At 71.3% G+C, this 109,063-nt stretch carries 121 protein-coding genes, 1 tRNA gene and 1 pseudogene (1 of these 123 cut by a window edge); 73 read left to right on the top strand and 50 right to left on the bottom strand.

Annotated elements, in window-relative coordinates; translation table 11 throughout:
* From ABFJ78_RS35860 to aroA, 8 genes are all read left to right on the top strand, one after another.
* A protein-coding gene (locus ABFJ78_RS35860; protein WP_436391684.1) for a F0F1 ATP synthase subunit delta crosses the window boundary here: on the top strand, positions 1-594 show its 3' portion. Its footprint begins 231 nt before the window's first position; 594 of the gene's 825 nt are visible here — the last part of the coding sequence; its start codon lies off the left edge, out of view; it ends in the stop codon at positions 592-594.
* Positions 595-651: 57 nt separating this feature from the next.
* Positions 652-2,292 (top strand): F0F1 ATP synthase subunit alpha, encoded by a 1,641-nt coding sequence (gene atpA, locus ABFJ78_RS35855; protein WP_436391682.1) that lies wholly within the window; start codon positions 652-654, stop codon positions 2,290-2,292.
* A gap of 11 nt (positions 2,293-2,303) precedes the next feature.
* Positions 2,304-3,254 (top strand): F0F1 ATP synthase subunit gamma, encoded by a 951-nt coding sequence (locus tag ABFJ78_RS35850; RefSeq protein ID WP_436391680.1) that lies wholly within the window; start codon positions 2,304-2,306, stop codon positions 3,252-3,254.
* A complete protein-coding gene (gene atpD, locus ABFJ78_RS35845) occupies positions 3,254-4,681 on the top strand; it encodes a F0F1 ATP synthase subunit beta (RefSeq protein WP_364452811.1) in 1,428 nt (475 codons plus the stop codon). The genes ABFJ78_RS35850 and atpD overlap by 1 nt, the downstream gene beginning before the upstream one ends.
* A gap of 114 nt (positions 4,682-4,795) precedes the next feature.
* Positions 4,796-5,161, top strand: coding sequence for a F0F1 ATP synthase subunit epsilon (locus ABFJ78_RS35840; protein WP_436391677.1), 366 nt, complete (start codon positions 4,796-4,798; stop codon positions 5,159-5,161).
* A gap of 25 nt (positions 5,162-5,186) precedes the next feature.
* Positions 5,187-5,621 (top strand): DUF2550 domain-containing protein, encoded by a 435-nt coding sequence (locus ABFJ78_RS35835; RefSeq protein ID WP_086672635.1) that lies wholly within the window; start codon positions 5,187-5,189, stop codon positions 5,619-5,621.
* 54 nt (positions 5,622-5,675) lie between these two features.
* Complete coding sequence (locus tag ABFJ78_RS35830) at positions 5,676-5,996, top strand: putative quinol monooxygenase (RefSeq protein WP_436391675.1); 321 nt, start codon at positions 5,676-5,678, stop codon at positions 5,994-5,996.
* Positions 5,997-6,006: 10 nt separating this feature from the next.
* Entirely contained in the window at positions 6,007-7,245 is a 1,239-nt protein-coding gene (gene aroA / locus ABFJ78_RS35825; protein ID WP_436391674.1) for a 3-phosphoshikimate 1-carboxyvinyltransferase, read from the top strand.
* Here the strand turns inward: aroA and ABFJ78_RS35820 are convergent.
* Positions 7,242-7,817, bottom strand: coding sequence for a cob(I)yrinic acid a,c-diamide adenosyltransferase (locus tag ABFJ78_RS35820; RefSeq protein ID WP_436391672.1), 576 nt, complete (start codon positions 7,815-7,817; stop codon positions 7,242-7,244). The genes aroA and ABFJ78_RS35820 overlap by 4 nt on opposite strands.
* Before the next feature lie 61 nt (positions 7,818-7,878).
* Here ABFJ78_RS35820 and murA point away from each other — a divergent pair, with 61 nt between their 5' ends.
* Positions 7,879-9,153, top strand: coding sequence for a UDP-N-acetylglucosamine 1-carboxyvinyltransferase (gene murA, locus ABFJ78_RS35815; protein WP_436391670.1), 1,275 nt, complete (start codon positions 7,879-7,881; stop codon positions 9,151-9,153).
* Position 9,154: 1 nt separating this feature from the next.
* Here murA and ABFJ78_RS35810 read toward each other — a convergent pair whose 3' ends face one another.
* Complete coding sequence (locus ABFJ78_RS35810; protein WP_436391668.1) at positions 9,155-9,748, bottom strand: TetR/AcrR family transcriptional regulator; 594 nt, start codon at positions 9,746-9,748, stop codon at positions 9,155-9,157.
* Positions 9,749-9,842: 94 nt separating this feature from the next.
* On the opposite strand from ABFJ78_RS35810, the gene ABFJ78_RS35805 reads away from it, so the two are divergent.
* Genes ABFJ78_RS35805 through ABFJ78_RS35795 form a run of 3 tightly spaced genes read left to right on the top strand, consistent with a single transcriptional unit; the run spans position 9,843 to position 12,266 of the window.
* Complete coding sequence (locus tag ABFJ78_RS35805; protein WP_436391666.1) at positions 9,843-10,268, top strand: nuclear transport factor 2 family protein; 426 nt, start codon at positions 9,843-9,845, stop codon at positions 10,266-10,268.
* Complete coding sequence (locus ABFJ78_RS35800) at positions 10,261-11,079, top strand: NmrA family NAD(P)-binding protein (RefSeq protein WP_436391664.1); 819 nt, start codon at positions 10,261-10,263, stop codon at positions 11,077-11,079. Before ABFJ78_RS35805 ends, ABFJ78_RS35800 begins: the two co-directional genes overlap by 8 nt.
* On the top strand, positions 11,076-12,266 hold the full coding sequence (locus tag ABFJ78_RS35795; RefSeq protein WP_436391662.1) for an alpha/beta hydrolase family protein: 1,191 nt from the start codon (positions 11,076-11,078) through the stop codon (positions 12,264-12,266). The genes ABFJ78_RS35800 and ABFJ78_RS35795 overlap by 4 nt, the downstream gene beginning before the upstream one ends.
* Here ABFJ78_RS35795 and ABFJ78_RS35790 read toward each other — a convergent pair.
* Positions 12,263-12,886, bottom strand: a complete 624-nt coding sequence (locus ABFJ78_RS35790; RefSeq protein WP_436391660.1) for a LysE family translocator — start codon at positions 12,884-12,886, stop codon at positions 12,263-12,265. The genes ABFJ78_RS35795 and ABFJ78_RS35790 overlap by 4 nt on opposite strands.
* Complete coding sequence (locus tag ABFJ78_RS35785) at positions 12,886-13,509, bottom strand: LysE family translocator (protein ID WP_436391658.1); 624 nt, start codon at positions 13,507-13,509, stop codon at positions 12,886-12,888. The genes ABFJ78_RS35790 and ABFJ78_RS35785 overlap by 1 nt, the downstream gene beginning before the upstream one ends.
* Positions 13,510-13,663: 154 nt before the next feature.
* Here ABFJ78_RS35785 and ABFJ78_RS35780 point away from each other — a divergent pair, with 154 nt between their 5' ends.
* The 3 genes from ABFJ78_RS35780 to ABFJ78_RS35770 all read left to right on the top strand — a co-directional run bounded on the left by ABFJ78_RS35780 (position 13,664) and on the right by ABFJ78_RS35770 (position 16,833).
* Complete coding sequence (locus tag ABFJ78_RS35780) at positions 13,664-14,182, top strand: PH domain-containing protein (protein WP_436391656.1); 519 nt, start codon at positions 13,664-13,666, stop codon at positions 14,180-14,182.
* Positions 14,183-14,241: 59 nt separating this feature from the next.
* Positions 14,242-14,733 (top strand): hypothetical protein, encoded by a 492-nt coding sequence (locus tag ABFJ78_RS35775; protein ID WP_436391654.1) that lies wholly within the window; start codon positions 14,242-14,244, stop codon positions 14,731-14,733.
* Between the two features lie 84 nt (positions 14,734-14,817).
* Complete coding sequence (locus ABFJ78_RS35770) at positions 14,818-16,833, top strand: protein meaA (protein ID WP_436391652.1); 2,016 nt, start codon at positions 14,818-14,820, stop codon at positions 16,831-16,833.
* Here ABFJ78_RS35770 and ABFJ78_RS35765 read toward each other — a convergent pair.
* On the bottom strand, positions 16,826-17,368 hold the full coding sequence (locus ABFJ78_RS35765; RefSeq protein WP_436391650.1) for a cysteine hydrolase family protein: 543 nt from the start codon (positions 17,366-17,368) through the stop codon (positions 16,826-16,828). The genes ABFJ78_RS35770 and ABFJ78_RS35765 overlap by 8 nt on opposite strands.
* A 71-nt stretch (positions 17,369-17,439) precedes the next feature.
* Between ABFJ78_RS35765 and ABFJ78_RS35760 the strand changes: the two genes are divergently transcribed.
* The 4 genes from ABFJ78_RS35760 to ABFJ78_RS35745 all read left to right on the top strand — a co-directional run bounded on the left by ABFJ78_RS35760 (position 17,440) and on the right by ABFJ78_RS35745 (position 20,197).
* Positions 17,440-18,399 carry a GlxA family transcriptional regulator gene (locus ABFJ78_RS35760; protein WP_436391648.1) on the top strand — a complete coding sequence of 320 codons (960 nt, stop codon included), beginning with the start codon at positions 17,440-17,442 and terminating at the stop codon, positions 18,397-18,399.
* On the top strand, positions 18,396-19,169 hold the full coding sequence (locus ABFJ78_RS35755) for an enoyl-CoA hydratase-related protein (RefSeq protein WP_436391646.1): 774 nt from the start codon (positions 18,396-18,398) through the stop codon (positions 19,167-19,169). The genes ABFJ78_RS35760 and ABFJ78_RS35755 overlap by 4 nt, the downstream gene beginning before the upstream one ends.
* Before the next feature lie 66 nt (positions 19,170-19,235).
* Entirely contained in the window at positions 19,236-19,736 is a 501-nt protein-coding gene (locus ABFJ78_RS35750; RefSeq protein ID WP_436391644.1) for a TetR/AcrR family transcriptional regulator, read from the top strand.
* Positions 19,733-20,197 carry a DUF2867 domain-containing protein gene (locus ABFJ78_RS35745; protein WP_436391642.1) on the top strand — a complete coding sequence of 155 codons (465 nt, stop codon included), beginning with the start codon at positions 19,733-19,735 and terminating at the stop codon, positions 20,195-20,197. The genes ABFJ78_RS35750 and ABFJ78_RS35745 overlap by 4 nt, the downstream gene beginning before the upstream one ends.
* On the opposite strand, the gene ABFJ78_RS35740 is transcribed toward ABFJ78_RS35745, so the two are convergent.
* Positions 20,169-20,714, bottom strand: coding sequence for an NUDIX domain-containing protein (locus tag ABFJ78_RS35740; protein ID WP_436391640.1), 546 nt, complete (start codon positions 20,712-20,714; stop codon positions 20,169-20,171). The genes ABFJ78_RS35745 and ABFJ78_RS35740 overlap by 29 nt on opposite strands.
* A 37-nt stretch (positions 20,715-20,751) precedes the next feature.
* On the opposite strand from ABFJ78_RS35740, the gene nucS reads away from it, so the two are divergent.
* From nucS to ABFJ78_RS35685, 11 genes are all read left to right on the top strand, one after another.
* Positions 20,752-21,411, top strand: a complete 660-nt coding sequence (gene nucS / locus ABFJ78_RS35735; protein ID WP_014467679.1) for an endonuclease NucS — start codon at positions 20,752-20,754, stop codon at positions 21,409-21,411.
* Position 21,412: 1 nt separating this feature from the next.
* A complete protein-coding gene (locus tag ABFJ78_RS35730) occupies positions 21,413-21,619 on the top strand; it encodes a DUF1653 domain-containing protein (RefSeq protein ID WP_436391638.1) in 207 nt (68 codons plus the stop codon).
* Between the two features lie 211 nt (positions 21,620-21,830).
* The gene (locus ABFJ78_RS35725) at positions 21,831-23,003 is read left to right on the top strand and encodes a hypothetical protein (RefSeq protein ID WP_436391636.1); all 1,173 of its coding nucleotides are present in this window, start codon (positions 21,831-21,833) and stop codon (positions 23,001-23,003) included.
* Positions 23,004-23,369: 366 nt separating this feature from the next.
* Positions 23,370-24,146, top strand: coding sequence for a hypothetical protein (locus ABFJ78_RS35720; protein WP_436391635.1), 777 nt, complete (start codon positions 23,370-23,372; stop codon positions 24,144-24,146).
* Between the two features lie 186 nt (positions 24,147-24,332).
* Complete coding sequence (locus ABFJ78_RS35715; protein WP_436391633.1) at positions 24,333-26,030, top strand: sodium:solute symporter family protein; 1,698 nt, start codon at positions 24,333-24,335, stop codon at positions 26,028-26,030.
* 10 nt (positions 26,031-26,040) lie between these two features.
* Entirely contained in the window at positions 26,041-26,325 is a 285-nt protein-coding gene (locus ABFJ78_RS35710) for a hypothetical protein (protein WP_436391631.1), read from the top strand.
* 47 nt (positions 26,326-26,372) lie between these two features.
* The gene (locus ABFJ78_RS35705; RefSeq protein ID WP_436391630.1) at positions 26,373-27,377 is read left to right on the top strand and encodes a DUF3558 domain-containing protein; all 1,005 of its coding nucleotides are present in this window, start codon (positions 26,373-26,375) and stop codon (positions 27,375-27,377) included.
* Between the two features lie 67 nt (positions 27,378-27,444).
* The gene (dhaK, locus tag ABFJ78_RS35700) at positions 27,445-28,446 is read left to right on the top strand and encodes a dihydroxyacetone kinase subunit DhaK (protein ID WP_436391628.1); all 1,002 of its coding nucleotides are present in this window, start codon (positions 27,445-27,447) and stop codon (positions 28,444-28,446) included.
* Entirely contained in the window at positions 28,446-29,075 is a 630-nt protein-coding gene (gene dhaL, locus ABFJ78_RS35695) for a dihydroxyacetone kinase subunit DhaL (protein WP_436391626.1), read from the top strand. Before dhaK ends, dhaL begins: the two co-directional genes overlap by 1 nt.
* Positions 29,072-29,746: a dihydroxyacetone kinase phosphoryl donor subunit DhaM gene (gene dhaM / locus ABFJ78_RS35690; RefSeq protein ID WP_436391624.1), complete on the top strand. Its 675-nt coding sequence runs from the start codon at positions 29,072-29,074 to the stop codon at positions 29,744-29,746. The genes dhaL and dhaM overlap by 4 nt, the downstream gene beginning before the upstream one ends.
* Positions 29,747-29,865: 119 nt before the next feature.
* The gene (locus tag ABFJ78_RS35685; RefSeq protein ID WP_436391622.1) at positions 29,866-31,632 is read left to right on the top strand and encodes a 3-hydroxyacyl-CoA dehydrogenase family protein; all 1,767 of its coding nucleotides are present in this window, start codon (positions 29,866-29,868) and stop codon (positions 31,630-31,632) included.
* Here the strand turns inward: ABFJ78_RS35685 and ABFJ78_RS35680 are convergent, their stop codons facing one another.
* The 4 genes from ABFJ78_RS35680 to ABFJ78_RS35665 form a co-directional block, all read right to left on the bottom strand.
* A complete protein-coding gene (locus ABFJ78_RS35680; RefSeq protein WP_436391620.1) occupies positions 31,633-31,767 on the bottom strand; it encodes a hypothetical protein in 135 nt (44 codons plus the stop codon). It lies immediately after the preceding gene.
* 470 nt (positions 31,768-32,237) lie between these two features.
* Entirely contained in the window at positions 32,238-32,648 is a 411-nt protein-coding gene (gene tsaA, locus ABFJ78_RS35675; RefSeq protein ID WP_436391618.1) for a tRNA (N6-threonylcarbamoyladenosine(37)-N6)-methyltransferase TrmO, read from the bottom strand.
* A complete protein-coding gene (locus ABFJ78_RS35670) occupies positions 32,645-33,070 on the bottom strand; it encodes a nucleoside deaminase (RefSeq protein WP_436391616.1) in 426 nt (141 codons plus the stop codon). Before ABFJ78_RS35670 ends, tsaA begins: the two co-directional genes overlap by 4 nt.
* Positions 33,067-33,906: an LLM class flavin-dependent oxidoreductase gene (locus ABFJ78_RS35665; RefSeq protein ID WP_436391614.1), complete on the bottom strand. Its 840-nt coding sequence runs from the start codon at positions 33,904-33,906 to the stop codon at positions 33,067-33,069. The genes ABFJ78_RS35670 and ABFJ78_RS35665 overlap by 4 nt, the downstream gene beginning before the upstream one ends.
* Before the next feature lie 93 nt (positions 33,907-33,999).
* Between ABFJ78_RS35665 and ABFJ78_RS35660 the strand changes: the two genes are divergently transcribed.
* Positions 34,000-34,464: an Lrp/AsnC family transcriptional regulator gene (locus ABFJ78_RS35660; RefSeq protein ID WP_436391612.1), complete on the top strand. Its 465-nt coding sequence runs from the start codon at positions 34,000-34,002 to the stop codon at positions 34,462-34,464.
* Positions 34,448-34,972, top strand: a complete 525-nt coding sequence (locus ABFJ78_RS35655; RefSeq protein WP_436391610.1) for an adenylate kinase — start codon at positions 34,448-34,450, stop codon at positions 34,970-34,972. Before ABFJ78_RS35660 ends, ABFJ78_RS35655 begins: the two co-directional genes overlap by 17 nt.
* 2 nt (positions 34,973-34,974) lie before the next feature.
* Here the strand turns inward: ABFJ78_RS35655 and ABFJ78_RS35650 are convergent, their stop codons facing one another.
* A complete protein-coding gene (locus ABFJ78_RS35650; protein WP_086672559.1) occupies positions 34,975-35,448 on the bottom strand; it encodes an Lrp/AsnC family transcriptional regulator in 474 nt (157 codons plus the stop codon).
* A gap of 58 nt (positions 35,449-35,506) precedes the next feature.
* Between ABFJ78_RS35650 and ABFJ78_RS35645 the strand changes: the two genes are divergently transcribed.
* Positions 35,507-36,625, top strand: a complete 1,119-nt coding sequence (locus ABFJ78_RS35645) for a trans-sulfuration enzyme family protein (RefSeq protein WP_436391608.1) — start codon at positions 35,507-35,509, stop codon at positions 36,623-36,625.
* Here the strand turns inward: ABFJ78_RS35645 and ABFJ78_RS35640 are convergent.
* Positions 36,622-36,828 (bottom strand): FmdB family zinc ribbon protein, encoded by a 207-nt coding sequence (locus ABFJ78_RS35640; RefSeq protein WP_436391606.1) that lies wholly within the window; start codon positions 36,826-36,828, stop codon positions 36,622-36,624. The genes ABFJ78_RS35645 and ABFJ78_RS35640 overlap by 4 nt on opposite strands.
* A gap of 600 nt (positions 36,829-37,428) precedes the next feature.
* Here ABFJ78_RS35640 and ABFJ78_RS35635 point away from each other — a divergent pair.
* From ABFJ78_RS35635 to ABFJ78_RS35625, 3 genes are all read left to right on the top strand, one after another.
* Complete coding sequence (locus ABFJ78_RS35635; protein ID WP_436391604.1) at positions 37,429-38,553, top strand: alkaline phosphatase family protein; 1,125 nt, start codon at positions 37,429-37,431, stop codon at positions 38,551-38,553.
* A 94-nt stretch (positions 38,554-38,647) separates the two neighbouring features.
* Positions 38,648-39,748 carry an NAD/NADP octopine/nopaline dehydrogenase family protein gene (locus ABFJ78_RS35630; RefSeq protein ID WP_436391602.1) on the top strand — a complete coding sequence of 367 codons (1,101 nt, stop codon included), beginning with the start codon at positions 38,648-38,650 and terminating at the stop codon, positions 39,746-39,748.
* 293 nt (positions 39,749-40,041) lie between these two features.
* Positions 40,042-40,347, top strand: coding sequence for a hypothetical protein (locus ABFJ78_RS35625; RefSeq protein WP_372664162.1), 306 nt, complete (start codon positions 40,042-40,044; stop codon positions 40,345-40,347).
* A 30-nt stretch (positions 40,348-40,377) separates the two neighbouring features.
* Here the strand turns inward: ABFJ78_RS35625 and ABFJ78_RS35620 are convergent, their stop codons facing one another.
* The gene (locus ABFJ78_RS35620; RefSeq protein WP_436391600.1) at positions 40,378-40,917 is read right to left on the bottom strand and encodes a GNAT family N-acetyltransferase; all 540 of its coding nucleotides are present in this window, start codon (positions 40,915-40,917) and stop codon (positions 40,378-40,380) included.
* Between ABFJ78_RS35620 and ABFJ78_RS35615 the strand changes: the two genes are divergently transcribed.
* The gene (locus tag ABFJ78_RS35615) at positions 40,916-41,677 is read left to right on the top strand and encodes an alpha/beta fold hydrolase (protein WP_436391598.1); all 762 of its coding nucleotides are present in this window, start codon (positions 40,916-40,918) and stop codon (positions 41,675-41,677) included. The two genes, ABFJ78_RS35620 and ABFJ78_RS35615, sit on opposite strands and share 2 nt — an antisense overlap.
* On the opposite strand, the gene ABFJ78_RS35610 is transcribed toward ABFJ78_RS35615, so the two are convergent.
* On the bottom strand, positions 41,665-42,477 hold the full coding sequence (locus ABFJ78_RS35610; RefSeq protein WP_436391597.1) for a phosphotransferase family protein: 813 nt from the start codon (positions 42,475-42,477) through the stop codon (positions 41,665-41,667). The genes ABFJ78_RS35615 and ABFJ78_RS35610 overlap by 13 nt on opposite strands.
* A gap of 136 nt (positions 42,478-42,613) precedes the next feature.
* On the opposite strand from ABFJ78_RS35610, the gene ctaD reads away from it, so the two are divergent.
* The 4 genes from ctaD to ABFJ78_RS35590 all read left to right on the top strand — a co-directional run bounded on the left by ctaD (position 42,614) and on the right by ABFJ78_RS35590 (position 46,946).
* Complete coding sequence (gene ctaD, locus ABFJ78_RS35605; RefSeq protein WP_436391596.1) at positions 42,614-44,401, top strand: aa3-type cytochrome oxidase subunit I; 1,788 nt, start codon at positions 42,614-42,616, stop codon at positions 44,399-44,401.
* A 118-nt stretch (positions 44,402-44,519) separates the two neighbouring features.
* Complete coding sequence (gene serB / locus ABFJ78_RS35600) at positions 44,520-45,749, top strand: phosphoserine phosphatase SerB (protein ID WP_436391594.1); 1,230 nt, start codon at positions 44,520-44,522, stop codon at positions 45,747-45,749.
* Positions 45,746-46,525, top strand: coding sequence for a peptidyl-tRNA hydrolase (locus ABFJ78_RS35595; RefSeq protein WP_436391592.1), 780 nt, complete (start codon positions 45,746-45,748; stop codon positions 46,523-46,525). Before serB ends, ABFJ78_RS35595 begins: the two co-directional genes overlap by 4 nt.
* A 16-nt stretch (positions 46,526-46,541) precedes the next feature.
* On the top strand, positions 46,542-46,946 hold the full coding sequence (locus ABFJ78_RS35590; RefSeq protein ID WP_436391591.1) for an OsmC family protein: 405 nt from the start codon (positions 46,542-46,544) through the stop codon (positions 46,944-46,946).
* Here ABFJ78_RS35590 and ABFJ78_RS35585 read toward each other — a convergent pair.
* From ABFJ78_RS35585 to ABFJ78_RS35575, 3 genes are all read right to left on the bottom strand, one after another.
* Complete coding sequence (locus ABFJ78_RS35585) at positions 46,943-47,284, bottom strand: hypothetical protein (RefSeq protein WP_086672538.1); 342 nt, start codon at positions 47,282-47,284, stop codon at positions 46,943-46,945. The genes ABFJ78_RS35590 and ABFJ78_RS35585 overlap by 4 nt on opposite strands.
* A 58-nt stretch (positions 47,285-47,342) precedes the next feature.
* Positions 47,343-49,391, bottom strand: coding sequence for an ATP-dependent DNA helicase (locus tag ABFJ78_RS35580; RefSeq protein ID WP_436391590.1), 2,049 nt, complete (start codon positions 49,389-49,391; stop codon positions 47,343-47,345).
* Positions 49,392-49,515: 124 nt separating this feature from the next.
* Complete coding sequence (locus ABFJ78_RS35575) at positions 49,516-50,103, bottom strand: biotin transporter BioY (protein WP_436391589.1); 588 nt, start codon at positions 50,101-50,103, stop codon at positions 49,516-49,518.
* Positions 50,104-50,316: 213 nt separating this feature from the next.
* Between ABFJ78_RS35575 and ABFJ78_RS35570 the strand changes: the two genes are divergently transcribed.
* Positions 50,317-50,934 carry a hypothetical protein gene (locus ABFJ78_RS35570; RefSeq protein ID WP_436392015.1) on the top strand — a complete coding sequence of 206 codons (618 nt, stop codon included), beginning with the start codon at positions 50,317-50,319 and terminating at the stop codon, positions 50,932-50,934.
* 48 nt (positions 50,935-50,982) lie between these two features.
* Here the strand turns inward: ABFJ78_RS35570 and ABFJ78_RS35565 are convergent, their stop codons facing one another.
* The 3 genes from ABFJ78_RS35565 to ABFJ78_RS35555 are packed head-to-tail and all read right to left on the bottom strand — an operon-like array spanning position 50,983 to position 53,507.
* Entirely contained in the window at positions 50,983-51,627 is a 645-nt protein-coding gene (locus ABFJ78_RS35565; RefSeq protein WP_436391587.1) for a bifunctional 4-hydroxy-2-oxoglutarate aldolase/2-dehydro-3-deoxy-phosphogluconate aldolase, read from the bottom strand.
* A complete protein-coding gene (locus ABFJ78_RS35560) occupies positions 51,624-52,193 on the bottom strand; it encodes an isochorismatase family protein (RefSeq protein WP_436391585.1) in 570 nt (189 codons plus the stop codon). The genes ABFJ78_RS35565 and ABFJ78_RS35560 overlap by 4 nt, the downstream gene beginning before the upstream one ends.
* A 12-nt stretch (positions 52,194-52,205) precedes the next feature.
* A complete protein-coding gene (locus ABFJ78_RS35555) occupies positions 52,206-53,507 on the bottom strand; it encodes a nicotinate phosphoribosyltransferase (protein ID WP_436391583.1) in 1,302 nt (433 codons plus the stop codon).
* 74 nt (positions 53,508-53,581) lie between these two features.
* Between ABFJ78_RS35555 and clpS the strand changes: the two genes are divergently transcribed.
* From clpS to ABFJ78_RS35525, 6 genes are all read left to right on the top strand, one after another.
* Entirely contained in the window at positions 53,582-53,881 is a 300-nt protein-coding gene (gene clpS / locus ABFJ78_RS35550) for an ATP-dependent Clp protease adapter ClpS (RefSeq protein WP_013229464.1), read from the top strand.
* Positions 53,878-54,435: a DUF2017 domain-containing protein gene (locus ABFJ78_RS35545; protein WP_364452680.1), complete on the top strand. Its 558-nt coding sequence runs from the start codon at positions 53,878-53,880 to the stop codon at positions 54,433-54,435. Before clpS ends, ABFJ78_RS35545 begins: the two co-directional genes overlap by 4 nt.
* The gene (locus ABFJ78_RS35540) at positions 54,432-55,412 is read left to right on the top strand and encodes a P1 family peptidase (RefSeq protein ID WP_436391580.1); all 981 of its coding nucleotides are present in this window, start codon (positions 54,432-54,434) and stop codon (positions 55,410-55,412) included. The genes ABFJ78_RS35545 and ABFJ78_RS35540 overlap by 4 nt, the downstream gene beginning before the upstream one ends.
* Before the next feature lie 98 nt (positions 55,413-55,510).
* Complete coding sequence (locus ABFJ78_RS35535; protein WP_093948156.1) at positions 55,511-55,918, top strand: Mov34/MPN/PAD-1 family protein; 408 nt, start codon at positions 55,511-55,513, stop codon at positions 55,916-55,918.
* A 65-nt stretch (positions 55,919-55,983) separates the two neighbouring features.
* On the top strand, positions 55,984-56,256 hold the full coding sequence (locus ABFJ78_RS35530) for a MoaD/ThiS family protein (RefSeq protein ID WP_086679767.1): 273 nt from the start codon (positions 55,984-55,986) through the stop codon (positions 56,254-56,256).
* 3 nt (positions 56,257-56,259) lie between these two features.
* Positions 56,260-57,210 (top strand): PLP-dependent cysteine synthase family protein, encoded by a 951-nt coding sequence (locus ABFJ78_RS35525; RefSeq protein WP_436391578.1) that lies wholly within the window; start codon positions 56,260-56,262, stop codon positions 57,208-57,210.
* Position 57,211: 1 nt separating this feature from the next.
* Here the strand turns inward: ABFJ78_RS35525 and ABFJ78_RS35520 are convergent, their stop codons facing one another.
* Positions 57,212-58,039, bottom strand: coding sequence for an MBL fold metallo-hydrolase (locus tag ABFJ78_RS35520; protein ID WP_436391576.1), 828 nt, complete (start codon positions 58,037-58,039; stop codon positions 57,212-57,214).
* 10 nt (positions 58,040-58,049) lie between these two features.
* On the opposite strand from ABFJ78_RS35520, the gene ABFJ78_RS35515 reads away from it, so the two are divergent.
* The gene (locus ABFJ78_RS35515) at positions 58,050-58,772 is read left to right on the top strand and encodes an aspartate/glutamate racemase family protein (RefSeq protein ID WP_436392014.1); all 723 of its coding nucleotides are present in this window, start codon (positions 58,050-58,052) and stop codon (positions 58,770-58,772) included.
* Here the strand turns inward: ABFJ78_RS35515 and ABFJ78_RS35510 are convergent.
* Positions 58,762-59,610, bottom strand: a complete 849-nt coding sequence (locus ABFJ78_RS35510; RefSeq protein WP_436391574.1) for an arylamine N-acetyltransferase family protein — start codon at positions 59,608-59,610, stop codon at positions 58,762-58,764. The genes ABFJ78_RS35515 and ABFJ78_RS35510 overlap by 11 nt on opposite strands.
* Before the next feature lie 93 nt (positions 59,611-59,703).
* Between ABFJ78_RS35510 and ABFJ78_RS35505 the strand changes: the two genes are divergently transcribed.
* From ABFJ78_RS35505 to rdgB, 5 genes are read left to right on the top strand one after another with little or no spacing between them, the layout of a single operon-like run.
* The gene (locus ABFJ78_RS35505) at positions 59,704-60,342 is read left to right on the top strand and encodes a rhomboid family intramembrane serine protease (RefSeq protein ID WP_436391572.1); all 639 of its coding nucleotides are present in this window, start codon (positions 59,704-59,706) and stop codon (positions 60,340-60,342) included.
* Entirely contained in the window at positions 60,339-61,145 is an 807-nt protein-coding gene (murI, locus tag ABFJ78_RS35500) for a glutamate racemase (protein WP_364452653.1), read from the top strand. Before ABFJ78_RS35505 ends, murI begins: the two co-directional genes overlap by 4 nt.
* A gap of 29 nt (positions 61,146-61,174) precedes the next feature.
* Positions 61,175-61,942 (top strand): MBL fold metallo-hydrolase, encoded by a 768-nt coding sequence (locus tag ABFJ78_RS35495; RefSeq protein WP_436391570.1) that lies wholly within the window; start codon positions 61,175-61,177, stop codon positions 61,940-61,942.
* Between the two features lie 24 nt (positions 61,943-61,966).
* Positions 61,967-62,743, top strand: coding sequence for a ribonuclease PH (gene rph / locus ABFJ78_RS35490; protein WP_093948149.1), 777 nt, complete (start codon positions 61,967-61,969; stop codon positions 62,741-62,743).
* The gene (rdgB, locus tag ABFJ78_RS35485; RefSeq protein ID WP_436391568.1) at positions 62,740-63,348 is read left to right on the top strand and encodes an RdgB/HAM1 family non-canonical purine NTP pyrophosphatase; all 609 of its coding nucleotides are present in this window, start codon (positions 62,740-62,742) and stop codon (positions 63,346-63,348) included. Before rph ends, rdgB begins: the two co-directional genes overlap by 4 nt.
* Here rdgB and ABFJ78_RS35480 read toward each other — a convergent pair.
* From ABFJ78_RS35480 to ABFJ78_RS35455, 6 genes are all read right to left on the bottom strand, one after another.
* Positions 63,345-66,482: an NACHT domain-containing protein gene (locus ABFJ78_RS35480; RefSeq protein WP_436391566.1), complete on the bottom strand. Its 3,138-nt coding sequence runs from the start codon at positions 66,480-66,482 to the stop codon at positions 63,345-63,347. The two genes, rdgB and ABFJ78_RS35480, sit on opposite strands and share 4 nt — an antisense overlap.
* A 75-nt stretch (positions 66,483-66,557) precedes the next feature.
* On the bottom strand, positions 66,558-67,031 hold the full coding sequence (bcp, locus tag ABFJ78_RS35475; RefSeq protein ID WP_436391565.1) for a thioredoxin-dependent thiol peroxidase: 474 nt from the start codon (positions 67,029-67,031) through the stop codon (positions 66,558-66,560).
* A gap of 16 nt (positions 67,032-67,047) precedes the next feature.
* Positions 67,048-67,590: a hypothetical protein gene (locus ABFJ78_RS35470; RefSeq protein WP_436391563.1), complete on the bottom strand. Its 543-nt coding sequence runs from the start codon at positions 67,588-67,590 to the stop codon at positions 67,048-67,050.
* Between the two features lie 192 nt (positions 67,591-67,782).
* Positions 67,783-67,965 (bottom strand): hypothetical protein, encoded by a 183-nt coding sequence (locus ABFJ78_RS35465; protein WP_436391561.1) that lies wholly within the window; start codon positions 67,963-67,965, stop codon positions 67,783-67,785.
* A 134-nt stretch (positions 67,966-68,099) separates the two neighbouring features.
* Positions 68,100-68,987, bottom strand: coding sequence for a hypothetical protein (locus ABFJ78_RS35460; protein ID WP_436391560.1), 888 nt, complete (start codon positions 68,985-68,987; stop codon positions 68,100-68,102).
* Between the two features lie 49 nt (positions 68,988-69,036).
* The gene (locus tag ABFJ78_RS35455; protein ID WP_436391558.1) at positions 69,037-69,927 is read right to left on the bottom strand and encodes an AraC family transcriptional regulator; all 891 of its coding nucleotides are present in this window, start codon (positions 69,925-69,927) and stop codon (positions 69,037-69,039) included.
* Between the two features lie 140 nt (positions 69,928-70,067).
* On the opposite strand from ABFJ78_RS35455, the gene ABFJ78_RS35450 reads away from it, so the two are divergent.
* A complete protein-coding gene (locus tag ABFJ78_RS35450) occupies positions 70,068-71,150 on the top strand; it encodes an aldo/keto reductase (RefSeq protein ID WP_436391556.1) in 1,083 nt (360 codons plus the stop codon).
* On the opposite strand, the gene ABFJ78_RS35445 is transcribed toward ABFJ78_RS35450, so the two are convergent.
* Entirely contained in the window at positions 71,144-72,064 is a 921-nt protein-coding gene (locus ABFJ78_RS35445) for a helix-turn-helix domain-containing protein (RefSeq protein ID WP_436391554.1), read from the bottom strand. The two genes, ABFJ78_RS35450 and ABFJ78_RS35445, sit on opposite strands and share 7 nt — an antisense overlap.
* A gap of 70 nt (positions 72,065-72,134) precedes the next feature.
* Here ABFJ78_RS35445 and ABFJ78_RS35440 point away from each other — a divergent pair, with 70 nt between their 5' ends.
* Positions 72,135-73,082 carry an NAD(P)H-binding protein gene (locus tag ABFJ78_RS35440; protein ID WP_436391552.1) on the top strand — a complete coding sequence of 316 codons (948 nt, stop codon included), beginning with the start codon at positions 72,135-72,137 and terminating at the stop codon, positions 73,080-73,082.
* Here ABFJ78_RS35440 and ABFJ78_RS35435 read toward each other — a convergent pair.
* On the bottom strand, positions 73,075-74,001 hold the full coding sequence (locus ABFJ78_RS35435; RefSeq protein ID WP_436391550.1) for an AraC family transcriptional regulator: 927 nt from the start codon (positions 73,999-74,001) through the stop codon (positions 73,075-73,077). The two genes, ABFJ78_RS35440 and ABFJ78_RS35435, sit on opposite strands and share 8 nt — an antisense overlap.
* Before the next feature lie 84 nt (positions 74,002-74,085).
* Here ABFJ78_RS35435 and ABFJ78_RS35430 point away from each other — a divergent pair, with 84 nt between their 5' ends.
* Positions 74,086-74,937: an NAD(P)H-binding protein gene (locus ABFJ78_RS35430; protein WP_436391548.1), complete on the top strand. Its 852-nt coding sequence runs from the start codon at positions 74,086-74,088 to the stop codon at positions 74,935-74,937.
* 334 nt (positions 74,938-75,271) lie between these two features.
* Here the strand turns inward: ABFJ78_RS35430 and ABFJ78_RS35425 are convergent.
* Positions 75,272-75,345, bottom strand: a tRNA-Leu gene (locus ABFJ78_RS35425).
* A gap of 98 nt (positions 75,346-75,443) precedes the next feature.
* Between ABFJ78_RS35425 and ABFJ78_RS35420 the strand changes: the two genes are divergently transcribed.
* A complete protein-coding gene (locus ABFJ78_RS35420; protein WP_364452623.1) occupies positions 75,444-75,665 on the top strand; it encodes a DUF3618 domain-containing protein in 222 nt (73 codons plus the stop codon).
* A gap of 6 nt (positions 75,666-75,671) precedes the next feature.
* Here ABFJ78_RS35420 and ABFJ78_RS35415 read toward each other — a convergent pair whose 3' ends face one another.
* Together ABFJ78_RS35415 and ABFJ78_RS35410 are read right to left on the bottom strand one after the other, a co-directional pair.
* Entirely contained in the window at positions 75,672-76,085 is a 414-nt protein-coding gene (locus tag ABFJ78_RS35415; RefSeq protein WP_436392012.1) for a hypothetical protein, read from the bottom strand.
* Positions 76,086-76,290: 205 nt separating this feature from the next.
* Complete coding sequence (locus ABFJ78_RS35410) at positions 76,291-76,848, bottom strand: TetR/AcrR family transcriptional regulator (protein ID WP_436392010.1); 558 nt, start codon at positions 76,846-76,848, stop codon at positions 76,291-76,293.
* 128 nt (positions 76,849-76,976) lie between these two features.
* On the opposite strand from ABFJ78_RS35410, the gene ABFJ78_RS35405 reads away from it, so the two are divergent.
* On the top strand, positions 76,977-78,434 hold the full coding sequence (locus ABFJ78_RS35405) for a flavin-containing monooxygenase (RefSeq protein ID WP_436391546.1): 1,458 nt from the start codon (positions 76,977-76,979) through the stop codon (positions 78,432-78,434).
* A 51-nt stretch (positions 78,435-78,485) separates the two neighbouring features.
* Here ABFJ78_RS35405 and ABFJ78_RS35400 read toward each other — a convergent pair whose 3' ends face one another.
* The 3 genes from ABFJ78_RS35400 to ABFJ78_RS35390 all read right to left on the bottom strand — a co-directional run bounded on the left by ABFJ78_RS35400 (position 78,486) and on the right by ABFJ78_RS35390 (position 83,155).
* Positions 78,486-78,956: a helix-turn-helix domain-containing protein gene (locus ABFJ78_RS35400; protein WP_436391544.1), complete on the bottom strand. Its 471-nt coding sequence runs from the start codon at positions 78,954-78,956 to the stop codon at positions 78,486-78,488.
* A 240-nt stretch (positions 78,957-79,196) separates the two neighbouring features.
* Positions 79,197-80,858 carry an LCP family protein gene (locus tag ABFJ78_RS35395; RefSeq protein WP_436391543.1) on the bottom strand — a complete coding sequence of 554 codons (1,662 nt, stop codon included), beginning with the start codon at positions 80,856-80,858 and terminating at the stop codon, positions 79,197-79,199.
* Between the two features lie 143 nt (positions 80,859-81,001).
* Entirely contained in the window at positions 81,002-83,155 is a 2,154-nt protein-coding gene (locus ABFJ78_RS35390; protein WP_436391541.1) for a phospholipase A2, read from the bottom strand.
* A 162-nt stretch (positions 83,156-83,317) separates the two neighbouring features.
* On the opposite strand from ABFJ78_RS35390, the gene ABFJ78_RS35385 reads away from it, so the two are divergent.
* Positions 83,318-84,184, top strand: coding sequence for a hypothetical protein (locus tag ABFJ78_RS35385; protein WP_436391539.1), 867 nt, complete (start codon positions 83,318-83,320; stop codon positions 84,182-84,184).
* A 104-nt stretch (positions 84,185-84,288) separates the two neighbouring features.
* Here the strand turns inward: ABFJ78_RS35385 and ABFJ78_RS35380 are convergent, their stop codons facing one another.
* Positions 84,289-85,716, bottom strand: a complete 1,428-nt coding sequence (locus tag ABFJ78_RS35380; protein ID WP_436391537.1) for a GGDEF domain-containing protein — start codon at positions 85,714-85,716, stop codon at positions 84,289-84,291.
* 297 nt (positions 85,717-86,013) lie between these two features.
* Entirely contained in the window at positions 86,014-87,228 is a 1,215-nt protein-coding gene (locus ABFJ78_RS35375) for an MFS transporter (protein WP_436391535.1), read from the bottom strand.
* A gap of 384 nt (positions 87,229-87,612) precedes the next feature.
* Here ABFJ78_RS35375 and ABFJ78_RS35370 point away from each other — a divergent pair, with 384 nt between their 5' ends.
* Entirely contained in the window at positions 87,613-88,509 is an 897-nt protein-coding gene (locus ABFJ78_RS35370; protein ID WP_436391533.1) for an SDR family NAD(P)-dependent oxidoreductase, read from the top strand.
* 92 nt (positions 88,510-88,601) lie between these two features.
* Here ABFJ78_RS35370 and ABFJ78_RS35365 read toward each other — a convergent pair whose 3' ends face one another.
* On the bottom strand, positions 88,602-90,458 hold the full coding sequence (locus ABFJ78_RS35365; protein WP_436391531.1) for an AMP-dependent synthetase/ligase: 1,857 nt from the start codon (positions 90,456-90,458) through the stop codon (positions 88,602-88,604).
* Positions 90,459-90,651: 193 nt separating this feature from the next.
* On the opposite strand from ABFJ78_RS35365, the gene ABFJ78_RS35360 reads away from it, so the two are divergent.
* From ABFJ78_RS35360 to ABFJ78_RS35340, 5 genes are all read left to right on the top strand, one after another.
* Entirely contained in the window at positions 90,652-91,308 is a 657-nt protein-coding gene (locus ABFJ78_RS35360) for a transcriptional regulator (protein WP_436391529.1), read from the top strand.
* 598 nt (positions 91,309-91,906) lie between these two features.
* The gene (locus ABFJ78_RS35355; protein WP_436391527.1) at positions 91,907-94,408 is read left to right on the top strand and encodes a nitrate- and nitrite sensing domain-containing protein; all 2,502 of its coding nucleotides are present in this window, start codon (positions 91,907-91,909) and stop codon (positions 94,406-94,408) included.
* Positions 94,408-94,821 carry a roadblock/LC7 domain-containing protein gene (locus ABFJ78_RS35350; RefSeq protein WP_372664208.1) on the top strand — a complete coding sequence of 138 codons (414 nt, stop codon included), beginning with the start codon at positions 94,408-94,410 and terminating at the stop codon, positions 94,819-94,821. Before ABFJ78_RS35355 ends, ABFJ78_RS35350 begins: the two co-directional genes overlap by 1 nt.
* Complete coding sequence (locus ABFJ78_RS35345; protein ID WP_072476759.1) at positions 94,818-95,189, top strand: DUF742 domain-containing protein; 372 nt, start codon at positions 94,818-94,820, stop codon at positions 95,187-95,189. Before ABFJ78_RS35350 ends, ABFJ78_RS35345 begins: the two co-directional genes overlap by 4 nt.
* The gene (locus ABFJ78_RS35340; RefSeq protein ID WP_086674902.1) at positions 95,170-95,772 is read left to right on the top strand and encodes a GTP-binding protein; all 603 of its coding nucleotides are present in this window, start codon (positions 95,170-95,172) and stop codon (positions 95,770-95,772) included. The genes ABFJ78_RS35345 and ABFJ78_RS35340 overlap by 20 nt, the downstream gene beginning before the upstream one ends.
* Positions 95,773-95,795: 23 nt before the next feature.
* Here ABFJ78_RS35340 and ABFJ78_RS35335 read toward each other — a convergent pair whose 3' ends face one another.
* Positions 95,796-96,233: a DoxX family protein gene (locus ABFJ78_RS35335; protein ID WP_436391525.1), complete on the bottom strand. Its 438-nt coding sequence runs from the start codon at positions 96,231-96,233 to the stop codon at positions 95,796-95,798.
* 126 nt (positions 96,234-96,359) lie between these two features.
* Between ABFJ78_RS35335 and ABFJ78_RS35330 the strand changes: the two genes are divergently transcribed.
* On the top strand, positions 96,360-97,112 hold the full coding sequence (locus tag ABFJ78_RS35330; protein WP_436391523.1) for a maleate cis-trans isomerase family protein: 753 nt from the start codon (positions 96,360-96,362) through the stop codon (positions 97,110-97,112).
* 8 nt (positions 97,113-97,120) lie between these two features.
* Complete coding sequence (locus ABFJ78_RS35325; protein ID WP_436391521.1) at positions 97,121-97,588, top strand: NUDIX domain-containing protein; 468 nt, start codon at positions 97,121-97,123, stop codon at positions 97,586-97,588.
* On the opposite strand, the gene ABFJ78_RS35320 is transcribed toward ABFJ78_RS35325, so the two are convergent.
* The 4 genes from ABFJ78_RS35320 to ABFJ78_RS35305 all read right to left on the bottom strand — a co-directional run bounded on the left by ABFJ78_RS35320 (position 97,574) and on the right by ABFJ78_RS35305 (position 100,927).
* Positions 97,574-98,221, bottom strand: a complete 648-nt coding sequence (locus tag ABFJ78_RS35320; RefSeq protein ID WP_436391519.1) for an HAD family hydrolase — start codon at positions 98,219-98,221, stop codon at positions 97,574-97,576. The two genes, ABFJ78_RS35325 and ABFJ78_RS35320, sit on opposite strands and share 15 nt — an antisense overlap.
* Positions 98,222-98,277: 56 nt before the next feature.
* On the bottom strand, positions 98,278-99,069 hold the full coding sequence (locus ABFJ78_RS35315) for an alpha/beta fold hydrolase (RefSeq protein ID WP_436391517.1): 792 nt from the start codon (positions 99,067-99,069) through the stop codon (positions 98,278-98,280).
* Positions 99,066-99,710, bottom strand: coding sequence for a DUF998 domain-containing protein (locus ABFJ78_RS35310; protein ID WP_436391515.1), 645 nt, complete (start codon positions 99,708-99,710; stop codon positions 99,066-99,068). Before ABFJ78_RS35310 ends, ABFJ78_RS35315 begins: the two co-directional genes overlap by 4 nt.
* A 98-nt stretch (positions 99,711-99,808) precedes the next feature.
* Complete coding sequence (locus ABFJ78_RS35305) at positions 99,809-100,927, bottom strand: metallophosphoesterase (RefSeq protein ID WP_436391513.1); 1,119 nt, start codon at positions 100,925-100,927, stop codon at positions 99,809-99,811.
* 95 nt (positions 100,928-101,022) lie between these two features.
* Between ABFJ78_RS35305 and ABFJ78_RS35300 the strand changes: the two genes are divergently transcribed.
* Together ABFJ78_RS35300 and ABFJ78_RS35295 are read left to right on the top strand one after the other, a co-directional pair.
* Positions 101,023-101,295 (top strand): DUF6412 domain-containing protein, encoded by a 273-nt coding sequence (locus ABFJ78_RS35300; protein WP_372664216.1) that lies wholly within the window; start codon positions 101,023-101,025, stop codon positions 101,293-101,295.
* A gap of 63 nt (positions 101,296-101,358) precedes the next feature.
* Positions 101,359-102,006, top strand: coding sequence for a YidC/Oxa1 family membrane protein insertase (locus ABFJ78_RS35295; protein ID WP_436391511.1), 648 nt, complete (start codon positions 101,359-101,361; stop codon positions 102,004-102,006).
* Here the strand turns inward: ABFJ78_RS35295 and ABFJ78_RS35290 are convergent.
* The gene (locus ABFJ78_RS35290) at positions 101,989-102,402 is read right to left on the bottom strand and encodes a DUF1992 domain-containing protein (RefSeq protein ID WP_436391509.1); all 414 of its coding nucleotides are present in this window, start codon (positions 102,400-102,402) and stop codon (positions 101,989-101,991) included. The two genes, ABFJ78_RS35295 and ABFJ78_RS35290, sit on opposite strands and share 18 nt — an antisense overlap.
* A gap of 66 nt (positions 102,403-102,468) precedes the next feature.
* Between ABFJ78_RS35290 and ABFJ78_RS35285 the strand changes: the two genes are divergently transcribed.
* Positions 102,469-103,239: a TetR/AcrR family transcriptional regulator gene (locus tag ABFJ78_RS35285; protein ID WP_436391507.1), complete on the top strand. Its 771-nt coding sequence runs from the start codon at positions 102,469-102,471 to the stop codon at positions 103,237-103,239.
* Here ABFJ78_RS35285 and ABFJ78_RS35280 read toward each other — a convergent pair.
* The 3 genes from ABFJ78_RS35280 to ABFJ78_RS35270 all read right to left on the bottom strand — a co-directional run bounded on the left by ABFJ78_RS35280 (position 103,236) and on the right by ABFJ78_RS35270 (position 105,751).
* Positions 103,236-103,487 (bottom strand): hypothetical protein, encoded by a 252-nt coding sequence (locus ABFJ78_RS35280; protein ID WP_436391505.1) that lies wholly within the window; start codon positions 103,485-103,487, stop codon positions 103,236-103,238. The two genes, ABFJ78_RS35285 and ABFJ78_RS35280, sit on opposite strands and share 4 nt — an antisense overlap.
* Positions 103,488-103,492: 5 nt before the next feature.
* The gene (locus ABFJ78_RS35275) at positions 103,493-104,641 is read right to left on the bottom strand and encodes a lytic transglycosylase domain-containing protein (RefSeq protein ID WP_436391503.1); all 1,149 of its coding nucleotides are present in this window, start codon (positions 104,639-104,641) and stop codon (positions 103,493-103,495) included.
* 195 nt (positions 104,642-104,836) lie between these two features.
* Complete coding sequence (locus ABFJ78_RS35270; RefSeq protein WP_436391501.1) at positions 104,837-105,751, bottom strand: LysR family transcriptional regulator; 915 nt, start codon at positions 105,749-105,751, stop codon at positions 104,837-104,839.
* 103 nt (positions 105,752-105,854) lie between these two features.
* Here ABFJ78_RS35270 and ABFJ78_RS35265 point away from each other — a divergent pair, with 103 nt between their 5' ends.
* Together ABFJ78_RS35265 and ABFJ78_RS35260 are read left to right on the top strand one after the other, a co-directional pair.
* Positions 105,855-106,550 carry an SDR family oxidoreductase gene (locus tag ABFJ78_RS35265; protein ID WP_436391499.1) on the top strand — a complete coding sequence of 232 codons (696 nt, stop codon included), beginning with the start codon at positions 105,855-105,857 and terminating at the stop codon, positions 106,548-106,550.
* 101 nt (positions 106,551-106,651) lie between these two features.
* Positions 106,652-107,269, top strand: a complete 618-nt coding sequence (locus ABFJ78_RS35260) for a hypothetical protein (RefSeq protein ID WP_436391497.1) — start codon at positions 106,652-106,654, stop codon at positions 107,267-107,269.
* Positions 107,270-107,271: 2 nt separating this feature from the next.
* Here ABFJ78_RS35260 and ABFJ78_RS35255 read toward each other — a convergent pair whose 3' ends face one another.
* Both ABFJ78_RS35255 and ABFJ78_RS35250 read right to left on the bottom strand, forming a co-directional pair.
* Positions 107,272-107,706, bottom strand: coding sequence for a GNAT family N-acetyltransferase (locus ABFJ78_RS35255; protein WP_436391495.1), 435 nt, complete (start codon positions 107,704-107,706; stop codon positions 107,272-107,274).
* Positions 107,707-108,926: 1,220 nt separating this feature from the next.
* Positions 108,927-109,063, bottom strand: a pseudogene (locus ABFJ78_RS35250) (HNH endonuclease); the annotation flags it as partial.

Below are 109,063 nucleotides of genomic sequence, written 5' to 3'. Positions count from 1 at the left end.
CCCGCCCTGAAGGTGCTCGACACCGTGGCGGGCAGCCGCTGGTCCAGCCCCCGTGAGCTGACCGACGGGCTCGAGGAGCTCGGCCGCTCGGCGCTGCTCACCGCGGCCGAGAAGACCGGGAACGTCGACGCCGTCGAGTCCCAGCTGTTCCAGGTCGCGCGGATCGTGGCCGGCGCCCCGGAACTGGAGGCCGCGCTCTCCGACCTGGCCGGTCCCGCCGACGCCAAGCGCACCCTGGTGCGCGGGCTGTTCGCCGACAAGGTGGACGTGGTCACCGAGACCCTCGTCGAGCAGGTGGTGCGCCGGGCCAAGGGCCGCGGCGTCGGCATCGGGCTCGACAAGCTGGTCAAGCTGGCCGCGGAACGCCGTCAGCGCTCGGTCGCCTACGTGACCAGCGCCAACGCCCTGTCCGACGAGCAGACCGCCCAGCTGGGCGCGAAGCTCGACGCCCTCTACGGGCGGCCGATCGCGCTGCACGTCGAGGTCGACCCCCGGCTCGGCGGCGGGCTCGTCGTCCGCGTCGGCGACGAGGTCATCGACGGGAGCGCGGCGGGTCAGCTGGCGGCGCTGCGCAGGCGGCTGGCCCGGGCATAGCGCCGGGTCACACAAGACTTTGCATACTGGCAAGAACGAAGCGAGAGCGGGAAAGACATGGCCGAGCTGACGATCTCCTCGGATGAGATCCGTAGCGCGATCGAGAACTACGTCTCGAGTTACGCCCCGGACGTGAGCCGGGAAGAAGTTGGCATCGTGGTGGACGCCGGTGACGGCATCGCCCACGTCGAGGGCCTGCCCTCGGCCATGGCCAACGAGCTGCTCGAGTTCCCCGGCGGCGTCCTCGGCGTCGCGCTGAACCTGGACGCGCGCTCCATCGGTGCCGCGATCCTCGGTGACTTCGAAAGCATCGAAGAGGGCCAGCAGGTCAAGCGCACCGGCCAGGTCCTGTCGGTGCCGGTCGGCGACGGCTACCTCGGCCGCGTCGTCAACCCGCTGGGCCAGGCGATCGACGGTCTCGGCGACATCGAGACGACCGACCGCCGCGCCCTGGAGCTCAAGGCCGCCTCGGTGGTCGAGCGCCAGCCGGTGTCGGAGCCGCTGCAGACCGGCATCACCGCCATCGACGCGATGACCCCGATCGGCCGCGGCCAGCGCCAGCTGATCATCGGTGACCGCAAGACGGGCAAGACCGCCGTCGCCGTGGACACGATCATCAACCAGAAGGCCAACTGGGAGACCGGCGACCCGCAGAAGCAGGTCCGCTGCATCTACGTCGCGGTCGGCCAGAAGGGCTCCACGATCGCCGCCGTGAAGAAGTCCCTCGAGGACGCCGGCGCGCTGGAGTACACCACCATCGTCGCGGCCCCCGCGTCCGACTCGGCCGGCTTCAAGTGGATCGCGCCGTACACCGGCTCGGCCATCGGCCAGCACTGGATGTACGAGGGCAAGCACGTCCTCATCGTGTTCGACGACCTGACCAAGCAGGCCGACGCCTACCGCGCGATCTCGCTGCTGCTGCGCCGCCCGCCGGGCCGCGAGGCGTTCCCCGGCGACGTCTTCTACTTGCACTCCCGCCTGCTGGAGCGCTGCGCGAAGCTGTCGGACGAGTTGGGTGCCGGCTCGCTGACCGGCCTGCCGATCATCGAGACGAAGGCCAACGACGTGTCGGCCTACATCCCGACGAACGTCATCTCGATCACCGACGGCCAGTGCTTCTTCCAGTCGGACCTGTTCAACGCCGGCCAGCGCCCGGCCATCGACGTGGGTATCTCGGTCTCCCGCGTGGGTGGTGCCGCGCAGGTCAAGGCGATGAAGGACGTCGCGGGCTCGCTCCGGATCGACCTGTCGCAGTACCGCGAGCTGGAGGCCTTCGCGGCCTTCGCCTCCGACCTCGACGACGCCTCCAAGGCGCAGCTCGAGCGCGGTGCGCGGCTGTACGAGGTGCTCAAGCAGCCCCAGTACTCGCCGATCCCGGTCGAGGAGCAGGTCCTCACGGTGTACCTGGGCACGAACGGGCACTACGACTCGGTCCCGACCGAGGACGTCCGCCGGTTCAACCACGAGTTCATCGACTCGGCCCGCCGCAAGCACGCCGACCTCATCAAGGGCATCCGCGAGTCGGGCAAGTTCCCGCAGGAGACCCGCGAGGCCGTCGTCGAAGCGGTGAACGAGTTCAAGAAGGAGTTCACCACCTCCGAGGGCAAGCCCCTGGTCGAGGCGGACGCCGACGCGATGGACGCCGACAAGGTCGGGCACGAGACCGTCAAGGTCAACAAGCCCGCCCCGAAGAAGTGAGCTGATAGCTCATGGCCGCACAACTCCGGGAACTCCGGTCGCGCATCAAGGCGACCAAGTCGATCGGCAAGATCACCAAGGCGATGGAGCTCATCGCCACCGCGCGCATCACCAAGGCGCGGGCGAAGGTCGCCGCTTCCCGGCCGTACGCGGACGAGATCACCAAGGTGCTCTCGGCGCTGGCCGGTGCGGCGGCCAACCTCGACCACCCCATGCTGGTCGAGCGCCCGAACCCGACGCGGGCCGCCGTCCTGGTCGTGACCAGTGACAAGGGCCAGTGCGGTGGCTACAACTCCAACGTGCTGCGCGCGACCGAAGAGCTGCTCGCCCTCCTGCGTTCGGAGGGCAAGGAGCCCGAGGTCTACGTCACCGGCAACAAGGGCCTGAACTACTACCGGTTCCGCGACCGCCCGGTCGTCGACAGCTGGACGGGCTTCTCCGACCAGCCCGCCTACGCCAACGCGGTCGCCGCCGGCGAGGCCCTGGTCGAGTCGTTCATGCTCGGTGCCGACGACGCGCACGGCAACGCCGACGGCATCACGGGTGTCGACGAGATCCACATCGTCTACACCGAGTTCGTGTCGATGCTGACCCAGCGGCCGGTCGCCAAGCGCGTCGCGCCGCTCGAGGTCGAGTACACCGACGGCGAGGAAGAGCAGCGGCAGAAGCCCGCGGGCGAGCTGCTGCCCAGCTACGAGTTCGAGCCGAGTGCCGACACGCTGCTGGACGCCCTGCTGCCGAAGTACATCAACACGCGGCTCTACGCGGCGCTGCTCGAGTCGGCGGCGTCCGAGCTGGCCGCCCGCCGGACGGCGATGAAGGCCGCGTCGGACAACGCGAACGAGCTGGTGGGCAACCTGACGCGGGAGATGAACCAGGCCCGCCAGGCGCAGATCACCCAGGAGATCTCCGAAATCGTCGGTGGCGCGAACGCGCTCACCGCAGCAGGAAGTGATGATTGATGACCAGTACTGAAGCCCCGCGCGCCAAGGGGCGCATCGTCTCGGTGACCGGGCCGGTCGTCGACGTCGAGTTCCCGCGCGGTTCCGTGCCCGACCAGTTCAACGCGCTCAAGGTCGAGATCGAGTTCGAGCAGCTGCGCAAGACCGTCACCCTCGAGGTCGCCTCCCACCTGGGTGACAACCTCGTCCGCACCATCTCGCTCCAGCCGCAGGACGGCCTGGTCCGGGGCGCCGAGGTCACCGACACCGGCAAGCCGATCACCGTGCCGGTGGGCGACAAGGTCAAGGGCCACGTCTACAACGCGCTCGGCGAGTGCCTCGACGAGCCCGGCTACGGCGACGACCTCGAGCGCTGGGGCATCCACCGCAACCCGCCGTCCTTCGACCAGCTCGAGGGCAAGACGGAGATGCTGGAGACCGGCCTGAAGGTCGTCGACCTGCTCACCCCGTACGTCCAGGGTGGCAAGATCGGCCTGTTCGGCGGGGCCGGCGTGGGCAAGACGGTGCTCATCAAGGAGATGATCACCCGTGTCGCCCGGAACTTCGGTGGTACGTCGGTGTTCGCCGGGGTCGGCGAGCGCACCCGTGAGGGCAACGACCTCTTCCTGGAGATGTCCGAGGACGGCGTCATCAACGACACCGCCCTGGTCTTCGGCCAGATGGACGAGCCGCCGGGCACGCGCATGCGCGTCGCGCTGTCGGCGCTGACCATGGCGGAGTACTTCCGCGACGTCCAGAACCAGGACGTGCTGCTGTTCATCGACAACATCTTCCGGTTCACCCAGGCCGGCTCCGAGGTGTCGACCCTGCTGGGCCGCATGCCGTCGGCCGTGGGTTACCAGCCGACGCTGGCCGACGAGATGGGTCAGCTGCAGGAGCGGATCACCTCGACCCGGGGTCGCTCGATCACCTCGATGCAGGCGATCTACGTCCCCGCGGACGACTACACCGACCCGGCCCCGGCCGCGACGTTCGCCCACCTGGACGCCACCACCGAGCTCTCCCGGTCGGTGTTCCAGAAGGGCATCTTCCCGGCGGTGGACCCGCTGGCGTCGACGTCGACGATCCTCGACCCGGCCATCGTCGGTGAGGACCACTACCGGGTGGCTTCCGAGGTCATCCGGATCCTGCAGAAGTACAAGGAGCTGCAGGACATCATCGCGATCCTCGGTATGGACGAGCTGTCGGAAGAGGACAAGCTGACCGTTCAGCGCGCGCGCCGCATCGAGCGGTTCCTGTCGCAGAACATGCTGGTCGCCGAGGCGTTCACGCAGATCCCGGGCTCGACGGTGCCGCTGTCGGAGACGATCGAGTCGTTCGACCGCATCACCAAGGGTGACTTCGACCACTACCCGGAGCAGGCGTTCCTGGGCATCGGTGGCCTCGAGGACCTCGAGAAGAAGTACAAGGAAATCACCAAGAAGTGAGTTCGTGAGCTCGGCGGGGGCGGTGTCCATTGTGGACTCAGGCCCCCGCCGTTCTCATAGCAAGGGACAGACCTATTACACTCGGTGGCAACACCCCGAGTTAAGGAGTGCTACGTGGCCGAGATGTCCGTGGAGCTGGTGGCCGTCGAGCGCCGTCTCTGGTCGGGTACCGCCACTTTCGTGGTGGCGCAGACCACCGAGGGCGAGATCGGCATCATGGCCGGCCACGAACCCGTGCTCGGGCAGCTGGTCGAGGGTGGCGTGGTCAAGGTGACGACCACCGACGGCGAGACGATCTGCGCGGCCGTGCACGGCGGCTTCCTCTCCGTGACCGGCACCGGCGTGAGCATCCTCGCCGAGAGCGCCGAGCTGTCCGACGAGATCGACGTCGACGCGGCGAAGGCGGCATTGAGCGCCGACGACGAAACCGAGCGGGCGAGGGCCTCGGCCCAGCTCCGCGCGGCAGGCAAGTCGGTCTGAGCGCGAGACGGGCAGGAGCCGGGCCGTGAAGATCACCGTGGTGGTAGTCGGGCTCCTGATCGTGCTCGCCGTGCTGGCTGCCTGGTACGGCCAGCGGTGGATCCGGATGCGCCGCGGCGGGGGCGTGAGCGTCGCGCTGCGGTGGCGTCCGGACGCCGCGCGGTCCAGCTGGCACCTGGGGCTGGGCCGCTACGAGGGCGACGAGTTCGTCTGGTACCGGGTGTGGAGCCTGCGCACCGGCCCTGACCGCGTCTTCCAGCGCGAAAGCATGCAGATCGCCGACCGGCGCGACCCGTCCGGGACCGAGGCCTACGCCGTCCCCGAAGGCTCGACCGTGCTGCGCTGCGAGTCCGAGACCCAGGAGGCGATCGAGATCGCCATGGGGCCGGGCGCGCTGACCGGGTTCCTCTCCTGGCTCGAGTCCGCCCCGCCCGGGCGGCGCCTCCCGCGAGCCTCCTGACCCTGTCTCAAACTGGGACAGCCACGGCCGCTTTTTTGCCTTACGGTTGAGCGCATGATCTTCATCGTGGTCAAGTTCCCGGTCAAGCCCGAGCACGCCGAAGAATGGCCGGAAATCGTCGCCGACTACACCCGGAACACCCGCGCCGAGGACGGCAACCGGTTCTTCGAGTGGTCGCGCAGCCTCGAGGACAAGAACACCTACGTGCTGGTCGAAGGCTTCGACGGCCAGGACGCGGCCGTCGCGCACGTCGGGTCCGACCACTTCAAGTGGGCCGTCGAGAACCTGGGTGCCTACATCAGCGACAACCCGCAGATCATCAACGTCCAGGACGCCTCCGACTGGGGCCCGATGGCGGAGATCCAGCCCCACTAAACTGGGGTTCGTGACCCTCGTCGAGATCCCCGGTTCCAAGTCCGTCACCGCCCGCGGCCTGTTCCTGGCCGCCGCCGCGCACGGCACCACGACCCTCGGCCGCCCGCTGCACTCGGACGACACCGAGGGCTTCGCCGAGGGCCTGGTCAAGCTCGGCTACCGCGTCGACCGGCAGCCGGGCGCGTGGACCATCGAGGGCCGCCCGGCCGGCCCCGGCGTCGCCGAGGCGGACGTCTTCTGCCGCGACGGCGCGACGACGGCCCGGTTCCTGCCCGCGCTGGCCGCGGCCGGCACCGGCACGTTCCACTTCGACGCGTCCGACCAGATGCGCCGGCGCCCGCTCGGCCCGCTGACCGACGCGCTGCGCGAGCTGGGTGTCGACCTGACCTTCCACGGCGAGCCGGGGCACCACCCGGTGACCGTCCGCGCGAACGGCGTCAAGGGCGGTGACCTGACCCTCGACGCGGGGCTGTCGTCGCAGTTCCTGACGGCGCTGCTGCTGCTCGGGCCGCTGACCGCGGAGGGGCTGCGGATCACGGTGACCGACCTGGTGTCGGTGCCGTACGTCGAGATCACCCTCGAGATGATGCGCCGGTTCGGCGTCGACGTCCGCCGCGAGGGCCAGACGTTCGTGGTGCCGCCGCAGCCGTACCAGGCGTGCGAGTACCCGGTGGAGCCCGACGCGTCGACGGCCAGCTACTTCCTCGCCGCGGCGGCCGTCACCGGCCGCACGGTGACCATCCCGGGCCTCGGGTCGTCGGCCCTGCAGGGTGACGTGAAGTTCGCCGACGTGCTGCGGGAGATGGGCGCGCACGTGGAGCTCGCCGAGGACTCGGTGACGGTCGCCGGCCCGTCGGACGGCCTGCGCGGCGTCACGGTGAACATGCGCGACATCTCGGACACCGTCCCGACGCTGGCGGCGATCGCGCCCTTCGCGTCCGGACCGGTGCGCATCGAGGACGTCTACAACACGCGCATCAAGGAGTGCGACCGGCTCGACGCGTGCGAGGAGAACCTGCGCGCGCTGGGCATCGAGGTCGAGACGGGCCGCGACTGGATCGAGATCCAGCCGGGCACGCCCACGGGCGCGCTGGTCAAGTGCCGCCGCGACCACCGGATCGCGATGGCGTTCAGCATCACGGGCCTGCGCACGCCGGGCATCACGCTGGACGACCCGGAGTGCGTGAAGAAGACGTTCCCCGGCTTCCACCAGGCGCTGGGGTCGCTGCGGGAGAGCTGGGGGATCTAGGAGGGCTGCCCGCCCGGCTGCCAGAGCACGTCACCCTCGGGGTTGGCCAGCCGGGCGAGGATGAACAGCAGGTCCGACAGCCGGTTCAGGTACTTGAGGGCCACCGGGTTCGTCGTCTCCGGCTCCGCTTCGTACAGCTCCCACGCGGACCGCTCGGCCCGGCGGGACACCGTGCGCGCCTGGTGCAGGAACGCCGCGCCCGGCGTGCCGCCCGGCAGGATGAACGACGTCAGCTTCGGCAGCCGGTCGTTGAACTCGTCGCACCAGCCTTCGAGGCGTTCGACGTACTTCTCGGTGATCCGCAGGGGCGGGTACGGCGGGTCGTCGGAAATCGGCAGGCAGAGGTCCGCGCCGACGTCGAAAAGATCGTTCTGCACCGCACGCAGCACATCGGTGACTTCGGCCGGCAGCGCGCCGACCGCGATCGCCAGCCCGAGCACCGAGTTCGTCTCGTCGGTGTCCGCGTAGGCGCCCAGCCGCGGGGACGTCTTGGGCACGCGGGACCCGTCGCCGAGCGCGGTCGTGCCGTTGTCGCCGACCTTCGTGTAGACGCGGTTGATGCGAACGACCATGAACCCACCATAGCGGCCCCCGCCCGGGCCGAATCCGGGCGAGAGGGCATGATTGGCGGCCATGAGCGAGCACTTCGACGTGCATGGCGGAGCCCGGCTGGTCGGCGAGGTCGACGTGGTCGGCGCCAAGAACAGCGTGCTGAAGCTGATGGCCGCGGCCCTCCTCGCGGAGGGCACCACGACCATCACGAACTGCCCGCAGATCCTGGACGTCCCGCTGATGGGCGACGTGCTGCGGAGCGTCGGCTGCGAGGTCGTCATCGAGGGCGACACCGCCACCATCACGACGCCGGCCGAGCTGTCGCACCGCGCGGACTCGGCCGCGATGGGCAAGCTGCGCGCGTCCGTCTGCGTGCTGGGCCCGCTGGTCGGGCGGCTGAAGCAGGCCGTCGTGGCGCTGCCGGGCGGCGACGCGATCGGCTCGCGCCCGCTGGACATGCACCAGAACGGCCTGCGCAAGCTGGGCGCGACGAGCACCATCGAGCACGGCTGCGTCGTCGCGAAGGCCGAGACGCTGGTCGGCGCGCAGATCTGGCTGGACTTCCCGAGCGTCGGCGCGACCGAGAACATCCTGATGGCGGCCGTGCTGGCCGAGGGCACCACGGTCATCGACAACTGCGCGCGCGAGCCCGAGATCGTCGACATCTGCACGATGCTCACCGAGATGGGCGCGAAGATCGAAGGCGCCGGTACCTCGACGCTGACCGTGCACGGCGTCGAGCAGCTGCACCCGACCACGCACAGCGTGATCGGCGACCGGATCGTGGGCGCGACCTGGGCGTTCGCCGCCTCGATGACCCGCGGCGACATCACCGTGCGCGGGGTCAACCCGCACCACCTCGACCTGGTGCTGAACAAGCTGCAGCTGGCCGGCGCGGACGTCGAGACGTTCGGCGACAAGGGCTTCCGCGTGGTCCAGCCCGAGCGCCCGAAGGCGGTCGACTGGGTGACGCTGCCGTACCCCGGCTTCGCGACCGACCTGCAGCCGTTCGCGGTGGCGCTGTCGGCGGTGTCCGAAGGCACGTCGATGATCACGGAGAACGTCTACGAGGCGCGCTTCCGGTTCATCGAGGAGATGGTCCGGCTCTCCGGGGACGCGCGCACCGACGGGCACCACGCGGTGGTGCGCGGTGTCGAGACGCTGTCGAGCGCGCCGGTCTGGGCGTCCGACATCCGCGCGGGCGCCGGCCTGGTGCTGGCCGGCCTGTGCGCGGACGGCGTCACCGAGGTCTGGGACGTCTTCCACATCGACCGCGGCTACCCGCACTTCGTGGAGAACCTGAACCGCCTGGGCGCGAACATCAAGCGCGTCGCCGGCGATCCCGAGCGGAAGTGAGTCAGGCGCCCTGCGCGCCCAGCGCGCGCAGGGCCAGCTCCACCAGCCGGTCCACGTAATCCGGCTCCGCTTCCGCCCGGCGGACCACCAGGCGCCAGTAGATCGGCGCGGCCAGGACGTCGAGGGCCATCTCCAGGTCGAGGTCTTCGGGCAGCTCGCCGCGCGCGATCGCGCGGCGCAGCATCACCTCGCCGGCCTCGCGCCGGAGCCCGCCGATGTTCTCGCGCGTGGTGCGGGTGCGGTCGGGGTTGCGCGCGTCCTCCGCGACCAGGTCCGGCAGGATCCGTGAGAACAGCGGGTGCGTCAGCCAGCCGATCAGCGCGTGCATCGTTTCGCGGAGGTCGCCCCGCAGCGACCCGGTGTCGACGACGGCCGCGCGGGTCACGCTGAACTCCGTGACCACTGCGGCGATCATCTCGTCCTTCGACTTCCAGCGCCGGTAGAGCGCGCTCTTGCCGACGCCGGCGCGTTTCGCGACGGCTTCCATCGACAGCCGCCCGTAGCCCTGTTCGGCGAGCTCGTGCAGGACCGCGTCGGTGATCGCCTGCGTGACCTCGGGCTGGAGGACCGCGGCGCCGGTCGGGGTGCGTGCCATGCGGCGCAGTCTAGCGGGTGGACGGGACGGTACCGTCCTGACTATATTGACGTCGGGACGGCACCGTATCGTCCGAACGCTGAAGGAGGCTTCGATGGGACCGCGAGACCTCGTCGATCAGGGGATCGACCTGCTGCTGAAGCACGACATGGCCGGGTTCGCCGGCCTCTGGGCCGAGGACGGCGTCCTCGAATTCCCGTTCGCCGGCCCCGGCTATCCGAAGCGCGTCGAAGGGCGCGAAGCGATCACCGAGTACCTGCGCGACTACCCGAACCTGCTCGACATCCGCGAGGTCGTCGCGAAGACCGTGCACGAGACGACCGACCCGGCCGTGGTCGTCGCCGAGTTCACTGTCGCCGGGGTCGTGGTGGCCACCGGGAAGCCGTACGAGCTGTCGTACATCGCGGTGATCACCCTCGAGGACGGGTTCATCCGCCACTACCGCGACTACTGGAGCCCGCTGGCCGCGGCGGAGGTCCTCGGCGGCGTCGACGAGCTGACGGCGGCCTTCGGTGGGTGACGTCCTGGTGCTCGGCGGCACCGGCACCACCGGCCGCCGGGTCGTCGCGGGTTTGCGTGCCGCGGGGTTCCCGGCGCGAGCGGCCACGCGCAAGCCGGGCGAGCCCGGTCAGGTCCGGTTCGACTGGACCGACCGTTCGACGCACGCGGAGGCGCTGCGCGGAGTGTCGGCGGTCTACCTGCTGCCGCCGATCGGCGAGGTCGCACCGGCGGGCCTGGTCGAGCCGTTCCTGGACGAGGCACTCGCGGCCGGCGTCCGCCGGGTCGTCCTGCTCAGCTCCTCGGCCGTCACGGCGGACACTCCCGGGCTCGGCGACCTACAGCGGCTGGTGCGCGCCCTCCCGGAGTGGGCCGTGCTGCGGCCGTCCTGGTTCATGCAGAACTTCACCGGCGAGCACCTGGTGGCCCAGGGCGTGCGGGACGGCGAGATCGTCACGGCCACCGGCGACGCGCGGGTCGCGTTCGTCGACGCCGGCGACATCGCGGCGGTCGCCGTCCGCGCGCTGACCGACCCCGAACCGCACAACACCGAACACATCCTGACGGGACCGACCGCGGTGAGCTACGCCGAAGCCGCGTCGATCATCACCGCGCACGCCGGACATCCGGTGCGGCACCGCGCGGTGAGCACCACCGAGTTCGCCGCTCGCCTGACCGCGTCCGGGATTCCGGCGGAGTTCGCCGCGGTGCTCGCCGCGCTCGACGAGGACATCCGCGGCGGCGCCGAAGACCGCGTCACCACGGCCGTCGAAGAGGTCACCGGCCGGCCCGCCCGCTCGTTCGAAACCTTTGTGGAGGAAGAGATCCGATGAAGCAGATCCTGTTCGACGAAGACCCGCAGTTCTGGTTCGAAACGCTGCGCCTGTTCGGCCACGCGGCCTACGGCGGCTCGGACTTCGGCGAGGTGCTCGCCGCCGCGTCGACCGTGACGGCCGGCGACTACGACAGCTGGCACGACGCCTACCGCGCCCTGGCCGACCGGCTGTACGCCGAAGCGGCCGAAGCCGGCCCGGTCACCGCGCGCGACCTGCTGCTGCGCGCGTCGACGTACTACTTCTCGGCGGAGTTCTTCCTCCACAGCGACCCGGCGGACCCGCGCATCGCGTCGGCGTACGACCGCAGCGTCGAGTGCTTCCGGCGCGCGGGGGTCGCGGAACCGGTCGAAATCCCTTACGAGGGAACGGTTCTGCGGGGGTACTTCTACCGCGCGCCGGGCGACGGTCCGAAGCCGCTGCTGCTGATCCACAGCGGGTTCGACGGCAGCGCCGAGGAGTGCCACTTCATGGGCGCGGGTGCGGGCGCCGAGCGCGGCTACCACGTGCTGACGTTCGACGGCCCCGGCCAGCCGAGCGCGATCCGGCGCGAGAAGCTCGTGTTCCGCCCGGACTGGGAGCACGTCGTGACGCCGGTGGTGGACTTCGCGCTGGGGCTCGACGGGATCGACCCGGCGCGGATCGCGTTGCTGGGCATCAGCTTGGGCGGCGTGCTGGCCCCGCGCGCGGCGGCGTTCGAGCACCGCCTGGCGGCGGTGGTCGCGGTCGACGGCGTGTACGACGCGGGTTCCGCGGTGACGCAGCTGCTGCCGTGGCCGCGCGAGGAGATCGTCCGCCGGGCGCGCGCCGCGGAGGACGCGGAGTTCGACGCGATCCTCGCCGCGGGCCGCGAAGCCAGTTCGACGCTGCGCTGGGCGTGCGACCACGGCCGGTACGTGCTGGGTGCGGCGACGGACCGCGAGTTCGTCGCGAAGTACCTGGAGTACACGCTGGAAGGCGGCATCGCGGAGAAGATCGAGTGCCCGACGCTGGTGTGCGAAGCGGCGGACGACCTGTTCTTCGGTGGCGACGCGGAGACCGAGCCGCGACGGCTGTACGCGCACCTGAAGGCGCCGAAGACGCTGATGACGTTCACGGCGGAGGAGGGCGCGGACGCGCACTGCCACGTCGGCGCCCAGCGGCTCGCGGCCGGCCGGATCTACGACTGGCTGGACCGGACGCTCTAGCCTTCGAAGGCGAGCGCCGTGCCGAATCCCAGAAGCGCCATGCCGGTCGCGCCGTCCATCGCACGGCGCACCCGGCGGCGCCGCAGCCAGCCCCGCACGCGGTGCACGAACAACAGCAGCAACACCTGCCACACCACACCGAGCGCCGCGACCGTGTACGCCAGCAACAGCGAGTCGGCGAACGTCGAGGCCGGGGCGAGGAACTGCGGCAGCACCGACAGGTACAGCACGATCACCTTCGGGTTGGTGATGTTCGACAGGAACCCCTCGCGGAACCGCCGCCCCCGCGTCGCGCGCGCCCGCCGTACGTCGTCGAGCGCCTCGTAGTCCCCGCGCCACGCGCCGCGCAGGGCCTGGATCCCCAGGAACACCAGGTAGGCCGCGCCGAGCCACTTCACCGTCTCGAACAGCGGCTGGTACCTCGTGATCACCGCGCCGAGCCCGAGCGCCGCCGCCGTGCCCTGCAGGAAGTTCGCCACGCTGATGCCCGCGCACGCCCAGCCGCCGCCGCGGGCGCCGCCGGTCAGGGCGTTCTTCAGGACCACCATCGTGTCCGGGCCCGGCATCATCGCCAGGAACGCCATCATCCCGGCGAACGCCAGGTAGGTGCTCCAGGTCATCAGGACTCCACGGCGAGGGCGGCCCCGAACCCGAGCAGCGCGGTGCCGGTCACGCCGTCCAGCGTACGGCGGACCCGGCGGCGGCCCAGCCACTCGCGCACGCGGTGCACGAACAGCAACAGCACCAGCAGCCACAGCCCGCCGAGCACCGCGACGGTGTAGGCCAGCACGAGCGAGTCGGCGACCGTCGACGACGGCGTCAGGAACTGCGGCAGCACGGACAGGTACAGCACCAGCACCTTCGGGTTCGTGACGTTGGAGAGGAACCCTTCGCGGAACCGCCGGAACCCGCCACCGCGACGGCGCTGCGCCTGGCCGACGACGTCGTAGTTGCCGCGGAACGCGCCGCGCAGCGCCTGGAACCCGAGGAAGACGAGGTAGGCCGCGCCGGCCCACTTGAGCGCGAGGAACACCGGCTGCGACCGCGCGATCAGCACGCCGAGCCCGAGCGCGGCGGCGCTGCCCTGGACGGCGTTGCCGGCGAAGATGCCCAGCGAAGCGAGCAGCCCGCCGCGGAACCCGCCGGACAGCGCGTTCTTCAGCATCACCATCGTGTCGGGACCGGGCGCGAGCACGATCAGGACGACGATGACCAGGTAACTCCCGTAAGCACTCCACGTCACGGCTGCCCACGCTAATCGAGGGGCGTCGGTCCGGTCTCGCGGATTTCCGTCACACCGTTCGGGCCGGGGGTACGGGAGGGCACAGAGGGTGCACGAACACGTGCGGTGCGCGCGGAACTCGGCGTGAGGAGCGTCCACAGAGTAGTGTTCGGCCATGTCAGCAGGGGAAATCGATCTTCTACCCGGGGAGCGTGTGCTCTGGGCGGGAGAGCCGGTCCAGCGCCCGCTCTACGTCGCCGCGGACGGGGTGATCGCCCCTGCCGGACTCATCCTCGCCGTCGCCGCTCTCTGGTTCCTGCTCGCGAAGCAGCCCAGCGGGGGCGCCATGGCCGGGGCCGTCGTGGTCCTCGTCATCGGGCTGTATGGCGCCGTCGGCCGGTCCGCCCTCCGCTACCTCGCGCTCGGGCGCACGACGTACGCCGTGACCGACAGCCGGATCATCGCGCGCTCGGGTCTGTTCCGGCAGAAGGAACGCGCCAGCGAGCTGGCCGGGCTGTCCGCGCCGGTGCTCAAGCCGGGGCCGTCCCGCACCGGCACCATCACCTTCGGCTCGGGCGCGGTGACGCTGATGGGCGTCGGCGAGCCCAAGCGCGTGCGCGACCTGCTCGTCAAGGCCATCGACGAGGCCAAGGCCCGCCAGGCCCCGCCGGAAACGGGCACTTCGGCCGCCTGAGGGCAACCGGCTCGGCCTTCCGAAGCGTCAGCCCGGCAACGAGTGCTGGGGAGGCCGTGGTGGAAGAGCCGATCATCGTCTTGCAGCCGGGTGAGCGGCTGCTGTGGTCGGGGCGCCCGCGACGGGTCGCCCCGGTCGGCTGGGAGTGGTGCCGCCTCGTCGCCGGCTCGATCCTGCTGGCGGTGATCATTTCCCTCGCCGGCGTGCACGTGCTTCTCGTGCTCGTCTGGTTCGTGATCGTCTGGGTACCGGTGCTCGCCCGGCTGTGGACGACGCACCGCGCGGTGTACGCGGTGACCGACCAGCGGGTCGTCGTGGCCGACCGCGTCTCGGGCCGCACCCGCAGGTGGATGGACTCGACCACCCCGGCGGTCACCTCGCTCCGCGGCGACGGCGTCGGCACGCTCACCTTCCACCCACTGTTCGAGACGGTGGACATCCTCGGCTTCGGCTTGCCGAAGCAGAACCAGCCGCGCCCGATCGCGCTGTTCGCCGTGCCGGAGGCCGAACAGCTGCGCGAGCTGATCGCGCGGGCACTGGCGGCGGACTGAGTCACCCGGACGTGTCCGATCGCACTGCCACGTTAAGTTACCGGTCGGTACACTCGACGAAACGTCCACCGCCGGAGGTGCCCAGTGCCGTACCCAACGGACCGCGAGCGAGACCGACCGTGGGTGATGCGGACCTACGCGGGCCATTCCTCGGCGGCCGCGTCGAACGAGCTCTACCGGCGGAACCTCGCGAAGGGGCAGACCGGCCTCTCGGTGGCCTTCGACCTGCCCACGCAGACCGGCTACGACCCGGACCACCAGCTCTCCCGCGGTGAGGTCGGCAAGGTCGGCGTGCCGGTGTCGCACATCGGCGACATGCGGCGGCTCTTCGAAGGCATCCCGCTCGCCGAGGCCAACACGTCGATGACGATCAACGCGCCGGCCATGTGGCTGCTCGCGCTGTACGTCTCCGTGGCGCGCGAGCAGGCCGAAGCGGAGGGTCGCGACGTGGACGAAGTCCTCGCGAAGCTCACCGGCACCACGCAGAACGACATCATCAAGGAGTACCTGTCCCGCGGGACCTACATCTTCCCGCCGGGGCCGAGCCTGCGGCTGATCACCGACATGATCGCGTGGACCGTGCACCACGTGCCGAAGTGGAACCCGATCAACATCTGCAGCTACCACCTGCAGGAAGCCGGTGCGACGCCGACGCAGGAGGTCGCCTACGCGCTGTGCACCGCGATCGCCGTGCTCGACGCCGTCCGCGACTCCGGGCAGGTCGACGCGGCCGACATGGCCAAGGTCGTCGCGCGGATCTCGTTCTTCGTCAACGCCGGCGTCCGGTTCGTCGAGGAGATGTCCAAGATGCGCGCGTTCACCGCGCTCTGGGACGAGCTCACGCGGGATCGTTACGGCGTGACGGATCCCAAGGCGCGCCGCCTGCGCTACGGCGTCCAGGTCAACTCGCTCGGCCTCACCGAAGCCCAGCCGGAGAACAACGTCCAGCGGATCGTGCTGGAGATGCTGGCGGTGTCGCTGTCCCGCGGCGCCCGTGCCCGCGCGATCCAGCTGCCCGCCTGGAACGAGGCGCTCGGCCTGCCCCGGCCGTGGGACCAGCAGTGGGCCCTGCGGATGCAGCAGGTGCTCGCGTTCGAGACGGACCTGCTGGAGTACGAGGACATCTTCGACGGCTCGCACGTCATCCAGGCCAAGGTCGACGAGATCATGACCGGCGCGCGCGAGGAGATCGCGCGCGTGCAGGACCTCGGCGGGGCGGTCGCCGCCGTCGAGAGCGGCTACATGAAGTCGCAGCTGGTCGCGTCGCTGGCCGAGTACCGCCGCGGGATGGAGAACGGCGAGCGCGTGCTGGTCGGCGTCAACAAGTTCGAGACGACCGAGCCGTCGCCGCTGCAGGCCGAGGGCGCGAAGGCGATCGAGACGATCGACCCCGCCGTCGAAAAGGCCGCCGTCACGGCGATCGAGGAGTGGCGCACCCAGCGCGACAACGACGCCGTCGAACGCTCCCTGGCCGCGCTCAAGGAACGCGCGCGGACCACGGAAAACCTCTTCGAGGCCACTGTGGACTGTGCGCGGGCCGGCGTGACGACCGGCGAGTGGTCCGGCGCGCTGCGCGAGGTGTTCGGCGAATACCGCGCGCCCACCGGGGTTTCCGCGTCCGCCGCGGGCGGCGGCGACCCGGGGATCGAGCGGGTCCGTTCCAGGGTCCGGGAAACCGAGGCGGAACTCGGCGAGCGGCTGCGCATCCTGGTCGGCAAGCCGGGCCTCGACGGCCACTCCAACGGCGCCGAGCAGGTCGCCGTGCGGGCCCGGGACGTCGGTTTCGAGGTCGTCTACCAGGGCATCCGGCTGACGCCCGAGCAGATCGTCGCGGCCGCCGTGCAGGAGGGCGTGCACGTCGTCGGGCTCTCGGTGCTCTCCGGCTCGCACCTGGAGGTCGTCCCGAACGTCGTCGACGGCCTGCGCGCCGCGGGCGCCGGCGACGTGCCGGTGATCGTCGGCGGGATCATCCCGCCGGACGACGCCGCGCTCCTGACCGAACGCGGCATCGCCCGGGTGTTCACGCCCAAGGACTACGAGCTGACCGAGATCATGGACGGCATCGTCTCGCTGGTCCGGGAGCGCAACGGGCTCAGCTGAGCCCGGCCAGGATGTCCTTTGTGGACGCCACGGTGGCGAACTGGTTCGCCAGGTTCGCCGCCGTGACGCGGTACAGCTCGTCCGCGGTCACCCCCGGGAGGTCGAACGTGAACGTGGCGTCGAGCGCGAAAGTCACGTCGTAGCCGAGGTTTCCACCCATCCGCGCGGTGGTCTCGCAGCAGAAGTTCGTCTGGATCCCCGCCAGGACGAAGCTCGTGATGCCGCGCTTGCGCAGCCACGCGTCGAGATCGACGTCGCCGAGGAACGCCGAGTTCACCTTCTTGCCGAACACGAGGTCCGGGCGCGCGCCGTCGAGCTCGGGCTTGAAGTCGTTGCCCGGCTGGCCGGGGCGCAGCGGCGAGTCCGGCTTCACGGAGTCGTGGTGCACGAGCACGACCGGCAGCCGCCGCTCCTGCCACGCGTCGAGCAGCGCCTTCATGTTCGCTTCGGCGCCGGGATTGTTGCGCGGTCCCCAGAACTCCGCATCGTCGAACCCGCGCTGGACGTCGATCAGGATCAGTGCCGTTTCGGTCATGCTGTCGAGCTTCGCCGGTTGGTCGCGCTCGGGGGAGTGGCAGAAGACGCGCGATGCGGTACTTTCCTGCCATGCGCACCATCGGCGTTCTGCTGCTGCCGGGCACCCGGATGTTCGACCTCGCGGTGATCGGCGAGGTCTGGGGCCAGGACCGCACCGACAGCGGGATCGGCCCGTTCACCGTGCGGCTGTGCAGCCCGGGCCGGGCGCGCACGGCCGTGTCGCCGTTCGGGGACGTCGCGGCCACGCACGGGCTCGCCGGGCTGAACGGTTGCGACCTCGTGCTCGCGCCGGGCCGCGACGACCCGCTCGCGCCCGTGCCGTCTTCGGCCGTCGCCGCGCTGCGGCAGGCCCACCGGGACGGCCGGACGGTCGCGGGGCTGTGCTCCGGCGCGTTCACCCTCGCCGCCGCCGGTCTGCTCGACGGCCGTCCGGCCACCACGCACTGGCGCGACCTCGACGCGTTGGCCCGCTTCGCACCGCGGGCAGACCTTCAGCGCGACGTGCTCTACACCGACGACGGCGGTGTCCTGACGTCCGCGGGCGTCGTCGGCGGCCTCGACCTGTGCCTGTACCTGGTCCGCCGCGACCACGGCGCGGACGTCGCCGCCGCCCTGGCGCGCCGCCTGGTGATGCCGCCGGCGCGGGAGGGCGGGCAGCGGCAGTACGTCGACAGTCCGGTGCCGGCCGCCACGCAGCCGGGCTTGTCGTCCACAATGGACTGGGCGCTGGCTCGGCTCGGGTCCGGCATCGGCGTCGAAGACTTGGTCGGGCACGCGCGGATGAGCGAGCGGACGTTCCACCGCGAGTTCGCGGCCGCCACCGGCGTCACGCCAGGGCGCTGGTTGCGCGTGCAACGCGTCCGCCTCGCGCAACAGCTCCTGGAGACGACATCGTTGCCGGTCGACCGCGTGGCGGAGCGGTCCGGGCTGGGGACCGCGGCGAACCTGCGACGGCGGATGCACGCCGAAGTGGGTGTCGGCCCGGACAGCTATCGGCGCACGTTCCGAAGAGTTACCGTCGAGGCATGACCGAGTACGAGCACATCCTGGTCAAGCGCGACGGCGACACCGTCACGATCACGATGAACCGCGCGGCGCGGCGCAACTCGCTCTCCGCGGACCACCTGGCCGAGCTGCTCGCCGCGTTCCACGAGGCGGGGACGTCCGACGCGACCGGCATCGTGCTGGCCGGCGCGGGCCCGGTGTTCTCCGCCGGCCACGACTTCGGCGACGTCGCCGCGCGCGACCTGATGGGCGTGCGCGAGCTGCTCACCCTGTGCACGGACCTGATGAAGACGATGCAGTCGGTGCCGCAGGTCGTCATCGCGCGGGTGCACGGCCTGGCGACGGCGGCGGGCTGCCAGCTCGTGGCGTCGTGCGACCTCGCGATCGCCGCCGAATCCGCGGGCTTCGCCCTGCCCGGCGGCAAGGGCGGCTGGTTCTGCCACACCCCGGCGGTCCCGGTGGCGCGCTCGATCGGCCGCAAGCGCCTGATGGAGCTGGCGCTGACCGGCGACGTCATCGACGCGCCGACCGCGTTGGAGTGGGGCCTGGTCAACCGGGTCGTCCCCGACGAGCAGCTCGACGACGCCGTCGCGGAGCTGCTGGCCCGGGCGACGCGCGGCAGCCGCGCGAGCAAGACGATGGGCAAGGTGACCCTGTACGCCCAGCTCGACCGGCCCGAGGCCGACGCCTACGCGATCGCGCTGGAGGTCATGGCCGCGGCGTCGCAGCTGCCCGGCGCCCGCGAAGGCATGGCCGCGTTCCTGGAGAAGCGCAAGCCCTCCTGGCCCGACTGACCGCACTTTCACGTGAAAGTGCGGGTCCTCGCGGCCGCCGCCCATACCATACGGTATGGTACGGCCATGGCGGGCAAACGGGACTGGCTGGACGCGGGGCTGGCGCTGCTGGCGGAGCACGGCGCGCCGTCGGTCACCATCGAGCGGCTGACCGAGCGGCTCGGCCTGTCGAAGGGCTCCTTCTACCACCACTTCAAGGGCATGAGCGGCTTCCGCACGGCCCTGCTGGGGCACTTCGAGGCCGAGCGCACGACGCGGTTCGTGGAGCAGGCCGACGCGGCGGGCGAAGACCGGCTGGGCGCGCTGCTGAAGCTCGTCCTCGCGCCGGGACCCGGGCCGGAGCTGGAGATCGCCGTCCGGGCCTGGGCCCTGCAGGACGCCGAAGCGAGGGCGGTCCAGGAGCGCGTCGACCGGACCCGCGTCGCCTACCTGACCGAGGTCAGCGGCGACCCGGACCTCGCGCGGGCGCTGTACCTGATCGTCGTCGGCGCCGGGCAGGTCGTGCCACCGCTGCCAGGCCGGCAGCTCAAGAACGCGTTGGAACTCGTACTGGGGAGACGGAAATGACCGAACCTTTCGCCGACGGCGCGGACTACGTCGAGTTCAAGGAGATCGAGAGCGAGAACAGCCTGCGCGAATTCGTCGCGGGCGTGTTCGGCTGGTCTCCGGCCTGGGTGAAGGCCCTGTTCGGCGTCCGGTACCTGCTCGCGAAGGCGCTGCGGCTGGACACCGCGTCCGTGCCGCGTTCGGGCCGCCTCCGGCCCGAGGACGTCGGGTTCGCGCCCGGCGACCGGGTCGCGTTCTTCACCGTCCGGGCCGGCGACCCGGAGCGTTACCTCGTCGCGGGCGTCGACGACAGTCACCTGACCGGGTACCTGACGGTCGAAGCGGTGCCCCGCGGCTTCCGGCTCGGCACGCTCGTGCACTTCCACAACCGCGTCGGGCCGGCCTACTTCGCGCTGATCAAGCCGTTCCACCACCTGGTGATCCGGGGGATGCTCAAGGCCGGTGCCGCTCGAAGAGCATGAGCTGCGCCCACGCGGCGATCGACTGCGCGTCGGTGATTTCGCCGGCCAGGATCATCTTCTCGAGGTCCGCGCGGGAGAACCACGCGCTGCGCATGTCCTGCTCCTCGAGCTCGCGTTCGGGCTCGCCTTCGGTGATGCCGGTGGCGAGGAACACCCAGCCGCGCTGGCTGCTCATGCCGGCGGCGACGTCGAGCTTGCCGAGCGGGGTCATCGCGGCGGCGCGCAGGCCGGTCTCCTCCCGCAGCTCTCGGGCGGCGAGCTCGGCGGGCGGCACGTCGGCCAGGTCGGGCGCGGTGCCCTGCGGGAACTCCCAGCGCCGTTCGCCCAGGGGGTAGCGGAACTGCTCGACCAGCCGGAACCGGTCGCCGTCCTGGGCGATGACGAGGGCGTAGTCCGGCTTGTCGATCACGCCGTAGATGCCGGCCGAGCCGTCGGGACGGCGGATGTCGTCCTCGCGCACGGTCATCCAGTTGTTCCGGTACACCTCGCGGGACGCGACACGCTGAATGGGGTCCACGCGCCCAGTATCACCGACCCTGTCCTACCCTCCTCGGGTGCGTCTCGTGATCGCGCGGTGCCAGGTCGACTACGCCGGCCGGCTCACCGCCCACCTGCCGATGGCCACCCGCCTGCTGCTCGTGAAGTCCGACGGCTCGGTGTCGGTCCACTCCGACGACCGTGCGTACAAGCCGTTGAACTGGATGAGCCCGCCCTGCTGGCTGATCGAGGACGGCAAGCTCTGGATCGTCGAGAACAAGCAGGGCGAAAAGCTGGTGATCTCGATCGAGGAGGTCTTCCACGACTATTCGCAGGCGCTCGGCGCGGAGCCGGGCCTGCAGAAGGACGGCGTGGAGGCGCACCTGCAGGAGCTGCTGGCCGAGCACATCAAGACCCTGGGCGACGGCTACACGCTGGTCCGCCGCGAGTTCCCGACGGCGATCGGCCCGGTCGACATCATGGCCCGCGACGCGGACGGCAAGTCGGTGGCGGTGGAGATCAAGCGCCGCGGCGAAATCGACGGGGTCGAGCAGCTGACGCGGTACCTGGAGCTGCTGAACCGCGACCCGCTGCTGGCGCCGGTCCAGGGGGTGTTCGCGGCCCAGATCATCAAGCCCCAGGCCCGGACGCTGGCGGAGGACCGCGGAATCCGCTGCCTGACGCTGGATTACGACGAGCTGCGCGGCATCGAGTCCGACGAGTTCCGGCTGTTCTGAGGTGGAACCGGGTCGGTACGTCCATTACAAGGGCGGCGAGTACGAGGTCCTCGGGGTGGCCCGGCACAGCGAGACCGAGGAGCGGCTGGTGGTGTACCGGGCGCTTTACGGGGAGCGCGGGCTGTGGGTGCGGCCGGAGGCGATGTTCGCGGAGACGGTGCGGACGGACGACGGGCCGGTGCCGCGCTTCCGGCGCGTGCGCGACTGATTTCCGTTCCCTCGCGTTCGGCGGTTCCGGTCCTGTTTTTGTCAGCAGGTAATCCACCGCGGCTGCGGTAGAATCAGGCGCCATGATCCATTTCGCGCCCCTGGAGGACCCTGGCGATCGAGGTGGGAACCTCGTGCCGACGGTGGGGGTGTGGTGATCCGCCGAGCCGGGGGAAGCCGGTCTCACCTGCTGCTCGTACGGAGGCCCGCGGATGGCATCGATCATCATTGACACCAAGGAGATCGTCGCCGAGATCACCGGCGAGATCGCCCGTATCCAGCCGGAGTCCGAAATCAGGGTGGTCGGTTTCTTCGATCTCTCCCGGTCGGTCGACATGAAGGTGATCCACGGCCACGAGATCGGCACGGAGGCGGCACTGCGTTTCGTGGCGGCCGCGGCGCGGCTCGTCGGGCTCATCGGTGGCAAGGTCGTGCAGAAGTTCGGTGACGGAATCCTCTGCACGTTCGTCAACGCGGTGGATGCGTGCAAGGCCGCGTTGAACGTCAAAGCGATGGCTTACGAACTGGATCTGAAATCGTCCTGCGGCTTGACGCTCGGCCAGTTGAGCAGCTATTCCCGGCCCGAGGGCATCGAGGAACTGTTCGGCGAAGCGGTCGACCGCTGTGCGCGCATCCAGGCGCTGGCCAGCCCGGGCCAGATCCTCATGGACGACACCCTGCTCAAGGTCGTGCGGTCACACCTGGCCGGCTTGTCCGAAGTTCTCGTCGGGCCCGGCTTCGAAGTCGAAGCCAAGGGCGTCGGCCCGTTGCGGCTCCACGAGCTGTCCACGCACGAGCTCCGCCTGGTCGGCCGGATCGCCACCCCGTTCCTCGTGCACGCCGCCGGGCGGCCCCCGGTGCGCGAGATGGTGCAGTTCATGCAGCAGGCCAAAAGCGAGATCATCGAAATCGGGACCGGGCTCACTTCCTTCGCCAAGTACTTCACCGGCATGCGTGCCGACGAGTTCCGGGATCCCCTGCGTCAAATGCTGAAGCGGGGAGTCACTTTGAAGTGCTACGCCCTCGACCCCGATTACGAGCCCGGCATGGCCTACCTCAGTGAGCAGGGTGACCGGCACTACGGCCTGGAAATGGAAAGTGCGCGCCGATCGATCATGGCCGAACGCCGGGAATGCGCCAATCTCGGCTACCATGGAAAGATCGAATACTATATCTATCGTCGAATTCCGTCGTTCTACTGCCTGTGTGTCGATCCGGATGATCGTGCGAACGGGCGAATGGAGTTCTCCCCGTACCTGGGCGGCCACTTTCGCTCCGCCTATCCCGTTCAGCAGCTGTCACGGCAGTCGTTCCCCGATCTTTACGACAAGTATCTGACCTCTGTCCAGCTGGTGATGGATTCGGCGGAGAAGATCCCTGCGTGAGCCGGTCGATGATCGGTCATCTGCGTGGATGCAAAAAAAGTTGTCGAATTGATGCTTGGGCAGGTATCTGTGGCCGTGGTGGCCGCTCGGCGGCCGGTAGTCGTTAACCCGATAGGCCGGCGAGAAGTGAGCGACTCCTTTCTGACCTGGCCTTATGCGCTGTTCGGGTGAGTTCGGGATCCTTTTCCGCGCCCGGGTGGCACACTTATTCCGAGGGGTTCCGCCGGTACGTCCGGCGTGGCCGGAGGGTGGTGCGCTCGGCCGTCTTTTTTTGTCGTGCCCATGGTTCAGTCCGCCTTCGAGCTCGGTGTGCGCCACTTCTTCCGGCCGGTGTGCGCGCTTTTCGCCCGCACGGAGGAGGAAGTCATGCGTTATCGCCCACTCGGTTCCGATCCGGCCGACCCGCGGCTGGGCCGGTTCATTCCGGACGACTGGCGGCACGTCGAACGGTATCCGCTCACCGCGCTCTCCGATGACGACCGGCCGACGCAGGCGCCCGTCGTCATCGGGGTCAACTGGTACTCCGCCTTCGACACCCCGGAGCAGGACGAGACCTCCGGTGAGTTCTTCATCGCCAAGGCCGGCGTCAAGAAGCTCGGCCGGATCCGCGGCGGGCACTGCGTCTGCCTCGAACCGGGCGGCACGCCGGACACCGACGCTTGGTACGCGTTCTACGACCAGGGCAAGGAAGGCGCTTGCGTCGGCTTCGGCTGGTCGCGGTGCATGTCGCTCTTCAACGGCAGCGAGTACGCCGCCCGCTGGCTCTGGGACTCGGCCAAGAAGCGCGACGAATGGCCCGAAACCAACCCCGGCGACGACAACGGCACGTCGGTCCGGGCCGCCGCCGAGGTGCTCAAGGAAGCCGGGCACGTCCTCTGGGACGACTCGTACAAGAACGACGACTGGGAGGCGCGCGAGAAGTACGCGCCCGAGGCCAAGCAGGGCATCAAGGCCTTCCGCTGGGCCAAGTCGGTCGACGACGTGCACTCCGTGCTCGCCAACCCGCGGGCCGACGAGCTCGGCGCCGTGCCGCTGCTCAACTCGTGGGGCCCGGGCTACCCGCACCGCACCTACCTGCCCGACGAAGTGCTCGCCAAGCTGATCGACGAAGAGGGCGAGATCGGGGTCCCGACCGACCGGTGATCCACCGCTGCTCCCGCGGCGCACGAAAGAGGGCGCGTTTCCCCAGGTCATGGCCGGGGAGGCGCGCCCTCCGGCCATTTTGGACACGTCAGCGTGCCGACCCTGAATCCATGCAGTACTGTCCGGATCCGACAGGACAGTGGTGATTCCTGTGGGTTGTTGTCCAGTTTGAAAGAGGTGGGTCGGGTGCTCGTCCTAGCCGATGCGAACCTGCGACTCGACGCGAGCGCGATCGACTACATCGAGCTGGCGTTCTACTTCGCCCTCGTGCTCGGCATCGGGTACCTGGCGCGCCGGCAGGTGTCCAGCAGTCTCGACTTCTTCCTGTCCGGCCGGTCGCTGCCCGCCTGGGTCACCGGCCTGGCGTTCATCTCGGCGAACCTCGGCGCGGTCGAGGTCATGGGCATGTCGGCCAACGGCGCCCAGTACGGCCTGCCGACCGTCCACTACTTCTGGATCGGCGCGATCCCGGCGATGCTGTTCCTCGGCATCGTGATGATGCCGTTCTACTACGGCTCCAAGGTCCGCAGCGTCCCCGAGTTCATGCGACGGCGCTTCGGCAAGCCGGCGCACCTGCTCAACGGCGTCAGCTTCGCCGCGGCCCAGATCCTGATCGCGGGCGCGAACCTGTTCCTGCTGGCCAGCGTGGTGAACCTGCTGCTCGGCTGGCCGCTGTGGGTGTCGATCATCGTCGCCGCCGCGATCGTGCTCTCCTACACCGCGCTCGGCGGCCTCTCCGCGGCGATCTACAACGAGGTACTGCAGTTCTTCGTGATCGTCATCGCGCTGGTGCCGCTGACGATCATCGGCCTGGTCAAGGTCGGCGGCTGGCAGGGCCTGGTCGACAAGGTGACCAACAGCCCGGGCGGCACCGCGCAGCTGCACTCGTGGCCCGGTGACAACCTGACCGGCTTCGGCAACAACATCCTCTCGATCCTGGGCATCGTGTTCGGTCTGGGCTTCGTGCTGTCCTTCGGCTACTGGACGACGAACTTCGTCGAGGTCCAGCGCGCGATGGCGTCCAAGAGCATGTCGGCGGCGCGCCGGACGCCGATCATCGGCGCCTTCCCGAAGATGCTGGTGCCGTTCATCGTGATCATCCCCGGCATGATCGCCGCGGTGAGCGTGTCCGAGTACGTCAAGGACAAGCAGGTCCTGCTCGACGGCGGCAAGGCCGAGAGCGGCGTCACGTTCAACAACGCGCTCCTGCTGCTGATGCGCGACCTGCTGCCGAACGGCATGCTCGGCATCGCGATCGCCGGTCTGCTGGCCTCGTTCATGGCCGGCATGGCCGCGAACCTCAGCTCGTTCAACACGGTCTTCACGTACGACATCTGGCAGACCTACATCAAGAAGGACAAGCCGGACGGCTACTACCTCCGCCTCGGGCGCATCGTGACGTCGGGCGGCACGATCCTCGCGATCGGCACGGCGTTCATCGCGTCGAACTCCGGCAACATCCTGAACTACCTGCAGGACCTGTTCTCGTTCTTCAACGCGCCGCTGTTCGCGACCTTCATCCTCGGCATGTTCTGGAAGCGGATGACCCCGCACGCCGGCTGGAGCGGCCTGCTCCTCGGTACCGCGTCGGCGATCACCGTCTGGGGTCTCGCGCAGGGCGGCGTGATCGGCCTCGAAGGCCAGGGCACCAGCTTCGTGGCCGCCGGGACCGCGTTCGTCGTCGACATCGTGGTCAGCGTCGTGGTGTCGCTGGCCACCAAGCCGAAGCCGGACGAAGAGCTGGTCGGGCTGGTCTACTCGCTGACCCCGAAGGAAACGCGCAAGCACGACGACACCGGCGAGAACGCGGGCTGGTACCGCAGGCCGGGCCTGCTCGCGGGCATCGTGCTCGTCCTGACCATCGCCCTCAACGCGATCTTCTGAGGAGGCCGCAATGGCTACCGAATCCGGAGCGCGGCCGCACAAGGCCGGCGCCTTCGACATCCGGCTGATCATCGCCCTGCTGATCGGCGTGTACGGGATCATCCTGACGGTCATGGGCATCGGCTTCACCTCCGACGAGGAGATCGCCAAGGCCGCCGGCGTCAACATCAACCTCTGGGCCGGCATCGGCATGCTGGTCGTGGCCGCGCTGTTCGTCATCTGGGCCAAGGTCCGGCCGCTGGTCGTGCCGGCCGAGCCCGAGACCGACGACACACCCGCGGCCAAGGCCGAATAGCCGGGTTGTCCGGACAGGGGCGCGAAGTTCCCGCTACCGTGCACCGCGTGCTCCCTGACGCTCGACGCCGCCGTCTCCCGAAGCTGTTCCTGCTGGTCACCGCCCTCGCACTGCCGCTGACCGCGTGCGGGCAGGACCTCGGCAAGTCCAACTTCGCGCGGACGACGGTGCCCGCGGCGGCCGGCACCGGCCAGACCTCCGACGGCCCGATCACCGACGCCGCCGTGGCGGCGAACGTGCTGCGGACGATCAAGCCGTGCCAGTTCCTGACCAAGGAAGCCCTCGGCTCGCTGGGGCTCGGCACGGTCGACGAGGACCCGTCGCCGTCGTCGATCGCCTTCGACCGGTGCAGCAACAAGGTGAAGGACCCGGGCGGCAAGGAGATCCGGCTCGAGTTCGAGATCGGCAGCACCCTGCTGCCGCGCGCGGACAAGACGACCGGCCAGGTCGGCGGGCTGCCGCTGCGCGTGAACAAGACCGACGAGACCAGCTGCACGGTCGCGGCGATGACGGCGCTCAACCCGGACCTGGCCCTGACGCTGTCGGTCACCTACCCCGGCGACCCGTGCCGTCCCGGCCAGACGGTGATGGAAGCCGCGGTCCAGAAGGTGCACAGCGGGCCGGAGAAGTATTCGACGCCCACCGGCACCCTGCTGACGGCCGACCCGTGCACGATGGCCGACACCGCGGTCGTGACCCCCGTCGTGCCGTCGCCGAAGGCCGCGCCCACGGGCCTGCACTCCTGCGACTGGAAGAGCAACGGCACCGACCCGACCGTCACCGTCGAGTTCCTGCCCGGCCTCCCGCCGCTCGAAGGCGACGGGTACGCCAAGGTGGACCTCGGCGGCGGGGTCACCGGCTACCAGAAGAAGGGGTCGGCGAGCTCGTCGCAGTGCCAGGTCGAGTGGCAGCACCGGCCGTGGCAGGGCGACGACGTCGAACTGGCCCAAGTGGACTACCGGAGCTACGCCGCCCAACCGGACGCCGACGATCCGTGCGGCAAAGCGGTCACCGTCGCGAAGAACGTCGTCACAAAGCTGCCCAAACCCTGATCTGGCGGCGGGCCGCGCGGCGAGGTAGGAAGGGGGCACCCCACCCGCCGATGCGCCGGAGGCTGCCGTGAAGAAGATCATCAACGATCCGGCGAACGTCGTCGCGGAGTCGCTGCGGGGCCTCGCCGCCGCGCACGCCGACATCCTCCGCGTCCAATCCGATCCCGACGTCGTGGTCCGCGCCGACGCGCCGGTCGCGGGCAAGGTCGCCGTGATCTCCGGCGGCGGGTCCGGGCACGAGCCGCTGCACGGCGGGTTCGTCGGCCCCGGCATGCTCGCCGCCGCCGTGCCCGGCGCGGTGTTCACCTCGCCGACGCCGGACGCCGTGCAGGCCGCCGTCACCGCGACCACCGGCGACGCGGGCGCCCTGCTCATCGTGAAGAACTACACCGGCGACGTGCTGAACTTCGAGACGGCCGCCGAGCTGGCCGCCGCCGACGGCCTCGAGGTGCGCAGCGTCGTGATCGACGACGACGTCGCGGTCAAGGACTCGACGTACACCGCGGGCCGCCGCGGGGTCGGCGGCACGGTGCTGCTGGAGAAGATCACCGGCGCGGCCGCCGAGCGCGGCGACTCGCTCGACGCCGTGACCGCGCTGGCGCAGAAGGTGATCGGCCAGGTGCGCTCGATCGGCGTCGCGCTGACCGCGCCGACCGTGCCGCACGCCGGCACCCCCAGCTTCGACCTCGGCGACGGCGAGATCGAGTTCGGCATCGGCATCCACGGCGAGCCCGGCCGCGAGCGGATCCCGCTCGAACCGGCCGACGCCCTGGTGGCCCGGCTGGTCGAGGCGGTGGTCTCCGACCTGCCGTTCTCCTCCGGTGACCGTGTGCTGCTGTTCACGAACTCGATGGGCGGCACCCCGCTCGTCGAGCTCTACCTGGCCCACGGCATCGCCGAGCGCTTGCTCGCCGAGCGTGGGATCGTGGTCGAACGCCGGCTGGTCGGCCCGTACATCACCAGCCTCGAGATGCAGGGGATGAGTCTGACGTTGCTCAAACTGGACGACGAGCTGACCGAGCTCTGGGACGCCCCGGTCAACACCGCGGCGCTGCGGTGGGGGCGCTGATGACCTGCAAGGCCGACGGGGTCGCGGCCGCCGTGCGCGCCGCCGCGGCCGTGGTCGCCGAGCACCGCGCCGAGCTGATCGACCTCGATCGCGCGATCGGCGACGGCGACCACGGCGAGAACATGAACCGCGGGTTCGCGGCCGTCGTCGCGGGGCTCGATTCCGCCGTTCCGGACACACCGGGCGGGGTGCTGAAGCTCGTCGCGACGACGTTGATCTCCAAGGTCGGCGGGGCCGCGGGACCGTTGTACGGCACGGCGTTCCTGCGTGCCTCGGCCAAGCTCGGCACCGCCGAAGATCTCGATGTTCCGGCGCTGCTCGACGCGTTGCGCGCCGCGCTGGAAGGCGTCCAGGCGCGGGGCAAGGCCGTGGGCGGCGACGCGACCATGGTCGACGCCCTGATCCCGGCGGTGTCGGCGGCGGAGAAGGCGGCCGAGGACGGCGGGGACGTCGCCGCGGTGCTGACCGCGGCGGCCGACGCGGCCGACCGCGGCGCGGAGTCCACAGTGGACCTGGTGCCGCGCAAGGGCCGGGCGTCCTACCTCGGCGAGCGGGCGGTCGGGCACCTGGACCCCGGCGCCCGGTCGTCGGCGCTGCTGCTGCGGGCGTTCGCGGAGGCCGCCCGGTGAGCGTCGGCATCGTGCTCGTTTCGCACAGCTCGAAGCTCGCGGAAGGCCTGGCCGAGCTGGCTGTCCAGATGGCCCCGGACGTCACCATCCTCCCCGCCGGCGGGCTCTCCGACGGCTCGATCGGCACGGACTACGACGAGGTCGTCGCCGCCACCCAGCGCGCCGACTCCGGGGACGGCGTCGTGCTGCTCTACGACCTCGGCAGCGCGCAGATGACCGCCGAGCTCGCCGTCGAATCACTGGCCGACCCGTCGACCGCCGTCGTCGCGGACGGCCCGCTGGTCGAAGGCGCGATCGCGGCGGCGGTCGCGGCGCAGGCGGGCCGGGACCGCAAGGCGGTGGCGGAGGCCGCCGCGGCGGCCGGGCTGCCCGAGGACCTCGCACCCGCCGAACCCGCCGCCGCCGGGGGCGACGAGATCGAGCTGGTGCTGCGCAACGAGGTCGGGCTGCACGCGCGCCCGGCCGCGGTGCTGGTGCGCGCGCTGAGCGCGTTCGAGGCCGAGGTCACCGTCCGGCTCGGCGACCAGGAGGCCGACGGGCACAGCGTGCTGGCGCTGATGTCGCTCGGCGCCCGTCAGGGTGACCGGATCCGCGTGCGGGCGCGCGGCCCGCAGGCCGCCGCCGCGCTGGACAAGGCGAAAGAGCTGGTGGACGGCAATTTCGGCGAGTGATCCCGGGTCGCCGACCGGGTGACTTGTGCGGTACTGACTCGATTCCGTCTGGGCTTCGGGTGGTGCCTGTGGCAGAGTCAGGGGCCAATTACCAGCGAGTAACATCTCTGGAGGCCTCGATGGCGCGGGACATCTCGACGGTCGGAGTGGTCGGCCTGGGCACGATGGGTGCCGGGATCGCCGAAGTGCTCGCGCGCAGCGGGCTCGACGTCGTGACGGTCGAGCTCGACGAGGCCGGCGTCGCCCGCGGCCGCGGGCACCTGGAGCACTCCACCGAGCGCGCCCTCTCCGGCGGCAAGCTCGACCCGGCCGGCCGCGATGCGCTGCTGGGCCGGATCCGGTACGGCACCTCGCTCTCCGATCTGTCCGAAGTGGACTTGGTGATCGAGGCGATCCCGGAGAGCCTGGGGCTCAAGGCCGACGTCTTCGCCGAGCTGGACAAGATCACCCGGCCCGAGGTCGTCTTCGCGTCCAACACGTCGTCGCTGTCGATCACCGAGATCGGCGTGCACACCGCGCGGCCGGGCAAGGTCGTCGGGATGCACTTCTTCAACCCGGCGCCGGTGCAGAAGCTCGTCGAGATCGTCAAGACGGTGGTGACCGAGCCGGAGGTGGTCACCGAGGCGGTCGCGTTCGCCGAGCGGCTCGGCAAGGTGCCGGTGGTGATCGGCGACCGGGCCGGATTCATCGCGAACGCGCTGCTGTTCGGCTATCTCAACCACGCGGTGCGGATGTACGAGCAGCGCTACGTGACGCGCGAGGACCTCGACGCGGCGATGCGCTTCGGCTGCGGCTACCCGATGGGTCCGCTGGCGCTGCTCGACCTGATCGGGCTGGACACCGCCTACGAGATCCTCGACACGATGTACCACCAGTCCCGCAACCGGCTGCACGCGCCGGCGCCGCTGCTCAAGCAGATGATCACGGCGAACCTGCTCGGCCGCAAGACCGGCCGCGGCTTCTACACCTACGACGCCCCGGATTCGCCCAACGTCGTCGCGTCCCCGGTGGTGTCCACTGTGGACTCGGTGCCGCCGCGGCTGGTGTCGCGAGTCGGTGTGGTCGGCACCGGAACGATGGCCACGGGCATCGCGGAGGTGTTCGCCAAGCGCGGCCTCGACGTCGTGCTGCGCGCCCGGAGCCTGGAGAAGGCCCAAGCGTCGGTGGCACGCGTCAAGAAGTCGCTCGACAAGGCGGTGGTCCGCGGAAAGCTGTCCGAAGAGGACGCTGCTTCGGCCTTGGCGCGGATCACCCCGGTCACCGACTTCGAGGCGCTGGCCGACGTCGACCTGGTCGTCGAGGCGGTGGCCGAAGAGCTTTCGGTGAAGCAGGCGGTGTTCGCGGCGCTCGACGAGGTCGTCCGGCCGGGCGCGGTCCTGGCGACGACGACGTCCTCGCTGCCGGTGATCGAGTGCGCGGCGGCGACGTCCCGGCCCGCCGACGTGCTCGGCCTCCACTTCTTCAACCCGGCGCCGGTGATGAAGCTGGTCGAGGTGGTCTCGACGATCGCGACGGCCCCGGACGTCGTGGCGACGGCGAGCGCGGTCTGCGCGGCGGTGGGCAAGCACGCGGTCCACTGTGGAGACCGCGCGGGCTTCATCGTCAACGCGCTGCTGTTCCCGTACCTGAACGACGCGGTGAAGATGCTGGAGGCCCACTACGCGGGCGCGGACGACATCGACACGGCCATGAAGGTGGGCTGCGGCCTGCCGATGGGCCCGTTCGAGCTGCTGGACGTCGTCGGGCTGGACGTTTCACTGGCGATCCAGCGGACGCTGTACAACGAGTTCCGCGAGGAGGGCTTCGCGCCGGCCCCGCTGCTGGAGCACCTGGTGACCGCCGGGCGGCTGGGCCGGAAGACCGGGAAGGGCTTCAAGGACTACTGATCAGTGCCCCAGGCTGAGGGCGACGTTGCCGTTCCGTGCGTCCTCGGGCTGCACCATGATCCGGCCCCGGTGGGACACCTCGACGAGGTAGAACTTCTCGCCCGCCGGGACGTTCGGCGCGGCGAGGGAGAACACACAGCTGCGGCGCCGTCCGGGCGCCCGGTGCCGAGCGCACCTTGGGACAGCACGGTTCCCGCGGCGTTGTAGACGGTGACCGTGGTTCCGGTGGTGATGTCCGAGTAGCCGCCGGAGCCGCCGCAGGTGCTGTAGCCGTACCCGCCGCTGTACAGCGTGAACGTGCCCCGGAGGTCGAACGCCTTCCCGGACGTGCCGGGCGGGCTGATGGGTGCGCCGGAATCTGCCAGGTCCAGACCCACCCACAGGGCGCCGACCAAGGCCGCGCCCGCGGCGGCCGCCAGCACGAGGTGCCAGGGTTCGTCCTGGTCCGCACGGGCGGCGGCGGCCACGCTTCCGGCAGTGCGGGTTCGAGCGCGTCGGTCATCGTCGTTCCTCCGTTCGGCGCTCGGGCTCGCGCCGATCGCCCGAAGGAGGTCGGGTGGAAACCGGCGGTCGTCACCCCGGTGCCCCGATCGTGATCGACCGGGTCAGCGCTCGGCCACTTCGCCCAGGACCGGCTTCACGTCCAGGACCGGCGTGCCGTCGATCGCCTCCAGGCCTGTCACCGTCAGCACGCCGTTCTCCGCGGCCGTCACCGTCACCGTGTGGAGGCCGATCGGGTTCGGGCGGTCCGGGGAGCGCGTCGAGAACACCCCCTCGCGCGGGCGGTCCGGGTCGCTGCGCGGGTGCACTGCCTGGACCTCACGATCGGCTTCGTGCAGCCACGTCAGCAGGACCAGGCGGTCGCCCGGCTGGAGGTCGGCCGCCGCCGGGTGGTACTCCGGGGCGAACACCACCCGGGCCGGTGGGGCGCCCTCGTCGGCCTGTCGCGGAGCCGCCGCGCGGTCGGTCAACGGCGACTCGACGCGCGCCACCGGGCGCACCTCGTAGCTCGTCACTTGTAGTAGCCCTCGACCGGCACGCGGGCCTCGTCGAACAGCGCCGGGCCTTCCGACTGGTAGCCCCACTTCACCGGCGGGCGCAGCGTGAGGAACTGCTCCGACGACAGCGCGTAGACGACGCGGCCGAGCCCCGACCGCTCGATCGCGCCCGTGCACATCCCGCACGGTTGCGTGCTCGTGAACATCGTGGTCGCCGCCGCGGTTTCCGGGTCCAGGTTCTGCGCCGCCCAGCGGGCGAGCTTCAGCTCCGGGTGCGCCGTGATGTCGTTGTCGGTCAACGACGTGTTGCGGTCCTCGGCGAGGACGTTGCCGTCGGCGTCGGCCAGCAGCGAGCCGAACGGCGGGTTGCCGTGTTCCTCGCGGGCTTCGCGGGCGAGCTCGATCGCGCGGCGCAACAGGGCTTCTTCGGTGTCCTTCACCGGTTCTCCTTCCAGGACGCGGCGATCGCCGCGAGGTCTCGCCAAGCGACCTCCGGGTGGAGGGTCTCGGCGGGGTCCGCATCGAACGGGTCGAGCACGACGGTGTCCGCGCCCAGCGCCCGCAACTGCGCCAGGTCGTCGACGACCTGGTCGAGCGTTCCTTCCCCGGCGCGCCGGTCCGGCCCGGTCACCGGCGTTCCGGTCACCCGCAGCAGGATCCGCGGCGCGAACGCCGGCACCGGCCGGTCGCCGGCCAGGGTTTCCAAGCGCGCCAAGCCATCCCGGAAGCCGGCCATCGTCATCCGCAGCGGGTGCCACGCGTCGCCGAGCTCGATCGCGCGGCGCAGCCCGGCGTCGCTGTGCCCGCCCAGCCACAGCGGGATCGGGCCGGCGCGGTAGTCGTCGTGATCGGCCCAGGCCACGCGGATCGCCCGGAGGTACTCGCTGGTGAGCTTCCCGCGCTGCTCGAACGGCACGCCGAGCGCGGCGAACTCCTGTTTCGCCCAGCCGATGCCGGCGCCGAGCACCAGCCGGCCGTCGCTGAGCGCGTCGAGGTTCGCCGCCATCCGGGCCACCAGCAGGGGATGCCGGTACGGCACGACCAGCACGGTGGTGCCGAGCCGCACCCGCTCGGTGACGCCCGCGAGCCACGACAGCGTCGTGAACGGCTCGTAGAACGGCGCCGGGTACTGGCCGGCGACATCCGGCGTGATCGCGACGTGGTCGGACACCATCAGCAGGTCGAAGCCGAGGCCTTCCACCGTCCGCGCCCACGCGCGCAGCACGCCGGGGTCCGTGCCGGGGCCGAAGTTGGGGACGTTCACGCCGATCTTCACCGGGAAAGGCTATCGAGGTCGAAGCCGTGATCGGAAGGGAATGATCACGGCGTTCGGCGGCTTCGGCCGTGGATCTCGCGGTAGATTCGGCCGATGACCGAGAGTCTCGATCAGACGGACTGGGCCATCCTGGTCGAGCTGCAGCGGGACGCCCGGCTGCCGCTCACCGAGCTGGGCCGCCGGGTGAACCTCAGCGCGTCGGCCACCACCGAACGGCTCCGGCGGCTCGAAGCGACGGGTGTGATCACCGGCTACCGCGCCGACATCGACCTCGGGAAGGTCGGCTACCCGGTGCTCGCCGTCGTCCGGCTCAAGTACCCCGGCAGCCGGCACGAGGCACTGCACAAGCTGCTCGGCGAGCGCTTCGAGATCCTCGAGTGCCTGCGCACCACCGGCGACGACTGCTACACGCTCAAGGTCGCCGCGGCCTCGATGGCCCACCTCGAGCACACGATGGACGAGCTGGCCCAGTTCGGCGGCACGACCACGAACGTCGTCTACAGCCAGACGCTGCCCTACCGCGGACCGCGGGAGCCCGCCCGTGACCTCGAGGCCTGAGCGCATCGTCGTCTACGGCGTGACCGGCTCGGGCAAGTCGACGCTCGCGGCCCGGATCGCCGAGCGCGCCGGCCTGCCTTACATCCCGGCCGACGACCTCACCTGGGAGCCGGGCTGGGTCGCGGTCCCGGACGACGAGCAGCGCCGCCGCGTCGCCGAGGTGTGCGCGGGGGAGCGCTGGGTCCTCGACGCCGCGTACGGCAAGTGGCAGGACGTCGTCCTGCCCCGCACGCAGCTGCTCGTGGGACTCGACTACCCGCGCTGGCTTTCGCTGGGCCGCCTGCTGCGCCGGACGGCCGTGCGCTCGGTGACCAGGGAGCGGATCTGCAACGGCAACGTCGAGTCGTTCCGCCAGATGATCTCCGCGGACTCGATCATCCGCTGGCACTTCCGGTCGTTCGCGCGGAAGCGGGCGACCATCCGGGCGTGGGCGGCGTCGTCGCCGGGCCCCTCGGTCGTCCGGTTGACGTCGCCGCGCGAGACCCGCCGCTGGCTCTCGACGTTCTGAGATCAGGCCGGCGGGAGCAGCGGGCCGCCGCTCCAGTGCTGGAAGACGAGGTTCGTGTGCACGCGAGCGACCTCGTCACGCGCGGTCAGCTCGTCGAGGACCAGGCGCTGCAGCTCGCCGGCGGAGCTGGTCGCGACGTGCGCGAGGAAGTCATCCGGCCCGGTCAGGTGGTAGACCGCGCGCACCTCGGGCAGGGACAGCAGGTGCTCGACGAACGGGTCGACCAGCGGCCGCCGGTGCGGGCGAACCTGGACGAAGAGGAACGCCTCCAGTGGACGGCCCAGCTTCGCCGCGTCGACCGAAGCGTGCTGGCCGGTGATCACGCCGGTGTCCCGCAGCCGGGCCACGCGGTCCAGGCACGTCGACGGCGCGATGCCGACCGCGGCCGCCAGGTCCTTGTTGGTGATCCGGGCATCGTTCTGGAGCAGGCGCAGAATCTCGAGGTCGACCGGACTCAGTTCGACGGAATCGGGCATCGCCGAATGATATCCGAGACTGTTGCCCCGGCTCCGGTGAAAGCTCGACGATGCCCGTATGACTTCCTCGCTGCGCACCCGCGCCGTCCACGCCGGCCGTGACGACCTCACGGACCTCGGCGTGCACGCCGCGCCGCTGGACCTGTCCACGACGTACCCGTCCCGTGACAGTGCCGCCGAAGCCGCCCGGATCGACGCCTTCGCCGCCGGCGGCGAGCTCGACGGGCCGCCGATCTACGGCCGGGTGGGCAACCCGACCGTCGAGCGGTTCGAGCGGGCCCTCGCCGAGCTGGAAGGCTTCGAGCACGGCGTCGCGTTCGCCAGCGGCATGGCCGCCGTCTCGGCCTGCCTGCTTTCCGCGGTGGCGCAAGGAAAACGGCACGTCGTCGCGGTGCGCCCGCTGTACGGCTGCAGTGACCACCTGCTCGAGTCCGGGCTGCTCGGGACCGAGGTCACCTGGGCCGCGCCCGACGGGGTCGCCGCCGCGCTGCGGCCCGACACCGGGCTGGTGTTCGTCGAGACACCGGCGAACCCGACCCTCGCCGAGGCCGACATCGCCGCGCTGGCTGTCGCATGCGGAGACGTGCCTTTGCTGGTGGACAACACTTTCGCCACGCCGGTGCTCCAGCGCCCGGGCCGTCACGGGGCGCGGATCGTGCTGCACAGCGCGACCAAGTTCCTCGGCGGCCACGGCGACGTGATGGGCGGGATCGTCGCGTGTGATGCCGCGGAAGCCGCGCGGCTGCGGCAGATCCGCTTCGCCACCGGCGGCGTGCTGCACCCGCTCGCCGGATACCTGTTGCTGCGCGGGCTTTCCACGCTGCCGCTGCGCGTCAACGCGGCGTCGGTCACCGCGGAGACGCTGGCCACGCGGCTCGGCGACCACCCGGCCGTGACGGCCGTCCACTACCCGCGGATCGGCGGGCCGCTGGTGGCGTTCGAGGTCGACGGCGACCCGCACGCCCTGATCGGCGCGGTCCGGCTGATCACGCCGGCCGTGAGCCTCGGCAGCGTCGACACGCTGATCCAGCACCCGGGGTCGATCAGCCACCGGATCGTCGACGAGGGCGACCGGCACGACGCCGGCGTGTCCGACCAGCTGATCCGGCTCTCCGCCGGACTCGAGGACGTCGAGGATCTGTGGGCCGACCTGGAGCAGGCGCTGAAGGCGGTCTAGCCGCAGCAGCCGCCGCCACAGCAGCCGCCGCCGGCCGGGGCCGCGGGTCCGCTCGCGGCCCCGGTGAGGGCGACCGTGGTGAGCAGCTTGACGGTGTCGGCGTGGCCCTCCGGGCAGGCCGCCGGCGCGCCGGATTCGCTCATCGGGCGCAGGAGCTCGAAGGTCTCGGTGCACTCGCGGCAGCGGTAGGCGTAGGTCGGCATGCGGCGATTATCGCCGGAAACGGGTGGGTGGGACAGCCCGGGGCTCCGCGACGGACCGGGGTTGCGTCGCGTGGGCTTGCGGGGGCGCCGGATTGCGGCTCTCGCGTGGGAGTTGGGTCGTTTGCGGCCGCCGGATCGCCGGACTGCGGCGAGCGGGACCTCAGCGCCCGGCCGGGGAGCGAGCCGAGTGGTGGCATCCGGGCCTTCGCGCCCCAGGCGAGGGGTGGTGGAGATGCCGGGCTGCGGCGTCCCTCGCCGGGCCAGGGAGAGGATGCCGGGCAGTGGTGCCGCACGCTGGGCGGGGATTGGCGGAGTGTCGAGCGGTGGCCTCCGCGTCCGGCTGGGGAGCGAGCCGAGTGGTGGCATCCGGGCCTCTGCCCCAGGCGAGGAGCGGCGGAAGTGCCGTGCGGTGGCGTCCCGCGCCCGGCCGGGGAGCGAGCGAAATGCCGAACGGTGGCGTCCCGCGCTGGGCCGGGAAGCGGCGGAGTGCCGAGTGGTTGCGTCCGGGACTTCAGCCGCTGGGAGGGCTCCTCGAACCGTTGAGCGGTGGCCCGGCGCCGCCGCTCGGCCGTGGGGCCCTTCCGGTGGGAAGCTGGGCGCGTGCAGCCGCCTTCGCTTGCCGATGTCCCGCATCTCGGCCAGGTCGTCCCTTCCCTGCTCGCCGCGCTCGGGGTGCCCGGCTGCGGGAACACCCTCGCCCTGCCGGAGGCGCGCAGTGCCGGCGTGCTGCTCGTCGATGGGCTCGGCCGGGAGCTGCTCGCCGAGCACGCCGCCGACGCGCCGGTGCTGACCGAGCTCGTCCAAGAGTCGTTGCGCGTCGGGTTCCCGTCCACGACCGCCGCGGGGGTGGCCGCGATCGGGACCGGGCTCGCCTCCGGTGAGCACGGCATGGTCGGCTACACCTTCGAGATGCCCGGCACCGGCGTGCTCAACGCGTTGCGCTGGTGCAGCCACGAGGACGGCAGTGATCTCCGTGGCGCCCTCCCGCCCCGGGAAGTGCAGCCGCTGCCGACGACGTTCGAGCGGGCCGCTTCGGCCGGCATCGACGCGGCCGTCGTTTCCTCCGCCAAGTTCCGCGACACGGCGTTGACCCTGGCCACCCAGGGCGGAGCGCAGTACGCCGGGGTGCACGCCCTCGGCGACCTCGCCGCGCGGACGTTGTCCGTGCTCGACGGGCGCGCGTTCTGCTACGCCTACCACAGCGAACTCGACCTCCTCGGCCACGTGTACGGCCCCGGCTCGACCGCGTGGCGGATGCAGCTGCGGCAGATCGACCGGCTCGTCGAGTCCCTTGTGGACGGTCTGCCGGCCGGCGCGCTGCTCGCCGTCGTGGCCGACCACGGGATGGTGACCGTCGATGACAAGCTCGACCTCGAAGACGCGCCGGAGCTCCTGGACGGTGTCCGGACGTTCGGGGGCGAGGTGCGGGCCCGGCACGTCTACACCGAACCGGGCGCGGCCGCGGACGTCCTCGCGGCCTGGCGGGAGGTGCTGGGCGACCGCGCTTGGGTGCGCTCGCGGGAGGAGGCCGTCGCCGAGGGGTGGTTCGGGCACACGGTCAGCGATCGGGTGCTGCCGCGCATCGGCGACGTCGTCGCGGCCGCCCGCGACCGGTTCGGGATGGTGCGGGGGCTCGCCGAGGCCGTCGAGACGTCGCTGATCGGACAGCACGGGTCGCTCACCACCGCCGAACAGCTGGTTCCGCTCGCTCTCGCCCAAGGCTGACGGGTCCGGTTTCCGGGAACGTGCGCCCGCGGGAACTTTCCCGGGCGGTGCCCCGACCTGTCCACTGCGTACCCGAGTGACGGGAGTGGGCGGAATGGGCGGGCTGGACGGGATCGGGGTCGTCGGGGCCGGGGGCGAGGGACGGGCCGTCGCGGCGTACCTCGCCTCGCGGGGACTGGCGGTGCACCTCTGCACGCGCGACCTCGAGGCGGTGGCGGAGATCGCGCGCCGGCGGGAGATCGTCGCGAGCGGGGTGCTCGGCGGGCGGTTCCCGCTGCGGGAGGTGACCGACGACCCCGCCACGCTGGCCGGGCGGGCCGTGGTGCTGGTCGCCACCGTGACCACCGCCTACCCGGAGGTCGCCGTCCGGCTCGCGCCGCACCTGCGTGCAGGACAACTCGTGGTGCTGTTCTCCAGCAAGCTCTGCGGAAGCGTCGAATTCGCGCACGCGCTCGCCGCCGCCGGGGCACCGGACGTCGACGTCGTGGAGACCGACGCGCTGTTCGCCGCCCGGCCGTCCGGTACCGACGGCGTGACGGTGCTGGGCGCCAAGGGCTGGAACCTGATTTCGGGCAGCACGCCGGCCGCCGTCGGACGGCACGCCGGGCTGCTGCGCGAGTGGTTCCCGATGCTGGAGGTCGCGCGCAACCCCGTCGAACGCGGGCTGCACGACTTCGGCGCGGTCGCGCACGTGCCGATCGCGCTCGCCAACCTCGGCACCATCGACCGCGCGGAGGACCTGCTCTTCTACGTCGAAGGCGTTTCGGCGCGGACGGTCGCGTTGCTGGAGCGGACCGAAGCGGAGTTCGCGCTCGTCGCGCGGGCCTACGGCGCGCGGTTGATGCCGATGACCGAGGTGCTCGACCGGTACTACGGGTGCCCGGCCACAACGCTGCTGGACGCGTTGCGGACGGTGGAGCCGTACCGGACGATCGCCGCGCCGACCAGCCTCGACCACCGGTTCCTGACCGAGGACATCCGCTCGACGCTGGTGCCGCTGCAGGCGCTCGCGCGGTGCGCCGGGGTGGCGACGCCGATGGTGGACGCCGCGATCACGATCATGTCCGTGCTCGGCGGGGAGGACTTCCGGCGGACCGGGCGGACGCTGGCCCGGCTCGGGTGGGACGGGCTGGGCCACGCGGGGATCGTGCGCCGGTTGGGGGCCGGCCGGGCGGTGACGGACCGGGCGGCTTGAGACCTCGGACGCGGGGGCGAGGCCACGAGGGGTGGGTGAGCGGTGAGGTGGTGCCTCGTGCGGTGCGGAGTGCCGGGCAGGGGATGCCGTGCCAGGACCGGCGCGGAAATGCGGCCACAAGTCGGATCCGGCACGGTTGCGGGAGGCCGCGCGGATGGCGGCCCGCTCGGTTCGAGTCCTCGCGCAGGAGCGCCGGGTGGCGGACCGGGCGGCCGGGGGCACCCGACCCGGTCGGCCGGCACCGCGCGGGCCTGAGCAGTCGGCCCTGCCCGCCGCCGTTTACCGTTGGCCGCGTGCCTCGACGGAACCGTCCCGGCCGCCGCTCGGACGGTGGGCCGCCCGAACGCGAGCTCGGTGCCGCCACCGGGTGGGCGCGTGCCGAATCCGGATCCGACGGGGACTGGCTCGTGCGGACCGTGCCCGGCTCGCAGGCCGGCAAGACCTACCGGTGCCCCGGCTGCGACCACGAGATCCGGCCCGGCACGCCGCACCTCGTCGTCTGGCCCGCCGACGACACCGGCTCCGTCGCCGACCGGCGGCACTGGCACCGGGCCTGCTGGGACGCCCGGGCCCGGCGCCGGCCGAACCGCCGCCGCTGAACGCTCTGGAGTTGTCAAACACCGCCCGGCTCAGCGCCGGTAGTGGCGCGAGAACGCGCCGTCGTACATCTCCTCCGTGTACTCGGTGAAGCCGAGCCGCTCCGCCACCCGCAGCGACGGCTTGTTCTCGACGCTGACGCTCGCCAGCACCGGCAGCGACGGCAGGTCCCGGGCGCACCACTCCAGGACCGCCAGCCCGGCCTCCACCGCGTACCCCTTGCCCCACGCCGACGGCCGGAACCGGTAGCCGAGGTTCAGCACCTTCTCGCCGTGGAACTCCCGCAGCCGCACCCCGCACATGCCGAGCACCTCGGTGCCCCCGCGTTCGAGCACCGCGGGGTAGCCGAAGCCGTGCTCGGACCAGTGCGCGAGCCAGTCCGAGAACATCGCCGACGCGCGCGGGACGTCGGGCGGGTCGGGGTTGAAGCGGTTGGTGCGCGGGTCGGTGTGGATGTCGACCATCGCCTGCCGGTCCGCCTCGTGGAGCGGACGCAGCAGCAGCCGGTCGGTTTCGATGTCGGTGAACACATCGGCGAAGCTAGCGCGGGGGTCCGACAAAATGGCCCGCATGACCGAACTGCCGCTGGTCCTCCTCCACGCCTTTCCCCTGGACGCCCGCATGTGGAACGCGGTGCGCGAGCCCCTCGCTTCACACCTTCGGGTGATCACACCGGACCAGCGCGGGCTCGGCCGCTCGCCGCTGCCGGAGTCCGGCCGCGACCCGAGTCTCGAGGACGCCGCGCGCGACGTCGTCGCCCTGCTGGACCGCCTGGACCTGGACCGCGTGGTGCTCGGCGGCTGCTCGATGGGTGGCTACCTCGCGATGGCCGTGCTGCGGCTGGCGCCCGAGCGGGTCGGCGGGCTCGTGCTCATCGACACCAAGGCCACGCCCGACACACCGGAGGCCGCGCAGAGCCGGCTGGACGTCGCGAAGCGCGTCGACGACGAAGGCATCGAGGGCTGGCTCGCCGAGGCCAACCTGCCGAACCTGCTGGCCGAATCGACCCGCACGACGCGGCCCGACGTCGTGGAGACCGTCCGGGAGATCATCGAATCGCAGCCGCCGGCCGGGATCTCGTGGACGGCGCTCGCGCTGCGGGCGCGGCCGGATTCGGTCGAGCTGCTGCGCGAGTCGGGCGTTCCCGCGCTGGTCATCGTCGGCGAAGAGGACCCGATCACCCCGGTGGCGGCGGCGAGCGCCATGGTCGAGGTGCTGGACGGCGCGACGCTCGTGGTGCTGCCGGGTGCCGGGCACCTGACCCCGCTGGAGGCCCCGGCGGGTGTGGTCGAGGCGATCCTGTCCTGGTACCCGGCGCCTCACGAGAAGTAGGCGGAAAGCGCGGAGCGGGCTTCGGGCAGCCGGTGGGGGAACCGCCGAGCGATCATGAAGCGCCACACCACGGCATAGAGCTCCCGCAGCCGCGTGAAGAAGCGGAGCGCGTCTTCGTCCACCTCACCCGGGTACGCGGCGAGGTACTCCGGGCCGCCTTGGCGGGCGAGGATGGCGAGGTCCCAGGCCGGCGGACCGCGCCAGGTGTCTTCGAAGTCCAGCCAGCACGGGCCGGCCGGGGTGGCGATCAGGTTGCCGGGGTGCGCGTCGCCGTGCAGCGGCTGCGCGGCGGCGTCCGGCAGCGCCGCCGCGAGCCGGGCCGCCTCGGCGGGCAACCGGGGGTCCAGGTCGTGCCGGGCGAAGACGCGTTCGAGGTCCTCCAGCGGGCCGCGCCGGGGCAGTTCGCCGGGGTACTCGCGCAGCGCCGCGTGCACCTCGGCGAGCGAGCGCGCGACGACGTCCGGTGCGTACCGGTGGTCCGGATCGTGCGGCGTGTGGTGCCAGAGCGTGACCGGCAGGCCGTCGGCGAAATGGGGTCCGGCCGGGGGATCGGCGGCCGGTGAGACGACGAGCACACCACGGTCGGTGAGGAACCGGGAGAGCGCGACGTCCCGTTCCTGCCAGGCCGGCCCGGGCCGCGCCAGCCGGGTCGTCCCGGGCACCCGCGCGACCAGCGGACCCAGCCTCACCAGCACGTTCGAGCGTTCGTGGAGCACCTCGGGCTCGTGCGCGCGCAGGCCGAGCCGGGAGGTCACGGTCAGTGCCGCGCGAACCGCCGCCCGCGTGTATTCGTCGGCCACGGCCCGATCTTGCCAGCCGGTGCGCGCGACTGTCGGTAGCGAGGGCTACGATCCCCATGACCGCCGGAACGCAGGCCCCGCCCGCGCCCGGCGGCCGGACGATGACCACCACAAGGTTTCAGTGTTGGAGGCAGGAGTGACGGCCGTAGCCCCCAAGCCGATCGCGACGCGCCCGTATCCCGCGCGCGAGTCGGTCAAGGGTTCGTACCTGCTGCGGTTGTTCCGCACGACGGACCACAAGCAGATCGGGATCATGTACCTGGTCACGTCGTTCGCCTTCTTCATGGCGGGCGGCGCGATGGCCATGCTCATCCGCACCGAGCTGGCGCGCCCGGGGCAGCAGTTCCTGTCCCAGGAGCAGTACAACCAGCTGTTCACCATGCACGGCACGGTGATGCTGCTGCTGTACGCGACCCCGATCCTCTTCGGTTTCGCGAACTTCGTGCTCCCGCTGCAGATCGGCTCGCCGGACGTCGCGTTCCCGCGGCTGAACGCGTTCTCGTACTGGCTGTACCTCTTCGGCGGCCTGATCGTGCTGTCCGGCTTCCTGACCCCGGGTGGCGCCGCCGACTTCGGCTGGTTCGCCTACACCCCGCTGTCGGACGCGATCCACTCGCCGGGCGTCGGCGCGGACCTGTGGATCTCCGGCCTGGTGGTCTCCGGTCTCGGCACCATCCTCGGCGCGGTCAACATGGTCACCACCGTGGTCTGCCTCCGCGCGCCCGGCATGACGATGTACCGGATGCCGATCTTCACCTGGAACATCCTGGTGACGTCGATCCTGATCCTGCTGGCCTTCCCGATCCTGACCGCGGCCCTGATGGGCCTGCTGGCGGACCGGCACCTCGGGGCGCACGTGTTCGACCCCGAAAACGGCGGCGTGATCCTCTGGCAGCACCTGTTCTGGTTCTTCGGCCATCCAGAGGTCTACATCGTCGCGCTCCCGTTCTTCGGCATCGTCTCGGAGATCTTCCCGGTCTTCAGCCGCAAGCCGCTGTTCGGCTACAAGAGCCTGGTCTGGGCGACGCTGGCGATCGCGGCCCTGTCGGTCGCGGTGTGGGCGCACCACATGTACGCCACCGGCGCCGTGCTGCTGCCGTTCTTCTCCTTCATGACGTTCCTGATCGCCGTCCCGACCGGCATCAAGTTCTTCAACTGGATCGGCACGATGTGGAAGGGCCAGCTGTCCTTCGAGACGCCGATGATCTTCTCGATGGGCTTCATCGTCACGTTCCTCTTCGGCGGCCTGACCGGCATCATGCTGGCCGCGCCGGCGATCGACTTCCACGTGTCGGACAGCTACTTCGTCGTCGCGCACTTCCACTACGTGCTCTACGGCACGATCGTGTTCGCCACCTTCGCCGGCATCTACTTCTGGTTCCCGAAGATCACCGGCCGGATGATGGACGAGAAGCTCGGCAAGTGGCACTTCTGGACCACGTTCATCGGCTTCCACGGCACGTTCCTCGTCCAGCACTGGCTGGGTGCCGAGGGTATGCCGCGCCGGTACGCGGACTACCTGACCAGTGACGGCTTCACCACGCTGAACACGATCTCCACGATCGGCGCGTACATCCTCGGTGCCTCGACGCTGCCGTTCCTCTGGAACGTCTTCAAGAGCTACCGGTACGGCGAGATCGTCACGGTGGACGACCCGTGGGGCTACGGCAACTCGCTCGAGTGGGCGACCTCCTGCCCGCCGCCGCGGCACAACTTCACCGAGCTGCCCCGGATCCGCTCCGAGCGGCCCGCGTTCGAGCTGCACTACCCGCACATGATCGAGCGCATCCACAACGAGGGCGAGATCGGCTTCTTCGGGAAGCAGAAGGTCAACAGCCACGCGGCGCCGTCGCAGGTGCTCACCGAAGCGGTGATCCCGGGAGACCACTCCCAGGACAACGCGAGCGAGCAGGGCGACAAGTAACACCCTGAACGAGTGAGAGCGCGTGCCCGGCTTATGTGAAGCCGGGCACGCGCTCTACTTATGTCCGAGCCCGGACCGGCAGACTGACCGTGCAGCGTTGCCGAACGAGGGATGACCAGTGACCCAGACCCCCGTCCTGATCACGACGACCGGCCCCGACAAGCCGGGTGTCTCGTCCGTGCTGTTCGCCGTGCTGACCCGCCACGACGTCGACGTGCTCGATGTCGAGCAGGTCGTCATCCGCGGCCAGCTCGTGCTCGGTGTGCTCGCCGGCGTGTACCGCGACCCCGAGGGCCTGCAGGAGTCCGTCGAGCAGGCCATGGCGTCCGTCGGGATGCAGGTCGAGGTCAAGATCGGCTCGGCCATCGGGGAAGACCCGTTCGCGCTCGGCCGCCGCGACTCCTCCCACGTGCTGGTCGTGCTCGGCCGTCCGGTCACCGCCCGGGGCTTCTCGGAGGTCGCGCGGCGGCTGGCGGCGCTCGGCGCCAACATCGACGCGATCCGCAGCGTCGCCGACTACCCGGTGACCGGCCTGGAACTGTACGTCTCGGTCGACCAGGACACCCCCGAGGCCGACGCCGCCCTGCGGTCGGAGCTCGCCGACGCGGCGGTCGAGGTGGGCGTCGACATCGCCGTCGAACGGGCCGGGATCACGCGCCGGGCGAAGCGGCTGGTCGTCTTCGACGTCGACTCGACGCTCATCCAGGGCGAGGTCATCGAGATGTTGGGCGCGCACGCCGGCGTCGAACCGGAGATCCGCGAGATCACCGAAGCCGCCATGCGCGGCGAGCTCAACTTCACCGAGTCGCTGGAACGCCGGGTCGCGCTGCTGGAGGGCCTGCCCGCCACGGCGATCGACGAGGTCGCCGCGTCGATCGAGCTGACGCCGGGCGCCCGGACGACGATCCGCACGCTCAAGCGGATGGGGTTCAAGACCGGCGTGGTGTCCGGCGGGTTCACGCAGGTCATCGGCGGCCTGGTGGAAGAGCTGGGCCTGGACTTCGCGGCGGCGAACGAACTCGAGATCGTGGACGGCAAGCTGACCGGCAAGGTCGTCGGCGACGTCGTCGATCGCGCGGGCAAGGCGAAGGTGCTTCGCCGCTTCGCCGGCGAGTACGACATCCCGCTCGAGCAGTGCGTCGCGGTCGGGGACGGCGCCAACGACATCGACATGCTTTCGGCGGCCGGAATGGGTGTCGCGTTCAATGCCAAGCCCGCGCTGCGCGAGGTGGCCGACACCGCGCTGTCGCACCCGTACCTCGACGCCGTGCTGTTCGTGCTCGGCCTCACCCGCGGCGAGGTCGAGGCGGCCGACGCCGCCGACGGGCTCGAGCTGATGCGTCCGTGAGCAGCGTTCTCGACCCCCTGGGCGCCCGCTACGCCTACTGGCTGGGGCTCCCGGCCGAAGACACTTCGGACACCTCGGACGAGCTTCCCGAGGAAGTCCGGGCGATGCCGGTCATCCTGCGCATCGAACGCGCGGAGCCGCCCGGCCGCACGCCGCTGCTGGAGGCTGCCGCGGCCGCCGCGCTGGCGGTCTGCCTCGACGAGCGCTCGGCGCCCGGCGGCGAGTGGGCCGAGCCGATGCACGCGTGGCTCGACAACCGGATCCGCAAGGTCGCGCGGCGGGCGCGCGGCGCGCACTGGGCGGCCGTGCAGGACCTGCCGGGCATCACCGTCGAGATCGACGGCGCCGAGGCGCGGGCGCTGGTGCCGGGGCGGGTCGCCGAGGCGCCCAAAGAGGTTTCGCGGCTGCAGATCTCCGGCAGCGAGCTGCCGCCGGACGAGCCGGGCCCGATCCCCGACGGCGTCCCGTTGCTCCTGCTCAACCCACACGCGCCGATGACCGTCGGCAAGGCCGCCGCGCAGGTCGGGCACGCCACGATGATCCTCGCCGCGCTGCTGGACGACGAGCAGCGCGCGGCTTGGGCCGCGAGGGGTTACCGGACCGCGGTGCGGGCGGCGAGCGTCGCGCGGTGGAAGGAACTGCACCCCGGCGACGACCCCGAGGGCGCGTGGCGGCGCGACCGCGTCGTCGCCGTGCGGGACGCCGGGTTCACCGAGGTCGACCCCGGCACCATCACGGTTCTCGCGCAGTGGGAGCCGGAACAAGGGGCTTCCTGAGCCGGTTGGAGCGGGCATGGGACTGGAAGTACAGCGCGACGGGCAGCACTCCTTCGTCGGCCGCAACGACCGCGGCGCCGAGGTGCGGCTGGGCCGCACCGGCGCCGAAGGGGCGTTCTCACCCGCGGAACTGCTGCAGATCGCGGCCGCGGGCTGCAGCGCGGTGACGGCCGAAGAGCTGATCACGCGGCGGGTCGGGGAAGACGCGAAGTTCCGCGTGACCGTCAGCGCCGATCGCCGTGAAGGCGCTTCGGAGCTGGACGCCGTGCACGTCGCGTTCGATGTCGACGTGTCGACTTTGGGTGCGGATCAGCGGGAAGCGCTGGCCGGCGCCGTGGACCGCGCGATCGAGCGGCTGTGCACCGTGAGCCGGACGCTCAAGAAGGGGATTCCGGTGACGGAGGAGTTCCCGACCGCCTAGTTCTCGCTGGATTCCCAGACGACGTAGGCCTGGTCGGCGTCGGTCGTCATGGCCTCGATGAACTTCTCGTTGTCGAACCCCGGCAGGGCCTGCAGACGCTCGATCAGCGCGTCGGCCGCCGGGTCGCCGCTCGGCACCGCCGTGCCCTTGCCGTCGGTGCCCACCAGCATGAAGAAGACGTCTTCGTTCCAGGGGCCGTCGGGGATGACGCGGACCATCACCGACGACAGGCCGGCCCACGTGACGGCCTCTTCGCTGCCGTCCGCGAGCCGCCGCCGCACGCCGGTGTCGTCGACACTGACGGTCCGGGACTGTGCGCTGGACGAATCCTGGGTCAACCGGTGCTCCCTTGCTGCGTCGGTGGGTTCACCGTACCGGGCGCGGCCGTGGACCGCGTCACGCGGGCGCGGCTGCGTCCAGCCGGCGCAACGCGTCGCGCGCCACCTTCGGGTCCATCGTGGGCCAGAACGGCGGCAGCGAAGCACGGAGGAATCCGCCGTAGCGGGCGTTCGCCAGCCGCGAATCCAGCACCGCGACCACCCCGCGGTCGGTGACCGAGCGGTGCAGCCGCCCGGTGCCCTGCGCGAGCAGCAGCGCCGCGTGCGTGGCCGCGACCGTGAGGAACCCGTTGCCGCCGCGGGCTTCCACCGCGCGTTGCCGTGCCGAGGACACCGGGTCGTCCGGGCGCGGGAACGGGATCCGGTCGACGACCACGAGCTGCAGCGACGGCCCGGGCACGTCCACGCCCTGCCACAGGCTCAGCGTGCCGAACAAGCACGTGCGGACGTCCTCGGAGAACTTCTGGACCAGCAGGGAAGTCGCGTCCTCGCCCTGGCAGAGGATCGGGAAGTCGAGGCGCTCGCGCATCTCTTCGGCCGCCTGCTTGGCCGCGCGCATCGAGGAGAACAGCCCGAGCGTGCGCCCGCCCGCCGCCTCGATCAGCTCGGCCAGCTCGTCCATTGTGGACGAAGCGATGCCGTCGCGGCCCGGCGGCGGCAGGTGCTTGGCCAGGTAGAGGATGCCGTTGCGCTTGTGGTCGAACGGCGAGCCGACGTCCAGGCCGGTCCACTTCGGCCCGGAGGTGTCCGACGGCGCTTCCTTCTCGGTGGCCGCCCCGGGCGCCTGCTCGACGCGGGCCGCGCCCGGCGGGAGGCCCCACTGGCGCGCCATGGTGTCGAACGTGCCGCCCAGGGTCAGCGTCGCCGACGTCAGGATCGTCGTGTGCAGGTTGAAGACGCGCTCGCGCAGCAGCCCGGCCACGCCGAGCGGCGCCACCTTCAGCGCCGGCGGCCGCGGGTTCGACGCGTACTTGTCGCCGGAGAGCCAGACGACGTCGCGCTGGTGCGCCTGGTCGTCGTCGAACGCTTCCAGGAGCCGCACCGCGGTGTCGTGCACCTCGTCGAGCAGTGAACGCGCCAGCTTGCGCGCGGTCGCCCCTTCGACGTCCTCCTTGCGGTCGGAGCCCAGCGCGGTGATGCACGCGTGCGCGGCGTCGCGGACCGCCGGGATCGCGCCCTTCAGCGGCCGGGGCAGCTCGTCCATCCGGCCCGCGGGCAGGTCGTCGACGATCAGCGCCAGCCCGTCACCCGCCTCCAGGAGGCCGTCGGCGACGTCGGCGTCGATCAGCTTGCCGCAGCGGCGCGCGGCCGACGCGCACATCGCGCTGGTCAGCTCGCCGGTGGCGACCGAGGTGACGCGGTCGACCAGGTCGTGCGCCTCGTCGATGATCACCACGTCGTGGTCCGGCAGGACCTGGTAGCCCTGCAGGGCGTCGATCGCCAGCAGCGCGTGGTTGGTGACGATGATGTCGGCGCGGCCGGCCTCGGCGCGGGCCTTCTCGGCGAAGCAGTCCGTGCCGATCGGACAGCGCGAAGCGCCGAGACATTCCTTCGCCGTCACCGACACCTGGCGCCACGCCTGGTCGGTGACGCCGGGGACGAGCTCGTCGCGGTCGCCGGTTTCGGTGTCCGACGCCCACTCCCTCAGCCGCGTGACCTCCTTGCCCAGCCGCGACACCGCGAACGGGTCGAAGAGCTGGGCGTCCTCCGGCTCGTCGGGCGCGCCGGAGTCGAGGCGGTGCAGGCACATGTAGTTGCGGCGGCCCTTGAGGATCGCGAAGGTCGGTTCGCGCCCGAGGGGCTTCTTCAATGCCTTCGCCAGGCGCGGGAGGTCGCGGTCGACGAGCTGGCGCTGCAGCGCGATCGTCGCCGTCGAGACGACGACGGTGGCCTCTTTCTCGACGGCGTGGCGGATCGCGGGGACGAGGTAGGCCAAGGACTTGCCGGTGCCGGTGCCCGCCTGCACGGCTAGGTGCTCGCCGGTGCGGATGGCGCGGCCGACGGCCTGGGCCATCTCGACCTGCCCTGGGCGTTCGGCACCGCCCACGGACTCCACTGCGTGGGTAAGGAGTTCGAGGACGCCGGGGAAATCGGTTCGGGCGGGCACAGCGACACATTAGCCGCCGGGGCCGACAGGATCGGTGATCCGTCGCGAACGGGCCACTCGCGCCGTGTGCTTCGGACGGCGAAGGGCCCGCCGTCGCAACGGCGGGCCCTTCGCCGAGCGCGGGTCAGTCTTCGGTGCGCCCCGAGACCAGCTTCCAGGTCAGCGGCAGCAGGCCGGCGGCCACGACGATCTTGATCGCGTCCCCGATCAGGAACGGCGTGACGCCCTTGGCGAACGCCGTCGACAGGTCGAAGCCGGTCGACGCCATCAGCCACGGCACGCCGAACGCGTAGATCACGAGGTTGCCGAGCACCATCGTGCCCGCGGTGCGCACCGGCGTCCGGTCGCCGCCGCGGCCGGCGAGCGCGCCCACCAGCGCGCCGGCGAAGACGAACCCGACGATGTAGCCGGCGCTCGCGCCGGACAGGCCCGCGGTGCCGTGCTGGAACCACGGCACCCCGACCGCCCCGACGAGCAGGTACACGAGCATCGACGCGGCACCGCGCGACATGCCGAGCGACGCGCCGACGAGCAGCGCGGCGAACGTCTGGCCGGTCATCGGCACCGGGCTGCCCGGCACCGGGATCGTCAGCTGCGCGGCGGCGCCGGTGAGCACGGCACCGCCGGCGACCAGCGCGATGTCCCGGACGAGGGAACCGGGCACGAGGTCGGCCAGCACGGGCCGCTTGGCGGCGAAGGACAGCGAAGACACGAAACCTCCCAGGGTGGGACACAGGCGACGACCGAGGTTAACGCTCGTTACCCCCGTGGCAGCCCCTTAAGTTGCGTTCCTCACCGGCCACTCGTCCGGGTGGACCCGATCAGGTGCGGCGGCCGGCCTGCCGATGACGAAATGGGTAACTACGAACTGTCACGAAACCGAGGAGGCCGGTGCATGCGAATCGCCAGGAAGAGGACATTCCGGTTGCTGGCGGTGACGACGCTGGCCACTCCGCTCCTGGTCGCGGCGGCGCCGGTCACGTCCACCGGATGGGCGTCTTCCGGCTCACTGGACGTGACGGTCGACAACGAGCACGTCGTCACCGGCGAGCTGGCGAAGTGCACCGTCGACGGCCCCTACAGCGCGCGGACGGCAGGGGGTGCGACCGGCGACGTCGCGGTGTTCGGCATCGGCGAGAGCGGCTGCGGCCGCTCGGGCGCGGTGTCGGTCGCGCAGGCGTCCGGGCACCGGTTCGAGGCGACGCTGCTCGAGCGCTACGGCGGCCCGGTGATTTCGGTGCGCACGTACTCGGTGAAGTGCGCGACCACGGACACCGGCAGCGGCGGCGAGGTCTCGATCGGGTCGGTCGAGGGGATCACCGTGCCCGCGCAGATCCCGACGAACCACCGGATCGTCATCCCGGGTGGGCCCGCGGGCACGGCGCTGGCGACGGTGATCCTCAACGAGACGGTGACGCCCCAGCCGCCGGACGGCAGCCTGGTGACGCACGCGGTGCACATCGAGCTGTTCCCGCAGGGCGGCCCGGCGAGCGGGGACATCTACCTGGGCACGGCCGCCTGCGACCCGTTCGGCAAGAAGTAGCGCTATCCGGAGTGTGCGCTCCAGGTCACTTTCACGTGAAAGTGCCGCTCAGGGGGTCTTGAAGCGGGCGGCTGCCGCGACGAACTCGCCGGCCCGGGTTGCCAAGTCGGGGAGGCTGCCGCTCGGCGAGAGCGCGTCGCCCAATAGCGGCGTTGCCGCGGCCACCGCGATCGCTCCCGCGCGCAGGTAGCCCTCCACGTCGGACAGGTGGACGCCGCCCGTCGGGACCAGCGGGACGTCCGGCAGCGGGGCGCGGACCGCGCGCAGGTAGGCGATCCCGCCCACCGCCGCCACCGGGAACACCTTCACCGCGGCCGCGCCGAGGCGCCACGCCTGGTCGATCTCCGTCGGCGTCAGCGCGCCGCAGACCACCGGGGTGTCCAGCTCGGCCGCGCGCTCCAGGACCGCCGGGTTGACCGTCGGCGTGATCAGGTACGCCGCGCCCGCGTCGACCGCGATGTCCACATCGGACGGTTCGCGGACGCTGCCCGCGCCGATCAGCGCGTCTTCGCCGAGCGCCAGGCGCAGCGCGGTGATGGCCGCGGGCGCGCCCGGCGTCGTCAGCGTCGCTTCGAGCAGGCGGACGCCCGCCGCGTGCAGCACCATCGCCGCGTCGGCGAACCGCGACGCGTCGGTGGCCCGCAGGATCGCGACGAGCCGGTGTTCGGCCAGCAGTGCCCGCAGGTCCTTCACGCGACGTGCGCCGTTCCGGTGTGCGCGACGCCGGCTTCGTCGAAGTCCCGCAGGGTGCTGTCGACCGACGCACGCGCGATCCCGGCGGTGTGGTCGAGCAGCACGCGCACGCCGAACCCGGCGCGGGCCGCGTCCAAGGCCGTCGCCCGCACGCAGTAGTCGGTGGCGATCCCGACGACGTCGACGTCGGTCACGTCGTGGTCGCGCAGCCACGCCTCCAGGGACTTCCCGTCGCGGGACGCGCCTTCGAAGCCCGAGTAGGCCGCGCTGTACTCGCCCTTGGAGAAGACCTCGGTGATCGGCACGACGTCCAGCGCCGGGTGGAACGACGCGCCCGGCGTGCCCGCCACGCAGTGCGGTGGCCAGCTGTCCTTGAAGTCCGGCGTCGCGCTGAAGTGCGCGCCCGGGTCGATGTGGTAGTCGCGGGTGGCCACCACGTGCGAGTAACCGCCGGTGACGCTGAGGGTCGAGATCGTCGAAGCGGCCGCCGCACCGCCGTCGACGGCCAGCGAACCCCCTTCGCAGAAGTCGTTCTGCACGTCCACCACGATCAGCGCGGTTCCCATGGTCGGCTCCGTTCAGAGAAACAACGTCGGGATGGCGGGCTCGCCGTGCGAGAGCTTGAGGCCCTCCCACGGCAGGCTGACCAGGCCGCGGCGCAGCCGCTGCCTCGCGTCGTCGAGCGTAGGCAGGTTCGCCTCCGCGCGGCCGCCCCGGATGAGCGGGATCTGCAGCGGCCGGTCGTTCGCGTCCGGCTCCGGAGCCTTCCCGGCCGTCGTCCAGACGACCTCTTCGACCGCCGTGCCGGTGCCGCGGTGGCGCCGCAGCGCGGACTTGCGCCCGCCGCGGGACTCCTTGTGGGCACTGCGCTTGGCGACCGGCTTGCCGTCCACCTCGACCAGCTTGTAGACCATCCCGGCGGTCGGCGCGCCGGACCCGGTGACCACCGACGTCCCGACGCCGTACGCGTCCACGGGCTCCGCGCGCAGCGCCGCGATGGCGTGCTCGTCGAGGTCGCCGGACACGACGATCCGGGTGTCCTTCGCCCCGAGGGAGTCCAGCTGCTCGCGGGCGCGGCGGGCGAGCGGGCCGACGTCGCCGGAGTCGATCCGGATCGCGCCGAGCTCCGGCCCGGCGACGCGCACCGCGGTCTCGATGCCGGCGGTGATGTCGTAGGTGTCGACGAGCAGCGTCGTGTCCGGGCCCATCTTCTCGACCTGCGCGCGGAACGCGGCCTCTTCGCTGTCGTGCAGCAACATGAAGGCGTGCGCGACGGTGCCGCGGGTCGGGATGCCGTAGCGGCGGCCGGCCTCCAGGTTGGACGTCGTCGCGAAGCCGGCCAGGTAGGCGGCGCGGGCGGCCGCGACGGCGGCGTACTCGTGCGTGCGGCGGCCGCCCATCTCGATGATCGGGCGGCCGTGCGCGGCGCCGGACATCCGGGCCGCGGCGGACGCGATCGCGCTGTCGTGGTTGAGGATCGACAGGACCAGCGTCTCCAGCAGCACGCACTCGCCGAACGAGCCGGTGACGGTCAGCAGCGGGGAGCCCGGGAAGTACAGCTCGCCCTCGGCGTAGCCGTCGACGTCACCCGAGAACTCGTAGTCGGCGAGCCAGGACAGCGTCGCGTCGTCGACGACCGCGGTGGCCTCCAGCTGCGCCAGCTCGGCGTCGGTGAAGCGGAAGTCCGCGATCGCGTCGAGGACGCGGGCGGTCCCCGCGACGACGCCGTAGCGGCGCCCGTCCGGCAATCGCCGGGCGAACACCTCGAACACGCAGGGCCGCGCGTGCGTCCCGTCGGCGAGCGCGCTGCCCAGCATGGTCAGCTCGTAGTGGTCGGTGAGCAGCGCAGTGCTGGCCGTCGCCGGCTCCGGTGAACCCATGGGGTAAGCCTATTCACCCACATGGCCGGACCTGGCGCGGCGTACCCCGTGCGCCCCGTGACACCATGGGGTGCATGTCCACGCCTGTCGCATCCGAACAGACGCAGGTCGAACCGGCCGGTGCGGAAGTCGCCGAGTCGGACACCCCCTGGCGGACCGTGGTCTGGAACGACCCGGTGAACCTCATGTCGTACGTGACGTACGTCTTCCAGAAGCTGTTCGGCTACAGCCGCGACCACGCCACCAAGCTGATGCTGGACGTGCACCAGAAGGGCAAGGCGATCGTGTCGTCCGGCAGCAAGGAGAAGGTGGAGACGGACGTGGCGAAGCTCCACGCGGCGGGCCTGTGGGCCACCATGGAGCAGCCCTCGTGAACGGGTGGCGGCGCAAGGGCGCGGTGATCCACGCGGGCTTCGAGCAGCAGGAAGCGGCGGTGCTGCGCGGGCTGGTCAGCCAGCTCGAGGACATGCTGACCGCGCGCGCCGAGGAGGCGCCGCAGGACGAGCTCGCCGAGCTGACCGGCATCCGGATCGGGCCCACCGAGTCCCCGGACGACCCGGTGCTGTCGCGGCTGCTGCCGGACTTCCACAAGCTCGACCCGGACAACCCCTCGCGCGAGGACATCGACTCGGCCGCGGCGATGCGCTCGCTGCACGAGCCGGAGCTGCTGGACGTCAAGGTCGGCGTCGCGAAGATCGTGCTCGACACGCTGCCGCGCGACGGTGGCCACGTCCGGCTGACCGAGGAGCAGGCCGACGCGTGGCTGGGCGCGCTCAACGACGTCCGGCTGGCGCTGGGCACCGCGCTCGACGTCACCGAGGACATGCCCGACGAGCTGCCCGAGGACGACCCGCGGGCGCCGCACCTGGGCGTCTACCACTGGCTGACCTGGGTGCAGGAGACGCTGATCCAGGCGCTGACCGGATGATCACCGACGTGCCGGGTGTCCTCGTCGGGCACCACGAACGGGTCGGCGACGGCTGGGCGACCGGGACGACGGTGGTCCTGGTCCCGGACGGCGCGGTCGGCGCCGTCGACCAGCGCGGCGGCGCGCCGGGCACGAGGGAGACCAACCTGCTGGAGCCGGAGAACCTGGTGCAGCGGGTCAACGCGGTGTGCCTGTCCGGCGGTTCGGCGTACGGCCTCGCGGCGGCGGACGGCGTGATGAAGTGGCTTTCCGAGCGCAACCTCGGGTTTCCGGTCGGCGCTCAGCCACACGAGGTCGTGCCGATCGTCCCCTCGGCCGTGCTGTTCGACCTGCCGCGCAGCGAGTGGGGCAACCGGCCCGACGCGTCCTTCGGCTATGCGGCGTGCGAAGCGGCTTCGGGCTCTTTCGCGCTGGGCACGGTCGGCGCCGGTGCCGGCGCGGCCGTGGGGTCGTTGAAGGGCGGGATCGGTTCCGCGAGCGAGGTCGTCGGCGAGTACACGGTGGGCGCGCTGGCGGCGGTCAACGCGGCCGGCGAGGCCGTGGACCTGACGACCGGCCGGGCGTACGCGGCCGATCACGGCGACTTCGGCGTGACGTGGCCTTCGCGACCGGCGGACCTGCCGTCGCGCCGGACCGACCTGAACACGACGATCGGCGTGGTCGCGGTCGACGCGGCGCTGTCGAAGGCCGAAGCGCGGCGGCTGGCGGTCGCGGCCCAGGACGGGCTGGCGCGCGCGGTGCGCCCGGCGCATACGATGTTCGACGGCGACACGGTGTTCGCGCTGGCCACGGGCGCGCGCGAGCTGCCGGAGGCGACCGGCCCGTTCGGCGCGGCGGCGCGGCCGGTGGCGCTGGACACGCTGTGCTCGGCGGCGGCGCGGGTGTTCGCGCGGGCGATGGTGCACGGCCTTCTGGCGGCGACCACCGCCGGCGGGGTGCCGGCGTACCGGGACGTCTGGCCGGAAGCGTTCGCGTAACGGCCGCGTGCCGGACGCCGGGGTCGAGCCGTTGAAGGCCTGGTGAGCGCAATATCTCATCATCTGGACACGGTTTGTCCACCACCTAAGATGGCGGTGTGCTCCGGATCCGCCGTGAACTCGTCGACGAGATCGTCGCCCATGCCCGTCGTGACCACCCCGACGAGGCCTGCGGCGTGATCGCCGGGCCCGAAGGGTCCGACTCGCCCGAGCGGTTCATCCCCATGCTGAACGCCGCCCGGTCGCCGACCTTCTACGAGTTCGACTCCGGCGACCTGCTGAAGCTCTACCGCGAGATGGCCGCCAACGACGAGGTGCCCGTGGTGATCTACCACTCGCACACCGCGACCGAGGCCTACCCGTCGCGGACCGACGCGAACATCGCGGCCGAGCCGGACGCGCACTACGTGCTCGTCTCCACCCGCGACCCCGAAGTGCACGAGTTCCGCTCGTACCGGATCGTGGACGCCGAGATCACCGAGGAGCCGGTCGAGATCGTCGGCTGAGCCCACGGAATAAACCGCCGCGCCACCGGCGTCTGCGTGTAAGAACCCACCGGAGGTAAGAACCCATGGCCGTGACCGTCTCCATCCCGACGATCCTGCGCACCCACACCGGCGGCGAGAAGTCCGTCGAGGCGAAGGGCGCGACCGTCCTCGAGGTCATCGACGACGTCGAGTCCCGCCACGCCGGCATCAAGGGCCGCCTGGTGAAGGAGGAGAAGCTGCACCGCTTCATCAACGTCTACGTCAACGACGAGGACGTGCGCTTCGCCGGCGGGCTCGAGGCCGAGGTCAAGGACGGCGACACCCTGACCATCCTCCCCGCCGTGGCCGGTGGCTGATCGATGGCTCGCTTCGAGTCCCTGCTCGACGCGCTCGGCGGCACCCCGCTGGTCGGGCTGCCCCGGCTTTCGCCCACGCACGACGTGCGCCTGTGGGCGAAGCTGGAGGACCGCAACCCGACCGGCTCGATCAAGGACCGGCCCGCGCTGGCCATGATCGAAGCCGCCGAGCGCGAAGGCAAGCTCCGCCGCGGCTCCACGATCCTGGAGCCGACGTCGGGCAACACCGGCATCTCGCTGGCCATGGCCGCCAAGCTCAAGGGCTACGGGCTGGTCTGCGTGATGCCGGAGAACACCTCGACCGAGCGCAAGCAGCTGCTGCAGGCCTACGGCGCGCGGATCGTGTTCTCCCCGGCCGCGGGCGGCTCGAACGAGGCCGTCCGGCGGGCGAAGGAGCTGGCCGAGGCGAACCCGGACTGGGTGATGCTCTACCAGTACGGCAACCCAGCCAACGCCGACGCGCACTACCGCGGCACCGGGCCCGAGCTGCTGAAGGACCTCCCGACGCTGACGCACTTCGTCGGCGGCCTCGGCACGACCGGCACGCTGGTCGGCGTCGGGCGCTACCTGCACGAGGCGAAGCCGGACGTCCAGGTGATCGCGGCCGAGCCCCGCTACGGCGAGCTGGTGTACGGCCTGCGCAACCTCGACGAGGGGTTCGTCCCGGAGCTGTACGACCCTTCGGTGCTCAACGGCCGGTACTCCGTGGGCGCGTACGACGCTCTGCGGCGCACTCGCGAACTGCTGGAGCACGAAGGCATCTTCGCGGGCATCTCGACGGGCGCGGTGCTGCACGCCGCGCTGGCGGTGGCCGAGAAGGCCGCCGCGCGTGGTGAGCCGGCGGACGTGGCTTTCGTCGTCGCGGACGCGGGGTGGAAGTACCTGTCGACGGGGGCCTACGCGGGGTCGCTCGACGAGGCCGCCGAACGGCTCGACGGGCAGCTCTGGGCCTGAGTCACTCGGCTTTCCAGAGCTCGGGCAGGGCGAGGTCGACGCCGTCGGCCTCGGCCAGCCGCTCGAAGGTCGCCATCGTCGCGCCCAGGTCGTCGAACAGCTTGGGCAGCAGCTTCAGCGGCTTGGACAGCGGCCGCCAGAAGGCGTCCCAGTGGATTGGCCGGACCTTGCGCGGTCCGAGCGCGCCGACGGTCTCGCGCCAGTACTGCTCCCGCCACTCTTCGGTCTGCTTCCCCGCCGCGCCGATGCCCAGGTAGACGACGTCCGCGGAGTAGCCGGCGAGCGCTCCGGGCACGAAGTTCGCCGACGCGTGGACCTGGACGCTGCCCGCCGCGTGCGCGATGTGGAACGAGTAGCAGCGCCCGGTCTTGAACGCCTTCGCCTTGGCCGGCACCCGGACCGGCTCGGTGATCTCGCCGGGCACCCGGTCACCGGCGCTGTGGACGGCCTCGACCGGCGTCACGGTGAAAGCGCCGAACTCGACGGGCTTGCCCGGCACCAGCTCTTCGAAGGGCTCGTCGGCCAGGCCGTAGCCCTCCTGCACCTTCCTGGTCGACGGCGAGCCGGCCAGCGTGGCGCCGGTCAGTTCGGCCACGACCGGCGCGTCGAGGACGTGGTCGACGTGGGAATGCGCGACCAGGACGGCGTCCAGCTTCGTGACTCCGAGGCGCCGCAGGGCGTCGTCGATCCGGCCGCGGTCCGGTGCCACCCGCGTCGCCATCTTCAGCAGGGACGGCCGTGAGAAGAAGCCGTCGACCAGGACGGCCGAGGTGCCGTCGGTGACCAGGACGTTCGCCACCCCGGCGAAAGCCGTGCGCAGTTCGGGCATGCTGACCATCATGAAGGTCATCGGGCTGCTGGGCGGGATGAGCTGGGAATCGTCGATCGAGTACTACCGGCTCGTCAACGAACGGGTGAAAACCCTGCTCGGCGGCTTCCACTCCGCGCACACCGTGCTCTACTCCGTCGACTTCGCCGCCATCGAGGCCATGCAGGCCGAGGGACGCTGGGACGACGCCGGGGCCGAGCTGAACCGGGCCGCCCGCGCGCTGGAGGCCGCGGGGGCCGACTTCGTCGTCCTCTGCACCAACACCATGCACAAGGTCGCCGACCGGCTCACCGACGGCCTCGGCATCCCGCTGCTGCACCTCGGCGACGCCACCGCCGCGGCCATCCAGGCCGCCGGGATCCGGCGGATCGGGCTGCTGGGCACCGGCTTCACCATGGGCCAGCCGTTCTACCGCGACCGGCTCGCCGCGCACGGCCTCGACGTGCTCGTGCCCACCGAGGACGACCGCGACCTCGTCCACCGCGTCATCTACGACGAACTCGTGCTCGGCGTCGTGAAGCCGGAGTCGCGCGAGGCCTACCGCGGCGTGATCGCGCGGCTCGTCGAGGCCGGCGCCGAGGGCGTGATCTACGGCTGCACCGAGATCGAGCTGCTCGTCGGCCCGGCCGACTCGCCCGTGCCGACGTTCCCCACCACCCGCCTGCACGCCGACGCCGCCGTCGGCTTCGCGTTGGGCCGGACGCCGCTGCCGCCGGCCCCGGTCACACGCTGACCACCGGCCCTCCCGTGTGGGCGTCGTGCTGCGCCACGACCTGCCGCCACAGCCGCTCGCGCTCCGCGTCGGTGAACAGGTCCGGGGTGACGCCGAAGACGTCCGCCGCTGCCGCCCACCACTCCGCCGGCGACTCGACGACCTCCTTGACGCCGTGGCGGTTCAACGTGCGCGCCCGCAGAGTGTCGACGCCCGCCGCGTCCCGGCGCTGCAGCACGCAGACCCGGACGAACCCGGACTCCGGCGCGGTCGACAGCCACGCGTGCTTCTCCGCGAAGTCGGCCATCTCCGCCGCGCCCGGCGCGAAGTCGAAGCCGGTGAAGCTGCCCGACGGGTCGTGATCGAACCGCCAGCCGCCCGGCGCCGCCTCCGACGGCCGCAGCCGGTAGGTGTGCGGGCCCTGGGTGTACGTGCCTTCCCGTAGGGGGAGCGGCTCGTGGATGCCGTCGCCCAGCCCCGCGTCCACCAGCCACGTCGTCCCCGGGTCGTCCGGCAGGCCGGAGACGGTCAGCGCCAGGTGGTTGCGGTCGACGTTCGGCGCGTCGCCCGGGCTGCCCTGCACCCCGCCGAGGTGGCGCGTGACCTGGTAGCCGAGCTCGCGCAGCAACGCCGAGAAGGCGCCGTTCAGGTGGTAGCAGTACCCGCCGCGACCACGCAGGATCCGCGCCAGCGACGCCGACGGCTCCAGCGGTGTCGGCCGCCCGAGCTGGATCTCCAGCGCCTCGTACGGCACGCGTTCGACCTGCGCCGCGTGCAGGCGCCGCAGCGCGGCCACGCTCGGCGGCTCCGCCTCCAGGCCGAGCCGCGTCAGGTATGCCGTGACATCGAAGTTCCCCATGCCGCGAAACGTTAGCGGGCACCACCGACAAAATGAGGGGATCAGGGATTTCACCCGAGGTGGACGCGCCGGGGCCGACGTACCGTCGATCACGTGAGCACTTTGAACCCCGCCCCGGAAACCGACGCCGCCAAGCGCGTGCTGCCGCCGAAGCCCAAGGCGGCCGCGCTCGTGGCGCTCTCCTTCACCCTGCTGCTCTACCTGGTCGAGCTGGCCGACGTGATCATCCCCGGCGACCTGGACCAGGGCGGCATCCACTCGCGGGCGCTGTCCGGTCTCGACGGCGTGCTCTTCGCGCCGCTGCTGCACGCCGGCTGGACGCACCTGTTCGCGAACACCGTGCCGGTGCTCGTGTTCTCCTTCCTCGCCATGGCCGCCGGGATCGGCCGGTTCGCGCTGGTCACGGCCATCATCTGGGTGGTGTCCGGGCTCGGGGTGTGGCTGGCCGGGCCGGCGAACGGGGTCACCGTCGGCGCGTCCGGGCTGGCCTTCGGCTGGCTCGCCTACCTGCTGGTGCGCGGCATCTTCAACCGCGCGGCCGGGCAGATCCTGGTCGCCGTCGTCCTGCTCGGCGTGTGGAGCGGCATGCTCGCCGGCCTGCTGCCGGGCAACCCGGGCGTTTCCTGGCAGGGACACGTCTTCGGCGCGCTGGCCGGCGTCCTCGCGGCGTGGCTGACGAGCCGCCGGTCGCGCAAGGACGTCCCGGCGGCGACGGGTAACCTCGAAGCGTGACATCTTCGCCCGCTGATGCCCCGATCGGCGTGTTCGATTCCGGTGTCGGCGGGCTGACGGTGGCGAGGGCGCTCCTCGAGCAGCTGCCCGCCGAGCAGCTCCGGTACGTCGGTGACACGGCGCGCAACCCGTACGGGCCGCTCCCCATCGCCACCGCGCGCAGCTACGCGCTGGAGGCGCTCGACGAGATCGTCGAAAGCGGCGTGAAGGCCCTGGTCATCGCCTGCAACACGGCGTCGGCGGCCTGCCTGCGCGACGCGCGTGAGCGCTACGACGTGCCGGTGATCGAGGTGGTCCTCCCGGCCGCGCGCCGCGCGGTCGTGGCGACCCACACCGGCCGCGTCGGCGTGATCGGCACCGAAGGCACCGTGCGGTCGCGCGCCTACGAGGACGCGTTCGCCGCCGCGCCGGGCATCACGCTCACCAGCGTCGCCTGCCCGCGGTTCGTCGACTTCGTCGAACGCGGCATCACCTCCGGCCGCCAGGTGCTCGGGCTGGCGCAGGGCTACCTCCAGCCGCTGCTCGACGCCCAGGTCGACACGCTCGTGCTCGGCTGCACGCACTACCCGCTCCTGCAGGGAGTGCTCCAGATCGTGATGGGCCAGGAGGTCACCCTCGTGTCGAGTGCGGAGGAGACGGCCAAGGACGTCGTCCGCGTGCTCACCGAACGGGACCTGCTGACGACCCGGGAGACCCCGCCGCGGCACGAGTTCCTGGCCACCGGCTCGGCCGAGCCGTTCACCCGGCTCGCCGCGCGCTTCATGGGGTTCGCCCCGGGTGTCCTCGCTCCCACCACCGCGTGATCGGGCCTGAAGGCGCTTAGGGTGTCGACGTGCGACTGACCATCCTCGGGTGCTCCGGCAGCATCCCCGGGCCGAACACCGCGGCGTCCGGCTACCTGGTCGAGGCCGAGGGCTTCCTGCTCGGCCTCGAACTCGGCAACGGCACGCTGGCGCAGCTGCAGGCCGTGGCCGATCCGTTCGACCTGGACGCCCTGGTGCTCACGCACCTGCACCCCGACCACTGCGCCGACGTCAGCGCACTCACCGTCCTGCGGCGCTACCACCCGGCGCCGCCGTACCCGGCGCGCCCGCGCCTGCTGCCGCTCTACGCGCCGCCGGACGCGCCGGTCCGGCTCGCGAACGCGTACGCGCCCAACGAAACCGAGCGGGCCGTCACGGACCTCTCCGACGTCTACGCCTTCCGCCCGCTGCGGCCGGAGCCGTTCCGGATCGGGCCGTTCGAGGTCGTCGCGGTCGAGGTGGACCACCCGACCCCGGCGTACGGCCTGCGCATCTCCTACGGCGGCCGGATCCTGGCGTTCACCGGCGACACCGGGCCGTGCCGGGCGCTGAACGAGCTCGCCGACGGCGTCGACCTGCTGCTGGCCGAAGCGTCCTGGACGGATTCGGCGGAGCGGCCGGCCGGGGTGCACCTGTCGGGCAAGCAGGCCGGCGAGCTGGCGCGCGACGCCGCGGTCGGGCGGCTGCTGCTGACGCACATCGCGCCGTGGACGGACGCCGGCGCGGTCCTGGCCGAGGCCTCGGCGGAGTTCCCCGGCGCCGAGGTCGTCAAGCAGGGTGCCGTATACGACGTCTGAGCGCCCGGTCCTAGAGTGCTCCCCGTGGCTCGTAAAGATGGCAGGAACGACGACCAGCTCCGGGACATCAAGATCACCCGGGGGTTCCAGCAGTGGCCGGCGGGGTCGGTCCTGATCGAATTCGGCAACACTCGCGTGCTGTGCGCGGCGAGCGTCACCGAAGGGGTGCCGCGCTGGCGGGCCGGGTCCGGGCTGGGGTGGGTGACCGCCGAGTACGCGATGCTGCCGTCGGCGACCAACACCCGCGGCGACCGCGAGTCGGTCAAGGGCCGCATCGGCGGGCGCACGCACGAGATCTCGCGGCTGATCGGCCGTTCGCTGCGGGCCTGCATCGACCTGGCGGCGCTGGGCGAGAACACGATCGTCATCGACTGCGACGTCATCCAGGCCGACGGCGGTACCCGCACGGCCGCGGTGACCGGCGGTTACGTGGCGCTGGCGGACGCGATCACGTGGCTGGGCGCGGCGAACCGGCTCAACGACCCGCAGCCGCTGTCGTCGTCGGTGGCGGCGGTGAGCGTCGGCGTGGTCGACGGCCGCGTGCGGCTCGACCTGCCGTACGAAGAGGACTCGCGCGCCGAGGTCGACATGAACGTGGTGGCGACGGACGCGGGCACGCTGATCGAGGTCCAGGGCACCGGCGAGGGCGCGACGTTCGCGCGGTCCACTTTGGACACGATGCTGGACATGGCGCTGGCGGGGTGCGCCGAGCTGACCCGGTTGCAGAACGAGGCGCTGGCGCTGCCGTACCCGGGCGAGCTGCCGGAACCGCGCCCGGACAAGAAGAAGGGCTCGAAGTGACGAAGTTGCTGCTGGCGACGCGCAACGAGAAGAAGCTCGGCGAGCTGCGGCGGATCCTTGCGGCGGAAGGGATTTCCGGGCTGGAGGTCATCGGGCTCGCGGACGTCCCGTCGTTCCCGGAGGCGCCCGAGACGGCACCGGATTTCGAGGGCAACGCGGTGGCGAAGGCCCGCGACGCGGTGGCGGCTTGTGGTCTGCCGGCCATCGCCGACGACTCGGGCATCGCAGTCGACGCGTTGAACGGCATGCCGGGTGTGCTGTCGGCGCGGTGGTCAGGTCGGCACGGCGACGACGACGCGAATCTGGACTTGGTGCTGGGGCAGTTGCGGGACGTGCCGGACGAGAGGCGTGGGGCGCAGTTCGTGTGCGCGGCGGCTTTGGTCCTGCCTTCGGGCGAGGAGACGGTGGTCCGCGGCGAGTGGCGCGGGTCTTTGGTCCGTGCGCGGCGGGGTGTGAACGGGTTCGGGTACGACCCGATTTTCGTGCCGGACGGGGAGTCCCGGACGTCGGCGGAGATGGAGCCGGCGGAGAAGGACGCGGTTTCCCACCGGGGCAGGGCGTTGCGCGCCCTGCTCCCGGCGTTGCGGGAACTCGCCGACGGTTAGTGGACGATCAGCTTGACTCCGGGGCCGAGCTTCTCCACGCCGAGGAGCTCGGTTTTCGTGGCTTCGACGGTCACGTTCAGGTCGGTCAGCGGGCTGAGATCCACCGGCGCGGTCAGTGAGCTGAGTGTCAATTTTCTCAGGTGTCGTCCGGCGGCGATCGAACCGAGATCCACGATTGCCATCTCGTACAGATCGAGTGTCTCCACCATGGGAAAGCACTTGATGATGGCCTCGCCGGTTATCTGAATCTTCTCTGATTTGCTATGTGCGTGGAGTACGACGCTTCTGAGTGTGACTAAGGGTGTTGACAGAGACAATATTTTCGGCCGAATTCCCTGAAGAACGACGGTCTCAAGCTTCTCCAAGGAGGCGAGGGGATCAAGACTTCTTACCCGCTGCAGGCTGGTGAGGGCGAGAAATGTGGTAGTCGTCAGCTCGCTGAAGGCTTCGAGATCACGCCACGGCAGCCTGTTGTTGAGAATTAGGTAATTCAGCTGACGAAGGCTCTTCAAGTGTCGCACGCCGACAAACTTGCGGGCGAAGTGCAGGAAGATCGAGTCCAGATTCGAGTGATCTCTCAAAGAGCCGAGATCGACAGTCGCCTTCTCGTCAAGGAATAGGAGAACGGAACTCAAGCAGGGCAGTGAGTCGAGTGCGCTGAGATCCGGTTGCGCTTCCGAAAATGGCAGGGTGACTCGCAGTCTGGTCAGGTTCTTCAGGTGGCGCACGTGCGGCAAGAGCCGTGCGGTCTCGACCGTCGCCCGGCCGTCGGCCAGGGGAGAATCAGCCAAGACATCGATCGCATACTTTTCCGGGTCGAAGTACTGCCAGGCTTGGGTCAGTTGGCGCTGAACTTTCGGGCGAGGGTCCTGCGCGTAGTTGTGCAGAAGCTTCAGCGCGTCGGCGCCCGCGGTCAGTGCCGCTGCCCGGACCGAAGCCGCTGCCACCGCCTCCGACAGCCCATCGAGGGTCTCCGGCAGATACCGCAGCACCCGATGCCCGATCGATGCCAACGACTGCGTCTCCCGCAGGCTTCGCGGCGGTACCAAGTGCTCCTGGATCATCGCCTCGACCCGGGCGATGACGTCCGGCGACACGTTGCTCACCGTCTCCAGGCACGCCGCCGCGAGGAGCCGGAGGTGGCGGGCGTGGCGCGTTCCCTCGTCCGCCCGGTCCAGGATGCCGGTCAGCAACGTCCCTGCTTGATGGTGCTTCGCGTGGCCGCACGCCATCACGATCGTCTCCCACCACGTGTCCAGGTGGGCTCGCTCGATCAACGTCTCCAGGTAGTCCTGCTCGGTCGCTTCGTTGGCGGCCAAGCACTCCTGGAAGGTCCGGTGCACAAAGTCGACCCGGTCGCGTACCGGCTCGCGAAGCACACCGCTGCGTTCGAGAAGGTGGTCCAGCACCTCGTCCGGCGTGTGGTCGACGTGCGGCAGCGAGGGCAGGCGGCGGGCGAGGTGCTCGCGTACGCGGTCCTTCGGCAGTTCCACCTTCGACGCCAGCGATAGCCGCCACGCCAGGTCGCCCAGCAGGATCTGCTTTTGCGCCTCCGTGAGGATCACGCCGATTTTGCGCTCCGCGTCGCGCAGGTGCAGCAGCATCGACAGCGCCTTGCGGTACAGGTCCATCCGGTCGCGCGGGAGCTCGGACCGGTGGGCCAAGTTGAGGGCGCACAACATCGCGCAGAGCAGCGGGCTGGATGCGAGGGTCCGCAAGTGCGGCCGGCTGTCGAGCTGGTTGAGCAGCCGTCGCTGGACCGCGGGCAGGTCGGTGCCCGACCGCACCGTGCCACCGGCTGCCGCGGCCTTGTGCCAGCGCTCCACCAGGGCCCGGATGTCGTCGGCGTTCATCGGCTCGAGCAGGACGCAGCCGAACCCTTCGTGGAACAGCCAGTTCTGGTCCGCCGCGGCGGTGCGCGAGGTCACGACGACCACGCTGTCCGGGAACGCCAGTGTCAGCTCGCGCAGCCAAGACTTCACCTCCCGGCGGTGGCTCGTACCGACCTCGTCGACCCCGTCGACGAGGACCATCGCCCGTCCGGTGTCGAGCAGGCGGCGGGCCCAGCCGTCCGGCGGGGCCAGCATCGGCGCGATGTGTGCGACGAACTCCTCCGGACGCGGCAACGACTCGTCCGCGAAGGAGCGCAGCCGGATCGGGAACGGCACCCGGCCGTTCCAACCTGCGAGCTTGCCGGTGAACCGGCCGCGGGCCGCCGTCACGGCCAGCCAGTCCAGCAATGTCGTCTTGCCCGATCCGGCTTCGCCCCGGACCAGGACCCGGGTGGCGCCGCTCAGCGCTGTCTCCACCCGCATGTTCGCGCTGCCCGCGTGGTCGTGGCGCTTTGCGAACCACAGCTCGTCCAGGCGACGGTCGGCCGCACGGGATCCGCCCTCGGGTGAGACGCTCAAGCTCAGGTAGGCGACCGTCAGCGGCAATGCGGGCTGGTCGTCCATCGTCAGGCCGAGCAGCTCGAGCCGGTCGAGGTCGCGGGCGAGCAAACCCAGATAACTCGCCTCGAACTCGGCGTCGCGGTCGGGGCCGTCCGGTGCGGTGAGGCTCGTCTTCGGCAGGCGAGCCAACAGCTCTTCCAACTGGTCGCCCTGCTTGCTGAGCCGACCCAGCAATTCGGCGAGCGCGCGCGGCTGGAATGACGGCAGGTGCCGGACCACCTGCACGAGGTGACGGCACGCCTGGTCGAGCGCCAGCTCGTACAACGCGGCCGCCTTGGGGGCGAGGTGGCGCTCGGCGGCCAGGTCCGGGAGTTCGCCGCGGACCTTTCGGGCCAGCTGTTCCGGGTCCGTGTCCGCCGACAGCAGGGCGTCGTCGGACAAATCTGCCTTGGTCAGCGCGTCTTCGACCGCCAGGAAAGCCGCGTCGATCTCGTTTTGCGGCAACGTCGAAAAGCGGTCGGCGAGAACCTGCTCCAGCTGCTCGGCCACCTGCGTGCCGATGTTCTGGACCAAGTTCTCCAGCTTACGCCGCTCCAGCGGGCCCTTCAGCTCACCAGCTGCCAGCTCGACCAGATCAGCGGACCGCGCGACGCCGGCCTTCCGCCGCTGTAGCCACGACTTCGCCGCGGATGACGCGATCTGCCCGCCGAGCTTCAGCGCTGGTGCTTCCAAGCCCGTCAAACCGTCCTCCCACCCTCAGACCGCCGGATGTTTCCGCGCGGACTGGGGGAGGACAAGCCTGCAAGCGGGTGGAAGTCAGGACGCCAGGCCGAGGTCCCGGATCAGCTTCGCCACGTGGCCGGTCGCGCGGACGTTGTAGAACGCGTTCGCGATCTTGCCCTCCGGGTCGACGACGAATGTCGAACGGATCACGCCCATATACGTCTTGCCGTAGTTCTTCTTCTCGCCGTACGCGCCCCACGCCTCGATGACGCCCTTGTCCGGGTCGCCCAGGAGGGGGAACGTCAGGCTCTCGTTCGCCGCGAACTTCGCCAGCTTCGCCTGCGTGTCCGGGGAAATGCCGATGACCTGGTAGCCCGCGTCGTTCAGCTCGGCGAGGTTGTCGCGGAAGTCGCACGCCTGCTTGGTGCAGCCCGGGGTGCTCGCCGCCGGGTAGAAGTACACCACCACGGACTTGCCGCGGAAGTCGCGCAGCGAAACGCTCTTGCCCTCGCTGTCGGGCAGGGTGAAGTCCGGGGCTTCGTCGCCGGGGGAAAGTCGCTCGGTCATGGGGCCGAGCGTAGCGTCAGGCCGGGCCGCAGTAGGTGACCGCGGCGGGCTCCGTCGCGCTCGGGCGGATCTGCAGGCGCAGCTGGGCCGGCTCCGGCGGGACCGCGAACGCCAGCGTGACGTGCACCGAACGGCCCGGCAGCACGTCCTTGCCCGCGTCGGCGATGCCGGTGAACCCCTGCGTCGTGTCCACGACCTGCTTGACCGGGTTGCCCGACGAGGTCGCGGTGACCGTGAGGCCCGAGAGCTTGTACGTCGTCGCGCCGTCGTTCGTCAGCTCGACGTCGAACGCCGCGCCGCGGGGGCTGCGCGGGTACGCCGACACGCTGGGCTGGAACGACTTGGGCGAGCCGACCGAGATGGTGAGGCCGCTGGCGAACCGGTGGTCGGCGCCGAACTTGAGGTCGTTGCCCGCCTGCGAAGCCGACGCTCCCGCGCCCGCCGGCGAGCCCGCGCCGAGGGCCGCGGTGCCGTCCTGCGCCGAAGGGACCCCGCACGCCACCGCCAGGGAAAGCAGTCCTGTGGTGAACATGATCTTGCACGTGCGCGCGAGCGCCATCGCGGGTACTCCAGTCGGCGGGTCGGGGGTGCCGTTCGGCAACGGGGCGTGCCGGGCGAACCCGCTCCACTCTGGCCGTGATCGCGCGGGGTTACGAGGAAACACAGGGGGTTGTCGCGCACCTGGTGCCGCCCCGTGGCCAATCCGTGACCGGAACGGCACGGGTGGTGACAATCACCACCGACATGCCACTTAAACCGCGAGCGCGAGCAGCAGGATGAAGATCGCCACGCCGGCCACCCACGCGGCCATCAGCCAGCCGAAATCGCGGACCGGGTCGACCGCGCGGCTCTCCTCGCCGGGCACGTAGACGCCGCGTTCCTCGAACCAGTCGGCCCAGCGGGCGAACCAGCTCAACGGGTTGCGCGACGTCATGCTTCACCTCCGGGCACCTGCGTCCCGTCACAGTACGGGTTCGGCCGGGCACACCGTAAGGGACGTGACCGGTCACCGCCGGTAACTTCGATGTGCCACGGCCGAGTGAAGCTCGGCACCGCTCGTGTAGAAGCTCAAACGACTCCGTTGCGCTGCAGGATCGACACCGCACGGACGGTCGCGTAACCGCGCCATTCGAGCTCGGCGGCGGGCGAATAACTGGCGAAGTCGACGCGCCAGCCACCGTCGTCCTGCTGCTGTTCGGCGAGCCGCCGCAGCTCCGTTTCGATGACGGAGTCCGCGAACAACGCGCGGGCCGGGCGGTCCGGCAGCGGCGCGAAGTCCAGGGCGCGCAGGGTTTCCCCGTCCGAACCGCCGGCCACCGGGACCAGGCCGTCCGGTGAGACGTACGCGGCCAGCCGGTCCAGCAGCGGGGCGGCCTCGGCGTGGAAGTCGTGCGCCGCGTCCACCATGCCCACCGCGAACGACAGCGCGATCGCGTGCGGTGCGTCGGAAAGCGCGCGGATCTCGCGGAAGCAGTATTCGGTCGCCGCGGCGAGCCACGGGTGGTCGCGCACCGCGCGGTCGTGACGGGCGACGCGCAGGGCGACACCGGCGGCGAACGCCGTGCTCTGCAGTGTCGCCTCCTTCGGGTCGGCCTGGACCCAGAAGGGCGCGCAGCCCGCCGGGTCCGCCACGGGCAGGGCGAAGGGCAGGCCGCCGTCCGGGGTCGACACCGAAGCCAGCCAGTCGCAGAGCCGCGCGGCGTGCGGGGTGGTGTCCGGGCCGAGCTCTTCGAAGACCTCGAAGGCGTGCAGCGCGCCGCCGGGCTGGCTTTCCGGCGCCCGCAGGTCGGGCTCGAGGCCCCAGCCGTAGCCCCCGTCGGGGTTGCGGTAGCCGTCGACGGCGGCCAGAACGGCGTCGGCGTGGGTTTCGCCGCGGAGCAGCTCGAAGCGGCGTCGGTCGAGGAGCCGGGCGTGCGTCGCCATGAACGACGCCGCCGCGGAAAGGTTCACAGCCATGCCGTCAGCGTCGCACCGGCGCGGGCGCGGGTCTTGAACGGATCGGACGTCAGGGCAGCCGCGGCCCCGGGGCGGCTGCCGCGCGCAGCCGGGCCGCGTCCTGGCCGGGCGGGGCGCCGAAAAGGCGGCGGTACTCGCGGTTGAACTGCGACGGGCTGTCGTAGCCGACGAGGTGCCCGACGCCGGCGACGTCGCCCGCGTCGGCCAGCAGCAGCGAACGGGCCTCCTGCAGGCGGATGCGCTTCTGGAACTGCAGCGGGCTCATCGCCGTGACCGCGCGGAAGTGCCGGTGGAACGCCGACGGGCTCAGCCCGCTCAGCCGCGCGAGCTCGCCGATCCGCATCGGTTCGGCGAAGTTCTCGCGGATCCACCGGATCGCGCGGCCGACATGGGCCAGACCGCTGTCGGCCAGGCCGATCTGGCGGAGCAGGCCGCCGTGCGGGCCGGTCAGCAGCCGCCAGAGGATCTCCCGCTCGATCAGCGGGGCGAGCACGGGCGCGTCGGCGGGGTGGTCGAGCAGCCGCACCAGCCGGACGACGGCGTCGAGCAGCTCGGGGCTCGCGTCCCCGGTCGCGATCGGCGACGGCGGCGGGGTGCGGGGGAACCGGCCCGGCGGGGCTTCGAGCAGCAGCGGGGCGATGGCCGCGGGCCGCAGTGCCAGGCCGACGCCCAGCGCCGGTGTCTCCGGCGTCGCGCCGACGAAGTGGCCGGTCACCGGCAGGTCGGTGCCGACCAGCAGGTACTGCCCGGCGCGGTAGGTGTGCACCTGCTCGCCGAGCAGCAGGCGCTTGCCGCCCTGGGCCATCACCACCAGGAGCGGCTCGGCCAGCGAGTGGTGCGGCTCGCTGGTGTCCACTTCGGACAGCAGCAGGCCGGGGATCGGCGTGCGCAGGTCGGCGCGCGCGTGGGCGGCGACGAGGTCGCGAAGCTCGGTCAGCACGCCTCCAGGGAAGCACGGCCGCTTGCCGCTGACAATCCAGGTTGCGCGGATCGTGCAAGAGCCCGCGTCGATCGATCTACCGTTGAGCTGGGTTTGCGCGGTTTCCTTCTTGTGTTGATCCGACACCGGAGGAGAGTTCCATGCCACTCGACCACTACGTCACCCTCGGCCGGTCCGGGCTGCGCGTCAGCCCGTTCGCGCTCGGCGCGATGACCTTCGGCGAAGATCCTGGCGGCGCCGGCTGCGGCGTCGAGGAGTCCGAGAAGATCCTCGCGACCTACCTCGACCTCGGCGGGAACTTCGTCGACACGGCCAACTTCTACACCAACGGCCACTCGGAGAAGATCCTCGGCGACTTCTTCGCGGCGCGGCCGGGACGCCGTCAGCACGTGGTGCTGGCGTCGAAGTTCTTCGGCAACATGTTCCCGGGCGACCCCAACGGCGGCGGCGCGGGGCGCGGGTCGATCATCGCCCAGCTCGACGAGTCGCTGCGCCGGCTGCGGACGGACTACCTCGACCTGTACTGGCTGCACAACTGGGACCGGCACACGCCGATCGAGGAGACGCTGCGGACCCTCGACGACCTCGTGCGCGCGGGCAAGATCCGCTACGTCGGCTTCTCGAACACCCCGGCGTGGGTCACGGCGCAGGCCCAGACGACGGCGTTGCTGCGGGGCTGGACACCGCTGGTGGCGCTGCAGGTCGAGTACTCGCTGCTGGCGCGGACGGTGGAGGGGGAGCTGGCGCCGTTCGCGCTGGACCAGGGCATCGCGCTGACGCCGTGGAGCCCGCTGAAGAACGGCTTCCTGTCGGGCAAGTACCGGCGTGGCTCGTCGGCGCCGGATTCCGCGCGGGCCGCGTTCGTCGGTGGCCCGTCGGAAGCGGAGTACGCGGTCATCGACGTGGTCGCCGAGATCGCTTCGGCGCTGGAGACGACGTCGGCGGCGGTTTCCCTGGCGTGGCTGCGGGCGCGGCCGGGCACGGTGGTGCCGATCGTCGGCGCGCGGCGGCTGGAGCACCTGACCGGCAACTTGGCGGGCCTGGACGTCACGCTCCCGGCGTCGGAGCTGGCCCGGCTGGACGAGGTTTCCGCGCCGACGCTGGACTACCCGGCCCCGATGCACGGCGCCCAGCGGGCAATGCTGCAGTTCGCGGGCGCGACGGTCGACGGCGAACCGTCCACTGTGTACCCACCGCTGCTGCAGAGCGACGTGCGCTACTGACCGCGGAAGGTGCGCCGGTAGGTGTCCGGAGGCACGCCCACCGTCCGGTTGAAGTGCCGGCGCAACGTCGTCGCCGTGCCCATCCCGACCGAGGCCGCGATCGTCTCCACCGGTGAGTCTGTGTTCTCCAGCAGCTCCTGCGCCCGCCGGATTCGCTGGATCAGCAGCCACCGCAACGGTGTCGTGCCCGTCGCCGCGTGGAAGTGGCGGGTCAGGTGGCGGGTGCTCACCTTCGCCTGGCGGGCCAGGTCCTCCACGGTCAGCGGCTGGTCCAAGCGCGCGGTGATCCACGGGAGGAGCGCCGCCAGTGGGTGGTCGTCGCGGGCCGGGACCGGGGTTGCCACGTACTGGGCCTGGCCGCCCGCTCGGTGCGGGGGTACCACCAGGCGGCGGGCGACCGCGTTGGCCGCCGCCGGGCCGTGGTCGGCGCGGACCAGGTGCAGGCACAGGTCCATCGCCGCCGCCTTGCCCGCCGAGGTCAGCACGCTGCCGTTGTCGACGTACAGCACGTCGGGGTCCACCGTCACCCGCGGGAACCGGGCGGCGAGGACGTCGGTGTGCGCCCAGTGCGTCGTCGCGCGGAGGCCGTCGAGCAGGCCGGCCGCGGCGAGCACGAACGCGCCCGTGCAGAGCGATGCCACCCGCGCGCCGGCCGCGTGGGCCGCCCGCACCGCTTCGACGAGGTCGGCGGGCGGGTCCACATCGACGTCCGCCCAGCCGGGCACGAGCACCGTGCCCGCGCGCGCCAGCCGGTCGAGGCCGTCGTCGGGCTCCAGGAGGAACCGGCCGACGCGGACCGGCGCCGAGCCGCAGACCGCGAAGTCGTACCGCGGGTCGTCGCCGAACACCTCGGACGCGATCGTCAGCTCGAACGACAGCATCCCGTCGGTGGCGGCGAGCGCGACTGCGTGCATGTCCGAAAGTGTACGTAGCACGGCGTTCCGGACACTGTCGCCAGGGGAGAACCATCGCGAGGATGGCCGCATGACTTCGGTTCTGGTTTACGGCGCTTACGGACACACCGGCCGTTTCGTGGTGGCTGAGCTGCGCGAACGCGGCTTCACCCCGGTCCTTTCCGGCCGCGACGCGGCGAAGCTCCCGGGAGGGCGGCCGGCCTCGGTCGACGACCCGGCGTCGCTCGACCGCGCGCTGGACGGTGTCGCCGCGGTGATCAACTGCGCCGGGCCGTTCGCCGCGACGGCGCGCCCGCTGATCGAGGCGGCGGCGCGCGCCGGAGTGCCGTACGTGGACGTCGCGGCCGAGATCGAGGCCAACCTCGACACGTTCGCGCTGGCCGTCGACACGGTGGTGGTGCCCGCGATGGCGTTCTTCGGCGGCTTGGCCGACCTGCTGGCGACGGCGGCGATGGGCGACTGGCCGGCGGCCGACGAGATCCACGTGGCGTACGGGCTGAGCGGCTGGCACCCGACGCCCGGCACGCTCGAAGCGGGCCGGGTGTCCCGGGAACGCCGCGACGGCAAGCGCATCCGTTTCACGGGCGGCCGCCTGGAGTACCGCGAGGACGCGTTGCGGTCGCTGGAGTGGACGTTCCCGGAGCCGCTGGGCACCAAGCGGGTGCTCGGCGAGTTCTCGATGGCCGACATCGTGACGATCCCGAGTCACCTGAAGGTCGCCGACGTCACCAGCTACATGACGACCGACGCGGCGAACGGCCTGGCGGCGGCGAACGAGCGTGACGTGGCGGAGACGTTCGTGGTGGAGGTGCTGGTCCGCGCGGGCGGCGAGGAGCGCCGGGCGATCGCGCGCGGCGAGGACATCTACGCGGTCAGCGCACCGCTGGCGGTCGAAGCCGTGGAGCGAATCCTGAGTGGACGGACAAAGGCGACAGGCGTCGCATCGGCAGGGGAGATTTTCGACGCGGCCGACTTCCTGCAGGCCCTCCACCCACACATCGCGGTCGAGTTCAGCTGAGCTCGGCACCGCGGTAGCCACCGGGGGTGGTGGCGTACTCGCGCCGAAAGGCTTTGGAGAAGGCGAAAGCCGACCCGTATCCGACGGCCGCGGCGACCTGCGCGACCGGCCGATCGGACTCGCGGAGCAGCTGCGCGGCGGTGGTCATCCGCCACCGGGTGAGGTAGGTCAGCGGTGGTTCACCGACAAGAGAGGTGAACCGCCGGGCGAAGGCGGCCCGCGAGAGCCCGGCCGCAGCACCGAGCTGCTCGACGGTCCAGGCCCGGGCGGGATCGCCGTGAATGGCGGCCAGCGCCCGCGCGGTAACGGGATCGGCGAGCGCACTCGACCACCCGGGAGCACCGGCGGTCTCGTGCAGCCAGGCCCGCAGCATGTAGACGAGCAGGGCATCGACGAGCGAGGGAGCGACAACGGCGGCCCCGGGAGGGTGCGCGGCCAGCTCGTCGCCGAGGAGCTGCACCATCGCCCGCAGCCCGGGGTGGCGGCCGGGCACGGCGGGCAGGTGCGCCACCTCGGGCAGGTCCCGCAGGAGCGGGTGCGGCCGGTGCCGGCGCAGCCGGTAGGCACCGCAGACGATCGTCGCGCGAGCACCGGGGCCAGGGAGCGAGACGCGCCCGAAGGGCGTGGCCGCGGAGGGCCGCGTGGGCCGGAAGTCGACGAGGGGCGTGCCGGGCGTCGAGGTCAAGGCGTGGGGAACGCCGCGCCCGAGCAGGACGACATCACCGGGCCCGAGTTCGACCGGCTCGAAGTCGGCACCACCGGGCAGCGGGGTGAGCCAGGAGGTGCCCTGCAGAACAACGTGAAAGGCGGCCCCGGTGGTGTGATCGAAGCGCAACCCCCAGGGAGCATGCGCTTCGGTGTGGGCGGCAACCGGAGTGCCGGCGCGCAGAGCTGCCAGTACGTCGGCGAGCACATCCATGGGTCCACCATAGCGAGACGATCGGACAATGTAGTGCGCGTCTGAGCCATTCACCGTCTCGCCTGCCGTCTCTAGTTTGAAGTAATGACGGTGTGGATCGAAGGTGCGACAGGCAAGGCCGGCCGACGAGTGGTGGAGGCTCTGACGGCGGCAGGGGTACCGGTACGGGCGGCAAGCCGCCACCCCGGCGACGTAAAGGGCTTGGTGACCCCGGTCCGGTTCGACTGGTACGACGAATCGACGTGGGCCCCAGCGGTCGGCAACGCGGAGGCGCTGTTCCTGAAGGGACTGGACAGCGACGAGAAGGCGGCGACGATCATCACCCGATTCCTCGATGCGGCGACGTCGGTGACGAGGGTGGTGCTGATGTCGGCGGTGGGTGTCGACAAGACACCGGACAACGCACCGCGCCGAGCGGTCGAGCTGGCAGTGGAGAAGTCGGGCAGGAGCTGGACGATCTTGCGCCCGAGCTGGTTCTTGCAGAACTTCGACGAGGACGAGTGGGTGTTCGCAAGGGCGTTGCGCGAGAGGAACGAGCTGTACGCGGGAAGCGGCAAGAGCAAGGTGAGGTTCACGGACACCCGAGACCTGGCGGACGCGGCGGCAGCGGTCCTGACGCAGGAAGGCCACGAAGGCCGCAGCTACACGATCACAGGCCCGGAGCAGTTGACGTTCGGAGAGGTGGCAGAGCTACTGGCCAGGACATCGGGCCGCCCCATCCACCACGTGGACGCAACACCGGAGGAGCACCGAGCCCACTTCGCAAAATCAGGCCGCCCGGAGGCCTGGGTAGACCACATGCTGCACCTGTTCAAGCTGGTGAGGGCAGGAGTCTTCAGCCCCCGAACGAGCGACTTCGAGAGCCTGACGGGCAAGAAGCCACGCACAGCGAGCCAGTACGCCGAAGATAACTGGCAGCCCCAAACCCCCAGCTGACCACGAAAGAAGCGGGGGCCCGGGGGCGAAGCCCCCGAAGGAACCCGGGGCGAAGCCCCGAGGACGGAGCCGGCTGAGAGGCGGAGCCGACCGGGAGCCGGCCAGGGCGGGAACAGGGGCGGGAGCCCCGGGGAGGAGCCCGCCAGGGCGGGGCCGGGGGCGAAGCCCCGAGAAGGGGTCCGGGGCGAAGCCCCGGGGAGGGGGTCCGGGGGCGAAGCCCGCCGGGCGGGGTCTGGGGGTTGCACCCCCAGAAGACACGACGAAGTGGAGCCCGGCGGAGACGCGAAGCGTCGAGCAAGGAGCAGAGCGAAGCGTCGAGCAAGGAAGCGGAACGTGGGCCCGGAGAGACTCGAACTCTCACTGGCATGGACCTAAACCATGTGCCTCTGCCAATTGGGCTACGGGCCCGTTGCGGTTGGCAGCGTAGCGTGCGGCGTGGCCGGTGTGGTGGTTGCGGGGCGGTCGTCTAAGTTGGGGTTCGGCAGTTGTTGTGGCGAGGAGGACATGTGGCTCGCGATCCGGAGACGATCGAGCGTGAGATCGAGCAGGCCAGGACCGCTTTGGCGGCGACGCTTGATCAGCTGACCGTCAAGGCGGACCCGAAGAAGCTCGCGGATGCGGCTCAGCGTGGGGTGCGTGCGAAGCTGGACAACCCGAAGGTCAAGTATCCCTTGATCGGTGGCGGGATCCTTGTGCTGGTTCTGTTGGTGCGCAAACTGCTGAAGTAGCGCGGGTCAGGCGCGGGCCTGCTCCGTTGTCTTCTCGGCGGCGGCGGGCTCGGTTGCCGGCTTGCTTTCCTCGACCGCTTTGGGGAGCTGCTTGCTCGGGGGCAGTGCCGGCTTCTTGTCCGAAGCGGCCTTCTGCTGCTTCGGGACGCTGCCGGGTGGCGGGACCTCGAGCGGGGGCAGTTTGGGGAGGGTCAGCCGGGCCGTCATGTAGGCCTGGGTGAACTCGAACGCGCTGCCGTTGAGCAGGTGGACGACGGTGGTTTTGCCGTCGCCGCCGAGTTCCTCGACCAGCTGGTCGGCTCGGTCGCGCGCGGCGATGATGCCGGGTGCTCGCGCGGTGAGCTCCTTGCCCAGGCCGCTGACCGTGATCGCCCAGTCGGCGTCCTCTTGGATGTACGTCGCCGTGATCGCTTCCACCATCTGCCTCACGCCCCTCTTCTCCGCCACCATGCTTTACACAACCGTGACGCCGCCACCGCATTCCCATGACGCGGTATCGGCGCCCCCTCTCGGCTGCGAAAAGTCCAGCACACTTTCTACCGTGTCCTCGATACCGTAGAGCAACTCTGTGTCACACGACACGACAGCGCTGAGTAACGACCGAATGGCCTAATGCACTTGCAAACTACCGTGCACGGTGCTGGAGGCCGCTCCACAGCACGTCCATGGCGTATTCGGTGGCTGTCTGGGGGCTCACTTCGTCGTGGCGTTCGCACCAGATCGCGAGCCGTTCGCAGGCTCCGACCACGAATTCCGCGGCCGCTTCGGCGCGCAGGTCGTCGCCGCTGTCGAAGTAGCCGCTCATCAGGGCGGCGATGAGGTCGGTCTGCTGGCGGCGGGTCTCCTCGACCTCGTCGGCGGCCGGCGTGCCGATCAGGGCCATTTCGTGCCGCAGGAGCGACCATGCCTGGCGCCGCTCGCGGATGAAGACGAAGAAGGCCAGCAGGCCGCGGCGCAGGGCGTCCTCGGCGGTGGCCGCGCCGACCGTCGCCTGCTCGGTGACCTCGCGCAGGACCGACCGTGACTCGCGGATGCAGGCCAGGAGCAGGCCTTCCTTCGAGTTGAAGTACTCGTAGAGCATCGGCTTGGAGACGCCCACCAGTTCGGCGATCTCGTCCATGGACGCGGCCGCGTAGCCGCGCGCCGAAAACACCTCTTCGGCGACCTCGACCATCTGCCGCATCCGCTCGGCCCGGGGCATGCGCTTGCGCTTCGCGGTGGTCACGGGTGACACTCTACCGGTAGTAACCTACTCTGAGTAAGCTGGACGACGAGTAACAGGAAACAGGGCACAGGCAACCGGGAGGCGCGATGGGCAACCGCACGGAGACCGGGGTCGTCATCGTCGGGACCGGGTTCTCCGGTCTCGGCATGGCGATCCAGCTGCGCAAGGAGGGGCGTGACGACTTCGTCATCCTCGAAAAGGCGCACGACGTCGGCGGTACGTGGCGGGACAACAGCTACCCAGGGTGCGCCTGCGACATCCCGTCGCACATGTACTCGTTCTCCTTCGAGCAGAACCCGGGCTGGTCGCGGGCGTACTCGCCGCAGCCGGAGATCTGGCGGTACATGCGCGAGGTGGCGGACAAGCACGATCTGCGCCGGTTCATCCGCTTCGGCCAGGAGATGACCGGGGCGCGCTGGGACGCCGACGAGAACCGCTGGCACGTCGCCACGACGGGCGGCGACGAGTTCGTGGGGCACGCGTTGGTCGCCGGGGTCGGCGCCCTGCACCTGCCGATGATCCCGGAGCTGCCCGGCATCGAGAAGTTCGAGGGCCCGGCCTACCACTCCGCGCGGTGGCGCCACGACGTCGACCTGAAGGGCAAGAAGGTCGCCGTGATCGGCACCGGCGCCAGCGCGGTGCAGTTCGTGCCGAAGATCGCGCCGGAGGTCGAGGAGCTGACGCTGTTCCAGCGCACCCCGCCGTGGATCATGCCGAAGGCCGACCACGAGATGTCCGGGCGCACGCGCGCGCTGTTCAAGGCGTTCCCACCGGCCCAGCGCGCCTACCGGAACCTGCTGTACTGGCTGCTCGAAGCGCGCGCGATCGGCTTCAACGGCCAGTCGTGGGTGATGAAGCTCGGGCAGCGGCTGGCCAAGCGCAACATCGACCGCGCGATCAGCGACCCGGCGCTGCGGCGCAAGGTCACCCCGGACTACACCATGGGCTGCAAGCGCGTGCTCATCTCCAACGACTACTACCCGGCGCTGGCGCGGGACAACGTCGAGGTCGTGACCGACGGCGTGCGCGAGGTCCGCGAGCACAGCGTCGTCGACGCGGCCGGGGTCGAGCACGAGGCCGACGTCATCGTCTACGGCACCGGCTTCCACGTCACCGACGCCTTCGACGACCTGGAGATCGTCGGCCGCGACGGGCGGAACCTCGGCAAGGAGTGGGCGACCGAGGGGATGCGGACGCACCTCGGGATCACCGTCGCCGGCTTCCCGAACCTGTTCTTCCTGCTGGGCCCGAACACCGGGCTCGGGCACAACTCCGTCGTGTTCATGATCGAGGCCCAGATCTCCTACGTCGCCGAGGCGCTGCGGCTGGCCCGGGGCAAGGCGATCGAGCCCAAGCCCGAGGCGCAGGAGCGGTTCAACACCGCGATCCAGCGCAAGCTCGCGAAGGGCATCTGGACGCGCGGCGGCTGCAAGAGCTGGTACCTGGACGCGAAGGGCGTCAACCGGACGATCTGGCCGGGCTTCACCTGGCGGTACTGGCTGGACACGCGCAAGGTGCGGCGCGAGGACTTCCTCGTCGGCTGACCCGGACCCGGTCCCCCACCGGCGGAGGAGGCCGGTGGGGGACCGCGGGGATCAGCGGGAGGCGTAGCGGCGCAGGCGCGCGATCAGGTCGACGGTCGGCAGCCCGCACAGCTCGGCCATGCGCTCCAGCGCCGGCAGGTCGAGCGCGATCTCGCCGGCGCCGTGCTCGCCGGCCTGGTGCAGCCGGTCTTCGGCCCAGCGGCGCAGCGGCAGCAGGTCGTCGGAGGCGTCGGCGACGACCTTGCGCAGGTCGACGCGGACCCGGCCGGGCTCGTCGACGAACACCCGGCGGTGCACCTTGGCCAGCAGGTCCTGGGGCAGCTCGTCCATCGCGACGCACAGCTCGACCAGGCGCACCACGGAACACTGTCTGGTGCCCAGTTCGTAGGTGGCCAGCGTCTGCAGCGAAATCTCGCTCTGCAGGTGCTGGTTCAGCTCCTTGCGCGTCCAGCCTCGGCTGCGCCTGAGCTTGCGGAGCTCGTCTCCGAGAATCCGCTGATACTCCTCAGCGTCGATCAGCACATCAATGTCCCCTGCCGTGCTCTCCCGCGGCACCCGCACGGTGGTGACAAGTTTCCCGTGCAGGTGCACCCTCACGTGTATGTAAGTGCGCAGGAGCCCGGCCCTTACGCGATTCCGGGCATGTCTTTGATACCGATTGCGCGAGTTAGGCCAAACGGGTTAACGGCAGGTGGCCGAGTGTGCAAATTGCAGTTTGCAGACTACGGAAAAGGCCCTGAAGACGCTGGTACCAGCCGTCTTTCAGTTGACGCAGGGAACGCCTTCGGCGGTGATCGGCTTGTCCTCGTCGGCGACCGGCGGAGGAGCCGGGGCCTGCGACGTCGCGCCCGCGGCGGCGCCGGACCCGGCGCTCGCGTTGGAACTCGTGCCCTCGTAGTCGGCGCCGAGGAACACCATCACGTGTCCCGATTGGACGCTCTTGTCCTCTTGGATCGTGGGCGAGCCGCCGAGGGCGTCGGCGACGGCCTGGCCCTTGTCCTTGCCGCCCTTCGGCACCCAGATCACCGTGGTCCTGCGGGCGGTCGCGTTCGCCGTGTCGCCGGAGGTGAAGCCCTTCGCCTCCAAGGTCTTGGCGACGCTCGCGGCCAGGCCGGTCTTGCCGGAGGCGTTGCGCACGTCGACCGTGGTCGCCTTGTTCGCGGGGTCGGCCTGCTGCGCCGGCGGTGTCGTCGCGCCCGGCTGCGGCCCGGCGAGACCCTGCACGAACTGCTTCACCTCGGCCGGGTCGACCTGGATGGCGACGCCGTCTTCGGGCGTCTTGTACTCGACGTTCTTGACCGGGATCGTGCGGAACTCGAGCTGGCCGCCGGTCAGGCCCTTCATCTGCTGGGCGAACCCGAAGATGTCCCAGTTCTGGTTGAGCACGACCGACTTCTTGATGGCGTCGATCAGGTCGGACAGCTTGCCCGGGTTGGTCAGCGTGCCCGCCGAGAGCACCTTGCGGGCCATGCCCGCCATGAACACCTGCTGGCGGACGACCCGGTCGAGGTCGCCGTTGGGCAGGCCGTGGCGCTGCCGGACGAACTCCAGGGCCTGCACACCGGAGATCGTGTGCTGCCCCTTGGTGAAGTCCGCGCCGGAGTACTGGTCCTTGACGTTGTTGTTGAGGCAGACGTCGACGCCGCCGATGGCCTTGGTGATGTCGCTGAACCCGAGCAGGTTGACCGCGGCGTAGTTGTCGATGGTCGACCCGGTGAGCTTCTCGACGGTCTCGATGAGCTCCTTCGCCCCGGCCTGGTTGGCCTTGACGTCGAGCTCCTTCGGGTCGGTGACGCCCTGCTTCTGCAGGTCCTTGCGGGCCGACAGCATCGCGCGGGCGTAGGCGGAGTTGATCTTGTGCTTGCCGTAGCCGCCGGGGATGTCGACGTAGGTGTCGCGGGGCAGCGAGATCGCGACGGCCTTGCTGCCGTCGTTCGGGATGTGCACGAAGATCAGCGAGTCGGTGTTGAGCTCGCCGTCGGCCTCGCCGGCGCGCAGCTCGTCGAGCACCTCGCGCGAGAGCGGGTTGCCCTGGGCGTCGGTGCGGCTGTCCAGGCCGACCAGCAGGATGTCGCGGGCGCCGTCGGCGGGCTTGTCGCCGCCACCGCCGTCGCTGAGCACGTTCGCGTAGTTCAGCCCGTTCACCAGGCCCTGCATGGCGGCCCACGCGTACCCGGTCAGGCCCATCACCAGCAGCGACACGACGGCCAGCGCGATCTTCGCGCCGCGGAAGGAGTTGCGGCGGGCGCGCGGGGCCGGTTTCGGCTGGGGCCGGCGGGCCGGCGGAGCGCTCCGGCGCGCGTCCACCGGTTCACGGCGGGGCGCGGGACGGCGGGGCGGCGGGGTGCCGCGCCGGCCTGGCTCGTCCTGCCAGGGCCGGGCGGGGCGGCGGTCGCCTTGCCCGTTCCGAGGCGGGTGATCCACGCGGGCGACTCCTCACTGCTTCGATCGGTGGTCCTGGGGTTGGGACGCATGGTGCCCTCACCTGGTTGCCGTAGCGTTACACATCCCCCGGTGAATGTGGCACGCACCACCCAGTTTCCCGCATCCGCGCGGGTTACGCCTGGTCAGGACGTCGCATTTGCCGGTCTGCGAGCCGGCAGCAGCGTGCCGGCGGCCGCGAGCAGGGCGAACCCGGCGGTCGCCGCGTGGAGCGTGACGCCGAGGAGCTCGGACGTGCCGCCGCCGTCGGCGAACAGCAGCGAGGGGGCGCAGGCGAGCGCCGTGGTGAGCCAGGTCCCGGTCGCCGCGCCGGCCCCGAGCCGGATCGTGTGCAGCAGGAACACCCCGAGCAGCAGGTGCACCAGGCTCTGGATCGGGTCCAGCCGCAGGCCCAGCAGGTCGGCGTCGGCGGCCACCCCGCCGAAGCGGGTCAGCGCGAAGCCGAACACGCCGAGCGTCGCGTAGCCGATGCCGAACGCCGCCGCGGCCCGGGTCAGGACGACCGTCCGGCGCCCGGGGAGCTCGGCCGCGCGGGGCCGCCGGACGCCGTGGGCGTGCCGCTCGAACCACCAGAACACCAGGGTCGCGGGCACCGCGAGCAGCCCGACCGCGACCAGCGTGCGCGGCCGGACCAGCCAGCTCAGCCCGTCGGCGATCCGGCCGGGCAGGTAGACGACGGCGACCAGCAGCAGCATCCCGGCGAGGAACGCCAGGTAGAGGCTCATCGGCGCGCGCAGGACGAACCGGCAGGCGGCGGCGACGCGGGGCCGGTCGCCGAGCCGGGTCAGCGGGCCGGCCACGAGCCCGAGCACGCCGAGCTGGACCAGGCCGAGCAGCAGCACGCCCCACGGCGGGGCCGACAACGCCGCCGGGGCGCCCGGGCTGCCGAGCAGGACGGGTGGCCCGGCCCGCAGGACGCTCGCCACGGCGAGGCCCGCGACCCCGGTGGCGGCGGCCGCGGCGAGCAGGCGTCGCGACGGGCGTACGCCGTCAGCGTGCGCGAAGGCGAGTTGCTGAGCGAGGAGCGCGAGGGCGAACGTCGCCGCGAAGCGGGGCAGGGGCGAGCCGATCCAGTTCGCGGTCGCTTCCCCGGCGACGACCACCGCGAGCAGCCCGGCCGCGGCGCTCACCGGGGCGCGGCGGTGCAGGGCCAGCAGCGGCGGCGCGCAGACGATCGTCAGCAGGTAGACCCCGAGCAGCCACAGCGGGTGCAGCGCGATCCGCATGACCGTCGCCGTCGTCCCGGCCGGGATGCCGAGCAGTTCGAGCGCGAGCGGCGTCAGGAGGGCGACGACGGCGAAGATCAGCGCCGGCCGCAGCAGCGGGCTCGCGCGTTCGGCCAGGAAGTGGCGGTAGCCGCCGCCGTGGTCCTGTTCGGCGCGCCAGCCCGCCGCGTTGGCGTGGCCGCCGGCGAAGAAGATCAGCGGGGCGAGCTGGGCGAGCCAGGTCACCGGCCAGAGGGACGCCTCGGGCGCGCCGGCCCAGTGCGCGAGCGCCGTCACCGACTCGCCGACGAGCAGCAGGACGACTCCGCCCGCGCCGAGCAGCGCCCACCGGCTGACTTCGGCGGGGGCGACGGCGGGCGCCGGCACCCGCGGCTCGCGTCGCGCGCGCAGCCAGCCGCGCAGCCGGAACACGAGCAGGCAGGCGATCACGAGCACGCCGGCGACCATCGGGCCGATCGGGTCGCCGACCGGCGGGCCCCAGCGCTGGTGCCACGAGTTGACGACCAGGCCGGCCGAGTAGAGCGTCGCGACGACCCGGCAGGTGCCCGCCGAGTTCATCGGGTTCAGGTCGCAGGCGTGGTGCATGTCGTGGGAGAGCTGGTTGTCGAGCGCTTCGCGGACTTCGGGGCCGAGCGGGTGGCCCTTGCGGTCGGCGTAGCGCAGCAGGTCGTAGCCGAGGTCGTGCGCCTTGCACGGCACGGCGTAGTCCCACTTCGTGTTGTCGTCGCCCCACGGCGTCGAGCAGCCGCCGTCGGTGTGCACGGCGCGGACGGTGCCGTCGCGCGCCGGCATCGCACCGGGTGTGACGCCGCTGAGCGCGGTGAAGTCCTTCGGCAGCCGCGCGAGCGCGTCGGGGTGCGGGCCGGGGTGGACGAGCGCCTCGATGGCGTTCCGCGCGGCCAGGACGTCGCCGGTGGGCGGGCCCTGGTCCGGCGGCGCCGGCGGGCGCGAGGCGATCAGGCCGAAGGCGAAGACGACCAGCAGGACCAGCAGCAGCCAGCCGGACGTCGACCAGGGGCGGCGGACACGCGGCGGCTGGGTCGGGGCTGGCATGGTCCCAGGGTGCCAGCCCCGCCCGGAAGGCGACACGGGGATAACCCCCGGGATCGCGCTGCCCGATCGGGTGGCTCTCGGGGCTGCCCTTTCTTACGTTCCGCGACCGGCGCCGACCCGGGAGAATGACGGACGGGGGTGCGGCGACCAGGAGGGCGTGCGGTGGGCTCGCTTGTGGTGCCCGTGGAGAACACGGTGTGCGCGTTGCGCCGGCTCGCTCCCGGTGCGGCGTTGCGCTCGCCGGCCGCCCCGGAGCTGCGGGTGCTGGCGCGGGCGTTGCGGTCCTGTGCGCCGGCGGAGCTGGCTGCCGCGCGGCCGGGCGCGGTGGTGCGGGCGGTGCTGGCCGCGCAGGCACGCGCGCTCGACCGGGCGACGACGGGCCTGTTCGGCTCGGACGCCCCCGAGGCGGCCCGGCTGGTGCGGGCGGCCCGGTTCAGCGGGCGTGGTGCGGTGTTTTCGCGGGTCCGGGCGGAGCCGGGCCTGCGGACGGCGGCACTTGGCTGGGCAACGGCGACGGGAGCGCGCTTGCTGGCCGACTCGCTGCGGGGCGTGCCGCTGGTCCCGGACGGCGCCGACGGGCGGTTCGCGGCGGAGCTGGCGGTGGCGGCGCTGCTGCCGCGGGCGGAGGCGGGCGGCGAGGCCGTGGCCGTCGACGGCCGCGCCGGCTTCCTCGAGGCCCGGTCGGTGCTCGTGGGGGCGAGCGGGTTCCGGGTCGACATCCGGGCGGACCCGCCGGTGGAGCTGACGGGCGACGGTCCGGCCCTCGCGTTGCGGGCGCTGTGGTGGAACGGCCTCGGCCGGGTGACCGACGACCTGGGGCACGAGTACCTGATCCTGCGGAAGGACCCGGAGGGCAGCGGGGTGGTGCGCCACTGGTGCCACCCGAGGCCGGCGCCGGGGGCGAAGATCCTGAGGCTGGAGTCGGCGGGATACCGGGGCGAGAGCCTGCGGCTGGGGCCGGTGGTGGCGCACGGGACGTCGGCCGAGGTACTGGTGAAGCGGGAGCTGACGGTCCGGCTGGGTGCCTAGTGCAGCCGGCGACTCGGGCTGCCGCGACGTCATGAACGACTCGTTCAGCGCGTCCGACGACATGAACGACTCGTTCATGTCGTCCGGCCGGCCGTCACCAGGGTTCAGCCGGGCGTGTTCCCGGCACTGCCCGGGAGGCCGCCACCCGGGGTGTCCGGGGCGAAACACACCTGGTCGCGGCCGTTCTCCTTCGCCAGGTACACCGCCGCGTCCGCGGACTGCAGCAGCCGCTCCAGCGTGTCTCCGTGGCGGGGGTGGCGGGCCACCCCGATCGAGGTCGTCCGGTCCGCGATCGTGGCCGGATCGCCGCGCTTGTCCGTTGTCACTATATGCAACTTGGCAATCGCAACACGTATGCGTTCCGCCGCGTCCCACGTCGACTCTTCGTCGATGTCCGGGAGCAGAATGAGGAATTCCTCACCCCCGAAACGGCCGACCAAGTCGCTCGGTCTCGTCACTTCGTCGAGGGTTTGCGCAACCGTGCGGAGCACGTCGTCACCCGCCGGATGTCCATAGGTGTCGTTAATCCACTTGAAGTGGTCGAGATCGACCATCAGCAGTGCCAGTTGATCACCCGATCGGGCGGTGCGTTCGAGTGCGCGCTCGGCCGACTCGGACCAGCCGCGCATGTTGAGAATCCCGGTTTTCGGGTCGGTCCGGACGTCGTTCTGGAGCTGGTCGAGTTCCGCGAGCCGATTGAAGACCACGGTCGCCACCGCCATCACGACGACCAACGGCGGCACGACGGCGAGCAGGATCGCGGTCACCGCGCCGAGGCCGATGGTGACCGCTTCGAGAAGGTTGTCGGCCGGGCTGCCCAGGACGTTACGCAGGGTCGGTTCGGACGAAAGCCCGAGTGCCAGTGCGCCGCCGACGTAGAGGATCTGGATGGCTTCGTACACGACGCCGGTGACGACGACGGTGCCCGCTTCCTGCCAGAAGCCGGCCCAGCCGGACTGGCCGAGCAGGTGCGGTCCGAGCGCCACGTAGGTGAGGTGCGCGACCGCGCCGGCGAGGCCGTGCGTGATCGACGAGAAAATGAAGTTGTGGGCGGGCCGCCGGGCGATGAACCAGTGCTGCGTGCGAATGAGGGAAACGACGAGCAAGGTCAACGGAACGGGCAGGATCAACGCCGCGGAAAACGTCCACACGGCGGTCAGGTCGATGAGGACCTTTTTGGTCCGGTTCCGTCGTCGTTCCTCTTGCCGCTGCGTCAGTTGAATGTGGACGGTGGCGCCGACGGCGAGAATTACGAAATTGATCCAGTCGCGGGAGCCGGGGACCGGGGAATGGGCGAAGGAAACCGCGAGCACGGCGACCGCGACGGCTTCCAGGCCGAGCATGAACGCGATCAGCACCGGCGGGCGGCGCCACAGCGCCCAGTTGCGGGGCCGGTACGGGTGGTCGCGCCCGACCGTCCCGGCCGGATCGCCGGGCCGGTCGGCGTGCTCGTTCACCGGCGGGCGCCCGGCGGTGTCCCGCGCGGGCCCGCCGTCGTCGGCGGACGGGTCGTCGTCTGGTCCGGCATGCAATTGGTCACCTCCTTTCCAGCCTAGCCCCGCACTTGAGTAATCTCATCGGTACCTGTCAGAGTGTTGACGCATTCCGTGGCCGGGTATCATCCTTCAACAACGCCGGGTCGCCGGAACGCGGCTCAATAGGTTGTCGAAGCTTCCCAAGATGGAGGTGGACCAGTGCGTAACCGCGACGCCTGAGTCGACCGCGAATTGCTCGCCGTCCCCCAGCTGAATGTCATTCATGATCTTGCCTGTACGGAGAGGTGGCGACCGATGGCCAACCGTGACGGCTGAAACCCGTGGGATATCCGTTCATGACGACCGCGGCTCCGGTTCCGCTTCGCCGACCCGGCGCCAGGCCACCGCGACCGGGACGGCCAGCAGCAGTCCCACCGCCCCCGCCAGGGCGATGGTCGCGTGCGTGGAACCGAGCCACTGGGCCACGAGCCCGCCGATGCCGACGCCCACACCCTGGGCCACCCGCAGCCCCGTCCGGTAGAGCCCGCCGCCGCTGCCGCGGATCTCGTTGGGGATCCACGTGATGAACGTGGCGGTCACCGTGATGACGTACGCGCCGGTCGCGCCGGCCAGCGCGAGCAGGACCAGCGCGACCGCGAGGTTCGGCCGGAAGGCGAACGCCGCGAGCGCGGCCAGCGGCAGCGCGGCCAGCACCCCCAGCAGCCGGCGCCGGTGTTCCGTCGAGACGAACCGCGACAGCAGGAACGTCCCGACGACGAAGCCGAGCGGGTCGGCCGCCAGCAGCCAGCCCACCGCCTGGTCGCCCGCGCCCAGCTGCGCGGCGAGCGGCGCGGCGAGGCCCTCCGGGATCACCGCGAGGCCGACGAGCCACGACAGGTAGAGCAGTACCCGGAGCCGTTCGTCGCCGAAAACCTGCCGGACGGCGCCGAACCACGGGGCGCCGCCGTCCCCCGCGGCCGGTCGGCGCAGCACCGCCAGCCGCACGGCGACGGCGGCGACGAGGAACGTCAGCGCGTCGATCGCCAGCGCCCACGACGTCCCGACACCGGTCACCAGCAGCCCGCCGGCGGCGAGGCCGGCCAGCATCGCGGTGTTGTTCGTGATCCCGCGCAGGTCCTGGCTCTGCAGGTAGACGTCGTCGTCGCCGAAGATCTCGCGGCCGAGCGCGTTCTGCGCCGCGTTGCCCGGCGCGTTCGCCAGCCGGGCGAAGACGAAGAGGACGAACAGCCAGCCCATCGGCATCCCGGGGATGGCCATCAGCCCGATCAGCACGGCCTGCGCGAGCGAGCCGGTCACCAGCACCGCGCGCCGCGGGAACCGGTCCGCGAGCTGGGACAACCCGAGCCCGCCGGCGAGCGCGGGCAGGAACGTCAGCGCGTAGACGACGGCGGAGAGCAGCGGCGAACCGGTCCGGTCGAAGATGAGGATGGCCAGCGCGACGATGGTCAGCTGGTCGCCGAGCATCGACTGCGTCTCGGCGAACCACAGCGCGCGGAACTCCCGGTTGGCCAGGACGGCCCGGAGCCGGGGAGTCGCGCGCGTCGTCACCTCGTAACCACCGTCCCCCGATCGAGTGAATGGGTCGTCCGCATTGTGCCTCGTGCGTGACGACCCCGTCCGGGGGAGTCACACCCTCCGCCCGGAAGCACTGACAGTATGCCGCCGATTACGGGCCGGTGTCTCCGGAACGTCCGACTCCGCGTCCTTCGGGAGCCGATCGGGTTACGCCCGCTCCGGGGGCCCGCGATTGGCCGTGACCGGCCCACGGGTACCTCCGGGCTGATCGAACCGGATTCGCTCGGCGCAGGGCGGCGGCCGCTCGTCGTCGCGACGATGCCCCACTGGACCGAATGGGCCAAGACTGGACAGCAGAGCCGGCCGGGGTGGACGGACCGCGCCAATGGCGGCGCGCCGCAGAGCGGGGAGACGACGATGGACGGGTTGATGCAGGGCAAGGCGGTCGTGGTGACCGGCGCCGGCCGTGGCCTTGGCGAGGCGTTCGCGGTGCACGTCGCGCGGGCGGGCGGGTCGGTGGTCGTCAACGACATCGACGTCGAGCTGGCCGAGCGCACGGCGGAGAACATCCGCGCGCACGGCGGCCGTGCCGTGGCCAGCGGGCACAGCGTGGCCGAGGCCGGGGAGGCGCAGGAGATCGTCGACCTCTGCGTCAAGGAGTTCGGCGGGATCGACGGGCTGGTGAACAACGCGGGGCTGAACTACGAGGCGCTGCCCTGGGAGGACGACGCCGAGCAGGCGCGCGAGCTCGTCGCCGTCAACGTCATGGGCGTGGTGAACACCGGCCTGGCCGCGATCAAGGCGATGGTCGACGTCGGCACCGGCGGCTCGATCGTCAACATCTCCTCGGGCGCGTCGCTCGGGCAGCGCAAGCTCGGCGTGTACGCGGCGAGCAAGGGCGCGGTGGCGTCGCTGACCTACTCCTGGGCGCTCGACCTCGAAGAACAGGGCATCCGCGTCAACGCCGTCTGCCCGCTCGCGCACACGCGGATGGTGTGGAAGTCCGAACGCTCGCTGCGCGCGTGCCCGCCGGACCGCACGCCGGGCCGGATCGCGCCGGTCGTGCTGTTCCTGCTCGGCGAGGGTTCGCACGGCATCACCGGCCAGATGATCCGGTGCAACGGCCCGCAGCTGCACGTCATGGGCCAGCCGTTCCTCAAGCAGCCGATCCTCGAGCGCCCGGTGTGGGACACCGAGACGGTGCAGAAGGCGTTCGACGAGGTCTTCTCCGCCCACCTGGAGAACTACGGCCTGGAAAAGCGCGTCCCGCCGCGGCTGCGCAAGTGGACCGACACTTCCCCCCGAACCGCCTGACCACTTTGCGTCCCAAAGCCGAGCTTTCCCTAGGAAAGATGCGTCCGAGGGGCCTTCGGACGCATCTTTCTCAGCGAAAGTGGCGAGTTGGGCTAAGCGCCGGCGGCCGGCTCGGGGTCGCGGGTGGCCGCGTACAGCGCTTCGATGTCGGCTGAGTAGCGGTCGTTGATGACCCGGCGCTTGAGCTTGAGCGTCGGGGTCAGCTCGCCGGACTCGGGCGTCCACGCCTTCGGGAGCACGTGGTAGCGCTTGATCTGCTCGATCCGGGCCAGCCTGCTGTTCGCCGACTCGACCGCGCGTTCCAGCTCGGCCCGCACGGCCGGGTGGTCGGCGAGCTCCTCCGGCGCCGCCTCGACGCCGTTCGCCGCGGCCCAGCCGGGGGCGATCTCGTCGTCGAGCACGATCAGCGCCGTCACGTACGGCCGGTCGTCGCCGATCGCGACCGCCTGGCCGATCAGCGGGTGCTCCTTGAGCAGGCCCTCGACCCGGGTCGGCGCGATGTTCTTGCCGCTCGAGGTGATGATCAGCTCCTTCTTGCGGTCGGTGATCGTCACGAAGCCGTCTTCGTCGACCGTGCCGATGTCGCCGGTGGCGTACCAGCCGTCGGCGTCGGTGGCGTCCTGGATCGTCCCGTCCTCCTGGAGGTAGCCGAGGAAGACGATCGGGCCGCGCACCAGCAGCTCGCCGTCTTCGGCGACCTTCACCTCGACGTCAGCGAGGGGCTTGCCCACGGTCCCGGCCCGGAAGTCCGAGCCGGAGTTGGACGTCGCCGCGCCGGTCGTCTCGGACAGGCCCCAGACCTCGCAGATCTCGACGCCGAGGCCGGCCAGGAAGTAGATGATCTCCACCGGGAGGGCGGCCGCGCCGCTGGAGGCGACCAGCACCTTGTCCAGCCCGAGCAGGGCGCGGATCGGGGCGAGCACCGTCTCGTCGGTCTGCCGGATCTTCTCGGCCAGCTCCTCGGGCACCGGCTGCCCGGCGCTGCGCAGCTTGTAGCCCTGCTGCAGCAGCTCGTTCGCCTGCAGCAGCGCGGTGCGCCGGTCCTCGGGCACGCCGCCGAGCATGTTCTTCAGCCCGGCGACCATCTTCTCCCACACGCGCGGGACGCCGAAGAAGCTCTCCGGGTGCACCTGGCCGAGGGCGCCGACGACGCCGGCCGGGTCGGCGAGCGTGTGCACGTGCCCGGCCCAGACGATCGGCAGGTAGATCGACAGCTCCCGCTCGGCGATGTGCGCGAGCGGCAGGTACGCGATGTTCGACGCGTGCATCGGCGGGTGGTGCAGCTCGGTCACCGCGTACGCCTGGTGGATCGCGTTGCGGTGCGACAGCACGACGCCCTTGGGGTCACCGGTCGTGCCGGAGGTGTAGATCATCGACAGCGGGTCGTCCGGCTTGATCTCCTGCCACGACCGCTCGAACACGTCGGGGTCGGCGGCAAGCGCTTCCCGGCCCTGTTCGCGCACGGAAGCGAAGGAGTGGAACCGGTCGTCGCCCTCCGGGATCGCCGACTCGTCCATGACGACGACGTGGCGCAGGGCCGGGAGGTCGTCGAGCACCTGCCGCCAGCGCGCCAGCTCGGTCTCCCCGCCGAGCACGACGACGGGTGCCGCGCTGTGCCGCGCGACGTACCGGATCTGGTCCGGGCTGAGCGTGGCGTAGGCGGTGCACGGGATCGCGGAGAGGTGCGTCGCGGCGAGGTCGGCGATGATGTGGTCCGGGCAGCCGGGCGCCATGATCAGCATCCGGTCGCCGGCGGCGAGCCCGAGCCCGGCGAGGCCGCGCGAGACCTCCGCGATCGCGGTGCGGAACTCCAGCCAGCTGAGCGTCGGCTTGCCTTCGATGTCGAGCGAGGTGATCGCCGGCAGGTCCGGGTAGTCGACCGCGTTGCGGTGCAGCAGCCGCGGGATCGTCAGGCCTTCGGTCTGCTCGGCGACGGACGGGGTGGTCAACGCTGGCCTCCTCGGTGCTGAAGATGGCCCACACTGTATTGGCTCCCCGCCGAGGTGGATAGAGAATCGCGGCCACGTCAAACGCTGCCTTCACACGGCTGCCGCACGTCAGCTCCCCACGACTGTCCACAGTGCACACGGGCGGTGGCGCGCGAACTCCGGTTCAATGGAGGTGGACTTCTAGGGGGAAGCGATGACGCGGTCGGCTCGGAAACTGCTCGACGAGATCCAGGCGGAGCTCGCGCCGCGGGACGGCGACAACCGGCTCGTCCCGCTGATCACCGCCGGCCGCGCGCCGCGCGCGGTGTTCGCGGCGCTCGCCGCGGAGGAGAAGCGGATCACGCTGTCGGACTGGCGCAGCTTCCACGCGCTCGCCGCCCGCGCCGACGAATCGAACGCGCGCACGTTCTTCGGCGGTCTCGCACCGGGGGAGCAGCAGGCGAATGCGATGCTCGACGCGTTGGTCGCGGCGGCTGGTCCGGACCACGGGAAGGAACGGCCGCGCGCGGGTTGCCAGGCCTACCCGGCGTACGTCGCGTGGCTCGCGCTGAACGGCGAGTCCTCGGCGACCGCGGCGGGGATCTTCGCGAACTTCGCCGCCTTCGGCCGCTACTGCGCGGACGTCGCCGCGGGCATGCGCCGCCACTACGGCTTCCGCGACGACGCGTGCGCGTTCTTCGACTTCTTCGCCGCGGACGTTCCGGAAATCGAAGAACAAGCGCTCGCCGCGATCCAGGCCGGGATCGACGCGCACCGGCTCGACGAACGCGAAGCCCACCTCTACGCCCGGCTCTTCCAGAGCTACGAACTGCAGTTCTGGAACACCCTCGCCGACGAGTTCCCGGGCTGACGGCCGCGGAACCGGTTCCAGGTCCCTCGCGGGTGCCACGCGCAGTGGTCGAACCACTGCGAATGCGGAATAGCGGGAATTCGGGCTCACCGTCCGGGGAATCCGCGGTGACGGTGTCGAATGCCGCGCAATTCCGCTTTGCCGAGACCGCGAACCCCGGACGAAGAGGCCGACCCTGCTCGTCGTGGCGTGTCCGTGACCTTTCTCACCGAACCGTCCGGCCGTTCCGTACGTAGCGGAACCCGCCGGGACCGTTGGGTCGATCGCACCACCGAAGAGCCTGCACCCAAGGGGCGGAACGGAAGTCGGCCTGGGACGAAGGTCACGACTTTCGGTGGTGGACTTTCCAAGCGCAGGCAGCAAGTGTGGACGGGTCACCGTTCCAAGATCACGTTCTCGCCACGGACTTGACGAGCCCTGAGCGGCTGCATACCGTCGTCGCGGGCGAAGCAGACCACGGTGATGTTGATCCGGCTGGTCGGAATCCGGGTGTTGACCGCCTCGGGCGACCCGAAACCATGTACTGCCGGAAGGAAAACGGACCCAGGTGAAGCAGATTTCTCTTCGACGCAACCGGGGATCCTCGATTCGGAAGCGCGTGCTCACGATCGCGCTCATCCCCAGTGTGGCCTTGCTGCTCGTCGGCGTGGCCCTCGCGGGCTACCTCATCTACGACGCCGTCAGCGCACGCGACTACACGACCAAGATCCGGAACTCGGAAGCCCCGGCGATCCCGTTCTTCGCCGCGCTCCAGCAGGAGCGCCAGGCGACGCTGAGCCTCCTGGCCGGCCAGGGCAACCAACGCGCCGTGCTCGCGGCCATCCGGCCGAAGGTCGACGCGACCGCCGCGAAGGAGATCGAGAACCTCCGCGACAACTTCGCCGACTACGACGGCACGCCGCCGAGCGTCCAGAAGAACATCGCCACGTTCTTCGGGCTGTTCCAGCAGCTGCCGCAGACGCGCCAGGCGGTCGACGGCGGCCAGATCCAGATGCTGCAGGCGTTCACCTACTACAACAAGATCATCGACCAGTTCACCGACGGTGTCGCCGGGCTGGCGCAGAACGCCCGCGGCGCGCAGAACGCGTTCGACCGGCTGACCGCCATCCCGCTGTTCACCGCGGCGGACGAGATGCAGCGCAGTGACGCCCTCGCCGCGGCCGGGCTGGCCGCGGGCGGCCTCGGCAACGACGAGTTCCGCACCTACGTCGGCCAGGTCGGTGCCTACCACGCGCAGCTCGACGCGTCGGCGCCGAAGATGATCCCCGAGGTCAAGGCGAAGTACGACCAGCTGCTGGCCAGCCAGCCGTGGCAGACGGTCACCCAGGTCGAAACCGCTTTCCTGCGCGGTGACCTGTCGAAGCTGCCGGTCGCGCAGGACCAGTGGCGCACCGCCGCCCGCCAGGTCGGCGACGCCCTGATGGGCATCTTCGTGGCGCAGAGCTCGAACGCGAGCGCGGCCGCCATCGACGACGCCGACTCGACGTTCACCGAGTCGCTGATCGCCGGCGTGATCGCGGTCCTGTTCGCGGTCTTCGTGGTGTTCGTCGCCGTCCGGCTGTCGAACCGGCTCATCGGCCGGCTGCACCGGCTGCGCGAGGACACCCTCGACGCGGCCGAGGTCCGGCTGCCCGAGCTGGTCGCCCGGGTCCAGGCGGGCGAGCCCGTCGACCTCGAAGAGGGCGGCCACTTCCTCGACCACGGCACCGACGAGATCGGCCAGGTCGCCGACGCGTTCAACAAGGCGCAGCAGACCGCCATCGCGGCCGCCATCGAAGAGGCGAAGATCAAGGAGGGCACCAAGACGGTGTTCCTCAACATCGCCCACCGCAGCCAGGTCATCGTGCACCGCCAGCTCAAGGTGCTCGACCAGGCCGAGCGCAAGCAGGAGGACCCGGAGCAGCTGGACACCCTGTTCCAGCTCGACCACCTCTCCACCCGCGCCCGCCGCAACGCCGAGAACCTGATCATCCTCGGCGGCGGGCAGCCGGGCCGGCAGTGGCGCAACCCGGTCGGGCTGGCCGAGCTGGTCCGCGGCGCGTCCGCCGAGACCGAGGACTTCGCCCGGGTGAAGACGGCCGCGCTGCCGCAGATCGCCATCCGCGGCCCGGTCGTCGGCGACCTCGTGCACCTGCTCGCCGAGCTGATCGACAACGCGACGTCGTTCTCGCCGCCGCAGTCGCGGGTCGAGGTGCGCGGCAACGTCGTCGGCAAGGGCGTCGTGATCGAGGTCGAGGACCAGGGCCTCGGGCTCGAGCCGGACCAGACCGAAGAGATCAACTCGATGCTGGCCAACCCGCCGGACTTCGGGATCATGGCCCTGTCCGACGAACCGCGCCTCGGCCTGTTCGTGGTCGCGCGGCTGGCCGCCCGCCACGGCATCCAGGTGCACCTGCGCGAGTCGGCCTACGGCGGCACCCGGGCCATCGTCCTGGTGCGCACCGACCTGCTGGCCCCCTTGGCGGAGTCCGAGCCGGAGCAGCCGATCACCCCGCCGAAGCCGGAGCTCGTGCCGAACCCGGCCGAGCCGGAGCCGGTGAACGACGAGGTCGCGCCGCTGCGGCGGCCGGTCCGCCGCCCGGCCCGCCACCGCACCGAGCCGCCGGCCCCGGTGACCCAGCCCGAGCCGGTCGCGCCCGTCGCGCCGCCGGCCCCGGCGCAGCCGCCGTCCGCGCCGACGCCGGTCCCGGTCGGCTCGGTGCCGGTGTCCGAGCCGGTCAGCCAGCCGACGCAGGCGCAGCCGGCGGTCGGCCCGGTGCGCCCGGCCGCGCCGCCCGCCCGGACGTCGCGCCCGGCCCGCCCGGCCGCGCAGCCGCCGGTGTGGCCGCCGTCGGAGCCGCGGCCCGCGGTGTCCGAAGGCCGGCCCTCGCAGCCGCGCCGCCCGGAGGCCCCCGGCCGCCCGCCGCTGCCGCAACGGCGACGTCAGCAGAGCCTCGTGCCGCAGCTGCGGGAAGATAGGCCCGCACAGGAACGCGAAGAGGTCAGGCTGGACTCGCCGGAAGCCGCCCGCAGCAGGCTGTCCGCTTTCCAGCAGGGCACCCGCCGGGCCCGTGACGAAGAACCGGCTGAGAACGACGACAGGTACGGAGAGCGCGACTAATGGCCAACGTCAGTGAGCTCGACTGGCTGCTGGACGACCTCGTCAAGCGGGTCGCCGGGGCGGACCGCGCGGTGGTCCTGTCCTCGGACGGCCTGCTCATCGGGCGGTCGGGCAACCTGTCCGAGGAGGACGCCGAGCACCTCTCGGCGGTCGCCTCGGCGTTCCAGAGCCTCGCCCGCGGGACCGGCCGGCACTTCGGCGGCGGCAACGTCCGGCAGACGATGGTCGAGATGGACCACGCGTTCCTGTTCGTGACGGCGGCCGGCCGGGGCGCCTGCCTCGCGCTCCTGGCCCGCGAAGACGCGGACATGGGCCTCGTCGCGTACGAGATGAACCTGATGGTGAAGCGGGTCGGCCAGGTACTCACTTCGGCTCCGCGGACCGGCGCCGGCGTCCTGCCCACGTCGCCATGAGCGGACGGCACGAAGCCTGGTTCGACGACGAGGCCGGCCCCCTGGTCCGGTCCTACGCGGTCACGGGCGGCCGCACCCGGTCGGACACGCTCGGGCTCGACCTCATCACGCTCGTCGTCGCGCTGCGGACGGCGCACGAAGCGGGCATGCTCGAACCGGAGTACGCGCGCATCATCGCCCTGTGCCAGCGGCCGGTCTCGGTGGCGGAGGTCGCCGCCCGCGTCGACCTGCCGCTGCCGGTGGTCAAGGTGATGCTCAGCGACCTCATCGAGCAGAACCTGGTGCTGTTCCGCACCGCGGCACCGGTCCAGGAAACCCCCAACCGACACGTATTGCAGGCGGTCCTTGATGGCATCCGGAAACTCTGACCCCCGGCGGAACCTGACCGCGACCGCGGTCAAGGTACTCATCGCCGGCGGGTTCGGGGTCGGCAAGACCACGATGGTCGGCTCGGTGAGCGAAGTGCCGCCACTGCGGACCGAAGAGGTCATCACGACCGCGTCCGAGGGGGTCGACGACCTCTCGGGGATCGAGCAGAAGACCACCACGACGGTCGCGCTCGACTTCGGCCGCATCACGATCAACCCGGACCTGATCCTGTACCTGTTCGGCACGCCGGGGCAGGACCGGTTCTGGTTCATGTGGGACGAGCTGGCGGAGGGCGCGCTCGGCGCCGTCGTGCTGGCCGACACCCGCCGGCTGGACAGCTGCTTCGCGGCGGTCGACTTCTTCGAGCGCCGCAACCTGCCGTTCGTCGTCGGCGTGAACTGCTTCGACGGCGCGTACCGCTACGGCACCGAGGAGGTCCGGCAGGCGCTCGACGTCGGCATGGACGTCCCGCTGCTGCTGTGCGACGCCCGCGAGCGCGAGTCGACGAAGCAGGTCCTGACCAGCCTGATGGAACACGTGATGGCGCGGTCCGACCTGGCGGCCGCCCAGGGCGGCTACTAGATCGGACCGCGCGTCTTCTTCCGTCAGCGCTTGCGCAGGTTGTCGAGCGCGAGGCGGCCGGGGCCGATCGCGGCGAACAGCAGGAAGACCCACGAGTAGACCGCGGCGGGCTCGCCCATGTTCTGCAGCGGCAGCAGACCCATCGGGGCGTGCACGGTGAAGTAGGCGTAGGCCATCACGCCGGAGAGCAGGATCGCGGCCGGCCTGCTGGCGAGCCCGACGAGCAGCAGGACCGCGCCCACGAGCTCGAGCAGGCTGCCCCACCAGCCGGGGAACGAGCCGAACGGGACGCCGCCGCCCTGGCCGTCGATGCCGCCGAAGAAGCCGAATCCCTGCAGGCCGTGGAAGCCGAAGAGGAACGAGATCACGATCCGGCTCGCGCCGACGACGATGCCGGTGACCGGGGCGGTCGTGGTGGCGGCGGTGCGGGACTGGGTGTCGCGGGCGGTGGTGGTGGTCATTGCGGGTTCCTTCCCTGGGTTCTTCCTTGCCTTCTGCCTACGCGTCGAGTGGCTTCTCCCCGGATCGACAACCCCACGGAAAAATCTTGAACGAGTTTCCGGGGACCGGCCGGGGTACTCGCCAGGGTGATCCGTTTGGCCCTGCTCTACCCCACGCCGGACGCCGCTGAGGACGACTTCATCGACCTCGCCGCCCGCTGCGATCCGCCGGCCGAGGTCGTCCCGGTCCACTTCCCGTGGCCGGAAGGCGTCGGCGACCTGTCCGCGCTCGACACCGAACAGACCTACGCCGCGGTCCGCGAACTCGGCTCGGACGCCCACCTCGAACAGGCGATCCCCGCACTGGACGGCTTCGACGCGGCGATCTTCGCCGTCACCAGCGCCAGTTTCCTGCACGGCGAGCACGGCGTCGGCCACCAGCTCCGCACCCTGCGGCGGCTGACCGGGTTGCCTGCCGTCAGCACGACTTCGGCGTTCCAGCACGCCGTGCGGCGGCTCGGGCTGACCAGGGTGGCACTGGCGTCGGTCTACCACCCCTCGGCCAGTGATCACTTCGTCCGGCGGCTGGCCGAGGCCGGCGCGACCACCGTCTGCCGCGTCGACGCGGATGCTCCTTCCGACCGCGAACTCGCCGGGTGGACCAGCGGCCGGATCGAAGCGCTCGTCCGGTCGTGCCTGCACGGCGAGGCCCAGGCCGTGGTCCTGCCCGAAACCGCACTGCACACGGCCACGATCGCCGACCGGCTCGACGAAGCCGCCGGCCGTCCGGTCCTCACCGCCACGCAGGTCAGCATCCGGGCCGCTTATGACGCCGTCGGCCGCCGGCCCCGGGCGACGAACGCCGGTGTCCTGTTCGGCCGACCGGCCGCATGCGGTTGACTGGGGCGATGGCGGGCAAACGCAGTGCCGGGCTCCTGCTCCACCGCGGGCGGGGCGAGGACGTCGAAGTGCTGCTCGGGCACATGGGCGGGCCGTTCTGGGCGAAGAAGGACGCGGCGGCGTGGTCGCTGCCCAAGGGCGAGCTGGACCCGGACGAGCCGCCGGAGAAGGCGGCGCGGCGCGAGTTCGAGGAGGAGCTGGGCCTGCCGGCGCCCGCGGGTGAGTACGTCCCGCTGGGCGAGGTGAAGCAGTCGGGCGGCAAGGTCGTCACGGCGTGGGCGGTCGAGGCCGACCTCGATCCGGCGGCGGTGGTGCCGGGGACGTTCACGATGGAGTGGCCGCCGCGCTCGGGCCGTCAGCAGGAGTTCCCCGAGGTGGACCGGGTCGCGTGGTTCTCGCTGGAAGTCGCGCGCGAGAAGCTGGTCAAGGGCCAGCTGCCGTTCCTGGACCGGCTGCTCGAGCTAGTGGGTCAGTAGGGCCTCGAGCGGCTTCGCGGTGAACGACGGCAGCACGACGTCGGCCTGGCCGAAGTCGAGGCTTTCGGTGATCGCGTTCGGCACGGCGACGCAGGTCAGCCCGGCGGCCTTGGCGGAGGTGACGCCGTGGGGCGTGTCCTCGAAGGCGATGGTCTCCTGTGGTCCGGCCCCAAGGGCGGCCAGCGCGGCGAGGTAGAGGTCGGGGTCGGGCTTGGCCTGGTGGCGGTCCCCGGTGAGGACGGCGTCGAAGTAGGGCGCGATCCCGAGCCGCTCGAGGTGCGGGTTCACCCAGGCCCCGGACGAGCTGGAGGCGACGGCCAGTTTGAGGCCCCGTTCGCGAGCGTCTTCGAGGTAGGCCAGGACGCCTTCGCGCGGGCCCAGCTCGTCGAGGAGTTCGAAGACGCGGGCTTTCGTCTTCGGCCGCAGCGCCTCGGGGTCGATGCCGGGGACGTGCTCGGCGAGCAGGGCGAACATGGCCGGCGTGGTGTGCTGGGTACCGATGACGGCGTACCAAGCAGCCATCGGCAGCTCGACGCCGTGGTCGAGGAAGAGCTCCCGCCACGACTGCAGCACGGCGGACTCGGTGTCGGCGAGGGTCCCGTCGAAGTCGAAGACCAGGGCGCGGGTGGGCACGCCTGCACCCTGCCCGCCCGGTGATCGCTCGGGCAAGGGAGTTGTGACGAGGGCGGCTAGTCCAGGTAGAACTCCTGCAGTACCGGGGCCAGCGCCGCGGCTTTCACGATGTGCGTCTGGCCCGGCAGTGTTTTGTACTCCGCTTGCGGGAGCACCTTCGCCAGTGATGCCACGCCGTGGCGCATCCACTCCGGGCTCTTGCCGCCGTCCGCCACCAGCGTCGGGACCTTCACCTCCGGCCACGCCGCGGGCAAGGGCTCGCCGGCCTGGTAATCGACGACCAGTGCCGTGTCGTAGGGGATCGTGTGGGCCACGCGCTTGAGCTTCGCCCAGAACGGCATGATCCGCATCAGCGCCACCGTCGCGCGGCCCAGGCCCACGCCCTCGGTCATGAACATCTTGACCGCCTTGCCCGGCTTGCCGTCGGCGAGTGCGGCGTCGAGCCGGGCCGGGTAGTCGGCCGGGACGCGGGGACGCGTGTCGTCCACGACGAACGGGGGTTCGTACAGCGCCAGCTTCGTCACCGGGAGGCTGCGGGCCGCTTCGAGCGCCAGCGCCACGCCCGACGAGATGCCGAACAGGAACACCTCGCCGCCCGCCTCTTTGCTCAGCGCGGCGAGGTCCTCGACCTCACGCTCGACCGCGTACGGCCCGGTGTCGCCGCTCTCGCCGCGGCCACGGCGGTCGTAGGTGTACACCGTGAAGTGCGGGGCCAGCTCCTTCGCGAGCGCGTCGTTCGGGGACGAGCCGCGGTAGCACATCGCGCCGTCGACCAGGACGAGCGCCGGGCCGGACCCGGCCCGGGTGTAGGCGATCTTCGTGCCGTCGGCGGAAACCGTCGTGCTCATCGGGATTCTCCTCGCGGCAGCAGGTGGGCGGACGTGGTGGCGAGCCAGGCGAAAGCGATCACGACGGCCGCCCAGAAGCCGAGGGTGACGACCGGGCTCGTCGATCCGGACGCTACGCCCGCGAAGCCCGCGAGGAACAGCAACCCGCTGAGCCGCGAGTACCACGCTCGCGCGGGCGAGAGGTGCGAGCCGATCGCGAAGCAGGCCGCGACCAGGGCGAGGAACCCGACGCCGCCGGCGGCGAAGTGCAGGATGCCGTGCCAGCTGACGGTCGACGGCGGTCCGGCGGGCGTGCCGGCCGGGAAGCCGTCCTGCGGGTCGGCGCGGAAGACACCGGCGCACAGCAGGCTGACGCCGTAGACCGTCAGCAGTCTCGGCCCCCACCGGCCGGGCAGGACGCGCCGGATCCCGGCCGCCGCCGCGACCGTGAGCAGGCCGGTGACCAGGAAGTTCGTGATCTGGACGAAGCCGAGCGACCCGTTGGACAGGACGCTCGCGGGATGCCGCGTGAAGTCGAAGCCGGCGCGGGTCAAGCCCTGGAGGACACCGGTGGCGACGAAGACGGGCCCGGCGAGGATCCCGCCGGTCAGCAGCGTGCGGGTGGTCGGGAAGGTGCTGGTGGGAAGCGTCGTGGTGGTCATGGCGGACAGCGTGGCATCCGACGGTCGAAACTGTCAAGACAAAAAAACTTGTCGGTGGCGAAGTCGCTCGCCACGAGAGGGGTCGCCATGGCTTGAAGTCAGGCGGAGCGCAGCGTGAGGAGCGTGATCTCGCTGGGCGCGAAGACCCGGAACGGCGGACCCCAGAACCCGGTGCCCCGGCTGTTGTACAGCTGGGTCGGCCCGTGCCGGGTCAACCCGGACAGCGTCGGCTGGTCGAGCCGCACCAGGAGGTGGAACGGCCAGATCTGGCCGCCGTGCGTGTGCCCCGAGATCTGCAGCGCGACGCCGGCTTCGCGCGCCTGCTTGACCTGCTTCGGCTGGTGCGCCAGCAGGACCACCGGGACGTCCGCCGGCGCGTCCGCCAGTGCCGCGGCCAGGTCGGGGCCGTGGCCGGGCAGGCCGGACGCCGAGCCGGTCGGGTCGTCGATGCCGGCGAACACGATGCGGTCGCCGTCGCGCTCCAGGAGCGTCGAGCGGTTGTGCAGGGTGTCCCAGCCGAGCCCTTCCATGTGGTCGATCCAGGCCTGGGCCTCGCCGAAGTACTCGTGGTTGCCGGTGATGTAGAACCGGCCGAGCGCGGCCTGGACGCCGCCGAGCGGGTCGACCTGCTTGCGGCGCTCGGCCACCGCGCCGTCGGCCAGGTCGCCCGCGTGGCAGACGACGTCCGCGTCCAAGGCGTTGACCGCCGCGACGACCTGCTCCGACCACTTCGTCCGGTCGATCGGGCCGTAGTGGGTGTCGGTCAGCACGGCGACGCGCAGGCCGTCGAGGCCGGGGCCGAGCCGCGGGATGACGACGTCGGTCGCCTTCACCGGCGGCACCCGCATCGCGACGCGGTTGCCGTGTACGAGCAGGCCGGCCGCCACCGCGAACGTCACGCCCGCGACGATCCGCGAGCGCGCCGGGTCGTCGACGCCGAGCAGCGCGACGCGCAGCACCAGGCTCAGGACCGACCAGCTGAACAGCACCCAGATCACGGCCAGCAGCGAGTCGCCGAGGCGCGCGGCGCCGTCCTGGTGCCGCGCGTGGCCGCGGAACATCGCGACCGGCATCGTCACCAGGCCCAGCGCGAACACCACGGTGCCGGCGACCGTGGCCGCCGTGCCCCAGTCCGGCGCGAGGACGAGCGTCCACCACGGCACGGTGAACAGCAGGATCAGCGCCAGGATCGGCACGACGACGAATTGGCCTCTCATCGAACCAGGTTACAGCCCATCGGGCTGTTACCCCGGACCACCGGGGTCGCGATTCCGCTACCCTGGGGTCTCGGACGATAGGGGGTGACCAGGGCGTGAACACACTGCTGGAGCTGGCGTTCCCCGTCCTCGCGAGCCCGACGGCGCTGGTCGCCTTCGCCTCCATCGCCGCCGCGAGCCTCCTGGTCGTGCTGCTGGTCGGCAGCACCCACCGCGGTGAGCTCGCCCTCTGGTCGGCGCCGGTGCGCAGCCGCGCGACCGCCCTGCGCCGGCGCGCCCGGCGTGCCGAGTCGATCCGGCTACGCGACCCCGGCGCCCCGGGACGCAGCAGGCCACGAGCACCCGGTTCCCGCAGCACGGCTGCGTAGGAACCCCTTCGACGCAGCCATTCCGCTCACCCACACCCCTTCCACTCATGCGGAGTGCTGCCCATGTTCGGCTTTCTCGACGTGCCCGTCGCCGGCGCGTACCACCTGATCCACGCCCTGACCGGCCCGTTCTCGACGGCGCTGGCCATCGTCCTGTTCACCCTCGGCGTGCGGCTCCTGCTGCACCCGCTCGCCCGGTCGGCGGCTCGCGGCGAGCGCGCCCGGGCCGCGTTGCTGCCGGAAATCAAGACCCTGCAAGCGAAGCACGGAGGTGACCGCGACCGGCTCGCCGCGGAAGTGACGAAGCTGCAGCAGGAGTCCGGGACCTCGCTGTTCAGCGGCTGCCTGCCGATGCTGCTGCAGCTGCCGTTCTTCACGGTCATGTACCGGCTCTTCACGACGCCGGTCATCGGCGGCGAACCCAACTCGCTGCTCGGTGCGACCCTCCTGGGGACGCCGCTGGGCGCGCACGGCCTCGCCGGCAGCCCGCTGGTGTTCGTCATCGCGGCCGGGCTGGCGGTCGTCGCGTGGTTCTCGGTCCGGCAGAACCGGCAGCCCGCCGACGGCGTCCCGGGCGGGAAGCTGATCCGGCTGCTGCCGTACGGCACCGTGCTCGCGACGCTCGTCCTGCCGCAGGCCGCCGGGATCTACCTGCTCACGACGACGGCGTGGACGGCCGCGGAACGGGCGTTGCTACGACGCGGCTCGTGAGCGCCGCCAGTCCTTGACGGCCTCTTCGACGTCCACCAGCGCCACCGTGAGCGGCGGGCCCGTGTGGTGGTTGAGGTAGGCCTGGCGGATCCGCTCGTTGAGGTCGCCGACGACCTCACGCACCCCTTGCTCGGTCCGCTCGGCCGTGAGCCGGCCCGGCAGGTCCTGGACTTCGCGCTTGAGCGCGAGCGCCGGCGGCAGCAACGCCTTGGTGTCGTGGCCGCCGGCCCGGACCTGCCGCAGCACCCAGTCGGTCGCCGCGTCGTTGCCGGTGGGCTTCGGCAGCGGCTTGCCGGTGCCGGGCAGGTCGTCGAACTCGCCGCGGTCGCGGGCCTCGTCGATCTGCCGGTCGACCCACCAGCGGAAGGAGACCTTGGGCGGCTTGCGTCGGGTCATGCCTCCAGAATGCCAGGTCGGGCGGGCGGCCCGGGTAGGATCACCGGCGGGGAGCGAGGGGAGCGCATGACCGCCGAACGCACTGGTGCCGACGACGTGGACCGGACGCTCGCGCTGCTCTGGCGCGCCCGCGGCGGCGCGGCCGAGCCGACCCGGGGCCGCCGCCCGACGCTGACCATCGAGCGGATCGTGGCCGCGGCGATCGCGGTCGCGGACGCCGACGGGCTGGTGGCCGCGTCGATGCACCGCGTCGCCAAGGAGCTCGGCGCCGGCACCATGACGCTCTACACGTACGTCCCCGGCAAGGCCGAGCTGGTGGACCTGATGGTCGACGACGTGCTCGTCGGGCGGCGGCTGCCCGGCCCGGGCGAGCCGCGGCCGGCGGACTGGCGCGCGCAGGTGGCGCTGTACGCGGAGCGGACGCGCGAGGCGTACCGCGAACACCCGTGGCTGTGCGAGGTGTCGCGGGTCCGGCCGCCGCTCGGGCCCGGCCAGCTGGCGGGCCAGGAGTACCTGCTGTCCATCATGGACGGTCTGGGGCTGCCGCCGCGCCAGGCCGTCGCGGCGGCCAACGGGATCGGCACGTACGTCGACGCGAACGCGGCGCTCGGCGCGGAGAACACCCGCCTCGAGCGCAGCACCGGGCAGTCGACCGAGGCCTGGTGGCACCAGCGGTCATCCTTCTGGGAGAACTACTTCGTGGTCGACGCGCACCCGGCGATGAACCGGATCTGGCTCGGCGGCGGCTTCGACGAGAGCCCGAAGGGCCAGGGCGACGCGGCCTACGAGTTCGGCCTCGACCGCATGCTCGACGGCATCCAGGCGCTGGTCGGCTAGCGCCGGGCGCGCCACCGCAACCGGCGTCGCTCCTGGCTCGGCACTTCGGGCGCCGGAGCCGCGCGCAGGACGTCCCGGCAGAGCGGGTCGAACCGGCCGGGTGCCTCGATCATCGGCGCCGCCAGCACCATGTGCCCGCAGACCGCCCGGAACCGACCGTCGTGCCGGCCCGCAGCGAACTCGTCCTCGGTGACGGCGTGGGTGTAGCCGTCGGTGTCGCAGCGGATGTGCACCAGGAACGGCTCCACCGGGCTCACCCCGTCGGGCTGGTCGTGGTGGACTCGGTGGGCGTGCTCGCCGAGTCGGCGGCGGTGCTGGTCGGTGCCGCGGAGCTGGTCGTGGGCGTGGTCGGCGTCGTCTCCGGCGGCGTGGTGGACGAGGGCGGCGGTGTCGTCGTCCCGCTCGTCGGCGTGCTCGGCTTGGTGGTCGGGGTGGACGACGGCGGCGTGGTGGCCGGCGGCGTCGTCGTGACCGGGAGCGAGCCCGGCGGCTGGGCGGCCACCGGCGGCGCCGGCGGGGCGGGCGCGCCGACCGGGCCACCGGCGGCGGCCGCGTCCGGGGCGTTCGGCGTGCCGATCGGGACGTCGCTGTCGGGCAGCTGGGCCACCCCGCCGCGGTAGGCCGCGGCCCACGCCAGCACAGTGTCCACATAGGACTGGGAGTTGTTGTAGCGGCGGACGGCCAGGCGCTGGCCCGCGTCCGTCGACAGGTCCAGCCCGCCCGAGCACAGGTAGCGCGCGGTGGCCAGGGCCTCGTCGTAGATGTTGTTCGGGTTCGACACGCCGTCGCCGTTGCCGTCGGAGGCGTAGCCGCGCCACGTCGACGGGATGAACTGCGTCGGGCCGACCGCGCGGTCCCAGACCGCGTCGCCGTCGTACTTGCCGCCGTCGGTGTCCGGGATCGCGGCGAACGCGCCGGCGCCGTTGAGCACCGGGCCGAGGATCGGCTCCAGGGTGTCGCCGTTGGCGTTGACGTACCCGCCGCGCGCGTGGTTCGACTCGATCCGGCCGATGCTCGCGATCAGCGCCCAGTCCAGGTGGCAGTTCGGCTGCTCCTTGGCCAGGATGTCGGCGGCGTTCTGGTAGGCCTTGAGCATGCTCCCCGGGATGCCGAGCGGCCCGGAGATGCCCGCGGAGCCCGCGCGCCCGCCGGGCACGACCAGCGGGGTGGGCAGCGGCGGCTGCGGGAGGCTGCCGTCGACGGCGACGGGCGGCATGACGATGTTCGGCTGCTGCAGCGGGGCGGCCTGGTCCGGCAGGGCGTCCCCGGCGTTGGCGACCACGACCGGCGCGGGCAGGCCGGTGGTCAGCGTCGGCAGCACGACGAGCGCTCCGCCCGCGAGCGCGGCCGCGGCGCGGCGGACCGCCCGCGAGCTCTTGCGACGTGGCCGGTGCTTCGCCATGGTGCGTCCCCGCTTCCCTCGATCTTCGCTGATCGCCTCACCCGATCGGCCTCACCCACCGGTACTGACCGGTAGGAGCAAGCTATCCGATGGAACCAAACTTTGGCGAATAGCACAGCGAAATCGGAGCGACGAAGCGAAGTTCGTCCTGATGGCACAAAACCTTCGTAGGGAATCTGTCACATTCACCAGGACTTAACGTGCCTCTGAGGAGAGTTTGCCCTGGAGAGCGCCCGGAAGGGCGATCCCGCGGTGCCTTACGTCCGCGGAAAACCGCCGGACGAGTGGATCCGACGGCGTCGCGGTGAACGTCACGACGTCGCGGTGCAGCGCAGGCTTCAGCCGCCGCAGCGCGCCGGCGAACGTGCGGGTCAGCGCGGTCGCCGGGACCAGCGCCACGCCCAGCCCCGCCGCTGCGAGCTGCGCCGCCGTCGCCGCCTGCTTCGTCCGCATCACCGCGCTCAGCACGGTTCCACGCCGCGCCGCCTCCTCGTCGAGCCAGCTCCCGAGGCCGTTGTCCGGGTGGTAGTGCACCACCGGCAGGCCGGCCAGGTCGGCCATCGGTAGCGCCGCCCGGGTGGCGAGCGGGTGGTCCGCGGCCAGCGCGACGACGACCTCCTCGCGCCCCACCAGCTCCGTGTGCCCGGTCCAGCGGCTCGGCCGCGGCCCGACCGCGACGTCCGCTTCGCCCGCTTCCAGCGCTGTCACCAGCGCGTCCGCGCTCGTCGTCTCGGTCAGCGTGATCAGCACGCCGGGACGGTGCCGGTGCCAGGCCCGCAGCACGGGCGCGAGCAGCCCGGCGGTCATGGTCTCCGCGCACGCGATCCGCAGCGTGCCCTCGCCGCCGCCGGCCACCGCGCGGCCGGTCCGGACCACGCGGTCGGCGGCGGCCAGCGCCGCCCGTGCGTCGGCCAGGATCGCGCGCCCGGTGGCGGTGGGCCGGACCCCGCGCGGCAGCCGTTCGAGCACCGGCGTGCCCAGTTCCCGTTCGAGCGCGCCGATCTGGTGGGACAGCGCGGGCTGCGACAGGTGCAGCCGCGCGGCCGCCTCGGTGATCGAACCGGCGTCCAGCACCGCGACCAGGCACTCGAGCGCGCGCAGGGTAGGCATTAGGCGATTCTATCGCAGCCATCGAAAAGATTCGGATCACGACGGGATGGTTCCGGCGGCGTTCCGCGCTGACTCCGGTGTGCGAAACGGAAGGAGCACGGAAATGTCGTTCGAAGGAAAGCGGCTGGTCGTCGTCGGCGGGGGTTCGGGGATCGCGCGCCGGATCGCGGCGGACGCGTATGCGGTGGGTGCGGAAGTAGTCTTGGCAGGGCGGAATCCGGCGCGGATCGACGTTCCCGGTATTCGCGCCGCATTCGCGGATCTCGGCGACGAATCGTCGCTGAAAGCGCTTGCCGAAGAGGTCGGCGAACTCGATTACCTCGTCACACTCGCGGCGGCGCCGGCGAACGGGCCCGTCTCGGCGCTTTCGCGGGACGCGGTCGTCCGGGCCTTCGACGCCAAGGTGATCGGGCCGTTGCTGCTGGCTCGTGAGTTCGCGCCGAGGTTCCGGGACGGTGGCGCGATCGCGTTGTTCTCCGGGATAGCGGCGTGGCGCCCGGCGCGTGAGCGGGTCGTGATGGCCACGACGAACGGCGCGGTCGCGTTCCTCGCGGAAGCGCTCGCGGTCGAGCTCGCGCCGATCCGGGTCAACGCCGTTTCCCCGGGCATCGTCGACTCCGGCGCGTGGGACCGCCTCGGCGAGGGGAAGGACGATTTCCTCCGCCGGACCGCGGAAGCGAATCCGGCGCGCCGGGTGGGCCGGCCGGCGGATGTCGCGGCGGCGACTCTGCAGGCGCTGGCGAATCCGTTCGTGACGGGCACGGTGCTGCACGTGGACGGCGGCGGCAGGCTTGTTTAGGAACGCTGGGTGAACGAACCTTTACAGAGGCCCGAACCATTCCTATGATCGGCCGTCCGGACGCAGTTGCCCGCGTCCGGTCGGCCCAGGTGGAGGGTTTGATGGCACGCAGGGCTCCGCGCGGCGACGCGGTCACGGTCGCCGAGCTGCTGGTCCGGTCCGCGGCGGACGGTCGTCACCGCGAGCCCCCGCGGCACCGGGAGAAATCGCCGGCGCTGCGGTCGTTGGCCCGGTTGCGGGTGTTCTCCGTGGTCGCCGGCGCGCTGGCATTGACCGGCGGCGTCGCCACCGCGGTGTCGATGCCGGTCGAACGGGGCGCGGGAGCGTCGTGGCCGCCGGTCGGGCTGGAACCGCCGGCTGCGGCGCTGGTGCCGTTTCCCGCGGAAGTCGTCGTGCCGCCCGCCGCGCCGGCTCCGAAATCCGTTCCCGCGGCTGGTCATTCCGACGAAGCCGCGCCGGTTGTGGTTCAGCCGGTTTCGAATTCCGTCGGCGTGCCGGCCCATCGCGGAAATCTGGCGAAGGCGATCAAGATCGTCGGCAAGGTGAAGCCGCAGAAGCTTTTGAAGGCGCCGGCTCCGGCACGGGCGCCGTCTCCGGCGAAGAAGGCGGCGCCGGTCCGGCACGAGATCCCGGACTTTTCGGCGTGGTGGCGCGGGTGGGCCGAGCACCAGCCGTCGTCCCACGGCCGGCACGACGGCTGCGGCCGCCACCGCCGGTGACGTCAGAGCGGGATTTGGTACTGCATGAAACCCTTGTCGAGCGCGACCTGGTCGTAGAGCCGCCGCGCGGTCGTGTTCGAGGTCTGCGTGTGCCAGTAGACGCGCACGCAGCTTTGCGCCCGCGCCCAGTCGGCGACGGCTTCGATCAGCGCCCGGCCGGCCCCGCGGCCGCGGGCTTTGCCGTCGGTGAACAGGTCCTGCAGGTAGCAGACGTCGGCGGAGGTCGTGCTGGGGTGCGTGAAGAAGTGCACGATGCCGACGAGCTCGCCGTCGAGCCGCGCGCCGAGCGCGTGCATCCGCTCGCCGCTTTCGAACTCGCGCCAGGCGCGGTCCACGAGTTCGGGTGCGAGCGTCCGGCCGTAGAACGTGTTGTAGCCGGCGAACAGGTTTTCCCAGGCCGGCCGGTCTTCCGTGGTGAGGCCCCCAGTGGTGATCATGCAGTCGAGGCTAGCGCGCCGGGTGACACGCCGGACACAACTGGCCAGTAAGGTGACGAACCCGAATCCGATTCATAGAATCTGCAGCCAACAGGTCCGGTCGGCCCAATGCAGCGGAGGTTCCCGATGGCGCGCACGGCGCACCGTGCCAGTGGCAAGCCAGTTACGGTGGGCGAGCTGATGCTCCGCCCGGACGTCCACGGCAGACGCCGGCCCGAGGACCTGGAGGTGCTCGAGCTGGCGTACCGGATGCGCCGCCGGGTCGGGCCGGAGCCGGTCGCGGAGCGGACGCCCCGGTCTCGGGCATTGGCGGTGGTCACAGGCCTTTGGCGGCGTAGGTCGAGGTAGGTTCGCCGTGATTGTGGCCGCCGGTCTCTGAGCGGCTCTGTTGGCTCCGCCGCGGGTTTCTTCGCAGGCCACCCTCGTCGAGGGTGGCCTTTTTCGTGCCCGTTGGACGCGGTAGGTGCACCTTGATGGCGGCGGAGGTCGCCGGGCGTTCGCCGCCGCGCACCTGCCGGCTCCCGGGGCGCGGGTGGCGGTAGTCGGCTGCGGGAGGTTGTGGTTCGTCGGCCAGGCCTTACGCCGTGCCGGGGAGGCCGGTGCCTTCGCCGCCTCGGAGTTCCTCGTCGGCCGCGACTACGGCCATTCCAGGGTTCGTGACTGACGAGTGGGTGCCGCTGCGGTTTTTGCGCTGGTCTGTGGTGGCGGATGGTGAGCGTGCGGGTGGCGGGCGAATGGTTGTGGTTGGGATGGGGGTGGTGCTCGCCGGCGGTTAGTGGCGCGGGATAGGCGGTCGTGGTTGGGGTGAGGGCGGTGCTTGCTTGCGTTGGGGCGGTCGGTGGTGGTGGGGCAGTGTTTGCCTGCGGGGTGGTGGTCGGGTGGGGTGGGGGCGGTGCTTGCTTGCGCTGGGGTAGCCGGTTGTGGTTGGGGTGGTGCTTGTCTGCGGGGGTGGTCGGTTGTGGTTGAGGTGACGGCGGACTTGCCGGCGGGTTGTGGCGAGGGTGGCCCTTTGTGATTTGGGTGGTGGCAGTGCCTGTCGATGGATGGGGCGTGGGGTGGCCAGCTGCTGGGGTGGCGGCGGTGCTTGCCGGCTGCACACGGGTAATCGATTGGGAGACGCTGTGGTGGCACGGTTTAAGGCGGTAGCGGGATCTACCGGGGTGATCACGTGGGTGTAGGCCCGTAGCCGTCTGGCTGCGGGCCTTTCCCGTGTTCGGTTGTCACGCTGCGAAGGGCAGCGGTTGGTGCAGGTTGTTGCGCCTGGGTTTTCGTTCCCTGTCCAGGAATGCTGGTGGGAGGAACTCGGGGAGGCCGTCGGCGGCGATGCGGACTTCCCAGCCTGAGCGGTGTAGTAGCC

The organism is Amycolatopsis sp. MEPSY49 (genome assembly GCF_051337345.1).
Classification (GTDB): domain Bacteria; phylum Actinomycetota; class Actinomycetes; order Mycobacteriales; family Pseudonocardiaceae; genus Amycolatopsis.
This window is presented reverse-complemented; position numbering and strand designations above follow the sequence as displayed.

Coding starts and splice junctions, on each gene's coding strand:
- atpA (WP_436391682.1), top strand. CDS start 652: ATGGCCGAGCTGACGATCTCCTCGGATGAGATCCGTAGCGCGATCGAG.
- ABFJ78_RS35850 (WP_436391680.1), top strand. CDS start 2,304: ATGGCCGCACAACTCCGGGAACTCCGGTCGCGCATCAAGGCGACCAAG.
- atpD (WP_364452811.1), top strand. CDS start 3,254: ATGACCAGTACTGAAGCCCCGCGCGCCAAGGGGCGCATCGTCTCGGTG.
- ABFJ78_RS35830 (WP_436391675.1), top strand. CDS start 5,676: ATGATCTTCATCGTGGTCAAGTTCCCGGTCAAGCCCGAGCACGCCGAA.
- ABFJ78_RS35820 (WP_436391672.1), bottom strand. CDS start 7,817: ATGGTCGTTCGCATCAACCGCGTCTACACGAAGGTCGGCGACAACGGC.
- murA (WP_436391670.1), top strand. CDS start 7,879: ATGAGCGAGCACTTCGACGTGCATGGCGGAGCCCGGCTGGTCGGCGAG.
- ABFJ78_RS35810 (WP_436391668.1), bottom strand. CDS start 9,748: ATGGCACGCACCCCGACCGGCGCCGCGGTCCTCCAGCCCGAGGTCACG.
- ABFJ78_RS35805 (WP_436391666.1), top strand. CDS start 9,843: ATGGGACCGCGAGACCTCGTCGATCAGGGGATCGACCTGCTGCTGAAG.
- ABFJ78_RS35795 (WP_436391662.1), top strand. CDS start 11,076: ATGAAGCAGATCCTGTTCGACGAAGACCCGCAGTTCTGGTTCGAAACG.
- ABFJ78_RS35790 (WP_436391660.1), bottom strand. CDS start 12,886: ATGACCTGGAGCACCTACCTGGCGTTCGCCGGGATGATGGCGTTCCTG.
- ABFJ78_RS35780 (WP_436391656.1), top strand. CDS start 13,664: ATGTCAGCAGGGGAAATCGATCTTCTACCCGGGGAGCGTGTGCTCTGG.
- ABFJ78_RS35765 (WP_436391650.1), bottom strand. CDS start 17,368: ATGACCGAAACGGCACTGATCCTGATCGACGTCCAGCGCGGGTTCGAC.
- ABFJ78_RS35760 (WP_436391648.1), top strand. CDS start 17,440: ATGCGCACCATCGGCGTTCTGCTGCTGCCGGGCACCCGGATGTTCGAC.
- ABFJ78_RS35755 (WP_436391646.1), top strand. CDS start 18,396: ATGACCGAGTACGAGCACATCCTGGTCAAGCGCGACGGCGACACCGTC.
- ABFJ78_RS35750 (WP_436391644.1), top strand. CDS start 19,236: ATGGCGGGCAAACGGGACTGGCTGGACGCGGGGCTGGCGCTGCTGGCG.
- ABFJ78_RS35745 (WP_436391642.1), top strand. CDS start 19,733: ATGACCGAACCTTTCGCCGACGGCGCGGACTACGTCGAGTTCAAGGAG.
- ABFJ78_RS35725 (WP_436391636.1), top strand. CDS start 21,831: ATGGCATCGATCATCATTGACACCAAGGAGATCGTCGCCGAGATCACC.
- ABFJ78_RS35720 (WP_436391635.1), top strand. CDS start 23,370: ATGCGTTATCGCCCACTCGGTTCCGATCCGGCCGACCCGCGGCTGGGC.
- ABFJ78_RS35710 (WP_436391631.1), top strand. CDS start 26,041: ATGGCTACCGAATCCGGAGCGCGGCCGCACAAGGCCGGCGCCTTCGAC.
- dhaL (WP_436391626.1), top strand. CDS start 28,446: ATGACCTGCAAGGCCGACGGGGTCGCGGCCGCCGTGCGCGCCGCCGCG.
- ABFJ78_RS35685 (WP_436391622.1), top strand. CDS start 29,866: ATGGCGCGGGACATCTCGACGGTCGGAGTGGTCGGCCTGGGCACGATG.
- ABFJ78_RS35660 (WP_436391612.1), top strand. CDS start 34,000: ATGACCGAGAGTCTCGATCAGACGGACTGGGCCATCCTGGTCGAGCTG.
- ABFJ78_RS35650 (WP_086672559.1), bottom strand. CDS start 35,448: ATGCCCGATTCCGTCGAACTGAGTCCGGTCGACCTCGAGATTCTGCGC.
- ABFJ78_RS35645 (WP_436391608.1), top strand. CDS start 35,507: ATGACTTCCTCGCTGCGCACCCGCGCCGTCCACGCCGGCCGTGACGAC.
- ABFJ78_RS35640 (WP_436391606.1), bottom strand. CDS start 36,828: ATGCCGACCTACGCCTACCGCTGCCGCGAGTGCACCGAGACCTTCGAG.
- ABFJ78_RS35630 (WP_436391602.1), top strand. CDS start 38,648: ATGGGCGGGCTGGACGGGATCGGGGTCGTCGGGGCCGGGGGCGAGGGA.
- ABFJ78_RS35615 (WP_436391598.1), top strand. CDS start 40,916: ATGACCGAACTGCCGCTGGTCCTCCTCCACGCCTTTCCCCTGGACGCC.
- ABFJ78_RS35620 (WP_436391600.1), bottom strand. CDS start 40,917: ATGCGGGCCATTTTGTCGGACCCCCGCGCTAGCTTCGCCGATGTGTTC.
- ABFJ78_RS35590 (WP_436391591.1), top strand. CDS start 46,542: ATGGGACTGGAAGTACAGCGCGACGGGCAGCACTCCTTCGTCGGCCGC.
- ABFJ78_RS35560 (WP_436391585.1), bottom strand. CDS start 52,193: ATGGGAACCGCGCTGATCGTGGTGGACGTGCAGAACGACTTCTGCGAA.
- ABFJ78_RS35555 (WP_436391583.1), bottom strand. CDS start 53,507: ATGGGTTCACCGGAGCCGGCGACGGCCAGCACTGCGCTGCTCACCGAC.
- clpS (WP_013229464.1), top strand. CDS start 53,582: ATGTCCACGCCTGTCGCATCCGAACAGACGCAGGTCGAACCGGCCGGT.
- ABFJ78_RS35540 (WP_436391580.1), top strand. CDS start 54,432: ATGATCACCGACGTGCCGGGTGTCCTCGTCGGGCACCACGAACGGGTC.
- ABFJ78_RS35530 (WP_086679767.1), top strand. CDS start 55,984: ATGGCCGTGACCGTCTCCATCCCGACGATCCTGCGCACCCACACCGGC.
- ABFJ78_RS35525 (WP_436391578.1), top strand. CDS start 56,260: ATGGCTCGCTTCGAGTCCCTGCTCGACGCGCTCGGCGGCACCCCGCTG.
- ABFJ78_RS35520 (WP_436391576.1), bottom strand. CDS start 58,039: ATGCCCGAACTGCGCACGGCTTTCGCCGGGGTGGCGAACGTCCTGGTC.
- ABFJ78_RS35515 (WP_436392014.1), top strand. CDS start 58,050: ATGAAGGTCATCGGGCTGCTGGGCGGGATGAGCTGGGAATCGTCGATC.
- ABFJ78_RS35510 (WP_436391574.1), bottom strand. CDS start 59,610: ATGGGGAACTTCGATGTCACGGCATACCTGACGCGGCTCGGCCTGGAG.
- bcp (WP_436391565.1), bottom strand. CDS start 67,031: ATGACCGAGCGACTTTCCCCCGGCGACGAAGCCCCGGACTTCACCCTG.
- ABFJ78_RS35470 (WP_436391563.1), bottom strand. CDS start 67,590: ATGGCGCTCGCGCGCACGTGCAAGATCATGTTCACCACAGGACTGCTT.
- ABFJ78_RS35465 (WP_436391561.1), bottom strand. CDS start 67,965: ATGACGTCGCGCAACCCGTTGAGCTGGTTCGCCCGCTGGGCCGACTGG.
- ABFJ78_RS35460 (WP_436391560.1), bottom strand. CDS start 68,987: ATGGCTGTGAACCTTTCCGCGGCGGCGTCGTTCATGGCGACGCACGCC.
- ABFJ78_RS35450 (WP_436391556.1), top strand. CDS start 70,068: ATGCCACTCGACCACTACGTCACCCTCGGCCGGTCCGGGCTGCGCGTC.
- ABFJ78_RS35445 (WP_436391554.1), bottom strand. CDS start 72,064: ATGCACGCAGTCGCGCTCGCCGCCACCGACGGGATGCTGTCGTTCGAG.
- ABFJ78_RS35440 (WP_436391552.1), top strand. CDS start 72,135: ATGACTTCGGTTCTGGTTTACGGCGCTTACGGACACACCGGCCGTTTC.
- ABFJ78_RS35435 (WP_436391550.1), bottom strand. CDS start 74,001: ATGGATGTGCTCGCCGACGTACTGGCAGCTCTGCGCGCCGGCACTCCG.
- ABFJ78_RS35430 (WP_436391548.1), top strand. CDS start 74,086: ATGACGGTGTGGATCGAAGGTGCGACAGGCAAGGCCGGCCGACGAGTG.
- ABFJ78_RS35415 (WP_436392012.1), bottom strand. CDS start 76,085: ATGGTGGAAGCGATCACGGCGACGTACATCCAAGAGGACGCCGACTGG.
- ABFJ78_RS35410 (WP_436392010.1), bottom strand. CDS start 76,848: ATGCGGCAGATGGTCGAGGTCGCCGAAGAGGTGTTTTCGGCGCGCGGC.
- ABFJ78_RS35405 (WP_436391546.1), top strand. CDS start 76,977: ATGGGCAACCGCACGGAGACCGGGGTCGTCATCGTCGGGACCGGGTTC.
- ABFJ78_RS35390 (WP_436391541.1), bottom strand. CDS start 83,155: ATGCCAGCCCCGACCCAGCCGCCGCGTGTCCGCCGCCCCTGGTCGACG.
- ABFJ78_RS35370 (WP_436391533.1), top strand. CDS start 87,613: ATGGACGGGTTGATGCAGGGCAAGGCGGTCGTGGTGACCGGCGCCGGC.
- ABFJ78_RS35360 (WP_436391529.1), top strand. CDS start 90,652: ATGACGCGGTCGGCTCGGAAACTGCTCGACGAGATCCAGGCGGAGCTC.
- ABFJ78_RS35350 (WP_372664208.1), top strand. CDS start 94,408: ATGGCCAACGTCAGTGAGCTCGACTGGCTGCTGGACGACCTCGTCAAG.
- ABFJ78_RS35345 (WP_072476759.1), top strand. CDS start 94,818: ATGAGCGGACGGCACGAAGCCTGGTTCGACGACGAGGCCGGCCCCCTG.
- ABFJ78_RS35340 (WP_086674902.1), top strand. CDS start 95,170: ATGGCATCCGGAAACTCTGACCCCCGGCGGAACCTGACCGCGACCGCG.
- ABFJ78_RS35335 (WP_436391525.1), bottom strand. CDS start 96,233: ATGACCACCACCACCGCCCGCGACACCCAGTCCCGCACCGCCGCCACC.
- ABFJ78_RS35325 (WP_436391521.1), top strand. CDS start 97,121: ATGGCGGGCAAACGCAGTGCCGGGCTCCTGCTCCACCGCGGGCGGGGC.
- ABFJ78_RS35315 (WP_436391517.1), bottom strand. CDS start 99,069: ATGAGCACGACGGTTTCCGCCGACGGCACGAAGATCGCCTACACCCGG.
- ABFJ78_RS35310 (WP_436391515.1), bottom strand. CDS start 99,710: ATGACCACCACGACGCTTCCCACCAGCACCTTCCCGACCACCCGCACG.
- ABFJ78_RS35305 (WP_436391513.1), bottom strand. CDS start 100,927: ATGAGAGGCCAATTCGTCGTCGTGCCGATCCTGGCGCTGATCCTGCTG.
- ABFJ78_RS35295 (WP_436391511.1), top strand. CDS start 101,359: ATGTTCGGCTTTCTCGACGTGCCCGTCGCCGGCGCGTACCACCTGATC.
- ABFJ78_RS35290 (WP_436391509.1), bottom strand. CDS start 102,402: ATGACCCGACGCAAGCCGCCCAAGGTCTCCTTCCGCTGGTGGGTCGAC.
- ABFJ78_RS35285 (WP_436391507.1), top strand. CDS start 102,469: ATGACCGCCGAACGCACTGGTGCCGACGACGTGGACCGGACGCTCGCG.
- ABFJ78_RS35275 (WP_436391503.1), bottom strand. CDS start 104,641: ATGGCGAAGCACCGGCCACGTCGCAAGAGCTCGCGGGCGGTCCGCCGC.
- ABFJ78_RS35270 (WP_436391501.1), bottom strand. CDS start 105,751: ATGCCTACCCTGCGCGCGCTCGAGTGCCTGGTCGCGGTGCTGGACGCC.
- ABFJ78_RS35265 (WP_436391499.1), top strand. CDS start 105,855: ATGTCGTTCGAAGGAAAGCGGCTGGTCGTCGTCGGCGGGGGTTCGGGG.
- ABFJ78_RS35260 (WP_436391497.1), top strand. CDS start 106,652: ATGGCACGCAGGGCTCCGCGCGGCGACGCGGTCACGGTCGCCGAGCTG.
- ABFJ78_RS35255 (WP_436391495.1), bottom strand. CDS start 107,706: ATGATCACCACTGGGGGCCTCACCACGGAAGACCGGCCGGCCTGGGAA.